105 protein-coding genes and 1 pseudogene (2 of these 106 cut by a window edge) are annotated in these 114887 nt (G+C 72.7%); 46 read left to right on the forward strand and 60 right to left on the reverse strand.

The window, feature by feature from the left end:
- Window positions 1–769 carry the 3' end of a right-handed parallel beta-helix repeat-containing protein gene (locus PVK37_RS27365; protein WP_275030706.1) on the forward strand. Its footprint begins 869 nt before the window's first position, so the window shows 769 of its 1638 coding nt (coding positions 870–1638); its start codon lies beyond the left edge, outside the window; the stop codon is at window positions 767–769.
- Window positions 770–862: 93 nt separating this feature from the next.
- Here PVK37_RS27365 and pulA read toward each other — a convergent pair whose 3' ends face one another.
- From pulA to PVK37_RS27385, 4 genes are all read right to left on the reverse strand, one after another.
- A complete protein-coding gene (gene pulA, locus PVK37_RS27370; RefSeq protein WP_275030707.1) occupies window positions 863–6355 on the reverse strand; it encodes a pullulanase-type alpha-1,6-glucosidase in 5493 nt (1830 codons plus the stop codon).
- Window positions 6356–6584: 229 nt separating this feature from the next.
- A complete protein-coding gene (locus tag PVK37_RS27375; protein WP_275030708.1) occupies window positions 6585–6818 on the reverse strand; it encodes a hypothetical protein in 234 nt (77 codons plus the stop codon).
- An 11-nt stretch (window positions 6819–6829) separates the two neighbouring features.
- Window positions 6830–7672 carry an ABC transporter permease gene (locus PVK37_RS27380; RefSeq protein WP_275030709.1) on the reverse strand — a complete coding sequence of 281 codons (843 nt, stop codon included), beginning with the start codon at window positions 7670–7672 and terminating at the stop codon, window positions 6830–6832.
- On the reverse strand, window positions 7669–8622 hold the full coding sequence (locus tag PVK37_RS27385; protein WP_275030710.1) for an ABC transporter ATP-binding protein: 954 nt from the start codon (window positions 8620–8622) through the stop codon (window positions 7669–7671). Before PVK37_RS27385 ends, PVK37_RS27380 begins: the two co-directional genes overlap by 4 nt.
- 459 nt (window positions 8623–9081) lie before the next feature.
- Between PVK37_RS27385 and PVK37_RS27390 the strand changes: the two genes are divergently transcribed.
- The 9 genes from PVK37_RS27390 (at window position 9082) to PVK37_RS27430 (ending at window position 21177) form a co-directional block, all read left to right on the forward strand.
- A complete protein-coding gene (locus tag PVK37_RS27390) occupies window positions 9082–11280 on the forward strand; it encodes a TOMM precursor leader peptide-binding protein (RefSeq protein WP_275030711.1) in 2199 nt (732 codons plus the stop codon).
- A 54-nt stretch (window positions 11281–11334) separates the two neighbouring features.
- Complete coding sequence (locus PVK37_RS27395) at window positions 11335–11520, forward strand: thiopeptide-type bacteriocin (protein WP_275030712.1); 186 nt, start codon at window positions 11335–11337, stop codon at window positions 11518–11520.
- A gap of 183 nt (window positions 11521–11703) precedes the next feature.
- Window positions 11704–11922, forward strand: a complete 219-nt coding sequence (locus PVK37_RS27400) for a hypothetical protein (RefSeq protein WP_275030713.1) — start codon at window positions 11704–11706, stop codon at window positions 11920–11922.
- 67 nt (window positions 11923–11989) lie between these two features.
- The gene (locus PVK37_RS27405; protein ID WP_091191769.1) at window positions 11990–12175 is read left to right on the forward strand and encodes a thiazolylpeptide-type bacteriocin; all 186 of its coding nucleotides are present in this window, start codon (window positions 11990–11992) and stop codon (window positions 12173–12175) included.
- A gap of 105 nt (window positions 12176–12280) precedes the next feature.
- A complete protein-coding gene (locus PVK37_RS27410; protein ID WP_275030714.1) occupies window positions 12281–14269 on the forward strand; it encodes a TOMM precursor leader peptide-binding protein in 1989 nt (662 codons plus the stop codon).
- A 9-nt stretch (window positions 14270–14278) separates the two neighbouring features.
- Complete coding sequence (locus PVK37_RS27415) at window positions 14279–16033, forward strand: nitroreductase family protein (protein WP_275030715.1); 1755 nt, start codon at window positions 14279–14281, stop codon at window positions 16031–16033.
- 37 nt (window positions 16034–16070) lie between these two features.
- Window positions 16071–18833 carry a lantibiotic dehydratase gene (locus tag PVK37_RS27420; protein ID WP_275030716.1) on the forward strand — a complete coding sequence of 921 codons (2763 nt, stop codon included), beginning with the start codon at window positions 16071–16073 and terminating at the stop codon, window positions 18831–18833.
- Complete coding sequence (locus PVK37_RS27425; RefSeq protein WP_275030717.1) at window positions 18830–19906, forward strand: thiopeptide-type bacteriocin biosynthesis protein; 1077 nt, start codon at window positions 18830–18832, stop codon at window positions 19904–19906. The genes PVK37_RS27420 and PVK37_RS27425 overlap by 4 nt, the downstream gene beginning before the upstream one ends.
- Window positions 19903–21177: a hypothetical protein gene (locus PVK37_RS27430; protein WP_275030718.1), complete on the forward strand. Its 1275-nt coding sequence runs from the start codon at window positions 19903–19905 to the stop codon at window positions 21175–21177. Before PVK37_RS27425 ends, PVK37_RS27430 begins: the two co-directional genes overlap by 4 nt.
- Window positions 21178–21265: 88 nt before the next feature.
- On the opposite strand, the gene PVK37_RS27435 is transcribed toward PVK37_RS27430, so the two are convergent.
- The 3 genes from PVK37_RS27435 to PVK37_RS27445 all read right to left on the reverse strand — a co-directional run bounded on the left by PVK37_RS27435 (window position 21266) and on the right by PVK37_RS27445 (window position 23337).
- Window positions 21266–21970, reverse strand: a complete 705-nt coding sequence (locus tag PVK37_RS27435; protein WP_275030719.1) for a cellulose binding domain-containing protein — start codon at window positions 21968–21970, stop codon at window positions 21266–21268.
- Window positions 21971–22100: 130 nt separating this feature from the next.
- Entirely contained in the window at window positions 22101–22490 is a 390-nt protein-coding gene (locus PVK37_RS27440) for a hypothetical protein (protein ID WP_275030720.1), read from the reverse strand.
- Between the two features lie 37 nt (window positions 22491–22527).
- Window positions 22528–23337 carry a hypothetical protein gene (locus PVK37_RS27445; RefSeq protein WP_275030721.1) on the reverse strand — a complete coding sequence of 270 codons (810 nt, stop codon included), beginning with the start codon at window positions 23335–23337 and terminating at the stop codon, window positions 22528–22530.
- A 17-nt stretch (window positions 23338–23354) separates the two neighbouring features.
- On the opposite strand from PVK37_RS27445, the gene PVK37_RS27450 reads away from it, so the two are divergent.
- The 4 genes from PVK37_RS27450 (at window position 23355) to PVK37_RS27465 (ending at window position 28313) form a co-directional block, all read left to right on the forward strand.
- Entirely contained in the window at window positions 23355–23543 is a 189-nt protein-coding gene (locus PVK37_RS27450; RefSeq protein WP_275035346.1) for a hypothetical protein, read from the forward strand.
- Between the two features lie 143 nt (window positions 23544–23686).
- The gene (locus PVK37_RS27455) at window positions 23687–24238 is read left to right on the forward strand and encodes a GNAT family N-acetyltransferase (protein ID WP_275030722.1); all 552 of its coding nucleotides are present in this window, start codon (window positions 23687–23689) and stop codon (window positions 24236–24238) included.
- A 394-nt stretch (window positions 24239–24632) separates the two neighbouring features.
- Window positions 24633–25256, forward strand: a complete 624-nt coding sequence (locus PVK37_RS27460; RefSeq protein WP_275030723.1) for a C39 family peptidase — start codon at window positions 24633–24635, stop codon at window positions 25254–25256.
- 225 nt (window positions 25257–25481) lie between these two features.
- Window positions 25482–28313, forward strand: coding sequence for an aconitate hydratase (locus PVK37_RS27465; RefSeq protein WP_275030724.1), 2832 nt, complete (start codon window positions 25482–25484; stop codon window positions 28311–28313).
- Window positions 28314–28368: 55 nt separating this feature from the next.
- Here the strand turns inward: PVK37_RS27465 and PVK37_RS27470 are convergent, their stop codons facing one another.
- The 10 genes from PVK37_RS27470 to PVK37_RS27515 all read right to left on the reverse strand — a co-directional run bounded on the left by PVK37_RS27470 (window position 28369) and on the right by PVK37_RS27515 (window position 41063).
- Window positions 28369–28983, reverse strand: a complete 615-nt coding sequence (locus tag PVK37_RS27470) for a hypothetical protein (RefSeq protein ID WP_275030725.1) — start codon at window positions 28981–28983, stop codon at window positions 28369–28371.
- 265 nt (window positions 28984–29248) lie between these two features.
- Window positions 29249–31465 carry a pectate lyase family protein gene (locus tag PVK37_RS27475; protein WP_275030726.1) on the reverse strand — a complete coding sequence of 739 codons (2217 nt, stop codon included), beginning with the start codon at window positions 31463–31465 and terminating at the stop codon, window positions 29249–29251.
- Window positions 31466–31873: 408 nt separating this feature from the next.
- The gene (locus PVK37_RS27480; RefSeq protein WP_275030727.1) at window positions 31874–32470 is read right to left on the reverse strand and encodes a GTP-binding protein; all 597 of its coding nucleotides are present in this window, start codon (window positions 32468–32470) and stop codon (window positions 31874–31876) included.
- Window positions 32451–32837 carry a DUF742 domain-containing protein gene (locus PVK37_RS27485; protein ID WP_275030728.1) on the reverse strand — a complete coding sequence of 129 codons (387 nt, stop codon included), beginning with the start codon at window positions 32835–32837 and terminating at the stop codon, window positions 32451–32453. The genes PVK37_RS27480 and PVK37_RS27485 overlap by 20 nt, the downstream gene beginning before the upstream one ends.
- A gap of 6 nt (window positions 32838–32843) precedes the next feature.
- A complete protein-coding gene (locus PVK37_RS27490) occupies window positions 32844–33269 on the reverse strand; it encodes a roadblock/LC7 domain-containing protein (RefSeq protein WP_275030729.1) in 426 nt (141 codons plus the stop codon).
- Between the two features lie 94 nt (window positions 33270–33363).
- Window positions 33364–35946, reverse strand: a complete 2583-nt coding sequence (locus PVK37_RS27495; RefSeq protein WP_275030730.1) for a nitrate- and nitrite sensing domain-containing protein — start codon at window positions 35944–35946, stop codon at window positions 33364–33366.
- Between the two features lie 98 nt (window positions 35947–36044).
- Window positions 36045–37697 (reverse strand): prenyltransferase/squalene oxidase repeat-containing protein, encoded by a 1653-nt coding sequence (locus PVK37_RS27500; protein WP_275030731.1) that lies wholly within the window; start codon window positions 37695–37697, stop codon window positions 36045–36047.
- Entirely contained in the window at window positions 37694–38584 is an 891-nt protein-coding gene (locus PVK37_RS27505; protein WP_275030732.1) for a terpene synthase family protein, read from the reverse strand. The genes PVK37_RS27500 and PVK37_RS27505 overlap by 4 nt, the downstream gene beginning before the upstream one ends.
- 16 nt (window positions 38585–38600) lie before the next feature.
- The gene (locus tag PVK37_RS27510; RefSeq protein ID WP_275030733.1) at window positions 38601–39917 is read right to left on the reverse strand and encodes a cytochrome P450; all 1317 of its coding nucleotides are present in this window, start codon (window positions 39915–39917) and stop codon (window positions 38601–38603) included.
- Window positions 39918–40142: 225 nt separating this feature from the next.
- Entirely contained in the window at window positions 40143–41063 is a 921-nt protein-coding gene (locus tag PVK37_RS27515) for a GNAT family N-acetyltransferase (protein ID WP_275030734.1), read from the reverse strand.
- A gap of 189 nt (window positions 41064–41252) precedes the next feature.
- Here PVK37_RS27515 and PVK37_RS27520 point away from each other — a divergent pair, with 189 nt between their 5' ends.
- On the forward strand, window positions 41253–41501 hold the full coding sequence (locus tag PVK37_RS27520; protein ID WP_275030735.1) for a DUF2630 family protein: 249 nt from the start codon (window positions 41253–41255) through the stop codon (window positions 41499–41501).
- 78 nt (window positions 41502–41579) lie between these two features.
- On the opposite strand, the gene PVK37_RS27525 is transcribed toward PVK37_RS27520, so the two are convergent.
- From PVK37_RS27525 to PVK37_RS27535, 3 genes are all read right to left on the reverse strand, one after another.
- Window positions 41580–42524 carry a serine protein kinase RIO gene (locus PVK37_RS27525; protein WP_275030736.1) on the reverse strand — a complete coding sequence of 315 codons (945 nt, stop codon included), beginning with the start codon at window positions 42522–42524 and terminating at the stop codon, window positions 41580–41582.
- Between the two features lie 245 nt (window positions 42525–42769).
- On the reverse strand, window positions 42770–43414 hold the full coding sequence (locus PVK37_RS27530; protein WP_275030737.1) for an HAD family hydrolase: 645 nt from the start codon (window positions 43412–43414) through the stop codon (window positions 42770–42772).
- 125 nt (window positions 43415–43539) lie between these two features.
- Window positions 43540–44391 carry a carbon-nitrogen hydrolase family protein gene (locus tag PVK37_RS27535; RefSeq protein ID WP_275030738.1) on the reverse strand — a complete coding sequence of 284 codons (852 nt, stop codon included), beginning with the start codon at window positions 44389–44391 and terminating at the stop codon, window positions 43540–43542.
- 96 nt (window positions 44392–44487) lie between these two features.
- Between PVK37_RS27535 and PVK37_RS27540 the strand changes: the two genes are divergently transcribed.
- The 6 genes from PVK37_RS27540 (at window position 44488) to mug (ending at window position 49234) form a co-directional block, all read left to right on the forward strand.
- Window positions 44488–45060 (forward strand): TetR/AcrR family transcriptional regulator, encoded by a 573-nt coding sequence (locus PVK37_RS27540; protein WP_275030739.1) that lies wholly within the window; start codon window positions 44488–44490, stop codon window positions 45058–45060.
- An 84-nt stretch (window positions 45061–45144) separates the two neighbouring features.
- Entirely contained in the window at window positions 45145–46077 is a 933-nt protein-coding gene (locus tag PVK37_RS27545; RefSeq protein ID WP_275030740.1) for a TIGR04222 domain-containing membrane protein, read from the forward strand.
- A complete protein-coding gene (locus PVK37_RS27550; protein ID WP_275030741.1) occupies window positions 46074–47069 on the forward strand; it encodes an MbnB/TglH/ChrH family RiPP precursor modification enzyme in 996 nt (331 codons plus the stop codon). Before PVK37_RS27545 ends, PVK37_RS27550 begins: the two co-directional genes overlap by 4 nt.
- Window positions 47066–47596: an SCO6045 C-terminal-like domain-containing protein gene (locus tag PVK37_RS27555; RefSeq protein WP_480212891.1), complete on the forward strand. Its 531-nt coding sequence runs from the start codon at window positions 47066–47068 to the stop codon at window positions 47594–47596. Before PVK37_RS27550 ends, PVK37_RS27555 begins: the two co-directional genes overlap by 4 nt.
- 31 nt (window positions 47597–47627) lie before the next feature.
- A complete protein-coding gene (locus PVK37_RS27560; RefSeq protein ID WP_275030742.1) occupies window positions 47628–48389 on the forward strand; it encodes an SDR family oxidoreductase in 762 nt (253 codons plus the stop codon).
- A gap of 344 nt (window positions 48390–48733) precedes the next feature.
- Window positions 48734–49234, forward strand: coding sequence for a G/U mismatch-specific DNA glycosylase (gene mug / locus PVK37_RS27565; protein WP_275035244.1), 501 nt, complete (start codon window positions 48734–48736; stop codon window positions 49232–49234).
- Window positions 49235–49241: 7 nt separating this feature from the next.
- Here mug and PVK37_RS27570 read toward each other — a convergent pair whose 3' ends face one another.
- From PVK37_RS27570 to PVK37_RS27580, 3 genes are all read right to left on the reverse strand, one after another.
- A complete protein-coding gene (locus tag PVK37_RS27570) occupies window positions 49242–51206 on the reverse strand; it encodes an ABC transporter ATP-binding protein (protein ID WP_275035245.1) in 1965 nt (654 codons plus the stop codon).
- 117 nt (window positions 51207–51323) lie between these two features.
- The gene (locus PVK37_RS27575; RefSeq protein ID WP_275030743.1) at window positions 51324–52088 is read right to left on the reverse strand and encodes an enoyl-CoA hydratase/isomerase family protein; all 765 of its coding nucleotides are present in this window, start codon (window positions 52086–52088) and stop codon (window positions 51324–51326) included.
- 46 nt (window positions 52089–52134) lie between these two features.
- On the reverse strand, window positions 52135–52362 hold the full coding sequence (locus PVK37_RS27580; protein ID WP_007072022.1) for a helix-turn-helix domain-containing protein: 228 nt from the start codon (window positions 52360–52362) through the stop codon (window positions 52135–52137).
- A 236-nt stretch (window positions 52363–52598) separates the two neighbouring features.
- Between PVK37_RS27580 and PVK37_RS27585 the strand changes: the two genes are divergently transcribed.
- Window positions 52599–53198 carry a cadmium resistance transporter gene (locus PVK37_RS27585; protein WP_275030744.1) on the forward strand — a complete coding sequence of 200 codons (600 nt, stop codon included), beginning with the start codon at window positions 52599–52601 and terminating at the stop codon, window positions 53196–53198.
- Between the two features lie 13 nt (window positions 53199–53211).
- Window positions 53212–53763, forward strand: a complete 552-nt coding sequence (locus PVK37_RS27590) for a GNAT family N-acetyltransferase (protein ID WP_275030745.1) — start codon at window positions 53212–53214, stop codon at window positions 53761–53763.
- A 133-nt stretch (window positions 53764–53896) separates the two neighbouring features.
- Here the strand turns inward: PVK37_RS27590 and PVK37_RS27595 are convergent, their stop codons facing one another.
- Complete coding sequence (locus tag PVK37_RS27595; RefSeq protein ID WP_275030746.1) at window positions 53897–55501, reverse strand: ABC-F family ATP-binding cassette domain-containing protein; 1605 nt, start codon at window positions 55499–55501, stop codon at window positions 53897–53899.
- Between the two features lie 217 nt (window positions 55502–55718).
- On the opposite strand from PVK37_RS27595, the gene ypfJ reads away from it, so the two are divergent.
- The gene (gene ypfJ / locus PVK37_RS27600; RefSeq protein ID WP_275030747.1) at window positions 55719–56636 is read left to right on the forward strand and encodes a KPN_02809 family neutral zinc metallopeptidase; all 918 of its coding nucleotides are present in this window, start codon (window positions 55719–55721) and stop codon (window positions 56634–56636) included.
- A gap of 85 nt (window positions 56637–56721) precedes the next feature.
- Here the strand turns inward: ypfJ and PVK37_RS27605 are convergent, their stop codons facing one another.
- Together PVK37_RS27605 and PVK37_RS27610 are read right to left on the reverse strand one after the other, a co-directional pair.
- On the reverse strand, window positions 56722–57195 hold the full coding sequence (locus PVK37_RS27605) for a hypothetical protein (protein ID WP_275030748.1): 474 nt from the start codon (window positions 57193–57195) through the stop codon (window positions 56722–56724).
- 94 nt (window positions 57196–57289) lie between these two features.
- Window positions 57290–57529 (reverse strand): winged helix-turn-helix domain-containing protein, encoded by a 240-nt coding sequence (locus PVK37_RS27610; RefSeq protein WP_275030749.1) that lies wholly within the window; start codon window positions 57527–57529, stop codon window positions 57290–57292.
- Window positions 57530–57830: 301 nt separating this feature from the next.
- Between PVK37_RS27610 and PVK37_RS27615 the strand changes: the two genes are divergently transcribed.
- A complete protein-coding gene (locus PVK37_RS27615; protein ID WP_275030750.1) occupies window positions 57831–58106 on the forward strand; it encodes a DivIVA domain-containing protein in 276 nt (91 codons plus the stop codon).
- 3 nt (window positions 58107–58109) lie between these two features.
- Window positions 58110–58373, forward strand: a complete 264-nt coding sequence (locus PVK37_RS27620; protein ID WP_275030751.1) for a hypothetical protein — start codon at window positions 58110–58112, stop codon at window positions 58371–58373.
- 138 nt (window positions 58374–58511) lie between these two features.
- Here the strand turns inward: PVK37_RS27620 and PVK37_RS27625 are convergent, their stop codons facing one another.
- From PVK37_RS27625 to PVK37_RS27635, 3 genes are all read right to left on the reverse strand, one after another.
- Window positions 58512–59450: a DUF559 domain-containing protein gene (locus PVK37_RS27625; protein ID WP_275030752.1), complete on the reverse strand. Its 939-nt coding sequence runs from the start codon at window positions 59448–59450 to the stop codon at window positions 58512–58514.
- Window positions 59451–59620: 170 nt separating this feature from the next.
- Window positions 59621–60277: an acVLRF1 family peptidyl-tRNA hydrolase gene (locus PVK37_RS27630; RefSeq protein WP_275030753.1), complete on the reverse strand. Its 657-nt coding sequence runs from the start codon at window positions 60275–60277 to the stop codon at window positions 59621–59623.
- 125 nt (window positions 60278–60402) lie between these two features.
- Window positions 60403–61020 carry a LysE family transporter gene (locus PVK37_RS27635; RefSeq protein WP_275030754.1) on the reverse strand — a complete coding sequence of 206 codons (618 nt, stop codon included), beginning with the start codon at window positions 61018–61020 and terminating at the stop codon, window positions 60403–60405.
- Window positions 61021–61232: 212 nt separating this feature from the next.
- On the opposite strand from PVK37_RS27635, the gene PVK37_RS27640 reads away from it, so the two are divergent.
- Together PVK37_RS27640 and PVK37_RS27645 are read left to right on the forward strand one after the other, a co-directional pair.
- On the forward strand, window positions 61233–61856 hold the full coding sequence (locus tag PVK37_RS27640; RefSeq protein ID WP_275030755.1) for a superoxide dismutase: 624 nt from the start codon (window positions 61233–61235) through the stop codon (window positions 61854–61856).
- A 13-nt stretch (window positions 61857–61869) separates the two neighbouring features.
- The gene (locus PVK37_RS27645; protein WP_275030756.1) at window positions 61870–62142 is read left to right on the forward strand and encodes a superoxide dismutase; all 273 of its coding nucleotides are present in this window, start codon (window positions 61870–61872) and stop codon (window positions 62140–62142) included.
- 82 nt (window positions 62143–62224) lie between these two features.
- Here the strand turns inward: PVK37_RS27645 and PVK37_RS27650 are convergent, their stop codons facing one another.
- The 8 genes from PVK37_RS27650 to PVK37_RS27685 are packed head-to-tail and all read right to left on the reverse strand — an operon-like array spanning window position 62225 to window position 69075.
- A complete protein-coding gene (locus PVK37_RS27650) occupies window positions 62225–62743 on the reverse strand; it encodes a metal-sulfur cluster assembly factor (RefSeq protein WP_275030757.1) in 519 nt (172 codons plus the stop codon).
- Window positions 62740–63213, reverse strand: coding sequence for a Fe-S cluster assembly sulfur transfer protein SufU (sufU, locus tag PVK37_RS27655; RefSeq protein ID WP_275030758.1), 474 nt, complete (start codon window positions 63211–63213; stop codon window positions 62740–62742). The genes PVK37_RS27650 and sufU overlap by 4 nt, the downstream gene beginning before the upstream one ends.
- A 42-nt stretch (window positions 63214–63255) precedes the next feature.
- Window positions 63256–64560 (reverse strand): cysteine desulfurase, encoded by a 1305-nt coding sequence (locus PVK37_RS27660; protein WP_275030759.1) that lies wholly within the window; start codon window positions 64558–64560, stop codon window positions 63256–63258.
- A 5-nt stretch (window positions 64561–64565) separates the two neighbouring features.
- Window positions 64566–65339, reverse strand: coding sequence for a Fe-S cluster assembly ATPase SufC (sufC, locus tag PVK37_RS27665; RefSeq protein WP_275030760.1), 774 nt, complete (start codon window positions 65337–65339; stop codon window positions 64566–64568).
- The gene (locus tag PVK37_RS27670; RefSeq protein WP_275035246.1) at window positions 65339–65683 is read right to left on the reverse strand and encodes a non-heme iron oxygenase ferredoxin subunit; all 345 of its coding nucleotides are present in this window, start codon (window positions 65681–65683) and stop codon (window positions 65339–65341) included. The genes sufC and PVK37_RS27670 overlap by 1 nt, the downstream gene beginning before the upstream one ends.
- Entirely contained in the window at window positions 65683–66831 is a 1149-nt protein-coding gene (gene sufD / locus PVK37_RS27675; RefSeq protein ID WP_275030761.1) for a Fe-S cluster assembly protein SufD, read from the reverse strand. The genes PVK37_RS27670 and sufD overlap by 1 nt, the downstream gene beginning before the upstream one ends.
- A gap of 55 nt (window positions 66832–66886) precedes the next feature.
- The gene (gene sufB, locus PVK37_RS27680; protein ID WP_275030762.1) at window positions 66887–68317 is read right to left on the reverse strand and encodes a Fe-S cluster assembly protein SufB; all 1431 of its coding nucleotides are present in this window, start codon (window positions 68315–68317) and stop codon (window positions 66887–66889) included.
- Window positions 68314–69075: a helix-turn-helix transcriptional regulator gene (locus PVK37_RS27685; protein ID WP_275030763.1), complete on the reverse strand. Its 762-nt coding sequence runs from the start codon at window positions 69073–69075 to the stop codon at window positions 68314–68316. The genes sufB and PVK37_RS27685 overlap by 4 nt, the downstream gene beginning before the upstream one ends.
- 99 nt (window positions 69076–69174) lie before the next feature.
- Between PVK37_RS27685 and PVK37_RS27690 the strand changes: the two genes are divergently transcribed.
- Window positions 69175–70161, forward strand: coding sequence for a COX15/CtaA family protein (locus PVK37_RS27690; RefSeq protein WP_275030764.1), 987 nt, complete (start codon window positions 69175–69177; stop codon window positions 70159–70161).
- Between the two features lie 49 nt (window positions 70162–70210).
- Here the strand turns inward: PVK37_RS27690 and PVK37_RS27695 are convergent, their stop codons facing one another.
- Window positions 70211–70390 (reverse strand): hypothetical protein, encoded by a 180-nt coding sequence (locus tag PVK37_RS27695; protein ID WP_275030765.1) that lies wholly within the window; start codon window positions 70388–70390, stop codon window positions 70211–70213.
- A 25-nt stretch (window positions 70391–70415) separates the two neighbouring features.
- Between PVK37_RS27695 and PVK37_RS27700 the strand changes: the two genes are divergently transcribed.
- Entirely contained in the window at window positions 70416–71069 is a 654-nt protein-coding gene (locus tag PVK37_RS27700; protein ID WP_275030766.1) for a CGNR zinc finger domain-containing protein, read from the forward strand.
- Window positions 71070–71133: 64 nt separating this feature from the next.
- On the opposite strand, the gene PVK37_RS27705 is transcribed toward PVK37_RS27700, so the two are convergent.
- Together PVK37_RS27705 and PVK37_RS27710 are read right to left on the reverse strand one after the other, a co-directional pair.
- Complete coding sequence (locus PVK37_RS27705; RefSeq protein WP_275030767.1) at window positions 71134–71469, reverse strand: hypothetical protein; 336 nt, start codon at window positions 71467–71469, stop codon at window positions 71134–71136.
- A gap of 195 nt (window positions 71470–71664) precedes the next feature.
- Window positions 71665–72621 carry a heme o synthase gene (locus tag PVK37_RS27710; RefSeq protein ID WP_275030768.1) on the reverse strand — a complete coding sequence of 319 codons (957 nt, stop codon included), beginning with the start codon at window positions 72619–72621 and terminating at the stop codon, window positions 71665–71667.
- Window positions 72622–72908: 287 nt separating this feature from the next.
- Between PVK37_RS27710 and tkt the strand changes: the two genes are divergently transcribed.
- The 6 genes from tkt to pgl all read left to right on the forward strand — a co-directional run bounded on the left by tkt (window position 72909) and on the right by pgl (window position 81399).
- Window positions 72909–75047 carry a transketolase gene (gene tkt / locus PVK37_RS27715; RefSeq protein ID WP_275030769.1) on the forward strand — a complete coding sequence of 713 codons (2139 nt, stop codon included), beginning with the start codon at window positions 72909–72911 and terminating at the stop codon, window positions 75045–75047.
- Window positions 75048–75063: 16 nt separating this feature from the next.
- Entirely contained in the window at window positions 75064–76242 is a 1179-nt protein-coding gene (gene tal / locus PVK37_RS27720) for a transaldolase (protein ID WP_275030770.1), read from the forward strand.
- Window positions 76243–76276: 34 nt separating this feature from the next.
- Complete coding sequence (locus PVK37_RS27725) at window positions 76277–77926, forward strand: glucose-6-phosphate isomerase (protein ID WP_275030771.1); 1650 nt, start codon at window positions 76277–76279, stop codon at window positions 77924–77926.
- A gap of 2 nt (window positions 77927–77928) precedes the next feature.
- A complete protein-coding gene (gene zwf / locus PVK37_RS27730; RefSeq protein WP_275030772.1) occupies window positions 77929–79479 on the forward strand; it encodes a glucose-6-phosphate dehydrogenase in 1551 nt (516 codons plus the stop codon).
- Entirely contained in the window at window positions 79476–80492 is a 1017-nt protein-coding gene (locus PVK37_RS27735) for a glucose-6-phosphate dehydrogenase assembly protein OpcA (RefSeq protein WP_275030773.1), read from the forward strand. Before zwf ends, PVK37_RS27735 begins: the two co-directional genes overlap by 4 nt.
- A 148-nt stretch (window positions 80493–80640) precedes the next feature.
- On the forward strand, window positions 80641–81399 hold the full coding sequence (gene pgl, locus PVK37_RS27740; RefSeq protein ID WP_275030774.1) for a 6-phosphogluconolactonase: 759 nt from the start codon (window positions 80641–80643) through the stop codon (window positions 81397–81399).
- 118 nt (window positions 81400–81517) lie between these two features.
- Here pgl and secG read toward each other — a convergent pair whose 3' ends face one another.
- The 7 genes from secG to rapZ all read right to left on the reverse strand — a co-directional run bounded on the left by secG (window position 81518) and on the right by rapZ (window position 88120).
- Window positions 81518–81772 carry a preprotein translocase subunit SecG gene (gene secG, locus PVK37_RS27745; protein ID WP_275030775.1) on the reverse strand — a complete coding sequence of 85 codons (255 nt, stop codon included), beginning with the start codon at window positions 81770–81772 and terminating at the stop codon, window positions 81518–81520.
- A 95-nt stretch (window positions 81773–81867) separates the two neighbouring features.
- A complete protein-coding gene (gene tpiA / locus PVK37_RS27750) occupies window positions 81868–82659 on the reverse strand; it encodes a triose-phosphate isomerase (protein WP_275030776.1) in 792 nt (263 codons plus the stop codon).
- Window positions 82659–83858, reverse strand: coding sequence for a phosphoglycerate kinase (locus PVK37_RS27755; protein WP_275030777.1), 1200 nt, complete (start codon window positions 83856–83858; stop codon window positions 82659–82661). The genes tpiA and PVK37_RS27755 overlap by 1 nt, the downstream gene beginning before the upstream one ends.
- A gap of 52 nt (window positions 83859–83910) precedes the next feature.
- Window positions 83911–84915, reverse strand: coding sequence for a type I glyceraldehyde-3-phosphate dehydrogenase (gene gap / locus PVK37_RS27760; protein ID WP_275030778.1), 1005 nt, complete (start codon window positions 84913–84915; stop codon window positions 83911–83913).
- A 263-nt stretch (window positions 84916–85178) separates the two neighbouring features.
- On the reverse strand, window positions 85179–86159 hold the full coding sequence (gene whiA / locus PVK37_RS27765) for a DNA-binding protein WhiA (protein WP_275030779.1): 981 nt from the start codon (window positions 86157–86159) through the stop codon (window positions 85179–85181).
- A 54-nt stretch (window positions 86160–86213) separates the two neighbouring features.
- Complete coding sequence (locus tag PVK37_RS27770) at window positions 86214–87224, reverse strand: gluconeogenesis factor YvcK family protein (protein ID WP_275030780.1); 1011 nt, start codon at window positions 87222–87224, stop codon at window positions 86214–86216.
- Window positions 87221–88120, reverse strand: coding sequence for an RNase adapter RapZ (rapZ, locus tag PVK37_RS27775; RefSeq protein ID WP_275035247.1), 900 nt, complete (start codon window positions 88118–88120; stop codon window positions 87221–87223). The genes PVK37_RS27770 and rapZ overlap by 4 nt, the downstream gene beginning before the upstream one ends.
- A gap of 309 nt (window positions 88121–88429) precedes the next feature.
- Here rapZ and PVK37_RS27780 point away from each other — a divergent pair, with 309 nt between their 5' ends.
- From PVK37_RS27780 to recQ, 3 genes are all read left to right on the forward strand, one after another.
- Entirely contained in the window at window positions 88430–88891 is a 462-nt protein-coding gene (locus PVK37_RS27780) for a carboxypeptidase-like regulatory domain-containing protein (RefSeq protein WP_275030781.1), read from the forward strand.
- A gap of 67 nt (window positions 88892–88958) precedes the next feature.
- Window positions 88959–89891 carry a pyridoxamine 5'-phosphate oxidase family protein gene (locus tag PVK37_RS27785; protein WP_275030782.1) on the forward strand — a complete coding sequence of 311 codons (933 nt, stop codon included), beginning with the start codon at window positions 88959–88961 and terminating at the stop codon, window positions 89889–89891.
- A 90-nt stretch (window positions 89892–89981) separates the two neighbouring features.
- Window positions 89982–91829 (forward strand): DNA helicase RecQ, encoded by a 1848-nt coding sequence (recQ, locus tag PVK37_RS27790; RefSeq protein WP_275030783.1) that lies wholly within the window; start codon window positions 89982–89984, stop codon window positions 91827–91829.
- Window positions 91830–91833: 4 nt separating this feature from the next.
- Here recQ and PVK37_RS27795 read toward each other — a convergent pair whose 3' ends face one another.
- The 6 genes from PVK37_RS27795 to PVK37_RS27820 form a co-directional block, all read right to left on the reverse strand.
- Entirely contained in the window at window positions 91834–92268 is a 435-nt protein-coding gene (locus tag PVK37_RS27795; RefSeq protein WP_275030784.1) for a type II toxin-antitoxin system VapC family toxin, read from the reverse strand.
- Window positions 92253–92567, reverse strand: a complete 315-nt coding sequence (locus PVK37_RS27800) for a hypothetical protein (RefSeq protein ID WP_275030785.1) — start codon at window positions 92565–92567, stop codon at window positions 92253–92255. Before PVK37_RS27800 ends, PVK37_RS27795 begins: the two co-directional genes overlap by 16 nt.
- Before the next feature lie 84 nt (window positions 92568–92651).
- Window positions 92652–93251, reverse strand: coding sequence for a histidine phosphatase family protein (locus PVK37_RS27805; RefSeq protein ID WP_275030786.1), 600 nt, complete (start codon window positions 93249–93251; stop codon window positions 92652–92654).
- Window positions 93251–94399: an ATP-binding protein gene (locus tag PVK37_RS27810; protein WP_275030787.1), complete on the reverse strand. Its 1149-nt coding sequence runs from the start codon at window positions 94397–94399 to the stop codon at window positions 93251–93253. Before PVK37_RS27810 ends, PVK37_RS27805 begins: the two co-directional genes overlap by 1 nt.
- A complete protein-coding gene (gene uvrC, locus PVK37_RS27815; RefSeq protein WP_275030788.1) occupies window positions 94396–96330 on the reverse strand; it encodes an excinuclease ABC subunit UvrC in 1935 nt (644 codons plus the stop codon). The genes PVK37_RS27810 and uvrC overlap by 4 nt, the downstream gene beginning before the upstream one ends.
- A gap of 10 nt (window positions 96331–96340) precedes the next feature.
- Window positions 96341–97666: a jacalin-like lectin gene (locus tag PVK37_RS27820; RefSeq protein ID WP_275030789.1), complete on the reverse strand. Its 1326-nt coding sequence runs from the start codon at window positions 97664–97666 to the stop codon at window positions 96341–96343.
- A 264-nt stretch (window positions 97667–97930) separates the two neighbouring features.
- On the opposite strand from PVK37_RS27820, the gene PVK37_RS27825 reads away from it, so the two are divergent.
- Window positions 97931–101233, forward strand: coding sequence for a penicillin acylase family protein (locus PVK37_RS27825; RefSeq protein WP_275030790.1), 3303 nt, complete (start codon window positions 97931–97933; stop codon window positions 101231–101233).
- A gap of 61 nt (window positions 101234–101294) precedes the next feature.
- On the opposite strand, the gene PVK37_RS27830 is transcribed toward PVK37_RS27825, so the two are convergent.
- The 3 genes from PVK37_RS27830 to rsgA form a co-directional block, all read right to left on the reverse strand.
- Window positions 101295–101774 carry a Rieske (2Fe-2S) protein gene (locus PVK37_RS27830; RefSeq protein WP_275030791.1) on the reverse strand — a complete coding sequence of 160 codons (480 nt, stop codon included), beginning with the start codon at window positions 101772–101774 and terminating at the stop codon, window positions 101295–101297.
- A gap of 114 nt (window positions 101775–101888) precedes the next feature.
- Window positions 101889–104846 (reverse strand): excinuclease ABC subunit UvrA, encoded by a 2958-nt coding sequence (gene uvrA / locus PVK37_RS27835; protein WP_275030792.1) that lies wholly within the window; start codon window positions 104844–104846, stop codon window positions 101889–101891.
- A gap of 360 nt (window positions 104847–105206) precedes the next feature.
- Window positions 105207–106256 (reverse strand): ribosome small subunit-dependent GTPase A, encoded by a 1050-nt coding sequence (gene rsgA / locus PVK37_RS27840; protein ID WP_275030793.1) that lies wholly within the window; start codon window positions 106254–106256, stop codon window positions 105207–105209.
- Window positions 106257–106446: 190 nt separating this feature from the next.
- Between rsgA and PVK37_RS27845 the strand changes: the two genes are divergently transcribed.
- The 4 genes from PVK37_RS27845 to PVK37_RS27860 all read left to right on the forward strand — a co-directional run bounded on the left by PVK37_RS27845 (window position 106447) and on the right by PVK37_RS27860 (window position 109363).
- The gene (locus tag PVK37_RS27845) at window positions 106447–107139 is read left to right on the forward strand and encodes a maleylpyruvate isomerase family mycothiol-dependent enzyme (protein ID WP_275035248.1); all 693 of its coding nucleotides are present in this window, start codon (window positions 106447–106449) and stop codon (window positions 107137–107139) included.
- A 7-nt stretch (window positions 107140–107146) separates the two neighbouring features.
- Window positions 107147–107800, forward strand: a complete 654-nt coding sequence (locus PVK37_RS27850) for an MBL fold metallo-hydrolase (protein ID WP_275030794.1) — start codon at window positions 107147–107149, stop codon at window positions 107798–107800.
- A gap of 140 nt (window positions 107801–107940) precedes the next feature.
- Window positions 107941–108687 carry a phosphotransferase family protein gene (locus PVK37_RS27855; RefSeq protein WP_275030795.1) on the forward strand — a complete coding sequence of 249 codons (747 nt, stop codon included), beginning with the start codon at window positions 107941–107943 and terminating at the stop codon, window positions 108685–108687.
- 214 nt (window positions 108688–108901) lie between these two features.
- Window positions 108902–109363, forward strand: coding sequence for a hypothetical protein (locus tag PVK37_RS27860; RefSeq protein ID WP_275030796.1), 462 nt, complete (start codon window positions 108902–108904; stop codon window positions 109361–109363).
- 9 nt (window positions 109364–109372) lie between these two features.
- On the opposite strand, the gene PVK37_RS27865 is transcribed toward PVK37_RS27860, so the two are convergent.
- Entirely contained in the window at window positions 109373–109993 is a 621-nt protein-coding gene (locus PVK37_RS27865) for a DedA family protein (RefSeq protein WP_275030797.1), read from the reverse strand.
- 79 nt (window positions 109994–110072) lie between these two features.
- A complete protein-coding gene (locus PVK37_RS27870; protein ID WP_275030798.1) occupies window positions 110073–110768 on the reverse strand; it encodes a class I SAM-dependent methyltransferase in 696 nt (231 codons plus the stop codon).
- Between the two features lie 162 nt (window positions 110769–110930).
- Between PVK37_RS27870 and PVK37_RS27875 the strand changes: the two genes are divergently transcribed.
- A complete protein-coding gene (locus tag PVK37_RS27875; protein ID WP_088983014.1) occupies window positions 110931–111134 on the forward strand; it encodes a cold-shock protein in 204 nt (67 codons plus the stop codon).
- Window positions 111135–111313: 179 nt separating this feature from the next.
- Here the strand turns inward: PVK37_RS27875 and PVK37_RS27880 are convergent, their stop codons facing one another.
- Together PVK37_RS27880 and PVK37_RS27885 are read right to left on the reverse strand one after the other, a co-directional pair.
- Window positions 111314–112936: a CocE/NonD family hydrolase gene (locus PVK37_RS27880; RefSeq protein ID WP_275030799.1), complete on the reverse strand. Its 1623-nt coding sequence runs from the start codon at window positions 112934–112936 to the stop codon at window positions 111314–111316.
- An 87-nt stretch (window positions 112937–113023) separates the two neighbouring features.
- Window positions 113024–113524, reverse strand: a pseudogene (locus tag PVK37_RS27885) (MarR family winged helix-turn-helix transcriptional regulator); the annotation flags it as partial.
- 147 nt (window positions 113525–113671) lie between these two features.
- On the opposite strand from PVK37_RS27885, the gene PVK37_RS27890 reads away from it, so the two are divergent.
- A protein-coding gene (locus PVK37_RS27890) for an MMPL family transporter (RefSeq protein WP_275030800.1) crosses the window boundary here: on the forward strand, window positions 113672–114887 show its 5' portion. The gene runs 911 nt beyond the window's last position; 1216 of the gene's 2127 nt are visible here — the first part of the coding sequence; its start codon is at window positions 113672–113674; its stop codon lies off the right edge, out of view.

A 114887-nucleotide genomic window follows, 5' to 3' on the forward strand; every position in this document is an offset into this window, starting at 1 on the left:
TGGGCTGGCCAACTTCGGCAGCACCCGGCTCACCCGGAGCACCGTCGCGCACAACACCGCCTTCTTCTTCGGCGGCGGCATCCTCAACGCCGGTCTGCTGAAGCTCGACGAGACCAAGGTCGAGGACAACACGGGAATCATCGGCGGCGGTGGTATCGCCAACGGCACGCCGGGAATCTTCCGGCGCGACATCGAGGCCGGCACCGTACTGGTCGAGAAGAGCAAGATCACCGACAACGAGACGCTGGGCTTCGGCGGCGGTCTGGCGGCCGTCGGCGGCACCACCAACGTCTACTCGTCGACGATCGACAGCAACACCGCGGTCCTCGCCGGCGGCGGTGTCGCCGCGATCGACGCCCAGGTGGCGCTCAACGGCGTCACGGTGGACCGGAACAGCACCGCCGGGGTCGGTGGCGGCCTGGCCGTCGCCTTCGACAGCGCGGTCACCATCAACAAGACCGTGGTGAAGGACAACACCGCCGGCTTCTTCGGTGCCGGGCTGTTCAACACCCTGAGCGTCACCACGGTCCGCGACAGCGAGATCGCCGGCAACCGGGCCATCGGCCCGTTCGGGGTCGGCGGCGGCATCTTCAACCTGTTCGGCCGGGTCACCCTGGCCACCTCGCAGGTCGTCCACAACTCCGCCACCATCACCGGCGGCGGCGTCTTCACCTTCCCGCGTGGGGTGACCGTGGACAACAACACCACCATCGCGGCCAACCGTCCGAACAACTGCGCCGGTGCGCCGGTGCCGAACTGCTTCGGCTGACGGGTCCACCCGACGGCCGAACCCGGCAGCCGGCAGGACCAACGCCGCCGGCCCCCTCCCCGCGAGTCTCGGGAGGGGGCCGGCGGTGTCCGGTCACCTCTGGACGAAGACCGCCACGCTGCGGGCCGGGACGGTGAAGGTGCCGCTCGCCGCGTCGAAGGACGCCGTCCGCAGCGCCTGGTCGGCCGACCCGCGCAGCACCGGGTGCAGCGCCACGTCCGCCCCGCGCAGGCCGGTGACCTGCTGGGTCGCCGCTTCCGGGGTGGCGTTGAAGACCACCGTCACGGACCTCCACTGCCGGTCCAGGCCGCGACCGTCCAGCGTCATGGTGAGCACACCGGGGGTCTCCTTCGGCCCGGACAGCGGGAACGCCACCCGCTTCTGCACCTCGGCGGCGCTGGTCAGCCCGAACACCGGGGAGGAGGCCCGGATGCGCAGCAGCTCGGCGTACCGGGCGTCGGCCAGGTTCACCGCCGCGCAGTCCGGCACCAGCTTCGCGTCGGCCAGCAACGGCTTGGCGTACGGCCACTTGTCCTGGTTGTCCTGCGCCGGGGGCAGCCCGATGCCGAATCCGTTGCCCTGCGCGCAGTCCCAGCGGATCTGGTTGAACCAGTCCCCCGAGTTGTACGAGTTGCGGTCCAGCGACTTCGAGCGCAGCCGCTCGGTGCCGGTGGTGACGAACCCGGTGCCCTGCCCCATGACCACGGTGGACAGCGCGAGCACCTGCATCCGGGCCCGGTCCGTCAGCGGGGTGTCCTGCGGCAGCTTGTACGCCAGCGCGTCGTACAGGATCTCGTTGTCGTGCGCGTCGACGTAGGTGACCGCCTCCCCCGGCGCGGCGGTGTAGCCGGCCGGCGAGCCGTTGTAGTCGACCTGCGCGCCGGTGACCTCCCTACCCGAGGTGTCGGTGAACCGGTAGCCGGCCAGGTTGCCGACCAGCCCGACCTTGATCTGGTCGTGGGCGTGCAGCAGCCGGGCACGCTGCTGGTCGGCGCTGCCGTTGACGGCGTCGCCGTTCGGGTCGGTGAACAGCCCGGAGGCGAAGCCCTGCACGCGCGGGTTGGCGTCGAACGGCCCGCCACCGCGCACCGCGTCGCGGAGCCGGTCGTTGAAGGTGCCGATGCCGGTGCCGGCCATGTTGGCCTGGGTGGCCTGGACGAACCGGGCGTCGTTCGCCACCTCGCCGAAGTTCCAGCCCTCGCCGTAGAGCAGGATCGACTTACCGTCCACCCCGTCACGGGCCACGGTCAGCTTGTCCAGGGCCCGGCGCACGTCGAGGATGTTCGCCTTCGGGTGGTGGCCCATCAGGTCGAACCGGAACCCGTCCACCTTGTACGCCTTCGCCCAGGTGACCAGCGAGTCGACCACGAGCTTGCCCATCATGGCGTGCTCGGGGGCGGTGTTGGCGCAGCAGGTGGAGTTGGCGACCGTACCGTCGTCGAGCAGCCGGTGGTAGTAGCCGGGCACCACCTGGTCGAGCACCGACTTCGGGTCGGTGCCGGCGGCCGAGGTGTGGTTGTAGACCACGTCCATCACCACCCGCAGGCCGGCGGCGTTGACCCCGGCGACCATCTGCCGGAACTCGGTGGTCCGCTTCGCCCCGGCCGGGTCGACCGCGTAGCCGCCCTCCGGGACGGTGTAGTGCAGCGGGTCGTACCCCCAGTTGTAGCCGTCGGTGTCGGCCACGGCGGCGATGCACTTCTGCTGCTGGTCGGAGTCGGCCGGCAGCTTCGCCAGGTCGCAGTCGGGCTGCTGCTGCTCGGCCCGCCGCTCGGGGATGGTGGCGAAGTCGAACGCGGGCAGCAGGTGCAGGTGGGTGACCCCGGCGTCGCCGAGCTTGCGCAGGTGGGTCATGCCGGCGGTGGCCGGGTCGGTGAAGGCGAGGAAGGTGCCCCGCCGCTGCGCCGGCACGCTGCTGTCGGCGATGGAGAAGTCCCGCACCGACAGCTCGGTGATCTGCACCTTCGACGACGGCACCGCCGCCGGCTTGCGCAGCTTCGCCCAGCCGGCCGGCGCGAGGGCCGGGTCGGTCAGGTCGACGAGCTGGCTGTGCGTGGAGTTCGGGGCCAGGGCCACCGAGTACGGGTCGGTCACCGACGCGGCGACCATCTTCTGGGCGGCCGGCTGCCAGGCGGTCACCTGGTACCGGTAGTACTTCCCGGTCCAGGTCCGGTCACCGCGTACCGACCAGACGCCGGTGCGGTCGTCGCGGCGCATCGCCACCGTGGTCGGCGGTGCGGTGGGCGTGTCGAAGAGCTGGAGCGCGACGGTGCGGGCGGTGGGCGCCCAGAGCGCCAGCGACGGCCGGTTCCCGGTGAAGGTCGGGCCGAGCGTCGCCGTGGTGGCGCGGGCGTAGACGTCGTCGAGGACGCCGGGCAGCTGCACGCCGGTCGCGCCGAGCAGGTTCCCCGCCTGGTCGCGTTCGGTGACCAGGAGCTGTCCGCGCAGCGCCGCCGGCACCTTCGCCAGGTCCCGGTCGGCGAGGGTGAACGTCCGGTACGTCCACAGGTGCGGGAAGCGGGCCCGCTGGGCCTCGGTGAGTCCGTTGCGGGTCGCGGTCAGCGGCAGCGAGGTGTACGTGCCGGACAGCTCGCCGTCGACCACGCTGACCCCACCGGCCGGCGCGGTGACCAGCGCGTACGTCTTCCCGTCGGTGGGTCCGACGGCCCAGGCGACGGTGGACCGGTCGATCCAGTGCGCCTTCTGCTTGGTGACGTCCACGTCCTTCGTCGTTCCGGTGGCGGTCGACGGCAGCAGTCGGCCCGGGGTGGCGGCGAGCAGCCACACCTCCCGCCCGGCGCTGGCGAAGTCGAGCCGCTGGTCGGTCGGCAGGTCCTTCTCGTCGCCCTTGTGGATGATGTAGCTCAGCCCGGTGGCCCCGGCGGCCAGCGGCACCCGGTAGACCGCACCGAAAGCGTCGATCTTCGTGGGCGGCATCGGGGACGCCCAGTCGGTGGGGTTCGCCGCGCCGTCCCACAGGTGCAGGCCCCAGCCGTCGTAGTTGCCGTCCGGGCGTCGGTGGTGGATGACCGCGTAGCCGTCCTCGACCGGCGGGGGCGGCGAGCCGACCGCGTCCGCGTAGCTGGTGTGCACCGTCGGGTCGCCCTGCTTCACCCAGATCTCGCCGGTGCGGGTGACGTCGATGGTGCGGTCCTGACCGACGTCCTTGTTGCCGTCGGAGTCCACCACCAGGAAGCCGACCGACTGCGCGCCCGGCTTGAGCTTCACCCAGGCGAACCGGCCGTACGCGTCCACACCGGCGAACGGCTGCCCGTTGGGCCACTCGGTGGCGTACGCCGGGTCGATGTCCCCCCAGGTGTAGAGCCCCCAGTCGGCGTAGTCGCCGTCGGGGCGCTGGTAGTGCACGATCGCCCAGTCCCGGGACGCCCCCTGGGCGGGGGTGCCGACCCGGGCGGTGGACCGGGTGCTGGCGGTACGCCCCTTGCCGTCCCGGACCACCGCCTTGTACTCGATCTTCGCGTCGCCGGGCAGCCCGGTCAGGTCGTGGTGCACCGTGTACGGGGCCCGCTCGGCGGTGCCGAGCAGCGTCCACTTCCCGCCGTCGACCCGGGCGGCGACCGCCACGGTGGCCAGCGGGTCGCCGGTGACTCCGGCGGTGACCGTGGCGCGGGTCGCCACGGCGGCGTCGGCTTCCGGGCTGCTGATGGTGATGGTCGGGGCGGCGGTCGGCTGCGGGATCGGGCTGGCGGCCCGGTACGCCACCGCCGACAGCGCCGGCACGGTGACGGTGAGCTTGCCGTCGGCGGTGGCGGTGGTGCTGCCGGTGCCGCCGTACACGCCGGTGAAAGTGGTGCGGGGTGACCAGGTGTCCACAGTGACAGTCTGCGCGGTGGCGGCGTTGTTCACCGCGACCACGTACTCCCGGCGCTGCTTGGCGTCGATCCGGGAGGCGGCGAACACGCCGGGACCGTCGGCGGCGTACCGGGTGACCTGGATGCCGTCCCGCAGCGCCGGGTGGGCGGCACGCAACGCGCCCAGCTCGGCGATGGTGCGGTACAGCGGATGGTTGCGGTCGTACTGGTCGACGGCGTGGGTGCGGTCGGTGCCGAGCAGGTCGTCGTCGAGGTAGTCGGCGGTCTTCGAGGCGAACATGTCCTGCCGGGCGTCCTTGTCGCCACCCGGCCCGGTGAAGCCCTGCTCGTCGCCGGAGTACACCACCGGCTGCCCCCGGGTGAGGAACATCAGCTGGTGGGCGAGTTGGTCGCGGCGCAGGTGGGTGGCCGGGTCACCGGTGCCACCGGCGATGAACGAGCCGATCCGGCCCATGTCGTGGTTGCCGAGGAACGTGGTCAGCCGGTCCGCGCCGGTGTCCCGGGACGAGTACAGGTCGTCGCGGGCGTACACGTCGGCGAGCGCCTTGGCGGAGCCGTCGGCGGCGGTGTAGCCGCGCGCGGCCTCCTGGAAGGCGAAGTCGAGGGTGGCCGGCAGGCCGCCCTGCCGCACGTACGTGGAGGTGATCTCCGGGTCGGCGCTGTAGACCTCACCGAACATGAAGAAGTCCTTCTTGCCGGCCTTCTCGGCGGCCCGCTCGATGCCCTGGGCGAACTGCGGCCAGAAGTCGAGGTTGACGTGCTTGACGGTGTCCAGCCGGAACCCGTCGACGCCGGTGCTGGCGATCCAGTCGCCGTACACCTTGGTGATGCCCCGGACCACCTCGGGTCGCTCGGTCCACAGGTCGTCGAGACCGAAGAAGTCGCCGTACTCGCTGTTCTCCCCGGCGAACGTGGAGTCGCCCCGGTTGTGGTACATGGTCACGTCGTTCAGCCAGGCCGGGACCTTCACGGTCTTGTCGGCCTCGCTGCCGAAGGTCGGGGTGTACGGGCCGGCGTCCGCGCCGACCTTCGGGAAGTCCCGGGTACCGTCGGCGTAGTTGCGGTCCTCGAAGGCCCGCCCCTGCGCGTCGGTGTACGGCGACGTCTTCTTGTCGACGTACGCGTACCGGTCCTCGGCGTACTTGATGACGTCTGCGGTGTGGTTGACGATGACGTCGAGGTAGACCTTGATGCCGCGCTGGTGGGAGAGCTTGACCAGCCGCTTCAGCTCCTCGTTGGTGCCGAAGTGCGGGTCGACCTGGGTGAAGTCGGTGATCCAGTAGCCGTGGTAGCCGGCCGACACGTCGTCCCCGGTGCCCTGCACCGGCCGGTTCTTGAAGATCGGGGCGAGCCAGATCGCGGTGGTGCCGAGCCCCTCGATGTAGTCGAGTTTGTCGATCAGTCCCTTGAGGTCGCCGCCGTGGTAGAAGCCCTTGTCGGCCGGGTCGAGGCCGGTCTTGAGGCGGTCCCCGGTGAGGCCGCCCCGGTCGTTGCGGGGGTCGCCGTTGGCGAACCGGTCGGGCAGGACGAAGTAGAACTGCTCGGCGCGGGCGTCGTTCGCGCCGGCCCGCAGCATGGCCTCGACGGAGGGCTCGGTACGCCACTGCGGGGCACCGGCGGCGGCGAGCGGGTCGGGTCGCCCGGTGGCGTCGGCGCCGAGCTGGTTGACGGCGACGGGCACGCCGACGAGAGCCAGGGTGAGCAGGGAAATCAGGCCGAACAGGGCCTTACGGGATCGTGGCGGGGGTTTCATCGACGGCCTTTCCGTGGTCGTTGATTCGCCCGCACGCTAGCCCTTGCGGAAAGGTTCTGCAATACCTTGCAAACGAAGTCGAAATGTTGCGGCTACCTTGCAACGCGTCGGGTGCGCTCGCCCACCGTGGCCGTCCGGCCCGGACAGGTTCCCCGCCACCGCCACCGCCACCGCCACCGCCGCGGCGGTGGCGGTGGCGGTGGCGGTGGTTGCGGTGGGTGGGTGGAGGTCAGCGCTCCGGGTGGCGGCGCTTGAAGTCCTCGTACGTCTCGTTGGCCAGCTCCAGTTCGCGGACGTGCGCCGCCAGCTCGGCCTGGCGTACCTGTGCCTCGGATCGGGCCCGGGTCAGCGCCAGCTCGTGCCGGCGGTCCCGGTACCGGGACCAGCCGCGCACCCCGTACCAGGCGATCCAGCCACCGCTGGCCGCCAGACCGGTCACCACGAAGGCGAGGAGGAACTCCATCCCGACACCCCTCAGTTCACGTCGCGTCGGACCGCGAGCCACGTGCCGAGCCCGAACATGAGCAGCACGTACCCCAGCAGAACGGTAGCCGGTAGCCAGGCGCTGGACGACTCCATCACGCCCGGGGTGCCGCCCTCGAACTGGCTCCGCGCGCCCAGCGCCCCGGCCAGCGACCCCGAACTGGGGGCCAGCAGCACCTTCTGGAGCAGTTCGAGGGGCTTGAGCACCAGGGCGAGGCCGTTGACCGCGTTCTCCAGCACCAGCGTCCAGACCAGGCCGACCGCGATGGCGGTGGCGGTGTTGCGGAACGCGATGGCCAGGAAGTATCCGACGCTGGCGTGCGCGGTGCAGATCAGCCAGGCCGCGCCGACCGCGCCGGCCAGCTTGCCCACGGACGGCCAGTCGAGGCCCCGCCCCTCCACGGTGGCGAGGATCGCGGTGACCACGGCCAGCGCGGTGAAGGTGAGCAGCACCAGCAGCAGGGTGATCCCGCACAGGGCGATCGCGTGCCCGAGCATCACCTGGGCCCGGCGCGGGCGCTGGGTGAAGATCAGGTTGAGCGTGCCCCAGCGGAACTCGTTGCCGACCACCAGCGCCCCGAGGATCACCACGATGGCCCCGCCGAAGAGCGGGAACAGCGCGATCCCGGTGGACACTAGCTGGGCCGGTAGCACGTTGGCCAGCAGCGACTCGGCGGCCTCGGCCTGCTCCGGGTCGCCGGAGAGGGCCAGGTGCACGATGTACGGGATGCCGATGCCGAAGGCGACGGCGAGGATCGTCCAGGTCGTGGTGACGGTCCACACCCCGGGCCGCTTCCGGTCGGCGAACCAGGCGGCGCGTACCGATGCGATCACTTGTCGCCCTCCCCCGGGCTCGTCGGGTCCGTCCCACCGGCACGCTCGGCCCCGGTCAGTTCGAGGAACGCGTCCTCCAGGGTGTGCCGTACCGGGCGCAGTTCCCGCACGTCGACGCCCGCCTCGACGAGCCGGCGGTTGAGTTCGGCGGCCAGCGCCGGGTCGACGGTGACCCGGATGGTGCCCTCGTCGGTGTCGACGTGGCTGACCGCGTCGTGGTCGCGTAGGCAGGCCACCGCCTTGTCGACCGGGTCGGCGACGATGACCAGCAGCCCGCTGCCGAGACGGGCGCGCAGCTCGTCGGGGGTGCCGTCGGCGACGAGCCGGCCGCCGTTGATGACCGCGATCCGGTCGCAGACCTGCTCGACCTCGCCGAGCACGTGACTGGAGAGCAGGACGGTGTGCCCACGCCGGCCGAGTGACCGCAGCAGTTCCCGCATCTCCGACACCCCGGCCGGGTCCAGCCCGTTGGTGGGCTCGTCGAGGATCAGCAGGTGCGGCTCCTTGAGCAGCGCCGTCGCGACTCCCAGCCGCTGCTTCATGCCCAGCGAGTACTCCCGGAACCGGGAGCGGGCCCGTCCGGCGAGGTCCACCTCGGCGAGGACGCGTTCCGCCGCGCTCTCCGGCACGCCGGCGTACCGGGCGGCCAGCCGCAGATTGTCCAGACCGGACAGGTGGGGGTAGAAGGTGGGCGACTCGATCAGCGCGCCGACCTGGGCCAACTGTTCCGGGGTGCCCGGTGGTTGGCCGAGGACGCGTATCCGGCCGCTGGTGGGTCGGACCAGGCCGACGAGCATCCGCATGGTGGTGGTCTTGCCCGCGCCGTTCGGGCCGAGAAAGCCGAGAACCTCCCCCTCGGGCACCCGAAGGTCCAGGTCAGCGACCGCTGTGATGCCCCGGGGGTACCGCTTGGTCACCCCGTCCATCTCGATGGCGAAACGGTCACCCATCAGCGCGACGCCACAATGACCGAACGTGCTCGACCACACCCGTCGGCAACATTTCTTCCCACGTTCATCCCGACCCACCTCGGATATCGTGTTAATATATTCGAGATCGTTGTCACAACAATATTAATCGCCGCAGACATCGATCCCAGCCGGCGGTCCGGCGAATCCGGACAGATCGTCCACATTCCGATCGGACGAGGACCCATCCCCCCGTAACCCTGGGCAAGTGGCCTCTGACCTGCGGAGAGCCTGGTGCCGCCCACAGGCTAGCCGAGCTCGATCATCTTCGGAAGGCCACCCGGAAAGATGCCGACCGGAATCTACTCCACCGCAGGTCAGCACGCATAAGCTCGCTACACGTCGATAGGTTTATGAAACAGTTTGTTGACCGCAGTGATCGTCTTGTGCACCATGGTGGGCACTTTCGAACCGGCAATGGTCGATGGCATAGGAGCCCAGATGAGCCTGCTACCGGACGGTGCCCAGACCCTCGAAATTCGTCCGAAGCTCCGGCACGACGTGGTGTTCCTGGACGCTCCGGCCGGCGCCTACCTGCGCGGACCGGACACCGCATTCCTCCTCAAGGGACGGACCGCCTTCCGCTGGCTGACCTCGCTGAGCCCGTACCTCACCGGCGAACACAGCCTGGCGCAGCTCTGCGCCGGCCTGGACGAGGGCCAGCGCCGGACCGTGGTCAGCCTGGTGCAGGCCCTGGTGGGCCGGGGCTTCGCCAAGGACGCCCGGGGCGGCACCGAACTGCCCGAGCCGCTGGCCCGGCGCTTCGCCCCGCAGATCGAGTTCGTCGACCACTTCGCCGACGACGCCACCGGCCGCTTCCAGCGCTTCCACACCACCCGGGTGGTCCTCGGTGGAGCCGGTGAGACCCTGCTCGCCGCCGCGACCGGCCTGCTGCGTAACGGCTGCGGGACGCTGGACGTGCACCCCGACGACGACCCGGAGACCTACCGTCGGGCGCTGGCCGCCGAGGCGGACGACCTGCGCGCCGAGGGCGTGCCGGTCGAGGTGCGGGTGCACGACGGCCCGCTCGACCCGTCCGGCGCGGACGCGGTGGTGTACTGCACCGACGGCAACGGCCTGGCCCGCCTGCACCAACTGGCCCGCGACTGCCACGCCGACGGTCCGCTGCTGGTCCCGGTGTACACCGACGGCGACCGGGCGGTGCTCGGCCCCACCGTCGCCGCCGGTCAGACCCCCTGCTGGCTGTGCGCCCAGCTCCGGCTCACCGCGTCCGCCGAACCCGGCGTCGCCGCCGAGTTCTGGCGACGGCTCGCCGTCGGCCCGGAGCCCGGCCCGGCCATGCCGCTGCCCGAGGTCACCGCCCGGATGCTCGGCAACGCCGCCGCCTTCGAACTGTTCCGGATCCGCACCGGGGCCCTCGCCCCGGATACCGGCACGTCGGTGCTGCTGCTCGACCAGTCCACCCTGGAATCGTCCCGGGAGAAGGTGCTGCCGCACCCGGCGTGCCCGGTCTGCCGGGACGTCGAGGTGCCCGCGTCCGCCGCCGACGCCACCGACGACGAGGAGACCTACCAGCGGGCCGAGGTGCTGGTCGCCGAGCACGCCGGGGTCTTCACCCGGTTCGTTGACGACCCGCTGGAGCAGTCCCCGCTGAAGACCGCCCGGCTGCGGGTGCCCGGCCGGCACGGCCCCCGCGAGCTGACCACGTTCGACGTGCACACGGTGATGAACGCCCGGCTGGCCGCGTACCAGGTCGCGGTCCGCGACCACGTCGGCCGGTACGCCACACCGGCCGGCGCGGTCACCGGCACCGCCGCCGAGCTGCTCGCCGCCGGGCACCGGCCGGTGCCGTGGACCGAGCTGCACGGCTACGCCGGCACCGTCCCGTACGCCACCGACCGGCCCACCAGCTGGGTCCCGGCGACGGTCCTCGGCGGTACGGCGGCACCGGACGCGGAACCGGCGGCGGACGCGGAACCGGCGGCGGACGCGGCAACCGTCCTGGTGCCGACGGCGCTGGTCCTGCCGGTGTCCGGGGCGAACGCCGACGGTGTCGCCGAACGCACCCCCGCCGGAGCCGCCGTCGGCGCCACCCTGGACGCGGTGGTCGACCGGGGCCTGGCCGACGCGCTGGCGTACCGGGCCCTGACCGGGGCGCTGCGCGGCCGGGCCGGGCTGACCGTCGTCGCCGAGGAGGACCTGGTCGCCGACGAGGACACCGCGCTGGTGGTGAAGGCGGCCCACCGGTTCGGCCGGCAGCTCACCCTGTACACGCTGGACGGGGCCGCCCCGGCGCACGCCGTCCTCGCGGTCGCCGACGCCCCCGACGGCGGGGAGCGGCCGTGGACCGTCGCCGCCGGCTTCGACCCGGTCGCCACCCGGCTCGCCGCCGCCCGGGACCTGGTCGGCCTGGTCCAGGTCCGGCACTTCGAGGGTGTGGCCGCCGACCCGGGCGACCCGCTGCTGACCGACCTGGACCCGGCGACCCTGACCGCCGCCGCGACGACCGCCACCCCCGGGGACGTACCGACCGCCACCGACCGGACGGCGGTGCTCGCCGCCCTCGCCGAGCGCGGCGTGGACGCGCTGCTGGTCGAGACCACCACCCGGGACGTCCGGGCCAGCGGGGCGTTCCGCAGCGGCGTGGTGCTGCTGCGGGAACGCCACGCGGCCGAGTAGAGCCACCACATCAGTGGTCCCCACGAGGCACGCATTCCGGAAGGAGGTGAACACATGCCGATCACGCTGAACAACGAGCTCCGCGAGCTGGAGACCGAGACCTTCGAAATCGAGGAGATCGACGGCGGCGCGGAGGACGTGCTGGCCGCGACCAGCTCGTCCTGCTCCTGCTCCAGCTGCTGCTCCTGCTCCACCTCGAGCTGCTGCAGCACCAGCACCAGCACGTCGAGCTGCGGCTGACGGTGACGGGGTCGACCCCACGCTGACGTACCCAGTCCACCCCGGGTCTCCGTAACCGCACCATCCGCCGCCGGTCGGTTTCCGACCGGCGAGCAGCCCCGCGTGCCTCCGCCGGAACCACGGTGGTGGTGCGGACCCGACCCGGCCCACGACTGGCACCTGCCGCGGCTCAAGGAGAGGCCCATGGCACCACAGCACCCCGCGTCCGTCGCGCTTCCGGAGGCCGTCCGCAGCGAGCTGCGGAACCTCCAGACCGAGACGTTCGAGGTCGAGGACATCGCGGACCTGTCCGCCGATGTCATGGACATCTGCAGCAGCAGCACGAGCACATCGAGCTGTTCGAGCTGCAGCACGTCCAGTTGTTGCAGCTGCACCTCGTCGAGTTGCAGCAGCACGAGCTGAACCACGGCACCGCCGGACGCGCACCCGGCGGTGCCGTGCATCGAGACCCCGAGAGGAGGTGTGAACAATGCCGGAACTGACCGAGGAACTCCGTGCCCTCGAGACGGAGACGTTCGAGATCGAGGACGTCGACGCCGTCGACGAGATGGTCATGGCCTGGTCCAGCTCGAGCTGCTCCTGCTCCAGCTGCTGCTCCTGCTCCACGTCGAGCTGCTGCAGCACCAGCACCAGCACCGGTTGTGGCGGGGGCTGATCCCCGCGCCGCACTGTCCCCGCCGGCGTCCGCGCCGGCGGGGATCCCACCCCCCGACCCACCGATCCGCGCACCACGGCACCGACCGCCAGACAGGTGAGGCCCATGATCGTCGACGTCCGGACCACCTCCACCGGGTGGGACACCAGCCTCAAGCAGCTCGGGGAGGCGTTCCACGAGCGGGCGCAGCGCCGCAGCGGCGCGGTGTCGCCGCTGGACGGGGTCACCGTCCGCCTCGCCGCGCTCGGCCTCACCGACGCCAACCGGGACACCGGCACGCCGCCGGCCGGCGGTGTCGTCCCGGTCTGGCTGTACGGCGCGACCGCGCTGGTCGGCCCCCGCTGGCCCGGCCCGGCCACCGACGCCGACGCCGCTGACGACACCGACGGCGGTGCCCCGGTCGGCCGTACCGGGCCGTGCCCGCTCTGCGTGCAGCGACGCTGGCAGGCCATCCGGCTGCGCGAGGAACGGCACGCCCTGGAACACGGCGCGAAGGTGAGCGTCCCCGGCCCGCTGCCGCACCTCACCCCGTTCGCCGTCGAGGCGATCTGGCAGCTCCTCACGCACGCCGCCGCGCCGCCCGCCACCCGCCCCGGCCTCGGCCGGCTGCACCAGCTCCGGATGGACACCCTGGAGACCACCACGGTGGAGGTGCTGGCCGACTCGGAGTGCCCGGCCTGCGCCACCGTCCGCCCGGACACCGCCGAGGGCGCGGTGATCGCGCTGGCCCCCCGCCCCAAGCCGGGCCCGACCACCTACCGGCTGCGCCCCGCCGACGAGCTGGACCTGCCGGTCGTCGCGCTGGCGAACCCGGTCGCCGGGGCGCTCGGCGGCAACGCGCTGCGCGCGTACAACGCGAACTCGACCGCGCCGGTGTCCGGCTACTTCCGGGTCCGCAGCCGCTACGACCTGCACGAGATGTGGTGGAGCGGGCACGCCAACAGCTACGGCACCAGCGAGACGTACGCCCTGCTGGAAGGGCTGGAACGGTACGCCGGGCAGTTCCCCCGGGCCAAGCGGACCGAGGTGTACGACAGCTACGCCAACCTCGCCCCGGACGCGATGGACCCGGCCGGTCTCGGCTACGACCCGGCCTTCTACCCCGGTCACGGGCTCTACTACGCCCCGTACTCGCCGACCGAGCCGATGCACTGGGTGTGGGGGTACTCGCTGCGCGACCGGCAGCCCCGGCTGGTCCCCGAGCAGCTGGTGTACTACCTGGACCGGCGGGAGAAGCAGCGCAAGTTCGTCCAGGAGTGCTCCAACGGCTGCGCCAGCGGCAGCTCCCCGGAGGAGGCGCTGCTGCACGGCATGCTCGAACTCGTCGAACGGGACGCCTTCCTGCTGGCCTGGTACGGCTCGTCCCGGCTGGCCGAGATCGACCCGGCCACCTGCCGGGACGAGAAGGTGCACTTCATGCTCGACCGGGTCGAACTGCTCGGGTACGACATCCGGCTCTTCGACACCCGCGCCGACCTGCCGGTACCGGTGGTGACGGCGGTGGCGGTCAAGCGCGGCGACGGCCTCGGCCAGCTCTGCTTCGCCGCCGGGGCCAGCCTCGACCCGGACGACGCGGTCCGGGCGGCGGTCTGCGAGACCGCCTCCTACGTGCCCGGCTTCGACGAGCGGGTGGAGGCGAGCCTGCCGGCGCTGAAGGAGATGACCCGCGACTACACGAAGGTCACCGAGCTGAGCCACCACGCGCTGCTGTACGGCCTGCCGGAGATGACGCGGCACGCGCAGTTCCTCTTCGACGACCCGCCGAAGCGGTCGATGGACGAGCTGTACGGCGACTGGTTGGCCGCCCGCCCCGACAACGACGACCTGACCGCCGACACCGGGTACCTGGCCGGGCTGATCGCCGGACTCGGCGGTGACGTGCTCGCCGTCGACCAGACCTGCCCCGAGCAGGAGATCGCCGGGGTGCACACGATGGCCCTGGTGGCCCCGGCGCTGCTGCCGATCGACTTCGGCTGGCAACGCCAGCGGGTGCTGCACAGCGACCGGCTGGCCCGGCACCTGGCCCGGGGCCGGCAGGGTCCCGACCAGCTCGGCGCGACCGCCCGCAACCCCCACCCGCACCCCTTCCCCTAGGAGCACGTCATGCACTCCGAGGCCGTCACGGTCATCCGGGACTACACCGAGGCGGTGTTCCGGCGGGCGCGGGTACCGATGGAACCGCTGAACTTCGTGGTGGACTGGGCCGACCAGCCGTCCCGGCACACGTCCTACCCGGGCGCGCCCCGGCTGCCGCTGCCCGCCGACCCGCCGGAGCTGCCCACCCTGCGGCAGCTGTTCACCGGCACGGACCTGCCGGCCGCCGAGGGTTGGACGCTGCCGTCGCTGGGCGCCCTGCTGCGGCTGTCGTACGGGGTGCTCGACCGGCGGATGACGATCAACTGGAACCAGGACATCGGCAAGCGGGCGCACTTCGAGCACGCGGTCTGGGGTCGCGGCACCGCCTCCGGGGGTGGCATGTACCCGGTGGAGCTGTACCTGGTGGCCGGGGCGTCCGGCCCGCTGCTGCCCGGCGTGTACCACTACCACACCGGCCAGCACGTGCTGGAACGGTTGCTGGTCGGCGACGTCGCCGACACCGTACGGGCGGCCCTGGCCGGCCCCGGCCGCACCGGCGACGGCACCACGGCCGAGGACGCCGGTGACGGGGCGGACACCTTCCTGCTGGCCAGCATCAGGTTCTGGAAGAACGCGTTCAAGTACAACAGCTTCTGCTACCACGTGGTCACCCAGGACCTCGGGGCGATGCTCGGCTCCTGGGACCTGCTCGCGCCGGCCCTGGGCGCGCCGCTGCGCCGGCACCTGGCCTTCGACCCGGCCCCGGTGGACCGGCTGCTGGGCTTCGACAGCGACGCGGAGAGCGTCTTCGCGGTGGTCCCGGTCCGGTGGCGCGACGCCGGCCCGGCCGCGACCCGACCCGACGCCGCCGGAGGCACCGCCGCCCGGCCTGACGCCGCCGGCACCGCCGCCCGGCCCGCCGCCGGAAGCGCCGCCGGGCCGGACGACGCCCGTACCGCCGCCGGGTCGCAGCCGGCCGGACCGGGCGATGTACGCGTCCGGCACACCCCGTTCGAACGGTCCCGGACCGTCGTGGAGTTTCCGCAGGTCACCGCCGTGCACCGGGCGGCGGCGACGAACACCGCCGCCGGCCCGGCGGCGGTCGCCGCCGCGTCACCGGTCGACCTGCCCGGCGAGCCGATCGGGCTGCCCGCCCCGCAGCTCGACCGGCTCGACCGTCCGCTGTCGACGGTGCTGGCCGCCCGGCACTCCAGCTTCGGCCGGTTCCGCCGCCCACCGGACCTGACCGCCGCCGAACTCGGCACCACGCTGGCCTTCGCCGCCGTCGGCGGACACCACCCGTCCGACGTGAAGGGCCCGGACGGCGGCCCGGGGCTGACCCGGCTGTGGGTCTTCGCCAACCACGTCGACGGGCTCGCCACCGGCGGGTACGCGTACCACGCCGACCGGCACGCGCTGCTGCCCGCCGGGGCGGAACCCGAGGGCGGCATGTCCGCCTTCCTGCAACAGCAGTACTTCCTGACCAACTACACGATGGGGCAGGTCGGCGCGGTGCTGGCGATCTCGGCCCGCCCGGACGCCGTCCTCGACGCGTTCGGTCCGCGCGGCTACCGGATCCTCAACGCCGAGATCGGCACCGTCGCCCAGCGGGCGTACCTGTCGGCCACCGCGCAGCGGCTCGGCTGCGGGGCGGTGCTCGGCTTCGACAACGTCGCCATGAACACCGTGCTGGGGCTGGACGACACCGACGAACGCACCGTGCTGTTCCTGCTCCTCGGGCGGCACCCCGAGGCGACCGCCGACCTGGCGTACCGGCTGTGACGCTCCCAGCCGGCGCCGACGTACGAAGGAGAAACCCGTGACGGTGACCCTGCCCGCCCCCTCGGTACGCCCGGTGTCCTGGCGGATGCCCGAGGTGTTCATGCTGCGCACCGCCGGACTGCCGATCGAGGTCGCCGACCGGCTCGCCTTCGACCGCACCGCCGCCTGGGCCCGCCGGATCCTCGACCTGGAGGAGCTGCTGCGCGAGCGCGGCCGGGAACTCGCCGACGCCCTCGGCGAGGCGGTGGCCCGCAACCTGACCGACGACGACGGGCTGCGGCAGAAACTGATCCGGCTGCGGCGGGACGTGTTCAACCTACGTCAGCCCCGCCCGGCCGACCCGGCGGCCTGGCCGGCCGACCGGCTCGGCGCGGACACCCACCGGATGCTCACCGCCTGGCTGGCGACCTGGACGACGTACCGGGAGGAGCTGGCCGCCGGGCCGGCGGTGCTGGACGCCGAACTCGTCGACCGCCGCGCCACGCTACGGGACCTCGCCGCCGACCCGGACCTGCGCGGCGGCATCCTGCTCGCCTCCCCCTCGCTGGACCAGTACCTGCCCGGCTACCTCACCGCCGGGGCGAAACTGGGCAAGCGGGCCCGCCGGGTCGAACGGTCGTTGCTCGAGTACGCCTTCCGCACCGCCTGCAAGACCAGCCCGTTCAGCCGGCTGACCACGGTGAACGTCGGTACCCTCGCCAACGGCACCGGTACCCTGCTCGGCGTCGACCCGGTCCCCGGAGCGCCCAAGCGCGGCAGCGCCCGGCTCAACCTGGCCGCCCTGGGCCGGCTGTCGGCGATCGTGCTGGCCGACGAGACGCTCCGCGCCGACCTGCCGGTCGCCGTCACCACCGGGTGGCGCATCGAGCACGGCCGGCTGCGTTACCTGCGCCGCCGCCGCACCGCCTCCGAGGACGGCGACGCCGCGATCACCCTGGAGTCCATCCACGAGTCGCTGTTCGTGCTGCCCACCGGGCGGATGCTGCACGACATCCTGGCCGCCCTCGACCACGGCCGGGTGGTCCGGCTGGCCGACCTGGTCACCGAGCTGGCCGTGGACGGCCGGCCGGCCGCCGAGGTCGAGCAGTACCTGCACCACCTGCTCCGGGTGGGCCTGCTGGTGGTGCCGAACCTGCACCTGGACATCCACGCCGACGACCCGGTCGACGGGTACCGGGCCGCGCTGCGCGCCGTCGGTCGGGGCTGGGCGGACCGGCTCGCCGACCGGGTCGACACCGCCAACCGGCTCGCCACCGGCTACCCGGCGCACGACGTGGACGGTCGCCGCCGCACCCTGGCCGCGATCCGCGACGAACTCGCCGCCGCCCACGCCGACCTGGGACGCGCCGACATCCCGGCCCCCCGCACCCTGCTCTACGAGGACGCCGCCCTGGTCACCCGGGAACCGGTCACCGCCGACCGGGACCGCTGGGCCCGGGAGGTCATCCCCGGCCTGACCGCGTTGGCGAAGATCATGCCGGTGTTCGACGTCAACCTGCCCCGCCGGCTCGCCACCAAGGGTTTCTTCCGGGCCCGGTACGGCGACGGCGGGCGCTGCGACGACCTGCTCACCTTCGCCCACGAGTTCCAGCAGGACTTCTTCGAGCACTACACCGGCCGGATGATGCGCCGCCGCGCGTTCGACGCCGACAACACCTACGTCCGGCAGGAGAACTGGTTCAAGCAGTCGGAGATCACCGCGCTGGACGACGCCCGGCTGGAGGTGGCCCGCCGGATGAACGAGGCGTACGCGGCGCTGCCGCCGGACGCCGAGGAACTCGTCCTCGACGGGTCGTTCATGGCCGACGTGGCCGCCATGGTGCCGGAGACCCTCGGCGTGCTGGACCCGCGCTCGTTCTTCCTCCAGTTCGCCGACCAGGGGGACCGGCACCGGGTGGTGGTCAACCGGATCTACTCCGGGATGACCCTGCTGTTCTCCCGGTTCGCGCACCTGTTCGCCGGGGAGGAGCTGGCCGACCGGCTCCGCGCCGAGCTGACCCGGCTCGCCCCGCCCGGCGCGGTGCTGGCCGAACTCAAGGGCGGGTACGACGCCACCAACCTGAACCTGCACCCCTCGGTCACCCCGTACGAGCTGGTCTGCCCGGGTGAGATCAGCTTCCGGCCGGCCGCCGAGCAGATCCGGATGGACGACCTGAGCGTCGAACACGACCCGGAGACGGACCGGCTGCTGCTGCGCTCCCGCCGGCTCGACGCCGAGGTGATCCCGGTGTACCTGGGCTTCCTGCTGCCGATGGCGTTGCCCGAGGTGCAGCAGGTGCTGCTCACCTTCGCGTACCTGGGGATGGCCCAGCCGGACCTGTGGGCCGGCACCACCGTCCCGCTGCCCGGCACCGGCATGGTCGGCTATCCGCGCATCGTGCACGGCGACCTGGTGCTGCAACGACGGATGTGGAAGCTGCACCCGGACTTCCTGCCCGCCGCCCGTACCCCGGACCAGAGCGAGGCCGACTGGTTCCTGCGCTGGCAGCGCTGGCGGCGGGAGAACCGGCTGCCCCGGCGGGTGTTCGCCACCCCGGAGGGCGGCCGGCTCACCCCGGCCACCGACGACGGCGCGCCGGCCGGGGCCCGCCCCGACCACAAGCCGCTGTACGTCGACTTCGACAGCCTCTTCTCGGTGCAGTTGCTGGACGCCACCGCCCGCGGCGCGGGCAGCCGGCTGGTGCTCACCGAGATGCTGCCCGACCGGGACGAGCAGGTGCTGCGCGGTCCCGCCGGCACCCACGTCACCGAACTGACCGTCGAACTCAACGGCGTACGAGCCGGAGAGGTGGAGCAGTGACCGAGTTCCCGTCGCCGACCGACCACGGCTGGCTCAGCGTGCACGTCTTCTACGCCAGCAACGCCAACCCGATGCTGGTCGAGGGGGTCCGGCCGCTGGTCGACGCGCTGCGCGCCGAGGGCCTGATCAGCCGGTACTTCTTCATCAAGTACTGGATGGAGGGGCCGCACGTGCGGCTGCGGGTGCTGCCCGCGCCCGGCGTCGACCCGGCGCTGGTGCGGGCCCGGGTGGACGAGGCCATCGCCGCGTTCCTGCGCCGCCGCCCCGCCCTGTACGAGGTGGACAGCGAGGGGCTCGGCGGCCTGTACAAGCAGATGTACCTGGCCGAGTACGGCCAGGACCGCTGGGACGCCGAGTACGGCGCGGACGGCGTGATGCCGATGCGGGCCAACAACAGCGCCCACCACATCCCGTACGAGCGGGAGTACGGCCGGTACGGCGGCCCGGCCGGCATCGAGCTGGCCGAGTGGCACTTCGAGCACTCCAGCGACGTGGTGCTGGACCTGCTCGCCACCACCAACGTGCACGTACGGCCGGTGCTGCTCGGGCTCTCCACCCAGCTGACGACGATGATGTGCGCGGCGTTCCTGGCCGACGACGCCCGGATCGCGCACTTCCTCGACGAGTACCGCAAGTTCTGGGAGGTCTCGTACCAGGAGCCGAGCGACGACTACCACCACAGCTTCGACAGCAGCTACGCCAAGATGGACGCCACGCTGCGGGAGCGGCTCGCCGGCATCCGGGCCGCCGCCCGGGACCCGCAGCTGCGGGTCACCGGCATCGAGGGGCGCTGGCTGGCGCACTGCCGCGAGCTGCGGGCCCGGGTGGTGGCCGCCACCGAACGGGGCGACCTGGTGTTCCAGCGCGGCGGTGCCGAGCCGACCCCGGTGACGGACCTGGACGCGGCGATGGCGATCCTGCTCAGCTCGTACGTGCACATGACCAACAACCGGCTGGGCGTGAGCATCCTCGACGAGATCTACCTGTCGTACCTGATCCGCACCGCCCTGCTGGACGACCTGGCGGCGGCCGAACCCCCGGCCGGCGAGCCCGCACCGGTCGGTGCGCGGTGACCACGGTCGAACAGACCTGGACCCGGCCCCGGCTGCGGTCCGGTGTGGTGCTCGGCCCGGGGCAGTGGCGCGGCGAGAAACTCGTCCACCACGTGAAGGACCCGGAGACCGGCTGGTACTACCGGGTCGGGCCCCGGGAGCACTTCCTGCTGGCCCGGATGGACGGCACCCGCACCCTCGACGAGCTGGCCGCCGCGTACGCGGCCGAGTTCGGCCGGCAGCTCGGCCCGGCCAACTGGCAGCAGCTGTTCGCCATGCTGCACCGACGGCAACTGCTCGACGGCGCGACCGACCCGGCGGAGATCGCCCGGCTGACCGCCACCGCCGCCGAGAGCAAGGCGCAGGCCAAGCGGGGGCCGCTGTCCGCCCGGTTCCCGCTGTTCGACCCGGAGCGACTCTTCGACCGGGTACTGCCCGCGCTGCGCCCGGTGTTCAGCTGGTGGTTCGTGGTGCCCGCGCTGGCCGCGGTGCTGGCCCTGACCGGGTACGTGGCGCTGCACCTGACGGAGCTGTCCGAGGCGGTCACCGGTGGCCGCCGGCCGGTCGCCGCGATCGTCGCCGCCGTGCTGATCACCTGGTCGATCGTCTTCCTGCACGAGTGCGCGCACGGCCTGGCCTGCCGGCACTTCGGCGGGCGGGTCACCGAGATCGGGGTGATGTGGCGGTTCCCGATCGTCGCCCCGTACTGCAAGGTGGACGACGTGGTGCTGTTCACCCCGCGCCGCCGGGTGGCGACCGCGTTCGCCGGGATCTTCGTGAGTCTGCTGGCGCTGCTGCCGTTCGCGGCGGTCTGGCTGTGGGCCGCCCCCGGGGTGCTGCGCGACCTGGCCGCCACGATCCTGCTGTTCGGCACCGCCGCCGCGCTCATCGGGCTGGTGCCGTTCCTGCGGCTGGACGGCTACTACATGCTCAGCCACGCGCTGAACCTGGTCGACCTGCGCACCGACGCGTACCGGTTCTGGGGTCGGCTGCTGCGCGGCGGCCCGCGGGCGGTCGCCGGCTACCGGTCCCGGGACCGGGTCGCCTACGCCGGATACGGGTTGGCTTCGCTGGTGTTCGGGGTGACCCTGCTGGTGCTGCTGGTGCGCTACTGGTACGAGTCGCTGGCGACCTGGGTGGGGCCGTTCTGGTCGGTCACCATCCTGGCCGTGGAGGCGGTGCTGGCGGTGGGCGCGCTCGGCTGGCTGCACCGGCGGCGCAGCCGGAACGCCACCACCACCGACACCGGTACCGTCACCGCCCCGGGCCCGGAGGCGACCGCCGGCGCGTGAACGCGGACGGCCGTGAGCATGGACCGTCGTGAACCCCGGGCGGGGGTGAACACGGCCGTGGCGGGCGTGCGGGTGGGTGGATGGGGCGTCAGAGGCCGGCGCAGGTGGCCCCGTCGACGGTGCACTCCTCCGGACGGGTGGCCCGCCCGGTGCCGTCGACGTGGAACCGCAGCGCCGCCGAGGCGCCGGGCGCAAGGTCGGCTCCGCTGGTGAACGTGTACCGCCCACGGGAACCGGAGACGCCGGGCCGGGCCCCACCCTCCACCCAGACCGCCACCAGGCGGCTGCCGGGCACCGCCACCCGCACCGTCCAGTCCTGCGGCCGGTCGGACACGTTGGTCACCCGTACCTCGCCGATGAACGCGTCATGGTAGTCGTCCACCAGCCGGTACGCTCCCGCCACCACGACCGCCGTGGTGGTCGCCGTGGTGGCCGGACCGGCCGGCGCGCCCGGGGTCCCGACGGTGGTACGTGGACGGTCGCTGGCCGAGGGGCTCGGGGTCACACTCCGGGTCACCGTCGGGGTGACCGACGGCGATTCGGACGGGCTCGGCGACCGGGCCGGCGTCGTGGCCGGCGGCGTCCCGCCCTTGCGGACGCCCAGCGACGGTGACGGCAGCACCGGCAACGGTACGGTCGGCAACGGCGGGCCGGGGTCGGCGACCGGTCGGCTGCCGGAGACCGCGCCGAGGGCGACCGCCATCAGCACCACCATCACCAGGACACCGACCGAGACCACGATCCACGGCGAGCTGACGCCACCGGCCCCCCGCGCACGACGACTGCCGGCCATGTTCCTCCCCCTGTCGGTCCCGACGGCCGAGCCTAGTCACCAGGACCAACACCGGAAAGTGTCCGGTACGTCACCGGATCCACCGGCCGGGACGACGAACGCCGCCGGTCGGCTGTCGACCATCCGCCGCTCAGCCGGACCGGATGACGGTGCAGATGACCAGACCGTCGTCGCTGCCGCGCAGCAGGTACCGGTAGCGTTCGCCGGGCACCGCCCGGCCCTCGCTGTCCAGGAACTCCCACTCCACCGCCACCATGGTCAGCAGCTCGGAGAGCGGCGCGACGTCCTGGATGAGCGCGTTCGCCGCCACCAGCTCGCGTTCCTGGTAGTCGGGCGCGGCACCGACGAAGGAGAGCGCCACCGCGGCCGGGGAACTGAACGAGAAGCTGTAGGTGTCGGCGACCACCAGCCCGGGCAGGGCGTAGCAGCCGGCGATGGCGGGCAGGTCGCCGGCGGTCAGCGCCACGCCGTACCGGTCGAAGAATTCGGTGAGCGTGTCGAGATCGGTGGAGGCGGTCACGGCGACAGCAGTTGCCGGTCGGCGACCGGGGCAAACCTCAGCGCGCCGGGATCCGTACCTCGATCTCCGCGCCGAGGGTGGCGCCCCCGGTGAGTCCCAGGTCGTCGCCGCTCCAGAACCGTCCCGGGTCGTACCAGTTGGGCCGGCGGCCGGCCGGGAGCAGCCCCATCGCCTCGTAGGTCACCGCGACCACCTCCGCGCAGTACGCCGTCTCCAGCGTCCGGTCGCCAGCGGTGCCGGTGGCGGCGTCCGTGCCGGTGGCGGCGTCGGTGCCGGTGGCGGCGTCGGTGCCGGTGGCGGCGTCGGTGCCGGTGGCGGCGTCGGTGCCGGTGGCGGTGGTCCCCCGGCCCGGGGTGGACGCGGGCGCGGCGGCCCGGCGTCGGCTGGCTCCTCGGAGCGGCCCCGGCAGCGGCGGGCGGGGGATCGCCGGGACCCGGCCCCGCAGCCAGCGCCAGGCGAGCTGGGCGGTGGACGGAAACGGCGTGCCGTCGAGCCGGGCGATGGTGCGCAGCACCGCGTCCTCCAGCTCCGGGCCGACGGACGGTTCGAGCTGACGCAGCCAGGCACGCTGGCCGTACCGGTTCGCCCAGACGCAGACCGCGTCCCGCAGGTCGTGCAGCTGCACCCCCCGCTGGTGCGTGCCGGACCACATGTCGGGCAGAGACCGGCCCAGCTCCGCGTGCCACATCAACGGCGGCAGGTCCTCCAGCACCACGGCCATGCCGACGTGGTTGACCGGGCTGTTGGTGGTGAGCTGGATCGCCCGGTCGGGGACGCTGCGTCCCCGGAACACCCACAGGTCCCCGGTGCGGGTCAACTCGACCGCCTGGTCCAGGCTGATGCTCATGCGCTTACCCTAGGCGGATGCGGCAACGGATGCAGTGGTGGAAGCTCCTCGGGCTGGCCGGTGTGGTGGGCGTCGCGGCGACGGGCGCGGTGATCGCCCGGGCCGAGCGGCGGCGGCGGGCGTACACCCCGGAGGAGATCCGGGCCCGGCTGCGCGACCGGCACACGCGGGCGGCCGAGGACGCCGGGAGCGCCGACCCGGCCTGAGCGTCCGGTTGGCCGGCCGGGACGCCCGGGTGGGGCGACGACGGGGTTCCACAGTGTCGCCACCGGTGGACGTCACCCCGCCCCGAGATCATCCCGGCTAGAGTCCGTGGTGGACGTTCGGTACGTATCCCGGAGGCGCGGTCGTGTTCTCTCTTCCCCTCACCGACCGGGCGTCCCTGCATCCGCTGGAACCGTGGCAGGCCGAGGAGTTCGCCGCCTTCGTCGAGCGGGCCCGGCCGCATCTGGCCCCCTGGCTGCCCTGGGCGCGCAGCATCACCGACGTCGCCGGGGCGCGTGGGTTCCTCACCCGGTACGCGGACGGGCAGGCTGGGGACATCCGGCGCATCTACGCCATCCGGTCGGACGGCGAGATGGTGGGGGGCACGCTGTTCCGGGTCTTCGACGTCGACCAGGGGGTCTGCGAGATCGGGGTCTGGTTGGCCCCTGAGGCGTCCGGTCAGGGCCTGGTCACCCGGGCCGTCCGGATCATGATCGACTGGGCGTTCCGGGACCGTGGCATGCACCGGGTGGAGTGGCGGGTCGTGCCGCACAACGAGCCGAGCCGGGCGGTGGCCCGCCGGCTGGGCATGACCCGGGAGGGCGTGCTGCGGCAGTCGTTCCTGTTCGGCGGCGAACGCCTCGACGTCGAGGTGTGGTCGCTGCTCGCCCCCGAATGGCCGGTCACCACCGGCTGACCCCGAACAGCCGGTCACCACCCGTTGACCTGAAGGGCCGGTCACCGCCGGTTGACCCGAATGACCGGATCGGCGGCGTCCAGCCCTGTCCGGTTGGGGGGCTGATGTCCGGATATCCGGCCCCGGTCGCGGGCCGCCAGCCGGAATGACCCGCCCCCCGGACCGGTTGTACATGGTCCAGACGCGAGCACCAGGCCCCCACCCCCGCAGCGCGACCACCCCCCGAGGGTGGAATGCGCGCCGGCCCGGACTCGTTACACCCTCCCGACGCCCCGAGCACCCCGGCGTCACCCCGACCTTCCCCCCGCGCCACCCAGCGGTCCCCCACCCCGGGGTCGACCCCAACCGCGCGGGCATCCCCCCGGCACCACCCCCGACGGAAGAGGGAGTCACCATGACCACCATCATCCGTAAGACCGCACTCACCATCGCCGGCACCGCCATCATCGGCGGCGCCATCGCCGCCCCCGCCGCCGCCTTCGCCGGCAGCCCCACCACCGACCGCCCCAACGGCGGCCGGGAACTGAGCATCCGCTACGAAGCCCAGCCGAACTTCTACTACTGCGGACCCGCCGCCGCCCGTAACGCCCTCACCGCCATCGACAAGAACCCCAGCGTCGACGAAGCCGCCCGACACATGGGCACCACCGAAGCCGGCACCAACTCCGCCACCGACATCACCCGGTACCTGAACACCGAAACCGGCAACAAGTACCGCACCATCGAGATCCCCACCCCCAAGGCCGACGACAAGCAGACCGACACCCTCCGCACCGACATCACCAAGACCGTCGACGACGGACGCGCCGTCGTCGCCAACATCGCCGGCACCACCACCGACACCAACGGCACCCCCCACTCCTTCGAAGGCGGCCACTACATCAGCGTCGTCGGCTACCGCGACAACGGCCACACCGTCAAGATCGCCGACTCCGCCAACCCCAACCAAGCCAGCTACTGGATCACCACCGACAACCTCGCCGACTGGATCGCCACCCGCGGCTACTCCACCAGCTGACCCCGAACACCAACCCACCACGGGCCGGCCCCCACCACCAGGGGCCGGCCCGTCGCCGTCCGTGGTCGTCCGGGGTCGGCGTCCCGAGAGCTGACACCAGGTTGCGCCAATAGCAAGACGGACGTACGGTTTGTACGAACGCGGAATCGCTGGTAAGTGTCGCCTAACTCGGGCGGCCCTCCGGCGGGTGCGACAGACTGCTCAGGACTACTCACGGTCGCTGGTGTGAAGGAGTACGACGTGGCGAGCCTCGACACCTTCGGTGCGAAGACCCAGCTACGCGTCGGAGACGCGAGCTACGAGATTTTCAAGATCAGTAAGGTGGACGGCCACGATCGGCTGCCCTACAGCCTGAAGATCCTGCTGGAGAACCTGCTACGGACCGAGGACGGCGCGAACATCACCGCCGACCACATCCGGCAACTCGGCGCGTGGGACCCCACCGCCGACCCCAGCGTGGAGATCCAGTTCACCCCGGCGCGGGTGCTGATGCAGGACTTCACCGGCGTACCGTGCGTGGTCGACCTGGCCACCATGCGGGAGGCCGTGCGCGACCTCGGCGGCGACCCGACCAAGGTGAACCCCCTCGCCCCGGCCGAGCTGGTCATCGACCACTCGGTCATCGCCGACCTGTTCGGCCGCGAGGACGCCTTCGCCCGCAACGTCGAGCTGGAGTACGAGCGCAACAAGGAGCGCTACCAGTTCCTGCGCTGGGGGCAGACCGCGTTCAACGAGTTCAAGGTGGTCCCGCCGGGCACCGGCATCGTGCACCAGGTCAACATCGAGTACCTGGCCCGGACCGTGATGGAGCGGGGCGGCCAGGCGTACCCGGACACCGTGGTCGGCACCGACTCGCACACCACCATGGTCAACGGCCTGGGTGTGCTGGGCTGGGGCGTCGGCGGCATCGAGGCCGAGGCCGCGATGCTCGGCCAGCCGGTCAGCATGCTCATCCCCCGGGTGGTCGGCTTCAAGCTGCACGGCGAGATGCCGGCCGGCACCACCGCCACCGACCTGGTGCTCACCATCACCGAGATGCTGCGCAAGCACGGCGTGGTCGGCAAGTTCGTCGAGTTCTACGGCCCCGGCGTGAGCGCGGTGCCGCTGGCCAACCGGGCCACCATCGGCAACATGTCCCCCGAGTACGGCTCCACCGTCGCGATCTTCCCGATCGACGCGGAGACCGTCCGCTACCTGGAGCTGACCGGGCGGGACCCGCAGCAGGTCGCGCTGGTCGAGGCGTACGCCAAGGAGCAGGGCCTCTGGCACGACCCGGCGGCCGAGCCGGACTACTCCGAGCGCCTGGAGCTGGACCTGGGCACCATCGAGCCGTCGCTGGCCGGCCCGAAGCGCCCGCAGGACCGGGTGCCGCTGGGCAACGCCAAGACGCTGTTCCGCTCGGCGCTGACCGACTACGTCACCGACAACGGCACCGGCGCGACCGGCCCCGCGCAGCCCGCGCCGAAGGGCCGCGCCGACGAGGCCAGCGCCGAGTCCTTCCCGGCCAGCGACTCCCCCGCCGTGGACGGCGCGAGCGACCCCGCCGACGCCCCGCGCGAGCTGGTCAACAGCGCGGTCGGCTCGGGCGGCCGGGCCAGCAACCCGATCCGGGTGACCGGGGCCGACGGCACCGAGTTCGAGCTGGACCACGGCGCGGTGGTGATCGCCGCGATCACCTCCTGCACCAACACCTCCAACCCGCAGGTCATGATCGGGGCGGCGCTGCTGGCCCGCAACGCGGTGGAGAAGGGCCTGGCCCGCAAGCCGTGGGTGAAGACCACCCTCGCTCCCGGCTCGAAGGTGGTCATGGACTACTACGAGCGGGCCGGCCTCACCCCGTACCTGGAGAAGCTCGGCTTCCACCTGGTCGGGTACGGCTGCACCACCTGCATCGGCAACTCCGGCCCGCTGCCGGAGGAGGTCTCCGCCGCCGTCAACGAGGCCGACCTGGCGGTCGTCTCGGTGCTCTCCGGCAACCGGAACTTCGAGGGCCGGATCAACCCGGACGTCAAGATGAACTACCTGGCGTCCCCGCCGCTGGTGGTGGCGTACGCGCTCGCCGGCACCATGGACATCGACCTGGCCAACGAGCCGATCGGTGAGGACAGCCAGGGCAACCCGGTGTTCCTGCGGGACATCTGGCCGAACAGCGCGGAGATCCAGGACGTCATCGCCTCGGCGATCGGCGCGACCGGGTTCAGCGCGGCGTACGCGGACGTCTTCGCCGGTGACGAGCGGTGGCAGTCGCTGCCCACCCCGACCGGGGACACCTTCGCCTGGGCGGGCGAGTCGACCTACGTCCGCAAGCCCCCGTACTTCGAGGGCATGGCGAAGGACCCGCAGCCGGTCGGCGACATCGCCGACGCGCGGGTGCTGGCGAAGCTGGGTGACTCGGTGACCACCGACCACATCTCCCCGGCCGGCTCGATCAAGGCGGACTCCCCCGCCGGCAAGTACCTCGCCGAGCACGGTGTGCCGCGCCACGAGTTCAACTCGTACGGCTCGCGCCGGGGCAACCACGAGGTGATGATCCGGGGCACCTTCGCCAACATCCGGCTGCGCAACCAGCTCGTTCCCGGGGTGGAGGGTGGCGTCACCGTCAACCACCTGACCGGCGAGCAGACCTCCATCTACGACGCCTCGGTGGCGTACCAGGAGGCGGGTGTCCCGCTGGTCGTGCTGGCCGGCAAGGAGTACGGTTCCGGGTCGTCGCGGGACTGGGCGGCCAAGGGCACCATGCTGCTCGGCGTCCGGGCGGTCATCGCCGAGTCGTACGAGCGGATCCACCGCTCCAACCTGATCGGCATGGGCGTGCTGCCGTTGCAGTTCCCGGCCGGCGAGACCGCCGACAGCCTGGGCCTGACCGGCACCGAGACCTTCTCGATCGCCGGGGTCACCGCGATCAACGACGGCGAGACCCCGCGCACCGTGCGGGTCACCACCGACAGCGGCGTGGAGTTCGACGCCGTGGTCCGGATCGACACCCCGGGCGAGGCGGACTACTACCGCCACGGCGGCATCCTGCAGTACGTCCTGCGCCGGATGATCGCCAGCTAGGTTCCCGGCTGACCGGAGGGGCCCTGCGCGGTCGCGCAGGGCCCCTCCGCGCTGCTCAGGTCCAGCGGATGGAGCTGGCCTCGTCGTCGAGGACGCCGAGGTAGTCGTCCAGCCAGGTGAACGGGGTCGACGCGCCGCCCCAGCCGCGGTGCTCGAAGAGGCTCAGCCAGCAGTTCCCGCCGGCGAGGAACGAGCCGATCTCGTCGTTCCAGTGTTCCGGGGTGATCAGTTCCACCTGCCAGTCGAGGTCGGAGGTCGGTCCGGTGCAGCCGGACGGGGCGCTGTAGGTGAGGGTGCCGCCGTCGTAGTCCCGGTCCTCGTACATGGTGCCGATCGTGGTGGCCGCCGCCGTGACCCCGTCCCGCTTCACCGGGGTCGCCGCCGCCAGCCGTCGCCGCAGGGTGGGATCCGCCGCAGCGGCCCGGGCGTCCTGCGGCGCGTCGGTGATCCGGCCGGCGGTGGCCACCGCGATGGCCGTCCGGAAGCTGGTGTAGCAGGTCATCTTCGCGGTGGACACGTCCACCACACAGTGTCGGTCGGTCCCGGCTGCTGCCGGACGCTGGCCCGGCCCGGCTGCTGCGGAACGCTGGTCGGCTGCGGCCGGCGACACCGCCGACCCGATCCCCAGCACGACCAGCACGGCACCGGCCGCGATCCGTCGACCTCGCATCTGCCCTCCCCTGGTGTACGGCGACCCGTGGTGGGGCCGCCGAACATCAGGGTCGGCCCGACGACCCCCGTCCGACGAGATCCCGGAGGGCGGACGAACGGGGGCAGGGGACGGCCAGCCGCAGGCGGGGACGGGGACGGGACGGGGCGGGGACGGGGCGGGGACGGGGACGGGGACGGGGACGGGGACGGGGACGGGGACGGGGACGGGGACGGGGCGGGTGGGCCGGTGTCGGCCCACCCGCCCGGGTGGTTCTGCCTGCCGATCAGATCCGGCCGACGCCCGCGCCGGCGGTCACCAGCGCCGGCACCGTCGACGCCGGGTCGAGGGTGTACGGGTAGTAGGTGCGCGGCTCGACCACGGTGCCGCTGGTCTCCGGCGTACCGGAGTTGACGTAGACGTTCTGCCGTTCCACCGCCCGTCCCGGGTCGCTGTCGGCATACCCGCTGGCGGAGTACATCGGGTAGGGCACGTCCTTGAAGTAGTTCCCCTCGACCAGCACACCGGCGTTCATGGTGGAGGCGACCGCGTAGAGCGCATTGCCGAGGAAGTAGTTGTTGTACACGTGCACCGGCTCACCGAACCGGACCCGGGGGTGCCGCTGCCGGCTGTTGTCGAAGAAGTTGTGGTGGATGCTGACCTTCAGGTGACCGATGTCGGTGGATCCGGAGCCGTCGGAGTGCCCGATCAGCATGCTCTTGTCGGAGCGGTCGAAGTGGTTCCAGGAGACGGTCACGTAGTCCGCGCCCCGGACGATGTCGACCGAGCCGTCCACCGCGCCGGCGAACCGGTTGTGGTCGATCCAGATGTGGTGCGAGTTCTGTCCGACGTTGATCGCGTCGTCCTCGGCGTCGGTGAAGTTGATGTTGCGGACGATAACGTTGTACGACCGGTAGAAGTCCAGCCCACCCCCGGTGATCTCGGCGTTGCCGACCCCGATGATGGTCTTGTTCGGGCGGACGCCCTGCTTGCTGGTGATGGCGATCCGGCCGGTGACCTGGATGATCAGCGGGCCGACGGTGTCGATGTACTCCAGGAAGTCGGCGGCGTTGGTCGCGGTGACCACCGGCCCGCCCACCCCGCCGGTGGTGCCGTTCTGGCCGAGGGTGTTCAGGGCGGCGAAGCCGTCCGGCTGGGCGGTGATGCCGGGGCCGGCGGTGGTGGCCAGGGTCGCCGTGCCGGTCGAGCCGGGGCTGATCTTCCCGACCCCGGCGCCGGCCGGGACGATCGTCGGCACCTGCGCCGCCGGGTCCAGCGTGTACGGGTACCACCCACGCGGGTCGGGTACGGTCCCCCGGGTCTCGATGGCGTGGTTGCAGTCGACCAGGATGTTGCCCCGTTCGACGATCCGGCCCAGCGGCCCGCTGAACTCGACCCGGCCCGGGTTGTTGACGCTGTAGAAGTAGTTGTTCTCCATCAGCACGGCGGAGTCGTTGGTGGACGCCACCCCGTAGCTGTTGTCGTAGTAGTAGTTGTTGTAGACGTGCGCCAGCGCGGAGAACCGTACCCGGGGGTTGCGCTGGTCGGAGGCGTTGAACCAGTTGTGGTGGTAGGTCACCCGGAGCCGTCCGGCGTCCTGGGCGGCGTTGTCGTCGTCGTGGCCGAGCAGCAGGGTCTTGTCGTGGTCGCGGAACTGGTTCCAGGAGACCGTGACGTAGTCCGAGCCGCGCTTGATGTCCACCGCGCCGTCGTCGCCGTTGGAGAACTCGTTGTGGTCGATCCAGATGTGGTGCGAGAACATCTGGACGTTGATCAGGTCGTCGGTGGCCCCGGTGAGGTGCAGGTTCCGGATGATGATGTTGTGCACCGCGTTCGCCGGTGGTGCGGTGACGTCGTCGTCCACCGGTACGCCGATGTTGAGCCCGCCGCCGGAGAGGGTGGCGTTCGCGCCGAGACCGACGATGGTCTTGTCCGAGGCGACGTTGTGCATTCCGTCGTTGGTGCCGGTGGGCAGGGCGATGGTGCCGGAGACCTGGACGACGTACGGCCCGGGGCGGGAGATGTAGTCCAGGAACTGCGCGGCGCTGCTGACGGTGACGACCGGCCCGCCAGCCCCGCCGGTGGTGCCGTGCTGGCCGAGAGCGTTGACGCTGGCGAAGCCGTCGGGGGTGACGGCGGCGGACGTGGGTGGCTGCGCGGTGGCGGCGGACGTGCCGGGCTGCGCAACGACGGACGCGGGCGGCTGCGCGGCGGAACTGGCGGGCTGCGCGGCGGAGGTGGCGGGCTGCGCGGCGGAGGTGGCGGGCTGCGCGGCGGAGGTGGCGGGCTGCGCGGCGGAGGTGGCGGGCTGCGCGGCGGAGGTGGCGGGCTGCGCGGCGGAGGTGGCGGGCTGCGCGGCGGAGGTGGACGTGGGCGGCTGCGCGGCGGGTGCCGCGACGGCGGGCTGGGGCAGGGCGGCGGGCAGGGCCAGGGCGGTGATCAGGCCGGCGGCGGCGTGCTGCCGCCAGCGGTGCCGACGCGACGGTGGGCGGGTGGTGGTCACGGGGGTTTCCGCCTTTCGTAGGGCGGACGGCCAGGCGGTGCGGACGCGACGGGTACGGCGGGACGGTGCCGTCGACCGGTCCGGGACGGGACGGTCCGGTTGCGGGTCTGGCGGTCCGGCAGGGTGGTGACCTACGATCTGGAAAGCGCTTTCCCCGCCCATGCTAGGAACCCACATCGACACATGTCAACAAATAGGCGGACTGGCGTCGTCCTCCGACGGAACCGGCGTCGCCGCACGGACACACCCAGCGTCACCGCCCAGAGGCACCAGCATCACCGCGCGGACGGACCCGGCATCACCGCACGAAGGCGCCCAGCGCCAGGATCCGGCGTCACCGCACGGACGACAGGAACCCCGGTGCCCGGGTGGGGCACCGGGGTCGGCACACCGGCGGAAGGCGCGGGGTCAGCCGGCCGTGCGCCTCGCGTCCCGGGTCTTCATCGCGTGCTCCAGCATGGTGATGAGCACCTCCTTGCTGGACTGCCGCTGCCGGGCGTCGCAGAGCAGTACCGGCACGTCCGGGTCGAGGTTGAGCGCCGCCTGCACCTCGTCGAGGCGGTACTGGCGGGCCCCCTCGAAGCAGTTCACCGCGACCACGAACGGGGTGCCCCGCCCCTCGAAGTAGTCGATCGAGGGGAAACAGTCCGCCAGCCGACGGGTGTCCGCCAGCACCACCGCGCCGATCGCCCCGAGCGCCAACTCGTCCCAGACGAACCAGAACCGGTCCTGGCCGGGCGTGCCGAACAGGTAGAGCACCAGGTCGTCACTGATGGTGATCCGACCGAAGTCCATCGCCACCGTCGTGGTGGACTTGTCCTCCACCCCGGACAGGTCGTCGATCCCGACACCGGACTCGGTGAGCACCTCCTCCGTCCGCAGTGGACGGGTCTCGCTGACCGCACCCACCATGGTCGTCTTGCCCACGCCGAAACCGCCCGCGATCAGGATCTTGATCGCGGTGGGCACCGTTCCCGCCGGCCGCTCAGAGGGCTCGTAGTCCATTGATAACCGCCTCGAAAATACTGTCGTCGGGAAGGTCGGCGGTGGGCCGCGGTTCGCGTACCTGCACCAGGTTGCGGGCCACCAGGTCGCCGAGGAGCACGCGGATCGTACCCACCGGCAGATCGAGATGCGCCGCGATCTCCGCGACCGACTGCATCCGTTGACAGAGCCCGATGATCGCCAGGTGCTCCGGCCCGAGACCCACCTCCGGTGTGACGTCCGACTGGACCGCCGTCACCAGGGAGATCAGGTCGAACGTGCCGGTCACCGGTCGGGCCCGGCCGCGGGTCACCGCGTACGGGCGCACCACCGGTCCCGCGTGGTCATCCACCCACTGCTCTTCCACAGGCCCCCCGGTAACGGTCATGACGCGCTACTTCTCGACAGTGGCCGACTGATCGGGAAGCCGGGACGGCGACGCCACGTACTTGCCGACCCGGGTCACCAGCATGGCCATCTCGTACGCGATCAGCCCCACGTCGGCGTCCTCCGACGCGAGCACCGCCAGACAGGCGTTACGGCCGGCCGCCGTCACGAACAGGAACGACGACTGCATCTCGATGATGGTCTGCTGCACCTGCCCGCCACCGAACCGCTTCCCCGCGCCCCGGGCCAGGCTCTGGATGCCGGCCGCCATCGCCGCCAGGTGCTCGCCGTCGTCCCGGCTCAGCCCCCGAGACGAGGCCATCAGCAGGCCGTCTGTGGAGAGAGCGATAGCGTGTTCGGCCTGCTTGACCCGGCCGACCAGATCATCCAACAACCACGTCAGGTCGGCACTCGAAGCCGTCTTCTGCGCCACTCGTCGTCCTCTTCTCCCCCGGCTCGTCGCCGTGCTTGTCTGGGGCTGACCTCGGTCACCGGCCCGGCGGGGGTCCACCCGCCGCCGGCCCCACTCACGTCGCTTGCGAATCCTCGTCGCCCGGACCATCCGCCTGCTCCGGGCCACGGGCCGGGCCACCCAGCAGCCGGGCCGCGTCGGTGCGACCCCGCCGGGTGCCGGTCTGGTACGAACTCATCATCCGCCGCACCTGCTCGGGTGGGCGTACCGCCTCGTCGTCGTCCCCGGCGTCCACGGTGGCCGCTTCCTCGCGCAGCTCCGGGGCGAGGTTCGCCTGCCGGACCCGGAACGGCAGGCCGGACCCCGTCCGGGGCAGCTCGTCCCGGGGGGTCGGCCCCCCGGCTGCCGTCGGCGCGGCGTCGGGAAGGGCACCGGCCGCCCCCGGCCCGGCCGGCTCGGTGCGCGGACCGGCCGTCCCCGGTTCGGTGCGCGGCACGGCCACCGGCAGCCCGGTGGGGAACGTCGGACCGTCCAGGGCCGCCTGATCCGACCAGCGGCGGGGTCGGGTCGGCAACCCGGACCCGCCCTCCTCCGCCGGGGTGTCCTGCGGGCTCCGGGGCCGCTCCAGCGTGGTGCGTACCCGGGTGGGCAACTGGTGCGGCACGCCGTCGCCGTCCGCGTCCGGCCGGGTGGCCGGCGCCGGCTCGGCCGCCGCCACCGGCCCGACCGGGCGCGGCGCGGGCCGCTCGCCGCCGGGGCCGGTCGGTGCCGGGTCCGCCGGCCCGGCCGGACCGGACCGGGCCCCGGTCGGCTCCTCCTCGCCGGTGGTGACCAGCGCCATCGGGATCAGCACCACCGCCGTGGTGCCGCCGTACGGGGACTCCTTCAGGTGCACCCGGATGCCGTGCCGCTCGGTCAGCCGGCTCACCACGTACAGGCCGAGTCGGGTGGCGTTGGCGAGGTTCAGCTCCGAGCGGTCCACGATCCGGTCGTTGGCGGCGGCGAGGTCCTCCTCGCTCATGCCCAGACCGCGGTCCTCGATCTCGATCACGAAACCGTTCGCGACCAGCTGCCCCCGGACCTCGACCGTGGTGTGCGGCGGCGAGAAGGAGAGTCCGTTCTCGATCAGCTCGGCGAGCAGGTGGATGATGTCACCCACCGCGCGGCCGGCCAGCGCGACCGGCCCCAGCGGCAGCACGTTGACCCGGGTGTAGTCCTCCACCTCGGCCACCGCGCCCCGGACCACGTCGACCATCGGGACGTTGCGCCGCCAGGCCCGGCCCGGCGTGGAGCCGGAGAGCACGATGAGGTTCTCCGCGTTGCGTCGCATCCGGGTCGCCAGGTGGTCGACCCGGAACAGGTCCTCCAGCTCCTCGGCGTCGTTCTCCCGCCGTTCCATCGCGTCGAGCAGGGTGAGCTGCCGGTGCACCAGGGCCTGGGTACGCCGGGCCAGGCTGAGGAAGACGTCCCGGACGTTACGCCGCAGCTCGGCCTGCTCGACGGCGGTCCGGACGGCGGTCTCCTGCACGACGTTGAACGCCTGCCCCACCTGGCCGATCTCGTCGTCGCCGAACTCCAACGGTGGTGCCTCGGTGGCCACGTCCACCTCGTCGCCGCGACCGAGCCGGTCGACCACGTTCGGCAGTCGTTCGTTGGCGAGCTGGAACGCGGCCTCCCGCAACCGTTCGAGCTGACGCAGCAGGGACCGGGCCGTGGTGATGGAGACGATGATCGAGGCGACCACGGCGAGCAGACCCAGACCGGTGGCGAGCACCAGCCGGACGACCACGCCGATGGCGACCGGGGTGGCCCGGTCGACCACGTCCTCACCGCCGGCCCCGACCACGTCGTTGAGCTGCTGCAACGCCGGGTCGACGGCGGCCCGCCAGGCGTCCGTCTCGACCGGGGCGCGGGCCTCGGTGTTCCGGGCGGTGATCACCTGGTCCTCCAGGGCGCGCAGCCGCTGGAAGGCGTCGCCCTCGGACATCTGCCGGTACCGGTTGCGGTCCGCTCCCGGCAGCGCGGCGATGCTGTTCGCGGCGGTGTACCGCTGCGCCCCGACGAGCTGCGCGAACTGGGCCTGCTCGGCGGCGATCACCCGGCCGGCGGCGAGCGCGCCGGTGAGCAGCGCGTCCCCCTGGGACAGCAGCTCCCGGGAACGGTTCAGCTCGATCAGAGCGGCCGTGTCGTGGGCCACCTGCCGGTCGTCGAGGCCGCCCAGCTCGTCGTAGAGCCGGAAGATCGAGTCGACCACGTCCACGTAGGCGTCGAGGGTCGCGGTGCGGTCGATGCTCTTGTCGTCGATCGCCGACCGGGTCCGGGAGAGCGCGTCGAGCCCGGTGACGACGTCGTTGATGGCCCGCTCGACCTGGGTGCTCGCCGAGATGTCGGTCCGCCAGTGCACCGCCGACTCCTGGAACGCCCGGGCCAGTTCGTCGGTACGCTGCCGCTCGGTACGCAGTTCGTCGAGCTGTCCGGTCTCCGGCCGCCCCAGGTAGGCCAGCGACAGCCGGCGTTCCTTCTGGAGCTGGAGCAGCAGGGGTTCACTGGGCGCGAAGACCCGGCTGTTGAGGGTCTGCACCCCGAGCAGGTTGAAGCCGTCCCGGACGGTCACCCACGCCGCGAAGGCCCAGAGCGCAACGAGCGACGCGAGCAGTGCGATGACTTTGGTACGGAGATTCGTACTGCGGGAACCCATTACACCGTCCTGGCCGGGTATTCGATAGACGTGCCCGAGCGCGGGCGGTCGACGCACCGATCGACCCCGGCGCACGCTAGCAGCGTCGGGAGGTTCACTCAAGCGATCCTGATCATGGCGCTCCGGAGGGGCGGCTCCGGGTCTCCGGGATCCGCGCTGCCCACGGGGCGGCCGAGCCAGGTCGCGGCGAGCACCGCCGCGCGGACGATCAGTGACGGACGGTACAGATCCTTGTCGTGCCAGAGCGCCGGTCCGTCCTCCACGGACTCCACCGTGGACAGCCATCGCCGCCCCCGGTCGACGGCCTGCGCGGTGGCCGGGGTCGAGGTGGCCCCGGCGACGCAGAGCACCTGGAGCGCGTAGGCGGTCTCCTCGGCGGTGCCGCCCCAGCGGCCCCACGAGCCGTCCGCGTGCTGGCCGGCCAGCACCCAGCGCACCGCTCGCTGCACCGCCGGGCCCACCGCCGGGCCGACCCCGTAGTCGTGCAGGGCGAGCACCGCGCACCAGGTGGCGTAGTACGGCGAGGCGTGCCAGCGGTCGGAACACCAGGAGCCCTCGGCCTCCTGGCGGTCGGCCAGCCAGGCGCTCAGCCGGTGCACCGCCGCGGCGAGCCGGGCCCGGTCCGCGCTCGGCACCGTACCGCCGTCGCCGGTGGCCGGCCCGGGGTGCCGCAGGTGCCAGCCCAGGGCGTCCAGCACGTGCGCGTTGGTGGTGATGGACGCGCCGTCCTCCCCCGGCCAGGTGCAGAAGTGTTCACCGGTGTCGAACGACCACAGGCTCGACGGGTCCACCGGCTGCCCGCTCGTCGCCAGGGCGTACAGCGTCACCGACGTGGTGTCGGCGTCCGCCGGCAGACCCGGCGCGGTGGCCGTGCCGGTCGGACCGAGGGTGTCCCGCAGACCGGCGAGGACGGTGGCCGGCACCGGCACCGGCAGGCCGGCACGGATCAGCGTACTGACCACCCAGGACCGTTCGAAGACGCTGATCGGGCTGGTGCAGGGCACCGGGCCGCCGTACTGCCGGACCACCGCCTCCAGGTACCGCCGGGCGACGTCGGTGCCCGGGTCGGGCGTACCGAGCCAGGCGGCGGTGGCCGCGGGCGAGGCCCCGACCGTGCCCGGCCCGACCGGTGCCACGCCGGCCGCCCGGTGCGCCGCCGGGCCGGTGACCTCCAGGGCGTGCAGCAGCTTCTCCGGCAGCGGATGCCCCGACGCCAGCGCCGCGCGGACCCGCTCCAGCCGGGTCCGGCGCAGGCCGGGCGGCAACGGCGGAGCGGGCACGTCCCGCCACGCCTCCAGACCGGCCACCGGGGTTTCCCGCAGCGCCGCCAGGTGGGCGGCGAGCGCCTCCACCAGCGCCGGCACGATCAGGTCGACGGCCGGCATGTCCGGCAGCCGGGACGCGTCGAGCGTGGCGAGCCGGTCCCGTAGGAAGACCAGCCCCCGGTCGACGGCCGCGACGGCGCCCTTGGCCAGCGGCTCCGCCACCGCGTCGAGGTCGCCCCGGCGCAGCGCGGCGAGCAGCCCCTCGGTGGCGCTCAGCGTGGGCACCAGCGCGTACCCGTCGTCCGGGCCACCCCAACCGCCGTCCGGGCGCTCCGCGTCGAGCAGGTGACGGATCCGCTCGACGTGCAGCGTCAGCCACGGCGAGAGGCTCACCAGGCGGCCCGTCTCGTACACCGACACCGAGGACCGCCCGGTCGGGGTCCTGGTCATCTCGTCGACCAGGCTCCGGGCGGCGGCCACGGTCACCGGGCCCCCCAGAAGTCCGTGGAACGGTAGAAGCCGCTGCTGAAACCGATCTGCCGGGCCAGGTAGGTGGCCTGGCGGGGGCAGCTGCCGGTCAGCGGGGCCAGCAGGTCCCGGCAGCGCTGCACCAGCGCGTCGATGCGCTGCTCGACCTCGGCCCGGTCGGCGACCAGCATGATCGCGTTGAGGTCACCCCACTCCAGGTCCCGCCGGTACGTGCCGAGGTCGTTGACCAGCCGCAGCACCCGCTGCACCTCGTCGCTGGCGGTGATCAGCTCGGGCAGCAGCCGGTGCGTCTGCTCGTCCCCGGTGTGGATCCAGTGCGCCACGTTGACCACCGTGCAGGCCAGGTTGTCGGCGTTGGCGAGGTACTCGTCGAAGGTGGGCAGGGTGCCGTTGAGGTCCTGCCGGGCGGATTTCCAGTCCCACTCCACCGCCATCGCGGTGACGGTCCGGTGCACCGCCGCCCGCCAGGTGGCGTGCAGCCGCGGGTAGGCCGGCGCGGCCGCCAGCTCGGCGCAGAGTTCGGCGAGGAACCGGCCGAGCGCGTCGTCCGGCGCGGGGGTGGCCCCGTCGACCACGGCGAGGCTGCTCTCCACCAGCCGGTCGATCTCCAGGCGGGACTTCGCCAGGTAGTCCACCTGCCAGTCCAGCGCGAACCCCCACAGCACCGCCCGGTTGGTCACCCGCAGTTCCTCCACCGTGCACCAGGGCGCGCCGAAGGCGATGGCGAGGGCGATGTTGCTGAACAGGGCCCCGTCGAACGGTGCCCCGGAGAACAGCTCCGGGTACGCGGCGGCGCGTTTCGCCAGGTCACGCTGTCCCTGGGCGGCCAGGGCACAGATCCGTCCCTGCTCGACGGCGTTCGATACGTGGGCGTCGGTGTCCACTTGGCTACCGGTCCTCTCAGGCCACCGCGGACGTGCCGGTGAGGGTCAGTTCCACCCGACGTCGCGGGCGGAGGGCAGCGGCCAACCGCAGGCCGGGCACCCCGGGCTGCCGCAGCCGGAACCGGTACCGGCTCAACATGGTGGCGACGATGAGCTGGGCCTCCAGGTAGAACAGGTACATGCCCAGGCACTGGTGCGGGCCACCGCCGAACGGGTAGTGGGCGTAGCGGTGCCGGGTCCGGACCCGTTCCGGGCGGAACCGCTCCGGGTCGAACTCGTCGGGGCGGTCCCAGAAGGCGGTCATCCGCTGGGTGACCAGCGGGCTGGCGACCACCGTCGCGCCGGCCTCGATCGGTACGCCGTCGATGACGTCGTCGGCGACCGCGCGACGCGGGATCAGCCAGCCGATCGGGTACAGCCGCAGCAGCTCGTCGAGGACCATCCGGGTGTAGCGCAGCTCGCCGAGGTGCTCGCGGCGCACCGGCTCGTCCCCGACCACCCGGGTGACCTCCTCGTACAGCCGGTCGGCGACCTCGGGGTGCTCGTCGAGGTGCGGCCAGAGCCAGGTCAGCACGTTGATGGTGGTCTCCGTGGTGGCGGCGAACATCGCCACCGTGTCGTTGCGTACCTGCCGCTCGTCGAGCTGCCGGCCGTCGTCGGTGCGGGCCCGCCAGAGGGTGGAGATGATGTCGTCGCCCTGCTCCGCGGTGGCGCGGGATTCCCGCACGATGGGGACGAGCACCTCGTCGACGATCCGGACGGCCCGCCGGAACGGCCGGTCCCCGGGCATGGGAAGCGACAGCGGCGCGAACGGCACCACGATCCGGGGGATCACCGCGCTGGCGATGACGTCCTGGGCGTTGACCACCCGGATCGCGTCGGCCACCGAGATCTTGTCGGCGAAGAGCACCTTCATGATCGCCCGGCAGACGATCCGGGCCTGCTCCGCGCCGATGTCGACGAACCGCCCGGCCCGGGACGGGGCGTCGAGTTCGTCGACGGCGGCGGTGACCGCCTCGGCCATCCCGTCGATCATCGACTCGACCCGCTTGGCGGTGAACATCGGCTGGAGCATCCGGCGGCTGGCCGACCAGATCTGCCCCTCACCGAGGATGCCCTCGCCGAACAGGCGCTTGACCGGCCGCCAGAACAGCCCGTCCCCGGCCCGCTCGTAGTTCTCCGCCCGTTCCCGCAGCACGTGCTGCACGTGTTCGGGGTGGGTGACCAGGTAGGGCCGGAACGAGCCGAGGTTGATCCGGGCGACCGCGCCGCCGGTCCGGTTTCCGGCGTCGATGAGCGCCCGGGCCGGATCACGGACCAGGGCGGGCAGCATCCGGCGCAGAGGGACCCTCGCGGGACGACCGGTACGCGCCGGGAAGGGGTGCGGTGTTCCCACCTTTTGGGCTCCTCCCGGTATCACCGCTGAGTCGCGGGACCGTCATTCCGAGTCACAAGACCCGCTGAGCATGCCATCAGGATCTGCGATCCACCAGACGGGGGGTGAGGAATTTTCGCTCGCAACATTTGCGTAATCCATACAGGAGAGTTGCGCCGCTGTTCAGCGGACCAGCGTCCGCCGGTATCTCCACTCGGCACCGACGGGCAGGTAGCCGAGCTGGGCGTTGATCGCCAGCATCCCGCTGTTCTCGGCGTCGTTGCAGGTCAGAGCCGTTCGGTAGCCGGCCGCAGCGGCCTGCCACAGCGCGGCGAGCTTGACCGCGCGGGCCAGCCCCCGCCCCCGGTACGCCCGCCGGGTCCCGGTCATCCCGGACTGGTAGCGCGCTGAGTGGTCGGTCAGCGCGAGGCTGAACGCGACGACCAGGCCATCGTGGAACGCCACGGTCGTCAACGTCCGGTCGAGGTCGGGCCGGTCCCAGTAGCTGAGTCGCCAGTCGGCGAAGCTGGTGTCGTCCATGCCGACGTCGCCGGGCTCGTCCCGGGACACCGCCAGGTCCGCCTCGTACAGCGGACGCGGATCACCGGCCAGCTCGGCGGCGCTGACGATCCGGACCCCGGGTGCCGGCGGCAGCGCGGGCGGCAGCCCGGCGGTCAGGTCCCGCGCCAGGCACAGGCTCCGCCGGCCGCGCCGGTAACCCCACCGCTCGGCGAAGGCGACCGCCGCCGGTTCGTCGGCCACCTTGCCGTACGCCGTCCGGGCCCCGATCTCCCGCAGCCGCCGCTCGGCCGCGGTGAGCAGGGCCGCGCCGACGCCCTGCCGCCGGTACGTCGGCAGCACGTTCAGGCTGGCGTAGCCGAGCCCCGGTTCGGCGCTCTCGTGCAGCAGCCCGGTCCGGGCCACCCCGACCACGGTGCCGTCGACCTCGGCGAGCAGCAGCCGCCACCGCTCGGCCGGCGGCGCGTGCTCCGCCTGCCAGGCCAGGGCGGCCGGGCTGAACACCCAGTACGGCGCGGCGTCCCGGAGCACCGCCGCGACGACGACCGCGTCGGACGGCTGGAACGGGCGGACGGTGACCGACATCAGCGGCAACCTACCCGAGCGCCGGCCCGGTACGCCGTCCCCGTCCGGTGGCGGCCGGCACCGGGACCGGCGTGTCCGGGCCCTGGCCCGGCACCAGGTCGGCCGCAGCCGGGTACCAGGTCGGGCGCGGCCGGGTACCGGGCCGGGCGTGTCCGGGCGCGGCCGGGCGGCCTGTGCCAGGCTCATGGCATGGACGACAAGACCATCCTGCACCGCATCACCGAGCTGGTCGACGAGGAGCACCGGCTCCGGGCGGACGCGCAGTCCGCACACGCCGGCACCGACGACGAGGCCCGCGCTCGGCTCCGGCAACTGGAGGAGTCCCTGGACCAGTGCTGGGACCTGCTCCGCCGACGCCGGGCCGCCCGCCAGGCCCACGGCGACCCGGACAGCCAGGGCACCCGCCCCGTCCCGGAGGTCGAGCGCTACCTCCAGTGAGGCGGCCCGGCACCGGTCGGTCCGGGCCGCCTGTCTCCAGCGGCCCGGACCGGCCCGCAGCCGGCGTGCCCCGGCCGGTCAGCGGATGCCGGCCTCCCGGAGCAGGCGGCCGGTCAGCACGTCCGGGTCGGCCAGCTCGGCCGGCAGCCCCCGGGCGGCGAACCAGGTGCCGACCACCCGCACGTCCCGGGCCAGGAACTCCGGACCCTGCGGGTTCGCCACCACGTCCACCGCCTGCGGCAGGTCGATCATGACCAGTCGACCGGCGTGCACCAGGAGGTTGTACGGCGACAGGTCACCGTGCGCGTACCCGGCACGGGCCAGCACGGTCAGCACGTCGACCAGTTGCGCCCAGAGGGCGCGCAGCTCGGCCGGCTCCGGTCGGAGCTGGGCCAGTCGGGGCGCGGCCGCCCCCTCGTCGGCGTCCCCGATGAACTCCAGCATCAGTTCGGTGTCGAGCAGCTGCACCGGGTACGGCACCGCGACCGCGCCGAGCGCCACCCCGATCTCCCAGAGCCGGGAGAGCACGGCGAACTCGGCCGCCGCCCACTGTCCGGCGATCATCTGCCGGCCGAAGGCGGTCCGCCCGGCCATCGCCCGATTCTCCCGGGACCGCCGGACCCGGCGTCCCTCCAGGTAGCCGGCGTCCCGGTGGAACAGCCGGTGTTCCGGGGCCCGGTACCGTTTCACCGCCAGCAGGCAGGACCGGTCGGTGTCCGGCACGGCACGCCGGACGAGGTGGACGTCGGCCTCCTTGCCGGTCTTGAGCACCCCCAGCTCGGTGTCCTGGGCGGCCAGCTCGGTGACCAGCCAGTCCGGGTACGGCTCGGGGCCGTGCACGGCCTGGTCCCAGGTCGACCAGCGGTCGCCGGCCAGCGGCCGGTCGGGGTCGCCGTCGTCGTCGGCGGGGGCCGACGGCGCCGGCCGCCCGCGCTTCAGGAAATCGAGTTCGTCGTCGTCGAAGCGGTTCTTGCCGCGCGGCCGGCGCTCACGCGCCGCCGGGATGAAGTCGTGTTCACGCACGGGTTCGGTGATCCCTTGATCGAGGCTGACGGAGGCTGGTGGAAGGCCCCTACGAAGACGGCCATGACCGACCCCCTCTCCTCGACCGGGCGACGCCCGGATGCGCTGTTCGTGGCGCCCATGCTCGCCGCACGCCGTCCCGCCGGCAACCGGTTTTCGCGGACAGGGCGGGCACACCGGGCAGAGCCGGCCGACGGGCGGCACGGCGGGCGGAGCCGGCCGACGGGCGGCGCGGCGGGCGGGGCTCAGCGGGCCAGCACGATGGCGATCGCGTCGAGCATCCCGTCGACCGCGTGGGTCGGCGCGAACCGGTGCTCCAACCAGCTCCGTCCCCGCCGCAACCAGACACTGGGCAGGCCGACCGCCGCCGCCCCGCCGATGTCCGACTCCGGGCTGTCCCCCACCACCCAGGCGTCCCGCAGCGGCAGCCGCGCCCGACGGGCGGCCAACGCGAAGATCCGGGGGTTGGGCTTGCTCACCCCGGCCTCCTCGGAGATCACCCAGTCGGCCACGTACCGGTCCAGTCCGGTACGTCGGATCTTGGTCTCCTGCTGGCGTACCACACCGTTGCTGACCACCACCGGCACCCAGCCGGCGGCGTCGGCGATGCGCAGCGCACACGCCACCAGCGGGCTCAGCCGGGTGTGCTCGACCACCCCGTCGTGCATCCCGTCGACCAGGTCGATCGAGGGGACCCGCAGGTCGTACCGGCTCCGGATGGCGTCGGCGACGTCCCACCGGTCGGTCAGCCCGTCGGCGTCGACGGAGAGCAGCCAGTCGATGTCGGCGGCCGGCGCGCCGATGCCCGCCAGGAAGCGTTCACCCCAGATCCGGAACGGCCCGGTGCGGTCGAGCAGGGTGTTGTCCAGATCCACCAACAGGAGCGGCACTCGGGCAGGCTACGGGACCGGGGCGGTACGCCGACAGACCTCGATTCCGTGGGCTGCGCGCAACCCCGGGTGGCCGGACCACCCCGGTCGGGCCGTGGGCGCGGTGGCTCCGGTGGTGGCGGGGCTCAGCCGCGTACCCGGGCACGGGCCGGCCCCTGGTCGGGCAGGCGGTCCAGCAGCATCGGGTGGTCGGCGCGGGTGCGCGCCAACAGCACCGGGTCGAGGGTCGCCACCAGTACCCGTTCGCCGCTGTCCGGACCGCGGGTCAGGCACCGGCCCTCCGGGTCGTACACCGCCGCCCCGCCGTTGAACCGCCACGGGTCCGTGCCGTCGACGGAGTTGGCGAAGACCACGTACATGGTGTTGTCCAGGGCGCGGGCCGCGTAGTAGACGTCCCGCCGGTGCGCGGAGCCGACCCGGTAGCCGCTCGGGCAGAGGTAGCCGTGTGCCCCGTCGGCCGCCGCGGCCCGCCCGTGCTCGGGGAAGCAGCCGTCATAGCAGATGCCCAGCCCGAGCCGCCAGTCGTCGACCAGCAGGGTCGCGCCGCGCCGTCCCGGGGTGAACAGCTCCCGTTCGGCGCTCCACAGCTGCTGCTTGTCGTAGCCGACCCGGACCGTCCCGGACCGGTCGACGACCAGGGCGGCGATGGTCCGCCGCCGGTCGGGGTGGCGCACCGGCGCGCCGACCACCACCACCGCGCCGGCGTCGCGGGCCGCCGTCCGCAGCGGGTCGAGCCGGGGGTCCGCCACCGCCGCGTCGGCGTCGGCCGGGACGTCGGTGCCGGCCGGGTCGGCGGCCAGGGTCGGTGGGTGGTAGGCCGACAGGAACAGCTCGGGCAGGACGACCACCCGGGCGCCGGAGTCGGCCGCGTGGCGGACCAGCCGGGCGGCGGTCGAGGTGTTGCCGACCAGGTCACCGGGGACGGGGTCGGCCTGGACGGCGGCCACGGTCAGCGGAGCGGAGGGGAACGACGTCATGCCCGGGATGCTAGGCGGGAAACCCGCGGGGAACACGCCGTTCATAAGCCGTACGTACGGTTTGCGTCGGGCCGAGGCACCTGACACGATCGGAGCGTGCCCAGAGTAAGTCAGGACCAGCTCGACGCGCGGCGACAGGAGATCCTCGCCGCCGCCCGGGCGTGCTTCGCGCGGCACGGGTACGAGGGTGCCACCGTCCGCCGGCTCGAGGAGGCCACCCGGCTGTCCCGGGGCGCCATCTTCCACCACTTCCGGGACAAGGACTCCCTCTTCCTCGCCGTCGCCGAGGACGACGCGGCGGCGATGGTCGAGACGGTGGCCCGCAACGGGCTGGTCCAGGTGATGCGGGACCTGCTCGCCCGGTCCATGTCGCCGGACACCACCGGCTGGCTCGGCAGCCAGCTCGAGGTGTCCCGCCGGCTGCGCACCGACCCGGCGTTCGCCCGGCGCTGGGCCGAACGCTCCGCCGCGATCGCCGAGGCCACCCGGGACCGGCTGACCCGGCAACGCGACGCCGGGGTGCTGCGCGAGGACGTGCCGATCGACGTGCTCGCCCAGTTCCTCGAACTGGCCTACGACGGGTTGGTACTGCACCTGGCGATGGGCCGCCCGGCCGGCGATCTCGGCCCGGTGCTCGATCTGGTCGAGGAGGCCGTCCGCCGCCGCTGACCAGCACCTGTACGCCGGATTCCGGCCCTGGCGGCGCTGCCCCACAATGGGGCACCGAATCCCTCCGCGCACAGGAGCACACCGATGACCCAACTGGCGGCAGCGGGCGACACCTGGGGCATCTCCGGCCCCGCCTTCCTCGCCATCTACCTCTCCTTCGCCATCCTGGTGGTCCTCGGCTCGGTCGTCCACCGGGCCTGGCTGTTCGGTGGCAGCAACCGGTCCCGGTACGACCAGCTCGGGCCGCAACAGGTCGCGTACCTCAACGGGGGTGCCCGGCTGGCCCTCTACAGCGCGATCGGGGCGCTGCGCTCGGTCGGCGCGATCGGGGCGGACCAGCACCGTCTGCTGCGGGCCACCGGCCCGCTGCCCGCCGGGGCCACCCCGCTCGACCAGGCGGTCCACCACGCCGCCGGCCGGGGCGCACGCACCCGGGACCTGCCCCGGGACCACTGGGTGTCCACCGCCCTGGACCAGCTCCGCCAGGACCTGGAGAACCGGGGGCTGGCTCTGAGCGCGGAGCAGCGACGCAGCGCCCGGCTCGGCCCGTTCCTGCTGCTCGTCCTGCTCGCCGTCGGGGTGCTCCGGCTCATCGCCGGGCTGGGTAACGGCCGGCCGGTGGGTCTGCTCCTGGTCAGCCTGCTCGTACTCGGGGTGGTCTTCGTGGTCCAGATGGCCCGGGTGCCCCATCGGACCCGCGCCGGCCGGCAGGCCCTGAGCAGCCTGCGTACCCACTACCGGTACCTCGCCCCGGCGTCGGCGCCCGCGTACGGCACCTACGGTGCCGCCGGGGCGGCGATGAGCGTGGCGGTCTTCGGTGCCGCCGCCCTGTGGACGCTCGACCCCGCCTTCGCCGCCGAGGCGGAGATCCAGCGCAACGCCGCCGCGAGCAGCGGATCCTCCTACGGCGACGGTGGCGGCGGCGACAGCGGCGGCAGCGGTGACAGCGGTGGTGGTGACAGCGGCGGAGGCGGGGGCTGCGGCGGCGGAGGCTGCGGCGGCGGGTGCGGCGGATGACCGGCGGACCCGCCACCCGGGCCGCCGCCCACGCACACCCCACCGGCGGACCCGCCACCCGGGCCACCGCTGCCGGCGGCCCCCCGGCCGGCGGGCCCGCCACCCGGGCCACCGCCGGTGCCGCCGCGCCACCGGGCGGCGGGCCCGCGCCCACGCCGGCCACCGCGCGGCGGGCGGCGGCACCGGCCGGCGTGGGCATCGGCTGGCGGCCGGAGATCGCCGGCTTCGTCGCCGACCTGCCCGGCCTGCGCTTCGTCGAGGTGGTCGCGGAGAGCGTCACCCCGACCGGGCCGCTCCCGGCCGGGCTCGCCGAGTTGCGGCGGTGGGGGGTCACCGTGGTCCCGCACGGGGTACGGCTCTCCCTCGGCGGGGTCGAACCGGTCGACCCGGCCCGGCTGGCCCACCTGGCCGCGGTCACCGAACTGCTGGACGCGCCGCTGGTCAGCGAGCACATCGCCTTCGTCCGGGCCGGTGGCGTCGAGGCCGGGCACCTGTTGCCGCTGCCCCGTACCCGGGAGGCGGTCGACGTGGTGGTCGGCAACGTACGCCGGGCCCAGGCCGAGCTGCCGGTGCCGATCGCGCTGGAACCGATCGCCGCCCTCTTCGACTGGCCCGACGACGAGCTGGACGAGGCCGCGTTCGTCACCGAGATCCTCGAACGGACCGACGCGTGGCTGCTGCTCGACATCGCCAACGTGCACGCCAACGCCCGCAACCGGGACGCCGACCCGCTCGCGCTGCTCGACCGGCTCCCGCTGGAACGGGTCGCCTACACGCACATCGCCGGGGGCACCGAACACGCCGGCCTCTACCACGACACACACACCCATCCAGTACCACCGGCGGTGTTCGACCTGGTCCGCGAGGTGTGCGCCCGGCACCGGCCGCCCGCCCTGCTGCTGGAACGCGACGGGCACTACCCACCGGCAGAGACCCTGCGCGCCGAGCTGGACGCGCTCGCGGCAGCGGCCGACTGCCCGTCGGTGACGTGAGCGGCGACCACGAGCCGGCCGGCGACCGGCCACGGCCTGAGGGTGCCGGACCCGGCGGCGTCCGGCCGACCGGTGCCGAGCGCCGCGGTGACCTCGCCGCCCGGCAGGCCGCGCTGGTCGCGGCGCTGGTGGCCGGAGCGTCACCGCCGGCCGGTTTCGACGTCGCGCGGGTCGGCGCGGCCCGGGACGCCCTGCTGCGCAAGCGGGCCGGGCACGTGGCCCGGCACTGGCCGCTGCTCGCCGCCGGGCTCGGCGACGCCTGGCCGGCCACCTTCGCCCGCTGGGCGGCCGGCCGCCCGGGTCAGGGCGGGCTGCGGGACGGCTGGGACGTCGCCCGCGCGCTGCACGCCGAGGGCACCCTGCCGCCGCTGGCCGCCGGGGAACTCGCCGTCCGCGAGGCGACCACCCGCTACGACGGCGTACACCCGCCCCGGCCACGCCGGCTGCCGGCGCTGGTCCGGGTCGGCGACGCCGTCGCGGTGCAGCTCCTCGGCCGGGTACGCCTGCACCACCGCCCCCGTCGGTAGCGGCCCGACCGGCTGCGGCAGGATCGACGGCATGGATCTCGGACTCAGCGACCGGGTGTACGTCCTGACCGGCGCGTCCCGCGGCCTCGGGTACGCCACCGCCGAGTGTCTCGTGGCGGACGGGGCCCGGGTGGTGCTCTCCGCCCGGGACGCCGACGCGGTGGCCGCCGCCGCCGACCGGCTCGGTGGACCCGCGCACGCCGTCGGCGTCGCCGGTGACCTGACCGACCCGGCCCTGCCGCAGCGGCTGGTCGACACCGCTCGGGACCGCTTCGGCCGGCTGGACGGCGCGCTGGTCTCGGTGGGTGGACCGCCCGGGGGCACCGCCGCCACGGTCAGCGACGAGCAGTGGCGGGAGTCGTTCGAGACGGTCTTCCTCGGCACCGTACGGGCGGTGCGGACGGTGGCCGCCGCGCTGGACCCGGGTGGGGCGATCGGTCTGGTGCTGTCCACCTCGGCCCGGCACCCGATCACCGGGCTGGGCATCTCCAACGGGCTGCGCCCCGGACTGGCCGGGATCGCCAAGGACGTCGCCGACGAGTACGGTCCCCGGGGCGTCCGGGTGGTCGGGCTGCTGCCGGGGCGGATCATGACCGACCGGAACGCCCAGCTGCTCGCGGCGAGCGGGGACCCGGCACGGGCCCGCGCCGAGGCGGAGGCGGGCATTCCGCTACGCCGGTTCGGCGAGCCGGCGGAGTTCGGTCGGGTCGCCGCGTTCGTCCTCTCCCCCGCCGCCGGCTACCTGACCGGGCTCACCGTCCCGGTCGACGGCGGCGCGACCCGCAGCCTGTGAGAGCCAGCGGAGACGGCCGGCCGGGGGCCCGCCCGGAGGCACCGGTCGGGCGGCGGCGGCCGGCGTCCCGGGCCGACCGGTCCCGCCCCGACCGGCCCGTCCACGGCGACAGCCGACCCGTCGGCACCGAGGGCCGGTCCGGCGAGGCCGAGGGCTGGTCCGTCGACAGCGAGGGCTGGCCCGTCGAGACCGGCCCGCCCGCCGAAACCGAGGGCTGGTCCGTCGAAACCGACAGCGGGTGGGTCGGGGCCGACGGCCGGCCCGTCGGTGCGGACGGTCACCGGTCGGCCGCGCGGCGGGTCCGGCCCACCCGGGAGGAACTCGCCGCGGCAGCCGACCGCACCATCGCCGACCTGCTCGCCCCCGGGCTGGACGTGCTCTTCGTCGGAATCAACCCGGGACTGTGGTCGGCAGCGACCGGTTGGCACTTCGCCCGGCCCGGTAACCGGTTCTGGCCGGCGCTGCACCGGGGCGGCTTCACCCCGCGCCAGTTGCACCCGAGTGAGCAGGACGAGCTGCCCCGCCACGGGCTGGGCATCACCAACATGGTGGCCCGGGCCAGTGCCCGCGCCGACGAGTTGACCGCCGAGGAACTGGTGACCGGGGCGCAGATCCTCACCGGCAAGGTCGAACGGTACCGGCCCCGGTGGGTGGCGGTGGTGGGGGTGACCGCGTACCGGATCGGTTTCGCCCGGCCGAAGGCGCGGTTCGGGCCGCAGCCGGAGCTGCTGGCCGGCGCACGGCTGTGGGTGCTGCCCAACCCGAGCGGCCTGAACGCCCACTTCACCGCCGAGACCCTGGGGGCCGCCTTCGGTGAGCTGCGCGTGGCGGCCCGCCAGGGGTGACGCCCGGTCAGTTGGCAGCCGACGGCGGCAGTGCCTCCTCGGCGACGTACGCGCCCATCGGCACCGTGGTGACCACCGGCTCCGGGCCGGTCGCGTCGGTGTACGGGCGGGGCGAGTCGGCGACGGCGAACTGGGTGCGGTACAGCTCGGCGTAGAGGCCACCCACCGCGACCAGCTCGTCGTGCCGGCCCCGTTCGACGATCCGCCCCTCGTCGAGGACGAGGATCTGGTCGGCGTCCCGGACGGTGGAGAGCCGGTGCGCGATCACCAGCGCGGTACGCCCGGTCAGCGCCACCGCCAGGGCCCGCTGCACCGCCGCCTCGCTCTCCGAGTCGAGGTGCGCGGTGGCCTCGTCGAGGATCACGATCGACGGGGCCTTGAGCAGCAGCCGGGCGATGGCGATGCGCTGCTTCTCACCGCCGGAGAAGCGGTACCCGCGCTCCCCCACCGTGGTCTCCAGCCCGTCGGGCAGGGCCCGGACCAGGTCGGCGACCTGCGCGCCGGCCAGCGCGGCCCAGATCTCGTCGTCGGTGGCGTCGGGCTTGGCGTAGCGGAGGTTCTCGGCGATGGTCTCGTGGAACAGGTGGGAGTCCTGGGTGACCACGCCGATCTCGTCGCGCAGCGAGGCGGCCGTGGCGTCGCGGACGTCGACCCCGCCGACCAGCACCTGCCCCTCGGTGACGTCGTAGATCCGGGAGACCAGCATCGACAGGGTGGACTTACCGGCACCGGACGGGCCGACCAGGGCCACCATCTGGCCCGGCTCGACGGCGAACGACACCCCGCGCAGCACCGGCTCGTTGACCGTACGGTCCAGGGTGGCGACCTCCTCCAGGGAGGCCAACGACACCTCGGCGGCACTCGGGTAGCGGAACCGGACGTCGCGGAACTCGACCCGGCCGTTGCCGCGCGGCACCGGCACCGCGTCCGGCTTCTCCTCGATCGAGGGTTTCAGGTCCAGCACCTCGAAGACCCGGTCGAACGACACCAGGGCGCTCATCACGTCGACCCGGACGTTGGACAGCGCGGTCAGCGGCCCGTAGAGGCGGGTCAGCAGCAGGGCGAGGGTGACCACGGTGCCGGCGCTGACCGCGCCGTTGACCGCGAACCAGCCGCCGAGGCCGTAGGTGAGCGCCTGGGCCAGCGAGGCGACCAGCAGCATCGCCACGAAGAACGTCCGGGAGTACATCGCGGACTGGATGCCGATGTCGCGGACCCGCTCGGCCCGCTGGGCGAAGCGTCGGGCCTCGACCTCCGGCGCGCCGAAGAGCTTGACCAGCAGCGCGCCCGACACCCCGAACCGTTCGGTCATGGTGGCGTTCATCTTGGCGTCGAGGTTGTACGACTCCCGGGTGATCTCCGCCAGCTTCTTGCCGACCCGGCGGGCCGGGATGATGAAGATCGGCAGCAGCACCAGCGACAGGGCGGTGATCTGCCAGGAGAGGGTGAACATCACCGCCGCGGTCAGCACCAGCTGGATGACGTTGCTGACCACCCCGGAGAGGGTGGAGGTGAACGCCCGCTGGGCGCCCATCACGTCGTTGTTGAGCCGGCTGACCAGCGCACCGGTCTGGGTACGGGTGAAGAACTGCACCGGCATCCGCTGCACGTGGTCGTAGACCCGGGTGCGCAGGTCGAGGATGATGCCCTCGCCGATGCGGGCGGAGTACCAGCGCTGGGCGAGGGAGAGCAGCGCGTCGGCCACGGCCAGGCCGGCGATGAACAGCGCGATGCGGACCACCGTCGAGCCGGCCTCGGCACCGCCCCGGGTGATCGCGTTGATCACGTCGCCGGCGAGCACCGGCGTGGCGACCCCGATGACCGCGGCCAGCACCACGGTGATCAGGAAGACCACGATGTCCCGCCGGTACGGCTGGGCGAACGCCACGATCCGCCGTCCGGTGCCCCGGTTGACCCGGTGCGCGGACACCTCGTCCGAGTTACGCATCGAGCGGAGCGTGCTCCAGCCCATGCCACCGTGCGGGTTCGACACGCGTCACCTCCGGGTCGTACGGATGCTGTCGGGTCTGATTCTCCCGACGACTACGACAACCTCGGCGGTAATCCGGATCTTCCCGATCGGTCCTTACTATTCTCCGGTACCGGCGAGATCCCGCAACCGTCGGACCTGCGCCTCGCGCTCGGCCCGTTGCTGCTGTTCCGGGGTACGGCGGGCCGCCCCGGCCAGCAGCGCCTTGATCTCCACCACCGCGTCGCGGGAGTTGGCGAGCAGCGCGGCGGTCAGGTCCCGGACCGCCCCGTCCAGCTCGGCGGTCGGCACGACCAGCGTGGCGAGCCCCAGCCGGTCGGCCTCGGCGGCGTCCATCCGTCGGCCGGTGGCGCAGATCTCCAGCGCGCGGGCGTAGCCGACCAGGTCGACCAGCCGGCCGGTGCCGGCCAGGTCGGGCACCAGCCCGAGGGTGACCTCGGCCATCGACAGCCGGGCGTCCTCGGCGAGTACCCGCAGGTCACAGGCGAGGGCGAGCTGGAAGCCCGCGCCGATGGCGTGCCCCTGCACGGCCGCGACCGAGATGATGTCCGGCCGGTGCAGCCAGGTGAACGCCGCCTGGAACGCGGCGATCCGGTCGGCGCACTCCTGCTCGGGCAGGGTGGCCAACTCGGCGAAGGAGCCCGGTCCGGACGCGTTGGCCACCGAGAGGTCCAGCCCGGCGGAGAACGCCCGGCCCTCGCCGCGCACGACGACGACCCGGACCTCGCCGGGGAGATTCCGGGAGAAGTCGCTCAGGGCACGCCACATGTCCGGTGTCTGGGCGTTGAGCACGTCGGGACGGCTCAACGTCACCGTGGCCACCGGACCGGAGTGGTCCAGCCGTACCCCGGGCCCGGTCGTCACCGGGCGGTCCGGGGCGCGGCGGGGATGAACGACGTCGGCGGGCGGATCACGCCTTCTTGCGGCGCCGGGCACCGCCGCGCTGCCGCAGCTGAACCCCGGACTCGGTGAGCACCCGGTGGATGAACCCGTAGGATCGGCCGGTCGAGGCCGCGAGGGCGCGGATACTCTCGCCCCCGGTGTACCGCTTTACCAGGTCCTTGGCGAGTGTCTGACGCTCGGCTCCGACGATCCGGCGACCCTTCTCAGTGCTGGTGGCTGTGCCAGTGGCTGCCATGCTGATTCCTCACGTCGCAGACTGTGCGGTTCGGATAACGGTCCAACCTATTAGACCGCCTCGAACGATCATGCGCCAGATATCAACTCTTCGCCAATCGACACGCTATGCAGTGTCAGCTTCCCGATAGAGTGATGACAGCGGGGTGACAGGCCACGCCAACCAGCGCAAACGCCACGATCTTTCACCCACCGGCGGTACACCGCAGGTGACTCAAAGCGGAATAGCCTGCCCGGGTGACAGAACTGTTCGGTACAGCGGTGGGTGCGGCCGTGGTGTTCGCCGCGACCGACGTCGACGACATCGTGGTACTCACCGTGCTCTTCGTGACCGCCCGCACCACCGCCCGGCCACGCTCGTGGCAGATCGTCGCCGGCCAGTACGCCGGCATCGGGGTGCTGGTGGCGGCCAGCGCGGTCGCCGCCGCCGGTCTGCTGGTGGTCCCGGAACCGTGGCCCGGCCTGCTCGGCCTGCTGCCCATCGCGCTCGGCGTACGGGCGCTGCTACGCCGCGACGACGACGAGGCCCCGGCGGTGGTCAGCGGCGCATGGGGCGTGGCCGGCGTGACCATCGCCAACGGGGCCGACAACGTCGCCGTCTACGTGCCGGTGTTCCGGACCCTCGACGCCGCCGACGCGGCGGTGTTCCTGCTGGTCTTCGTGGTCGCCATCGGGCTGTGGTGCGCGGCCGGGGCGTGGCTCGGCGGGCACCCCCGGGTGATCCGGGTGGTGGAGCGGGTCGGCCACTGGCTGGTACCGGTGATCTTCGTGGCCATCGGGGTGGTGATCCTGGCCGGCTCGGGGGTGGTGGGGCACCTGTTCGACGTGGTCGGCTGAGAGAGTGTCTCCCGTGTTCGCCGTATCGCTCACCGAGGACGCCCAGCTCCGCCCGCTCGAACCGTGGCAGGCGGAGGAGTTCCTGGCCCACATCGACCGGGCCCGGGAGTACGTCGACCCGTGGATCCCCTGGGCCACCCGCAGCACCGACCCCGACTCCGCCCGTGCGGTGCTGCAACGCTACGCCGACGGGCAGGCCGCCGACAGCATGCGGATCTACGGCATCTGGCTCGACGGTGTCCTGGTCGGCGGGACGATGTTCGTCTCCTTCCACACCGACACCGGCAACTGCGAAATCGGCTGCTGGCTGGAACCGGCCGCCGAGGGACGCGGGCTGATCACCCGGGCCGCCCGCCTGATGATCGACTGGGCGTTCCGGGAACGGGGCATGCACCGGGTGCAGTGGGTCAACGCCGCGCACAACGTGCGGAGCGCCAACGTGGCCCGCCGGCTCGGTATGAGCCTCGACGGGGTCATGCGGTCGGCGTTCCCGTACCGGGGGCAGCGGCACGACAACCAGGTCTGGTCGGTCCTGGCCGACGAATGGCCCCCGAAGCCGGCCTGACCGGCGGGCGGCTCTCCGGGGCCGCACGGTAGGCGGCCGGACGAGGCCCCGGCGTCCTGCCCGCCGGGCCGGCGGCGGCCTGCTCGACCGGCCCCCGACGGCCGGCCCGACCAGGGCCCGGCCGCGGTGGAGGTCAGGCCAGTTCGACCAGTTCGAGCAGGTCGTCGCTCCAGGCGTCCTCGTCACCGTCGGGCAGCAGGATCGCCCGGTCCGGCTTGAGCGCGCTCACCGCGCCCGGGTCGTGGGTGACCAGCACGATCGCGCCCGGGTAGCGGGCGATCGCGTCGAGCACCTGCTCCCGGCTGACCGGGTCGAGGTTGTTCGTCGGCTCGTCCAGCAGCAGCACGTTCGCGCCGGAGCAGACCAGGGTGGCCAGGGCCAGCCGGGTCTTCTCCCCACCGGAGAGCACCCCGGCCGGCTTGTCGACGTCCTCGCCGGAGAACAGGAACGCGCCGAGGATCTTCCGCAGGTCGGTGTCGGTCTGCTCGATCGCGGCGGCCCGCATGTTCTCCAGGACCGTCCGCCCCACGTCCAGCGTCTCGTGCTCCTGCGCGTAGTAGCCGAGCCGCAGCCCGTGCCCCGGGTTGACGGTGCCGGTGTCCGGCTTCAGCAGACCGCCGAGCATCCGCAGCAGGGTGGTCTTGCCGGCACCGTTGAGCCCCAGGATCGCCACCCGGGAGCCCCGGTCCACCGCCACGTTCACGTCGGTGAAGATCTCCAACGAGCCGTACGACTTGGACAGGCCGGTGGCGGTCAGCGGGGTCCGGCCGCACGAAGCCGGGGTGGGGAAACGGACCTTCGCCACCTTGTCGGCGACCCGGACCTCCTCCAGCCCGGACATCAGCTTCTCGGCCCGGCGGGCCATGTTCTGCGCGGCGACGGTCTTGGTGGCCTTGGCCCGCATCTTGTCGGCCTGGGCCATCAGCGCGCCGGCCTTCTTCTCGGCGTTGGCACGCTCCCGGCGGCGTCGCCGCTCGTCGGTCTCCCGGGCCTCCAGGTACGCCTTCCAGCCCAGGTTGTAGACGTCGACCACGCTGCGGGTGGCATCCAGGAACCACACCTTGTTCACCACCGCGTCGAGCAGCGAGGCGTCGTGACTGATCACGATCAGGCCGCCCTTGTGGTTGGCGAGGAAGCTGCGCAGCCAGGTGATCGAGTCGGCGTCCAGGTGGTTGGTGGGCTCGTCGAGCAGCAGGATGCCGCCGCCGTTCTCGCCGGCGTCGCGGAACAGGATCCGGGCCAGCTCGATACGGCGGCGCTGACCGCCGGAGAGGGTGCCGATGGTCTGGGCGAGGGCCCGGTCCGGCAGCCCCAGGTTGGCGCAGATCCGGGCGGCCTCCGCCTCGGCCGCGTACCCGCCGAGCGAGGCGAACTGGTCCTCCAGCGCGCCGTACCGGCGGACCAGGCGCTCGTCGGTGTCGTCGGCGAGCCGGGCCTCCAGCTCCTTCATCTGGGCCATCAGCACGTCCAGGCCCCGGGCGGAGAGCACCCGGTCCCGGCCGGTGACCTCCAGGTCCCCGGTGCGGGGGTCCTGCGGGAGGTAGCCGATCGCGCTGCGCCGGTCGATCTGGCCGGCGTACGGCTGCCCCTCCCCGGCGAGCACCTTCAGCGTGGTGGTCTTGCCCGCGCCGTTGCGGCCGACCAGGCCGATCCGGTCGCCGGGCTGCACCCGCAGGGTGGTGTCGGACAGCAGGATCCGGGCTCCGGCGCGCAGTTCCAGGCCGGTGGCAGTGATCATCTTGGCGGACTCGCTCTCAGGGGCGGAAGGGCTGACTCAGGGCACGCGAGAGCGCCGGCGGGATCGAGACAACCCGTCGGCGCGGGGCGGTTCAGCCTTCGCAGCGCAGCACGGGTCGATTGTACCGGGCGGCAGGATGGGGACCGGTCCGGATTACCACACAAGATCATCGGGTACCGGGGCCGGTGGAGCTGACCGACAGGCGATCGGGGTCATCATGGAGCTGAACGAGAACGCGCGGATCGACACCAGCCAGGTGGACGACCGGCGGGGATCCGGTGGCGGCGGCGGGACGGGCATCCCGATCCCGATCGGGGGCGGTGGCCGGGGCGGGCTGATCAGCCTGGTCATCGCGGTACTGGTCGCCCTGGTCGGGGGCGGTTTCGGGCTCAACGCGGCGATCGACGGCGGCGGTTCGGAACAGGGCGACAACACCTCGCTGGAGCAGAAGTGCTCCGCCGACGACGCCCTCCAGCAGCTCGACTGCCGCAACACGCTCTACGTCAACTCGATCCAGGCGTACTGGCAGACCGCGCTGCCCGAGCGGTTCGGTGAGCGGTACGCCCCGGCCGACACGGTCTTCTTCAGCCGGGCGGTCTCCACCGGCTGCGGCAACGCCGACTCCGGGGTCGGCCCGTTCTACTGCCCCGCCGACCGGCAGGTGTACATCGACCTCACCTTCTACCAGGTGCTCGCCGACCAGCTCGGCGCGTCCGGCGAGTTCGCCCAGCCGTACGTACTGGCCCACGAGTACGGCCACCACGTGCAGACCCTGCTCGGCACCGAGGCGCAGATGCGCCGCCAGCAGCAGCGTGACCCGGGCAACGCCAACGCTCTCTCGGTCAAGCTGGAGTTGCAGGCCGACTGCTACGCCGGCGCGTGGGCCAAGAACGCCACCGGCACCGCCGACGCCGGCGGGCAGAAGATCTTCACCAGCATCACCGAGCAGGACATCAGCCAGGCCATCGACGCCGCCGAGAAGATCGGCGACGACGCGATCTCCGAGCGGGCCAACCGGCCGGTCAACCCGGACGAGTTCACCCACGGGTCGTCCGCGCAGCGCCGCGAGTGGTTCAGCCGGGGGTACGAGACCGGCGACCCCAAGCAGTGCGACACCTTCACCGGCGGCGCGTGACGCCTGGTCGCCGCGGCTCGGTCCTGGCTGGATGCGGTGGAATCGCCCCGGCGTGTCGTGTAGCGGAAGCAGCCAGATCAGCCGATCACGGCGGGGGCGGCGGGACGTCGCTGACCGTACTGATGCACAGGCCGGCCGGGACCTTGCTCGTCCCGGTGCCGGTCGAGGTACCGAGCATGCCGGAGTACTTCAGGTACCAGGTCGTGTTCGAGTACCGGACCCTGAGGTTGAGCGTGGTGTGCGCCGGGATCGTCATGCTGATCTGCTCGGCGATCGACACCGACTGCTCGTTGGCGTAGCCGATCTCCGCCTCGATCGCGCCGACCCCGCCGCTGATCGAGGCGCTGATCGCCACCTTGGAGGTCGTGGTCGTCGTCCGGCTGTAGCTCACCGGGCCGCTGGTGTTGTTCACGTACGAGGACACGATCACCGTGCCGCACGTGCCGGTCGACGGGGAGTGGGTGAGGGTCCAACTCCCGTCGGCGGCGTACGCGGGCGTCGCGCCGACCAGGAGTGCACCGCAGGTGGTTGCCAAGGTGAGGATCGATCTGCGCAGCATCGCGGACGCCTTCCTGGAGAACGCCAGCACGGGTCGACAGCCAACTGATCGATGGCCGTGATGGTATCAACGGCAGGCGGCCACCACTACCGCCTCACGGCTCACGCATCCAGAGCGCCGGATCGTTGACGAACACCCCTTTGCCCTGATGACGCCAGATCACCCGGAGGGCTTCCAGTCGGACGTAGACCTGCTTGACGGTCGACGCGCTGACCTTGTGCTTGGCGGCGAGCTGGGTGATCGATGGCAGCTTCTCGCCCGGCTTGAGCGTCTTGGCTCGAATCTCGGCGACGATCTCGTCGGCGATACGGATGTAGTCGGCGGTGATCGGCATGACTCCCCCTGCGTGGCACGCCAATTCGATCACGCATCGGCACACACCGACAACTCTGCGTTTAACTAAGGTGACTGGGACAGCTAAGTTCAGTCGTGCCTCTCCCCTTGCGTGGCAACGAGGTAGGAGAGGTTTCCCCTGGTCGGGTTGGGTTACGCGTGCCTGCCTCGACCTCTGGGCCGCTCTGTTCCCGTACCGCTGAACGAGCTGCGGGGGCAGGGCCGGGCGGGTCGCCGCGTGCCGGCGTGCGGCGACCCGCCCCTCCCCCGTGAGCACTCCGACCTGCCCGGAAAGGACCGACGTGGCCCAGGTGTACCGCTCCGGCCAGCCCTACGGCACCGGCCTGCCGCACCGGACGACCCCGCACGAGGTACGCACCCGCGAGTTCAGCCCGCGTCGGCGCGGCGTCGACCGCGACGAGGTACGCGGATTCCTGGCCGACCTGGCCGACGACCTGGCCGACCTGTACCGGCAGCTCAGCCTGCTCGACCAGGAGAACGGGCGGCTGAAACGGGCACTGCGCGACTGGCAGACCATGCACGCCCGGGAATGCCGGCCGAACCGGGGGCACTGGTGAGCGGTGCGACTCCGGGCCGGTGACCTGCTGCGGGTCGACGGCTGCGCGTCGGTGCAGTTCGGCGGCGGCCGGGCGTTGACGGTACGGGTGGCGACGGTCCACCTCGACCGGCCCACCTTCGACGGCTGGATCTGGCTGACCGGGTACGTGCTCGACGACGGTGGCCTGGCCACCGCCAAGCGGGAGCTGTTCGTCCAGCTCACCGGCCTGCACCGGCTGGCCGGCATGGCTGCTCCGGTCCGCTCCTGCGCGAGCGGCGGTCCATAGTGGAGGACGGCGTCGCCGCGCCGGCCGCCCTGCTGCACCTCTCGCCCGCGCAGGAGGCCCTGCTGTCTCTCTTCACCCCTTCGAGCGGGTGAGGGGCGGCCCGCTGATGGGTCCGCGTACGGTTGCACACGGCACCGGTCAGGTTGCCCGGCTGGCGAGGATGGCCAAGGTCTCCCGGCGTACCCGGTCCGCCTCGTGGACGAGGCGGCGGTGGGCGAAACGGACCACCAGGATGCCCTGGGTGGCCAGCAGTGCGTCCCGGCGCAGGTCGATCTCCCGCTGTCGCGGGTCGCCGTGGGTGGTGGCACCATCGAGTTCGATGTTGACGCGTTCCCGCTCGGCGAGCATGTCCAGGTACAGGGTGCGCCGGCCGACCTGGACGCGGACCTGCCGCCGGAAGGGTGGCATTCCCGGGCCGGTGAAGACGTGTTCGTGCCCCCAGATCTCCAGCGGGCTGCGGCAGCCCTCGGTGAGCCGGGTCAGCAGGGTACGCAGCGCCCGCCGCTCGGCCAGTCTCGGGGTACGGCCCAGGGTGTGACGCAGCCGCTCGGGGGTGGTGTACCGGTCGTTGACGGCACGGATCACCGGTGCGTGTCGCTCGGCGGGCGGCAGCAGGGGCCACGAGTCGATCACGGTCTGGTCGAGACTGGTCACCGGCAGCCCGTTGCGTCGTACCACCTGCGGCGGTCCGAGGACGAAGCCGGTCCGCCGGTGCACGCGTACGCCGGGGCGGGTGCGGACGGTGGAGCCCGGCGCTGCGCTCAGGTGCAGGTCGTCGCCGGTCGGCTGCGGGCGTAGGCCCCACCGGTGCAGGGCGCTGAGGTGGCTGAGCACGGCCTGTCCGTCGGCCCAGGCGCAGACCGCCAGGTGTCCGACGGCCGGTGGTAGTCGACCGATGGGCGGGTGCCGGTGCGACGTCGACAGGTGGGCTGCGGCGAACACCCCGGGCAGTACACGCACCAGATCCCCGGTGGCGCACGCGTGCTGGAGGGTCCACGGCGGTACCACCTGTAACGCCACCGACCGGCTGACCACGCCGCCACTGTGCTCCACCAGGTTCCGCAGTGCCTCGTTCACGTCGTCGACGGTGCCGACCGGGCCCCGCGCCGGGCAACCGGCGACCACCCGGATATGTGGACAACCACCGGACTGTGGACAACCACCGCCCCAGCCTCGGCTTGTGCTAAGGCAGAGCGACTTCTGACGGATGCGGTGGAAGAACGTCGGCGTGTCGTGTAGCTGGGCTGTCAGGAAAGGGGGCCGCCGTCCGTGATCCGGATGTGGACGGCGCGGGCGGCGGTGGCGGCGGTGAGCAGCACGGCGTAGCGGGGTTCGGGGACGTCGAGGAGGCGCTCGGCGCGCAGGGCGGCGAGCGGGGCGAGCCGACGGTCGGCCAGGACGGTGTCCACGGCGCGCCGGTCGCCGCCGCAGACCACGGCGCTGAGGGTGGCCGCCTCAGGCAGCAGCAGGCGTACCGCCAGGTCGACGGCGTCGGCGAGGGCGGCCTTGGCCTGGTTGTCGCGGCGGCGGGCGAAACGTTGCTGGGACCAGCCGCCGGCGGCGGTACGGCCCTGCACGTACCGGGTGTCGACCTTGTGGACGGGGAGATCGGTGCCCTCGGCGACGCCGACGGCCACCGCGCCCTTGCGGGCCAGCAGCAGGCCGATCCGGCGGGGCGTCCCGGCAGCCGTGGCGAAGGCGGGAAGATCAGCGCTGGGCGGCACGCCGGGCGGGGTGTGGAGTTCGGCGGCGGCGCCGTCGGGGGCGGTGAGCAGGAGACCGTACGGCTCGGTGCTGGCCGTCGGGGGGCCGTGCCGGTCGGCGAAGTTCGTCACCCAGCGGGTGACGCGGGCCGGGTCGACCTCGACCCAGCGGCCTCCTCCGGCGGCGGGTCGGCTGGTCATGCCCTGACGGTACGGCGTCGTCACCGGACGGGTGACGGCGGGCGGACACCGGGGCGGTCCCCGCCCGGCCGGCGTCCTCCCGGCCGGGCGGCATCCTCCCGGCCGGTCAGCGTCCTCCCGGGCGGTCAGTGCCCGAGCAGGGTGACCACGGCGAGTCCGGCGATCAGCACGCTGGACACCAGGGCGGTGACCAGGCGGCCCCGGGGGCCGGTCAGCAGCCGGCCGACCAGGCTTCCGCTCGCGGCCACCAGGAGTTGCCAGCTCGCCGAGGCGAGGAACGCGCCCAGCACGAACAGCACGGCCGCCGCCGGGTCGGTGGCGTCGGGCCGGCCGAGGACCAGGGCCGTGAAGTAGACCACCGTGGCCGGGTTGAGCACGGTCAACGCCAGCAGCCCGAGGAAGGCGCGCGGCGGCGTGTCCAGACCGCGCCGGACCGGCACCGCCGTGGGGGTACGCGGCCGTAGCGCCCGCCAGGTGGTGTGCCCGGCGAGGGCGAGCAGCACCGCTGCCGCGACCAGTCGCAGCGGGCCGGCCACCGGCGCGACCAGGCCGGCCACGGCGGCTCCGCCCAGCGCGGCGACGGCGGCGTACAGCCCGTCGGCGGCGGCCACCCCGAGCGCGGCGGCGGCCCCCACCCGGAACGAGGTACGCGCGGTCAGTCCGAGGATCAGTACCGCGATCGCGCCCACCGGTACGGCGACCCCGTAGCCGGCGACCACGCCGGCCAGGAACGCGCTCAGCACGGCGGGTGCAGAGCCGGGCCGGACCACGGCGACGTGCGCTGTCGGCCGGTGGCGGTGGCCACGGCGACAGGAACGCTGCTCGGGTACGACTCGTGCATGCGGTCATCCTCGGTGGCCGGGGCGGCTACCGCGACCCGTTTTCGATCCGCCACCGCCGTCTTGCAGGCCGTAGGCAGTTGCAAAAGAGTGGCAACAAGGGCAGGCTTTCGGGCATGGCGATCTACACGCTTCCCGACCTGCCCTACGACTACGGTGCCCTGGAGCCGGCCATGTCCGGGGAGATCCTGGAGCTGCACCACGGCAAGCACCACGCGGCGTACGTCAAGGGCGGCAACGACACCCTCGACCAGCTCGCCGAGGCCCGCGACCGGGGCGACCACTCGGCGCTGGTGGGGCTGGAGAAGACCCTCGCGTTCAACCTGTCCGGGCACGTCCTGCACTCGATCTTCTGGCGCAACCTCTCCCCCGACGGCGGCGACCGGCCCGACGGCGACCTGGCCGACGCCATCACCGAGCACTTCGGCTCCTTCGAGGCGTTCGCCGGGCAGCTCTCCGCCGCCACCAAGGGCGTGCAGGGTTCCGGCTGGGGCGTGCTGGCCTGGGAACCGCTGTCCGGGCGGCTGATCGTCGAGCAGGTCTACGACCACCACGGCAACGTGGGGCAGGGCTGCACCCCGCTGCTGGTCTTCGACGCCTGGGAGCACGCGTACTACCTGCAGTACCGCAATGTCCGCCCGGACTACGTCGACCGGCTGTGGGACCTGGTGAACTGGGCCGACGTCACCCGACGGTTCGACGCGGCCCGGACCGCCGGCGACCCGCTCGCCCTGCGGTGACGGCGGTACGGTCATGACCGGTCCGGAGCCCCTGTTCGCCGCCGCGCAGCAGGCCGCCGGGGTCGTCGCGGCCCGGCACCGCGGCGACTACGCCGGAGCCGAGGAACTGCTCGCCGGGTTCCCCGACGAGGCGGCCCGGACCCGGGGGTTCTGCCTGCTCGCCGAGCTGTCGTTGAGTCTGGTCCGCGCGCAGACCGGGCAGAGCATGGACGAACTGGTCCAGGAGTTGACCCTGCTGATGGCCTCGGCGGCGGCAACCGGCCCGCCACCCGGGCCAGGTCGGTGACAACCGCCCGTCCACCGCGCGCCGCGAACGCGTCGAGGGTGCCGCCCCGGACAGGGGACGGCACCCTCGACGGTGCATCAGGTCAGACGTTGAAGCCGAGCGAGCGGAGCTGGTCGCGTCCCTCGTCGGTGATCTTGTCGGGGCCCCACGGCGGCAGCCACACCCAGTTGATCCGGATGTCGCCGACCAGGCCGCCACCCGGGCCGGTGGTCAGCGCCTGCCGGGCCTGGTCCTCGATGACGTCGGTCAGCGGGCAGGCCGCCGAGGTCAACGTCATGTCCAGGGTGGCGACGTTGTCGTCACCGACGTGCACGCCGTACAGCAGACCGAGATCGACCACGTTGATGCCCAGCTCCGGGTCGACGACGTCCTTCATCGCCTCCTCGATGTCGGCGACGGCGGCCTTACCGCCGGCCGGCGTCGCGGACGTGCCGTCCGCCGGCGTCGCGGACGGCGTGGTGGCCGTGGCGTCGACCGGCGCGGACGGCACCGTGGCCGTGCCGTTGGACGACGTGGCCGGCACCGTGGCCGTGCCGTCGACCGGCGTCGCCGTGTCCTCGACCGACGGCGTCGCGGCCGTCGCGGTGTCCTCAGAACTCATGCCTTCACCTCCGGGCTCGCGCCCACCCCGGCGCGTGCCGCGGCGTCCTTGAACGCCATCCACGGCAGCAGCGCGCACTTGACCCGGGCGGGGAAGCGGGCGACACCCGCGAACGCGACCCCGTCACCGAGCACGTCCTCGTCCGGCGTGACCTCGCCACGGCCGGACATCAGCTCGACGAACGCCTCGTGCACGGCGAACGCATCCCCCGCGTCCCGCCCGCGCAGCAGTTCGTGCAGCACACTCGCCGACGCCTGGCTGATCGAACAGCCCACCCCGTCGTACGAGATGTCGTGCAGCACCGTGCCGTCGGTGGCGACCCGCACGGTCACCTCGTCCCCGCAGGTCGGGTTGACGTGGTGCGCCTCGGCGACCCGGTCGGCCGCCTCCTGCGGGTCACGCAGCCCCCGACCGTGCGGGTGCTTGTAGTGGTCCAGGATGATCTCCTGGTAGAGAGATTCAAGCTGCATCAGGCTGAACTCCCGTCGATCCGCGGGCTCCTGCGTCGCCGCTCACTCGAACACCTTCCGCACCTGCTCCAGGCCCGCCACCAGGGCGTCGATCTCCTCGGTGGTGGTGTAGAGGTAGAACGAGGCCCGGGTCATCGCCGGCACGCCGAACCGGGTGCACACCGGCTTGGCGCAGTGGTGGCCCACCCGCACCTGCACCCCGAGCGAATCGAGCACCTGCCCGACGTCGTGCGGGTGCACATCACCCAGGGCGAACGAAATGGTGCCGCCCCGGCCCACCGGCGTCGCCGGGCCGAAGATTCGCAGGCCGGGCACGGTGGCGAGGGCGTCCAGCGCGTACGCGGTGAGTTCCTTCTCGTGCCACTGGATCGCCCGCATGCCGATGCCGGTCAGATAGTCCACGGCCGCGCCGAGCGCCACCGCCTCGGCGATCGGCGGGGTGCCCGCCTCGAACCGGGCCGGCGGCGCGGCGAACGTGGACCGGGCCATGCTCACCGTCTCGATCATCGAGCCGCCGCCGAGCACCGGCGGCATCGCAGCCAGCAGCTCCGACCGGCCCCACAGCACCCCGACACCGGTCGGGCCGCACATCTTGTGGCCGGTGAAGACGATGAAGTCGACGTCGTAGTCGACCACGTCCATCGGCAGGTGCGGCACCGACTGCGAGCAGTCCAGCAGCAGCAGCGCCCCCACCTCGCGGACCCGCTGGGTGATCCGGGAGGTGGCGTTGACCGTGCCGAGGATGTTCGACATGTGCACCAGCGAGACCAGCTTCGTCCGCTCGGTGACCAGGTCGTCCAGCCCCGACTCGTCGAGCCGGCCGTGCTCGGTGACCGGGAACCAGCGCAGGGTCGCGCCGGTCCGCTCGCAGAGCAACTGCCACGGGACGATGTTCGAGTGGTGCTCCATCTCGGAGATGACGATCTCGTCGCCGGGGCCGAGCCGGAACCGGGGGTCGGCGTCGGCGCGCAGCGAGGCGTTGGAGAACGCGTACGCCACCAGGTTGATCGCCTCGGTGGAGTTCTTGGTGAAGACGACCTCGTCCACGCTGGGCGCGTTGACGAACGCGGCGATCTTCGCCCGCGCGCCCTCGTACGCCTCGGTGGCCTCGGTGCCCAGCGTGTGCACCGACCGGGACACGTTGGCGTTGTGCCGCTCGTAGTGCCCGCGCAGCACGTCCAGCACCTGACGCGGCTTGTGCGAGGTGTTGGCGCTGTCCAGGTAGACGAGCGGGTGCCCGTTGACCTCCCGGTCGAGGATCGGGAAGTCCGCGCGTACCGCCGCCACGTCGAACCGGGGCACGTCGTCGTACTGCGGCATGCCCGCCGGGATCGTCAGGGAGGTCATCGCGGTCAGGCCCGGGCCGCGCCGGCCCCGGCGACGTACCGCTCGTAGCCCTCGTCCTCGAGCTTGTCGGCCAGCTCGGGGCCGCCCTGCTCGACGATGCGCCCGGCCACGAAGACGTGCACGAAGTCCGGCTTGATGTAGCGCAGGATGCGCGTGTAGTGGGTGATCAGCAGCAGGCCGGTGTCGCCGGTGTCGCGGACCCGGTTCACGCCCTCGCTGACCACGCGCAGCGCGTCCACGTCGAGACCGGAGTCGGTCTCGTCGAGGATCGCGATCTTCGGCTTGAGCAGCTCCAGCTGCACGATCTCGTGCCGCTTCTTCTCGCCGCCGGAGAAGCCCTCGTTGACGTTGCGCTGCGCGAACGCCGGGTCCATCTGGAGCTTCTGCATGGCGCCGCGCAGCTCGCCGGCCCAGGTGCGCAGCTTCGGCGCCTCGCCGTCGATGGCGGTCTTGGCGGTACGCAGGAAGTTCGCCACCGACACGCCGGGCACCTCGACCGGGTACTGCATGGCCAGGAAGAGGCCGGCGCGGGCCCGCTCGTCCACGGACATGGCCAGCACGTCCTCGCCGTCCAGGGTCACCGTGCCGCCGGTGATCTCGTACCGGGGGTGGCCGGCGACCGAGTACGCCAGGGTGGACTTACCGGAGCCGTTCGGGCCCATGATGGCGTGCGTCTCGCCGGAGCGCACCGTCAGGTCGACTCCGTGCAGGATCGGCTTGAGCTCACCCTCGGGCAGCTTGACCGACACCTGCAGGTCGCGGATCTCCAGGGTGCTCATTATCGGGTCACTCCATTGCTCGGCATCGGGCGGCCGTCGTCGCCCACGGGAAGGTAGATGTCGCCGTCGCGGACTTCGACGGGGTAGACGGGTACGGGTTCGGTGGCGGGCAGCCCGGTCGGCTCACCGGTACGCAGGTCGAACCGGGAACCGTGCAGCCAGCACTCCAGCGTGCAGCCGTCCAGCTCACCCTCGGAGAGGGCGATCGAGGCGTGCGAGCACTCGTCGTGGACGGCGTGGAAGGTGCCGTCCTCGGTGTGCACCAGCGCGATCTGGGTGCCGTTGACGTCCGCGCTGACCACGGAGCCCTTGGGCAGGTCCTCGGTGGAGCAGATCCGGATCATCACGCGCCCGCCTTGCTCAGCCGGGCCTCGATGGCGTCACCGAGCCGGTCCCGCAGCGACTCGACCGGGATCTTCTGCAGGATCTCGGCGAAGAAGCCCCGGACCACCAGCCGGCGGGCCTCGGGCTCCGGGATGCCCCGGGCCATCAGGTAGAACAGCTGCTCGTCGTCGAACCGGCCGGTCGCGCTGGCGTGGCCGGCACCGGCGATCTCGCCGGTCTCGATCTCCAGGTTCGGCACCGAGTCGGCCCGCGCGCCGTCGGTCAGCAGCAGGTTCCGGTTGATCTCGTACGTGTCGGTGCCGGTCGCCTCGGCCCGGATCAGCACGTCACCCACCCACACGGTACGGGCGCTGGCGCCCTGCAACGCGCCCCGGTAGCCGACGTGGCTGCGGCAGTCCGGGATGGTGTGGTCGACCAGCTGGCGGTGCTCCAGGTGCTGCCCGGAGTCGGCGAAGTAGACGCCGTACAGCTCGGCCTCGCCGCCCCGGCCGGCGTACTCGACGCTGGTGAACTGGCGGACCAGGTCGCCGCCGAGGGTGACCTGGACGTGCACGATCCGGGCGTCCCGCCCGAGCCTGATCTTGAGGTGCTGGGCCTGGACCGCGTCGTCGGCCCAGTCGGCCACGGTGACCAGGGTCAGCTTCGCGCCGTCACCGACGGACACCTCGACGTTCTCGGCCAGGGTGCCGCTGCCCACCTGGTCGACCACCAGCACCGACTCCGACAGCGCGCCGACCTCGACGAAGGTGTGCGCGAAGGAGAGCACGTCGCGGGGGCCGCCCTGCACGGTGAGGGTCACCGGCTCGGTGACCACCGCCTGCGGGGCGACCCGGACCAGCCGGCCCACCGTCGCCTCGCCGTAGGCGCGGGCGCTGACCCGGTCGAACGGGGTCAGCACGCTGCCCCGGCGGGGGTCGTCCCGGTCGAGCGCGTCCACGGTCACCCCGTCCGGCAGCGGCCCGACCTGGTGGGCGGGCCACTGCGCGGACTCGTCGGTGACGGTGCCGTCCAGCAGACCCCGCAGCCGCTTGAGCGGGGTGAAGCGCCACTCCTCCTCCAGGCCGGTCAGGGCCGGGAAGTCGGCGACATCGTACGAACGGAGCGCCTGCGACTTGGTGCTCGGCGGCGCGGAAGCCTGGGTAGTCATCTCTTCCTTGGTCGGTTTCTCGAAGACGGCGGTGGCTCGAGGCGGGCGGGCGGCGTCAGCCGACCGCGCCCTCCATCTGGAGTTCGATCAGACGGTTGAGCTCCAGGGCGTACTCCATCGGCAGTTCCTTGGCGATCGGCTCGATGAAGCCGCGCACGATCATCGCCATCGCCTCGTCCTCGCTCAGACCCCGACTCATCAGGTAGAAGAGCTGGTCGTCGCTGACCTTGGAGACGGTCGCCTCGTGCCCCATCGACACGTCGTCCTCACGGATGTCGACGTACGGGTAGGTGTCCGACCGGGAGATGGTGTCGACCAGCAGCGCGTCGCACTTGACCGTGCTGGCGCTGTGCTGCGCGCCCTCGAGCACCTGCACCAGGCCCCGGTACGAGGTCCGGCCGCCGCCCCGGGCGATGGACTTCGACACGATGGTGCTGGAGGTGTGCGGGGCGGCGTGCACCATCTTGGCGCCGGCGTCCTGGTGCTGGCCCTCGCCGGCCATCGCCACCGAGAGCACCTCGCCCTTGGCGTGCTCGCCGGTCATGTAGACCGCCGGGTACTTCATGGTGACCTTGGAACCGATGTTGCCGTCGATCCACTCCATGGTCGCGCCCTCGTGGCACACGGCCCGCTTGGTGACCAGGTTGTAGACGTTGTTCGACCAGTTCTGGATGGTGGTGTACCGGCAGCGGGCGTTCTTCTTGACGATGATCTCCACGACCGCGCTGTGCAGCGAGTCGGACGAGTAGATCGGCGCGGTGCAGCCCTCGACGTAGTGCACGTACGCGCCCTCGTCGACGATGATCAGCGTCCGCTCGAACTGGCCCATGTTCTCGGTGTTGATCCGGAAGTACGCCTGGAGCGGGATCTCCACGTGCACGCCCTTCGGCACGTAGATGAACGAGCCGCCGGACCACACGGACGTGTTCAGCGCGGCGAACTTGTTGTCGCCGACCGGGATGACCGTGCCGAAGTACTCCTTGAAGATGTCCTCGTGCTCGCGCAGCGCGGTGTCGGTGTCGAGGAAGAGCACACCCTGCTCCTCCAGGTCCTCACGGATCTTGTGGTAGACGACCTCGGACTCGTACTGGGCGGCGACCCCGGCGATCAGCCGCTGCTTCTCGGCCTCCGGGATGCCCAGCCTGTCGTAGGTGTTCTTGATGTCCTCGGGCAGGTCCTCCCAGCTGGTGGCCTGCTTCTCGGTGGACCGCACGAAGTACTTGATGTTGTCGAAGTCGATCCCGGTGAGGTCCGCGCCCCAGGCCGGCATCGGCTTGCGCCCGAACAGGCGCAGGCCCTTCAGGCGCAGGTCGAGCATCCAGGCCGGCTCGTTCTTCTTCGCCGAGATGTCCCGCACCACCGCCTCGTTGAGGCCACGCTGGGCGACCGCCCCGGCGACGTCCGGGTCGGCCCAGCCGTACTCGTAGCGACCGAGGGCGGCGAGCTGCTCTTCCTGGGTCAGGGGCTGGACGATCTGCTCGGTCATCTATCTGTCCTCACAGTGGTGACGGTCTTTCCGGATGGGGCACGCCCCGACTGGGCCGGGATGTGCGTGGTGCACACCCCGTCGCCGTGCGCGATGGTGGCCAGGCGCTGCACGTGGGTGCCGATCAGGCGGGAGATCACCGCGGTCTCGGCCTCGCACAGCTGGGGGAACTCGGCGGCCACGTGCGCCACCGGGCAGTGGTGCTGACACAGCTGGCCGCCGGAGGCGATCGTGGACGCGTTCGCAGCGTAGCCCTCGGCGGTGAGCGCCCCGGCGAGTGCCTCCGCCCGGGCGAGCGGGTCGTCCCCGGCGTCCTCCAGGGCGGCCCGGCAGCGGGCCTCCAGCGCGGCGACCTGATCGGCGGCGAACGCCTCGACCGCTTCCGAGCCGCCGTTGCGGGCGATCCAGCGCAGCGCGGCGGTGGCCATGTTGTCGTAGTGGTGGGTGCCACAGCGGACCCGGGCGGCGTCGGTGAGCACGAAGACCTTGGCCGGCCGGCCGCGGCCCCGGTGCCCCCGGACGGTCTGCTCGCGGGCCAGCACGTCACCGTCGGCGAGCATCGCGTCGAGGTGCCGGCGGATCGCCGCCGGGCTGAGCCCGAGGGCCGCCCCGAGCTGCGCGGCGGTGGTCGCGCCCTGTTCCAGCAGGAGCTGGGTGACCCGCTCCCGGGTGGAGACGTCGGTCGCGGCGGGCAGGGGCGACCCGGCGACCGGACCGGTCGCCGGCTGCTGCCCGGAGAGCGCCGCCGCGTTTTTCACAACGCCAACGTTACGTAATTGGCGGGGGCCCTGCAAACCCGGGGTACCGGTGATCCGAACCACCGCACGGCCCGAGGCGGCCGAAGCTCGATCACTACAGTGCGTAGGATTCGCGGTGTGATGCGATCCGCCCGGTTCCCGGTCTCCGCCACCCTGCTGCGCCGCCTCGCGCTCGCCTCGATCATCGCCAACGTCGGAATCGTGGTCACCGGCGGGGCCGTCCGGTTGACCGCCTCCGGCCTCGGCTGCCCCACCTGGCCCCGGTGCACCGACGAGTCGTACACCACCACCGCCGAGATGGGCGTGCACGGGGTGATCGAGTTCGGCAACCGGCTGTTGACCTTCGCGGTCGGCCTGATCGCGTTGGCGGTGCTGCTGGCGGTGCTGCTGCACCGGCCACGTCGGCACGGGCTGCTGCCGCTGGCGATCGCGGTGTTCCTCGGCATCCCGGCCCAGGCGGTGGTGGGCGGGATCACCGTGTTGACCAACCTCAACCCGTGGGTGGTCGGGCTGCACTTCCTCGCCTCGATGGCGGTGATCGCCGCCGCGTACGCCCTCTGGCGGCGCGCGAAGGAACCGGACGGGCCGGCGGTGGCCGTGGTGCCGGCCCCGCTGCGTACCCTTGCCCGGCTGACCACCCTGGTCAGCGTGGTGGTGCTGGTCATCGGCACCTGGGTGACCGGCAGCGGCCCGCACGCCGGTGACCACGGTGCGGCCCGCAACGGCCTGGACCCGGAGACGATCTCCCAGGTGCACGCGGACAGCGTCTTCCTGCTGCTGGGCCTGTCGGTGGCGCTGGTCTTCGCGTTCCGGGCGGTCGGTGCGGCCACCGCCGCCCGTGCGGCCCTGGTGCTGGTGGCGGTGGAACTGGGCCAGGGGCTGATCGGCTTCGTGCAGTACTTCACGAACCTGCCCGCGCTGCTGGTCGGCGCGCACATGCTCGGCTCGTGCCTGGTGCTGCTGGCCACCCTGTCGGTGCAGTGGTCGACCGGGGAACGCCGCCCGGCCGTCGCCACCACGGGTGAACCGGACCCGGCGGCCGGGCCGGCGCGGCCGGCCGTACCGGTCGGGGCCGCCCAGGACTAGCGCCCGTGTCGAAGTCCTCGGCTCGACCGAGGACTTCGCGACACAGGCCCTAGGTCCGGCCCACCTCGGAGGGCCGGCCCACCTCGGCCGCCGTACTCGGCCCGTCGAGCACCACCCGCCACCGGCCGCACCGGCAGCGCTGGTAGCGCACCTGGCCCTCGCTGGTGAGGTGGCGTGAGACGGTCCGCCAGGCGTGCGGCTGGTCACGGAACTGATCGGAACGTGGCATGCGGGCAGCATGCTGTAATGAGCTTATGCACATCAACCCTTACGGGCGGGATCCGGTGACATTCGCCGCCGACCTCGCCGCCGCCCCGCCCAGCACCCCTGCCGAGCTGCACGAACGCTGCGTCGAGGCCGGAATCTCGGTGGAGGTGCCGGTGTCGGCGCAGGACCTGACCGGGACCCTGACCTTCCTCGACGACTGGCTCGCCGTGGTGGACGCGGCGACCGAGGAGGAACGGGCCCACCTGCTGAACCGGCTGCTACGGGACGCCTCGGCGCATCCCCGCCTGACCAACCACGCGGGCACCGGCTGGCACCTGCACTACCGGGACCCGGACGTCCCGCTCGCCGCGTCGCTGCGGGCGCTCCTCAGCGTCGGCACCGCGCTGCACCTGGTCGGGCGGGGGATGAACCGGCTCGGCCGCTGCGCGCTGCCGGAATGCCGCCGGGCGTACGCGGACGTCAGCCGCACCGGCCGGCAACGGTACTGCCGGCCCTCCTGCGCCAACCGCGACGCCGTCCGGCGGCACCGGGCCCGGACGGGCGTACCGCCGCAGACCCCGGCCAGACCGGACCTGCCCACGGCCTCGACCAGACCGGACCTGCCCACGGCCCCGGGCCGTGCGGACATGGCCACGGCCCCGGGCCGTGCGGAGCCGCCCGCGACGGCCGGCAGGAAGTAGGACGGCCGCAGCGCCGGGGTCTCCCCTCGGGTCGCTGCGGCCGATCGGATACGGGTTCGGTCGACTACCGGGCCATCGTGCGTCGGGCCATCGACCGCCACAGGTCGTTGCTCGGCCGCATCTGGTCCATCAGCTCACGCTCCCAGGCGTTCTCGATGGCGACGCCCGCCAGGGCGCACGCCTGCCGTGCCACGTCGGTGTCGTCGGCGAACTGGTCGCCCCATGCCCCGTCGGACCCCACGAGCACGATCCGCGCGCCCCGCTTGCCGACGTACTCGATGACCGCCTTCGCGCCGCCGTGCCCGTCGGCGAACGACTTGATGCCGGACACCAGACCGTTCGGGGTCTGGCCCGAGGCGGCCTGATCAGCCGTCAGCGTCGTATCGGAACCATCTGCCATGACGCGAAGCGTAAGCATTCTTCGGCCCGGATGGGCGAGAACCATGAACTATTTGTGATGCCAATTACCTGCGTGTTTAAGGAAGACCACAGGTAATTCGCCCCACTATGTCCGACTTGCCGGTGCGAAGCGGACAGCGATTGTGACACTGTGGTGACAGCCGGGTCACCGAAGAAAATTCGGACAAACGCACGATCAGAGAAGCGCGTCGAGGGCGACCGCCGCCGCCAGAATGGTCAGGTAGGTGATCGACCAGTGGAACAGGCGCATCGGCTTGACCGCCTCGCCCCGGGCCGCCCGCCGGGTCAGCTTGTGCGCCTCGACGAGGAAGACCGCGCCGACCACCACGGCGGTGACGCCGTACACCGGGCTCATCCCCAGCGGCCAGACCACCAGCGACGCCGCCACGGTCAGCCAGGTGAAGACGATGATCTCGGCGTTGACCCGCCGGGTGGAGGCGACCACCGGCAGCATCGGGATGCCGGCCCGGGCGTAGTCGGCCTTGTACTTGATGGCCAGCGCGTAGAAGTGCGGCATCTGCCAGAAGAACACCACCGCGAACAGCGCCCACGCCGCCGGGGCCAGCGAACCGGTCACCGCCGCCCAGCCGATCAGCACCGGGGCCGCGCCGCAGGCCCCACCCCAGAAGGTGTTCTGCGGGGTGGTCCGCTTCAGCCACAACGTGTAGATCAGGTCGTAGTAGACGATCGCGGCCAGGGTCAGCCCGGCGGCCAGCCAGTTGGTGAACGCCGCCATCAGCGCCACCGAGACCGCCGCCAGCACCAGGCCGAAGACCAGCGCGTTGCGCGGGGTCACCGTGTGGGTGGGCAGCGGGCGACGCTTGGTCCGCCGCATCACCTGGTCGATGTCCCGGTCGATGTAGCAGTTGATCACGCTGGCCGCGCCGGCGGCGAGCGAGCCGCCGACCACCACCACCACGACCAGCCACAGCGACGGCAGCCCGCCCGCCGCGAGCATCATCGCCGGCACCGTGGTGACCAGGAGCAACTCGACGATGCGCGGCTTGGTGAGGGCGACGTACGCCGAGACCACCGCCCGCACGTCCCGCCGCGCGCCGGTCTCCTCCGGCGTCGCCTCCGCCGGGACGGGCCCGACGGGGCTGTTGACGGGGCGTTCGGTGATCATGCTCACGGACGGCCACCTTCCGGCATCGGCAGGAGATCGGCTCGGCGGCGGCCGGTTCGCGGATCCACACACCGACCGACAGCCTACGCGGCGTGATCCGCGCAGCCCGCTCGCCCCATCCCCCGTGCCGGCCATCACACCCGACCGGGTCGTCCCGGTAGCCGCCCGGAGCAGCCAGGTCAGCCGGACGACCGGTGCCAAACCGCATGCAGAGATCCGTCAGCGGGGGTTTACGCCCGCTCGATAGGGTCATCTCTGAGGGTTCCGCCCATCTGCCGAGGAGCACAACCATCGTGGCTGCCAACCAACCCGAGCACACCCCACTCAACTGGTCCGACCTCGACCGCCGGGCCGTCGACACCGTCCGCGTGCTGGCCATGGACGCCGTGGAGAAATCCGGCAACGGCCACCCCGGTACGGCGATGAGCCTCGCGCCCGCGGCGTACCTCCTCTTCAACCGGGTGATGCGGCACAACCCGGCCGACCCGAACTGGCCCGGCCGGGACCGCTTCGTGCTCTCCGCCGGCCACTCCAGCCTCACCCTCTACATCCAGCTCTTCCTGTCCGGGTACCCACTCGGCCTGGACGACCTCAAGTCGCTGCGGCAGTGGGGTTCGCTCACCCCGGGTCACCCGGAGCACGGGCACACCCCGGGGGTGGAGACCACCACCGGCCCGCTCGGCCAGGGCCTGGGCAACGCGGTCGGCATGGCGATGGCGGCCCGCCGCGAGCGCGGCCTGTTCGACCCGGACGCCGCGCCGGGCGCGTCCGTCTTCGACCACCAGATCTGGTGCATCGCCTCCGACGGCGACATCGAGGAGGGCATCAGCCACGAGGCCAGCGCCCTCGCCGGCCACCAGCAGCTCGGCAACCTCACCCTGATCTACGACGACAACGAGATCTCCATCGAGGACGACACCCGCATCGCCAAGAGCGAGGACGTGGCGGCCCGCTACGAGGCGTACGGCTGGCACGTGCAGACCGTCGACTGGCGGCGCGGCGACGCCGACCAGGGCGAGTACCACGAGGACGTGGCGGCGCTGTACGCGGCGCTGGAGGCCGCGAAGGCGGAGACCGGGCGGCCCTCGTTCGTCGCGCTGCGCACCATCATCGGCTGGCCCGCCCCGAACAAGCAGAACACCGGCAAGATCCACGGTTCGGCGCTGGGCGCCGACGAGGTGGCCGCCACCAAGAAGCTCCTCGGCTTCGACCCGGCCCGCACCTTCGACGTCGACGAGGAGGTGCTCGCCCACGCCCGGGGCGCGCTGACCCGGGGCGAGGCCGCCCAGCAGGAGTGGCAGCAGGCGTTCGACGGCTGGGCGAAGGCCAACCCGGAGCGCAAGGCGCTGTACGACCGGCTCGCCACCCGTACCCTGCCGGACGGCTGGACCGACGCGCTGCCCACCTTCCCGGCGGACGCCAAGGGCGTCGCCACCCGGGCCGCCTCCGGCAAGGTCCTGGAGGCCCTGGCCCCGGTGCTGCCGGAGCTGTGGGGCGGCTCGGCCGACCTGGCGGAGAGCAACAACACCACCATGAAGGGCGAGCCGTCCTTCGTTCCCAGCAGCCACGCCACCAAGGAGTTCCCCGGCCACGAGTACGGCCGCACCCTGCACTTCGGCATCCGTGAGCACGCCATGGGCGCGATCCTCAACGGCATCGCCCTGCACGGCGGCACCCGCCCGTACGGCGGCACGTTCCTGGTGTTCAGCGACTACATGCGCCCGTCGGTGCGGCTCGCCGCGCTGATGAAGCTGCCGGTGACGTACGTCTGGACGCACGACTCGATCGGTCTCGGCGAGGACGGCCCGACCCACCAGCCGGTGGAGCACCTGACCGCGCTGCGCGCCATCCCCGGCCTGGACGTGGTCCGCCCGGCGGACGCCAACGAGACCGCCTGGGCCTGGCGGATGGCGCTGGAGCACACCGACCGGCCCACCGCGCTGGCGCTGAGCCGGCAGCCGCTGCCGACCCTGGACCGGTCGGTGCTGGCCGGCGCGGAGGGCACCGCGAAGGGCGGCTACGTGCTGGCCGAGGCGAGCAACGGCAAGCCGCAGGTGATCATCGTCGGCACCGGCTCGGAGGTGCAGCTCTGCCTGACCGCCCGGGAGCGGCTGGAGGCCGACGGCACCCCCACCCGGGTGGTGTCGATGCCCTGCCAGGAGTGGTTCTACGAGCAGGACGAGGCGTACCGGGAGTCGGTGCTGCCGCGCGCGGTCAAGGCCCGGGTGAGCGTGGAGGCCGGCATCGGCATGTCCTGGCGCGGCGTCGTCGGCGACAGCGGCGAGACCGTCAGCCTGGAGCACTACGGGGCGAGCGCGCCGCACTCGGTGCTCTTCGAGCAGTTCGGCTTCACCCCGGACCGGATCGTGGCCGCCGCGCACGCGGCGCTCACCCGGATCGGCGACATCACCGGTTTCACCACCGGCAACTGAGGGGAGCGTGAACGGTATGACGGACAGACTGCGTGAGTTGACCGCCGCCGGAGTGGCGGTCTGGTTGGACGACCTCTCCCGGGTACGACTGAGTTCGGGCGGGCTGGACCAGCTCCGCCGGGAACAGCACGTGGTCGGGGTGACCACCAACCCGAGCATCTTCGCCAAGGCGCTCAGCGACGCCACGGAGTACAACTGGCAGCTCCGTGACCTCGCCACCCGCGGCCTGGAGGTCGAGGAGGCGGTCCGCATGCTCACCACGTACGACGTGCGGTGGGCCTGCGACGTGATGCGCCCGGCGTACGACGCCAGCGCCGGGGTGGACGGCCGGGTCTCCATCGAGGTGGACCCGCGGCTGGCCCACGACACCGACAAGACGGTGGCCGAGGCGAAGGCGCTGTGGTGGCTGGTCGACCGGCCGAACCTGTTCATCAAGATCCCGGCCACCGAGGCGGGTCTGCCGGCGATCACCGCCACCCTGGCCGAGGGGATCAGCGTCAACGTGACCCTGATCTTCGGGCTGGACCGCTACTCGCAGGTGATGGAGGCGTTCCTCGCCGGCCTGGAGCAGGCCAAGGCCAACGGCCACGACCTGTCCACCATCGGCTCGGTGGCGTCGTTCTTCGTCTCCCGGGTCGACAGCGAGGTCGACAAGCGGCTGGAGAAGCTCGGCTCCACCGAGGCGAAGGCGCTGCGCGGCAAGGCCGCCGTCGCCAACGCCCGGCTGGCGTACGCGCGGTACGAAGAGGTCTTCTCCTCCGACCGGTGGCAGGCGCTGGCCGCCGCCGGGGCGCACCCGCAGCGCCCGCTGTGGGCGTCCACCTCGACCAAGAACCCGGACTACCGGGACGTGATCTACGTCGAGGAGCTGATCGCCCCCGGCACGGTCAACACCATGCCCGAGTCGGTGGTGCACGCGTACGCCGACCACGGCGAGACCCGCAGCGACACGGTCACCGGGGCGTACGACGACGCCCGGCAGGTCTTCACCGGCCTGGAGTCGGTGGGCGTCGACATGGCCGACGTGATCGCCACCCTGGAGCGGGAGGGCGTGGAGAAGTTCGAGGCGAGCTGGCAGGAACTCCTCGACGGGGTCCGGTCGTCGCTGACGGCCGCCGCCGAGGGTGCCGGCGCGCCGAACCGGGCCGCCAGCGGTCACGCCGAGGCGGCACAGCAGGCAGGAGGCAACGCGTGAGCGGGCGGATCGAGAACAACGAGGGGACGACGGCGTGAGCGACCTGCTTGACGGGCCGGTGGAGTCGGCGGCCGGGCTGTCCGTGTACGGCGCGGACGCGGTGGACTCCGCTGGTGCCGCCTCCACCCGGGACGCCCTGGTCCGCTCGGGCGTCCCGGCCCGGCTCGCGCAGAAGGACCCGACACTGTGGGGTCCGGAGGCCGAGCAGGAGGCGACGATCCGGCTGGGCTGGGTGGACACCTACCGGCGCAGTCGCGAACTGCTCCCCCAGTTGGCCGAGCTGAAGGCCGAGCTGGCCGACCTGGACCACGTGGTGCTGGCCGGCATGGGCGGCTCCTCGCTCGCCCCCGAGGTGATCACCCGTACCCTCGGCAAACCGCTGACCGTGCTGGACACCACCGACCCGGGCCAGGTCCGGGCGGCGCTGGCCGACCGGCTGGAGCGCACCGTGGTCGTGGTGGCCAGCAAGTCCGGTTCGACCGTCGAGACCGACAGCCACCGGCGGGCGTACTGGCAGGCGTTCCTGGACGCCGGGATGACCGAGGCGGAGGCCGGCCGGCACTTCGTCGTCGTCACCGACCCGGGCTCGCCGCTGGAGAAGACCGCAACCGAGATGGGCGCGTTCGTGGTGCTGGCCGACCCGGAGGTGGGTGGCCGGTTCGCCGCGCTGACCGCGTTCGGGCTGGTCCCGTCGGCGCTGGCCGGCGTCGAGGTGGCCGAGCTGATCGACCAGGCCGACGCGCTCGCGGCCAGCCTCGCCGGGGACACCGGCAACCCGGGCCTGGCGCTGGGCGCCGCCCTCGGGGCCGCCGCCACCGCCGGCCGGGACAAGGTCGCCCTGGTCTCCGACGGCACCGGCATCGAGGGGTTCGGTGACTGGGCCGAGCAGCTCGTCGCCGAGTCGACCGGCAAGGCCGGCGTCGGCATCCTGCCGGTGGTGGTGGAGTCGCCGACCAGCCCCGGCGCGACCGGCCCGGACGTGCTCACCGTCAGCTACGGCGGGTCGCTCGCCGCGGGCGCGGTGCCCGGCGGCGGCGCGCAGCCCGACATGGCGGTCAACGGGCCGCTCGGCGCGCAGTTCCTGGCCTGGGAGTACGCCACGGCGGTGGCCGGCGCGGTGCTCGGCATCGACCCGTTCAACCAGCCGAACGTCACCGAGAGCAAGGACAACACCAACCGCATCCTGGCCGCCGGGCCGCTGGCCGAGTCGCCGACCTTCACCGAGGGCGCGGTCGAGGTGTACGCCCCGGCGGGCGCCCCGGGTGAGCTGGTCGGCGTGCTGCGCTGGCTGCTCGACGGGCTCGGCGACGACGGGTACCTGGCGGTGATGGCGTTCCTAGACCGGTTCGCCGACGCCGACACGGCCGAACTGCGGTCGCTGCTGGCGGAGGCGTCCGGCCGTCCGGTCACCTTCGGCTGGGGGCCGCGTTTCCTGCACTCCACCGGCCAGTACCACAAGGGTGGTCCGCAGGTCGGAAGCTTCCTCCAGATCACCGGCGCGGTCGCCGAGGACCTTCCGGTGGCCGGCAAGCCGTACAGTTTCGGTCAGCTCCAGGCCGCCCAGGCCGCCGGTGACCGGCAGGCGCTGGCCGGTCGGGAGCGTCCGCTGCTGCGGCTGCACCTGACCGACCGGGCGGCGGGCGTGGCCCAGCTGCTGGATGCCGCGCGGCGGCTGCGGACGTGACGATGACCCAACCGGACCCGGCGGAGCGAGGAGGCGGCGTGAACCCGCTACGCGACCCGCAGGACCGGCGGCTGCCGAGGATCCCGGAGCCGTGCGCTCTGGTGATCTTCGGCGTCACCGGTGACCTGGCCCGCAAGAAACTGTTACCCGCCGTCTACGACCTGGCCAACCGGGGGCTGCTGCCCCCGGGCTTCGTGGTTCTCGGTTTCGCCCGCCGGGACTGGGGCGACGGCGACTTCGAGTCCCTCGCCCACGAGTCGGCCAAGGCCCACGCCCGTACCCCCTGGCGGGAGGAGGTGTGGGCGCGGCTGGCCGGCAACATCAAGTTCGTCGGTGGGTCGTTCGACGACGACGCCGCGTTCGACCACCTCGCCGCCACCCTCGACGAGCTGCGCCAGACCCACGGCATCGCCGGCAACGCCGCCTTCTACTTCTCCATCCCCCCGGCGGCGTTCCCGACCGTACTCAAGCAGCTCGCCCGCACCGGCATGGCCGACAACGCCCGCTCCGGCGGCTGGCGGCGGGTCGTGGTGGAGAAGCCGTTCGGGCACGACCTGCCCTCGGCGAAGGCGCTCAACGACCTGGTCGACGACGTCTTCACCAGCCAGGACGTGTTCCGGATCGACCACTACCTGGGCAAGGAGACGGTCCAGAACATCCTCGCCCTGCGGTTCGCCAACAACCTGTTCGAGCCGCTGTGGAACTCGCACTACGTCGACTCGGTGCAGATCACCATGGCCGAGGACGTCGGCATCGGCTCCCGGGCCGGCTTCTACGACTCGGCCGGGGCGGCCCGTGACGTGCTCCAGAACCACCTGCTGCAACTGCTGGCCCTGGTGGCGATGGAGGAACCGACCAGCTTCGACGCCGACGAGATCCGGGCCGAGAAGCTGAAGGTGCTGCGGGCCATCACCATCCCCAAGGACATCGCCCGGGACACCGTCCGCGGCCAGTACCTGCCCGGCTGGGTCGGTGGGCAGCGCGCGGTCGGCTACCTGGACGAGGAGGGCGTGCCGGCCGACTCCACCACGGAGACGTACGTGGCGGTCCGGCTGGGCATCCAGAACCGCCGCTGGGCGGAGGTGCCGTTCTACATCCGGGCCGGCAAGCGGCTGCCCCGCCGGGTCACCGAGGTGGCCATCATGTTCAAGAAGGCGCCGCACCTGCCGTTCAACGAGGCCGACATGGAGATGCTCGGCAACAACCAGCTCGTGGTACGGGTGCAGCCCGACGAGGGCGTGGTGCTCAAGTTCGGTTCCAAGGTGCCCGGCACCACCATGGAGGTCCGGGACATCGCCATGGACTTCCAGTACGGCGAGGCGTTCACCGAGGCCAGCCCCGAGGCGTACGAGCGGCTGGTGCTGGACGTGCTGATCGGGGACCGGACCCTCTTCCCGGACGCCGCCGAGGTGGAGCAGAGCTGGCAGGTGGTGGACCCGCTGGAGCACGCCTGGGCCGGTACGAAACCGGAGCCGTACCGCTCCGGCGAGTGGGGCCCCCGGGCGGCCGACGAGATGCTGGCCCGCGAGGGCCGGGCCTGGAGGCGAGCGTGATCGGGCTGTGGGACACCACCGGCAACGAGGTGGTCAAGGCGCTGGCCGCCGAACGGCGTAGCGCGGGCGGGGTGGCCAGCGGCATGGCGCTCACCCTGATCGTGGTGGTGGACGAGCGGCGGGTCCGGGAGGCGGAGGCGGCGGCCACCATCGCCGCCGCCGCCCACCCGTGCCGGCTGCTGGTCGTGGTCCGCTCCGACATCGAACGGGACCGCACCCGGCTCGACGCGGAGATCGTCGTCGGCGGCCGGCTCGGCCCGTGCGAGGCGGTGGTCACCCGGATGTACGGGCGGCTGGCGCTGCACGCCGAGTCGGTGGTGATGCCGCTGCTGGTGCCGGACGTGCCGGTGGTGACCTGGTGGCACGACGAGCCGCCGGCGGAGATCGCCACGGACTTCCTCGGCGTGGTCGCCGACCGGCGGATCACCGACGCCGCGCAGGCCGCCGACCCGATCGAGGCGCTGCGGCAGCGGGCCCGGGACTACGCTCCCGGCGACACCGACCTGGCCTGGACCCGGATCACCCCGTGGCGCACCCTGGTCGCGGGGGCGTTCGACACCACCGCCGCCAAGGTCACCGAGGCGACCGTGGTGGCCCCGCGTACCGACCCGACGGCCGCGCTGATGTGCGGCTGGCTGGGCAGCCGGCTGGGCATCACCCCGCACTGGGAGCACGTCGACGGCCAGCCCCGGATGCGGGAGGTGCGGTTGCGCTGCGCCAACGGCGACGAGCTGTCCCTCACCCGGGAGGACAGCATGGCCACCTTCCGGCGTACCGGTCAGGCCGACCGGGCCCTGCCGCTGGTGCGTCGCCCGCTCGGTGACGAGCTGGCCGAGGAGCTGCGCCGGCTCGACGCCGACCAGGTGTACGCCGAGGCGCTCGGCGCGGCGGCCGGGGTGGCCGGTCTCGACGAGCGGCCCGCCCAGCGGGTGCACGTCTGGAAGGACCCGGCCACCGCCAAGCGGGCCGAGGCGGGGGTCACCGCGCACGCCGCCACCAACACGCCGGGCTGAACGGCAGCGGGCGGCCCCGTCCGTGCCCCGCTGGTCGGGGACGGACGGGGCCGCCCGCCCTCATGACCAGGTACCGCCGGAGGGGCCGGGCGGTCCGGAGCACGTACCGCCGGGTGGACGCCTGCGGTCGACGAGAAGAAGGCACGAGATGACAGAGGCGAGTGTCGCCGTACACGCCGACGCCGACCTGCTGGCGCAGGCGGTCGCGGCCCGGCTGCTGGTGAGGCTGCTCGACGCGCAGGCCGACCGGGGACAGGCGTCGGTGGTGCTGACCGGTGGGCGGATCGCCGCGGCTGTGTACCGCGCGCTGGCGGCGCTGCCGGCCCGGGACGCGGTCGACTGGTCCCGGGTCGACGTGTGGTGGGGCGACGAGCGGTTCCTGCCCGCCGGTGACCCGGACCGCAACGAGACGCAGGCCCGGTCGGCCCTGCTGGACCTGCTCCCCCTGGACCCGGCCCGGGTGCACCCGATGCCCGCCTCGGACGGCCCGGACGGCGACGACCCGGAGGCCGCCGCCGCCCGGTACGCCGGGGAACTCGCCGCCGCGGGGCCGGGGGACGCCGCGCTGCCCCGGTTCGACGTGCTGCTGCTCGGCGTCGGGGAGGACGGGCACGTGGCCTCGGTCTTCCCCGGGCAGCCGGTGCAGCACGACACCCGGCCGGTCGCCGCGGTACGGGAGGCCCCGAAGCCGCCGCCGGTACGGATCACGCTGACCCTGCCGACGATCAGCACCGCCGAGGAGGTCTGGTTGGTGGCCAGCGGCGCGGACAAGGCGACGGCGGTCCGGACGGCCCTGGCGGGGGCCGGGCCGGTGCCGCTGCCGGCGGCCGGGGCGCACGGGGTCGGGCGGACCCGCTGGCTGCTGGACCGGGCCGCCGCCGCGGAGCTCGCCGCCCGCGTGCGTTGACGGTGTGAGCGGGGCCCGACCGGTCGGTCGGGCCCTTCCGTGTCGGGGTGGAAACGCGCCTGCGCGCGGCCCGTGGGAACGGACCGCGCGCAGGTACGGTATCGACCGGGGAATCCGGTCAGGCGGGTACCGCCAGCTTGAGCCAGAGCCCGAGGCCGATGATGCAGGCGAACCAGACGATGCCCACCAGCACGGTGTAGCGGTCGAGGTTCTTCTCGGCCACCGACGAGCCGGCGAGGCTGGAGCTGACCCCGCCGCCGAACATGCTGGACAGGCCGCCGCCCTTGCCTCGGTGCAGCAGGATCAGCATGGTGAGCAGGATGCTCGTGATCGTCAGCAACACGATCAACGTGTATGCGAACCAGGTCGGCATGGCTGGGGTCAGTCCTCTCGTTGCGATCCTCGCCCCGCGTCAGTCGGGCGTGCGGCACCGACCGGCGGACGGGCGGAGTCAAGGATAGCGAGCGTTCAGCGGCTGATGTGCTCCGGGAAGCGGCAGATCTGCACGAATTCCTCGGCGTCGAGGCTGGCCCCGCCGACGAGCGCGCCGTCCACGTCCGGCTTGGCCATGATCGCGGCCACGTTGGCGGCCTTGACCGAGCCGCCGTAGAGGACCCGGACCTGGTCGGCGGTGGCCTGGTCGTACAGCTCGGCCAGCCGGGTACGCAGCGCCCCGCACACCTCCTGGGCGTCCTCCGGGGTGGCGGTCTTGCCGGTGCCGATCGCCCAGACCGGCTCGTACGCGACCACGACCCTGGTGACCTCCTCGGCGGTGAGCCCCTTCAGGGCACCGTCGAGCTGCGTGTTGCAGTGCGGCACCTGGTCGCCCTGCTCCCGGACGTCCAGCCCCTCGCCCACGCAGAGGATCGGGGTGAGCCCGTTCGCCAGCGCCGCCTTGACCTTGGCGCCGACCAGGGCGTCGTCCTCGCGGTGGTACTGCCGCCGCTCGGAGTGCCCGACCACCACGTACGTGCAGCCGAGCTTCGCCAGCATCGAGCCGGCGATCTCCCCGGTGTACGCGCCCGAGGCGTGCGCCGACAGGTCCTGCGCGCCGTAGCCGATGAGCAGCTTGTCACCGTCGACGGCGGTCTGCACCGTCCGCAGGTCGGTGAAGGGCGGCAGCACCACGCACTCGACGTCGGTGAGCTGCTTCTCGGTGAGGCTGGCCGCCAGCTTCTGGAGCAGGAGGTTCGCCTCGAAGTGGTTCAGGTTCATCTTCCAGTTGCCGGCCATCAGGGGCCGGCGGGTGACCGCAGACATCAGTCCTCCAGCGCCGCGATGCCGGGGAGGGTCTTGCCCTCGAGGTATTCCAGCGAGGCGCCCCCGCCGGTGGAGATGTGACCGAACGACGACTCGTCGAGCCCGAGCGCCCGCACGGCGGCGGCCGAGTCACCGCCGCCGACGACGGTGAACGCGTCGGCCTTGGTGATCGCCTCGGCCACGCCCCGGGTGCCGGCCGCGAACGCCGGCATCTCGAACACGCCCATCGGGCCGTTCCAGAAGACCGTCTTCGCGCCGGACAGCGCGGCGGCGAAACCGGCCACCGTCTCCGGGCCGATGTCGAGACCGAGCCGGTCGGCCGGGATGGCGTCGGCGGCCACGGTGTCGTGCGCCGCGTCCGGGGCGAAGGCGGTCGCCGCCACCACGTCGACCGGGAGCATGATCTTGCCCTCGGCGCGCTCCAGCAGGTTACGGCAGGTCTCGACCATCTCCTCCTCGAGCAGCGAGGTGCCCACCTCGTGGCCCTGGGCCTTGAGGAAGGTGAAGCACATGCCGCCACCGATGAGCAGCCGGTCGACCTTCGGCAGCAGCGCCTCGATCACCGCCAGCTTGTCGGAGACCTTGGAACCGCCGAGCACCACCACGTACGGACGCTCCGGCTCGCCGGCCAGCTTCCCGAGCACCTCGACCTCGCGCAGCACCAGCCGGCCGGCCACGTGCGGCAGCCGGGCCGGTACGTCGTACACGCTGGCGTGCTTGCGGTGCACCGCGCCGAACGCGTCGTCCACGTACGCCTCGCCGAACCCGGCGAGCTGGTCGGCGAAGGCTCCCCGCTCGGCGTCGTCCTTGCTGGTCTCACCCTTGTTGAACCGCAGGTTCTCCAGCAGCGCGACCTGGCCGTCGGCCAGCGCCGCCACGGTGGACCGGGCCGACTCGCCGACGGTGTCGGAGGCGACGTGCACCGGCGCGCCGAGCAGCTCACCGAGCCGGCCGGCGACCGGGGCGAGACTGTACTGCGGGTCGGGCGCGCCCTTCGGGCGGCCCAGGTGCGAGCAGACGACCACCTTCGCGCCGGCCTGCACCAGCGCGCCCAGCGTCGGCAGCACCGCCCGGATCCGGCCGTCGTCGGTGATGTCGCCGGTCTGCTTGTCGAGCGGGACGTTCAGGTCGGCGCGCACCAGCACGCGCCGACCCGACACCCCCTCGGCGAGCAGGTCGTCGAGGGTACGGATGCTCACCGAGCTACCTCTCCGTTCACGACCGCGGGGCCCGCGAGCCCACTCCTCGCGCTCACAGCGACTGACCCACCAGCTTGACCAGGTCGACCAGGCGGTTCGAGTAGCCCCACTCGTTGTCGTACCAGCCGACGACCTTGACCTGGTTGCCGATGACCTTGGTCAGCGGCGCGTCGAAGATGCACGACGCCGGGTCGGTGACGATGTCGGCCGACACGATCGGGTCCTCGTTGTAGGTCAGGATGCCGGCCAGCGGCCCCTCGGCGGCGGCCTTGATGGCGGCGTTGACCTCGTCGACGGTGGTCTCCCGGCCGACCTCGACGGTCAGGTCGGTGGCCGAGCCGGTCGGGATCGGCACCCGCAGCGCGTAACCGTCCAGCTTGCCCTTCAGGTCCGGCAGGACCAGGCCGATGGCCTTGGCGGCACCGGTGGAGGTCGGCACGATGTTCAGCGCGGCGGCGCGGGCCCGACGCAGGTCGGAGTGCGGCGCGTCCTGGAGGTTCTGGTCCTGGGTGTACGCGTGGATCGTGGTCATCAGACCCTTCTGGATACCGAAGGTGTCGTGCAGGACCTTCGCCATCGGGGCCAGGCAGTTGGTGGTGCAGGAGGCGTTCGAGATGATGGTGTGCTTGGCCGGGTCGTAGTCGCCGTCGTTGACGCCCATGACGACGGTGACGTCCTCGTTCTTCGCCGGGGCGGAGATGATGACCTTCTTGGCCCCGCCGTCGACGTGCGCCTTGGCCTTGGTGGCGTCGGTGAAGAAGCCGGTGGACTCGATCACCACGTCGACGCCCAGGTCGCCCCAGGGCAGCTTGCCCGGGTCACGCTCGGCGTACGCCTTGATGGTCCGGCCACCCACGGTGATCTCGTCGGCGGTGGCCTTGACCTCGTGCGGGAGCCGGCCGAGGATGCTGTCGTACTTGAGCAGGTGGGCGAGCGTGGCGTTGTCGGTCAGGTCGTTGACGGCGACGACCTCGACGTCCGCGCCCGACGCCAGCACTGCCCGGAAGAAGTTGCGGCCGATACGGCCGAAGCCGTTGATGCCAACCCGGATGGTCACAGGTCCCATCTCCTCGCGTTCTGGTCCGCCGGCGCCGAACTGCGGCCGGCGAGTTGATGTGCGCCGACCGTTGGAGCCGGCCGTTGACAGTTCATCCCGGCCACCCCGCCGCGGTCCGACGGACCAGACCGCCCGAGGCGGTGGGTACGGCGGGGGGAGCCGGTTGCCGGCCCCGTCGCCGTACGCTGCGACCCTATCCGAGCGCACGGCACCGCGCTGCGCCGGGGCGTGGCCCCGGCCGCGACGCGTCCCCCACCGTCCTATCAGACCACGAGCATGTCCGGCGTGACTGCCGCTTCGGTATCGGGGATGCCCAGGTCACGGGCGCGTTTGTCGGCCAGCGCGAGCAGCCGGCGGATCCGGCCGGCGATGGCGTCCTTGGTCAGCGGCGGGTCGGCGAGCGCGCCCAGCTCCTCCAGGGACGCCTGGCGGTGCTCCAGCCGCAGCCGGCCGGCGGAGGTGAGGTGGTGCGGAGCGTCGTCGGCGAGGATCTCCAGCGCCCGGGTGACCCGGGCGGCGGCGGCCACCGCGGCCCGCGCCGAGCGGCGCAGGTTGGCGTCGTCGAAGTTGGCCAGCCGGTTCGCGGTGGCCCGCACCTCGCGGCGGACCCGGCGCTCCTCCCAGGCCAGCACGCTGGAGTGCGCGCCGACCCGGGTGAGCAGCGCGGCGATCGCGTCGCCGTCCTTGACCACCACCCGCTCCACCCCGCGCACCTCGCGGTTCTTGGCGGTGATGCCGATCCGGCGGGCCGCGCCGACCAGCGCCATCGCGGACTCCGGCCCCGGGCAGGTGATCTCCAGGGCGCTGGACCGGCCGGGCTCGGTGAGCGAACCGTGCGCCATGAACGCGCCCCGCCACGCGGACACCGCGCAGCAGACGTTCGCGGCGACCACGTGCGGCGGCAGCCCGCGCACCGGGCGGCCCCGCACGTCCAGCAGGCCGGTCTGCCGGGCCAGCGACTCGCCGTCCTTGACCACCCGGACGATGAAGTGGCTGCCCTTGCGCAGGCCACCGGAGGCGAGCACGTGGATCTCGCTCGGGTAGCCGTACACCTCGGCGATCTCGCGGCGCAGCCGACGGGCCACCGCCCCGGTGTCCAGTTCCGCCTCGACCACCACCCGGCCGGAGACGATGTGCAGCCCGCCGGCGAACCGCAGCAGGGCGGTCATCTCCGCCCGGCGGCAGCAGGGCTTGGGCACGTCGACCCGACTCAGCTCGTCCTTGACCGCAGCCGTCATCGCCATTGTGCGTCCCCTCACGGACCGGTTCCGGCGTGCCGCCGGTGATTACGTACGTGCTTAACGAGCGGCGCCCAGGACAGGCACCAGGGCAGCGCCGAGCGCCGCCGGATCATGGCGGGGACTGCCGTCGTCGACGGCGACCGGGGCGAACACCAGGCGGGCACCCAGCGATTCTGCCGCACCGGCCAGCGAGTCCGGGTCACCGACCACCCGACGGTCGGCCAGCACGCAGTCGACCTTCAGCTCCGGCAGGTACCGGCGCAGGGCGGCGAGGTGGCCGGCGGCGGAGAGCCCGTTGGTCTCCTTCTCGGCGGAGAGGTTCAGGGTGACCAGCCGGCGGGCCGCGCTGGACACGATCGCGTCGGCCAGGCCGGGCACCAGCAGGTGCGGCAGCACGCTGGTGTACCAGCTTCCCGGCCCGAAGATCAGCCAGTCCGCCTCCAGGGTCGCCGCCACCGCCTGCGGGCAGGCCACCGGGGCGGCCGGGGTGAGCCGCAGCGCCTCGACCCGGCCGGTGGTGACGGCCACCTGGTGCTGGCCCCGGACGGTGGACACCTCGTCCGGGCGGGTCGGGTCGGCCCCGCGTACCTGCGCCTCGATGCCGACCGGCTGGCAGGACATCGGCAGCACCCGGCCGACCGCGCCGAGCATCGTGCCGGCGTGCGCCAGCGCGGCCACCGGGTCGCCGAGCTGCTCCATCAGGCCGAACAGCACCAGGTTGCCGACGGCGTGCCCGTCCAGCCCGTCCCCGCAGCCCGCCTGTGGACGACCGGCGTGCTGGTCGGCCCCGGCCGACGGGCCGGTACGGGCGAAGCGGTGCTGGAAGAGTCCGGCGCTGCGCCGGGTGGCCGGATGGTCGCCGGCCAGCGCCACCAGCGCCTGGCGCAGGTCGCCGGGGGGCAGTCCGCCCCGGGCGGCGCGCAGCCGGCCGCTGGAGCCGCCGTCGTCGCCGACGGTGACCACGGCGGTGATGTCCAGGCCGAGTTCCGGGGCGCACCGGCGCAACGCGCGCAGGGACGCCGACAACCCGTGCCCGCCGCCGAAGGCCACCACCTTCGTTTCCGTCATTCGCGCCCCAGGTCCCGGTGCTGCGCGTTCGCGGCCAGCCCGGACTGGCGCAGCCGCCCGGCCAGCTCCTCGGTGATCGCCACGCTGCGGTGCTTGCCGCCGGTGCAGCCCACCGCGACGGTCAGGTAGCGCTTGCCCTCCCGTTCGAACCCGACGGTGGTGGCGTTGATCAGGTCGGCGTACGCGGACACGAACGCCTCCGCCCCCTCCTGACCGAGCACGTACTCGCTGACCGCCGCCTCCCGGCCGGTGTGGTCGCGCAGCTCCGGCACCCAGAACGGGTTCGGCAGGAACCGGGCGTCCAGCACGAAATCGGCGTCCGGCGGCAGGCCGTACTTGAAGCCGAAGGAGAGCACGGTGACCCGGAGCTGGCGGGCGTCCTCCGCGCCGAACAGCTCCTCGATGCGCCGCCGGAGCTGGTTCACGTTCAGGTGGCTGGTGTCGATGATCACGTCGGCCTGGTCCCGGGCCTCCTCCAGCAGGCCGCGCTCGACCGCGATGCCGTCGGCGAGCCGGCCGTCGCCCTGCAACGGGTGCGAGCGGCGGACGCTCTCGAAGCGCCGGATCAGCACCTCGTCGTCGGCGTCGACGAACACCACGCGCGGCGAGAAACCGCGTTCCTTCAGCTCCCGGATCGCCCCGGCCAGGTCGGTGGAGAAGGCGCGCGACCGCACGTCCAGCACCATCGCGGTACGCCGGGCGGCCCCGCCGGCCTTGGAGGCCAGTTCCGCCATGTCCAGCAGCAGGGCCTGCGGCAGGTTGTCGACCACGTAGTAGCCGACGTTCTCCAGGGCCCGGGCCACCGTGCTCCGGCCACCGCCGGAGAGCCCGGTGACCACGACCAGGCTGGTGTCCCCGTCCACCGGACCCGCCGGTGTCGGGCCGTCGACCGGCATCCCGGCTGTCCCCGTCTCGCTCACTGAAACCCCCCAGCCGTGCTGCCGTGACCCGTCCGGACCACGAACGGTCAGTCAGCGACTCTATCCGGCCGGACGGCGAGCATCCGGCCGCGGCGCACCTGCCGCCGTGACCGGAGCGAGGGCGTGCCCGCCACGGTCGCCGGGCCGGACGGCGTCGGTTTCCGCGTTCCGGCCCTCCGGACAACCGGCTGGTGATAGAAGTAAACGAAATGTGAAGACAAATCCACATGCACCCGGTGCCCACCCGGGCAGCGCCGACCAACGGACAGGAGCGGACGCCGCACCATGAGAACCCGCGCTATCGGCCCGTACGCCCTGGTGGTGGCCCTGCTCGGCGTGCTGCTGACCGGATGCCAGCAACTGTCGGACGCCGCCTCGCCCGCACCGGTGCCCACCCTGTCCCCCTCGACGGACGCGCGACAACCGGTCAGCGACGAGCCCGACGGCACGTCCGCCGACGACGACGCGCCGCCGGCCGACCGGGGCGTGGTCAGCGGCCGGGTCCGCACCCCCACCGGCGCGTCGGTGGTCAACGCCGGCGTCCAGGTCCGGTCACTGGACAGCCCACCCGTGCCGGTACCCGAACTGGTGGTGACCACCGACGACGGCGGGTGGTTCCGGTGGCTGCTCGCCCCCGGCCGGTACGAGGTCACCGTGGTGCCCGCCGACGGCACCCCGCCGGTCACCGCGCCCGCCGTCGAGGTCCGCGCCGGCCGCGAGCAGGAGATCGAGATCACCGTACGGTGACCGGCACCCGTCGGTGCCCTTTCGGCCCGAACTCCACAGCGGACCGTCGCCACCTAGGATGGCCGGCATGTCCGCGCTTCCCGACCCGCTGGTCGCCGGTTCCCCGCTCGCGGCGACCCTCGACGCGTACCGCACCTGTGAGCTGGTGACCGTCGGCCGGGACGGCAGCCCGGCCGCCTGGCCGACCTCCGGGATGGTCCGGGCGGACGGGACGATCCTGCTCACCACGTCGATCGGGTACCCGCAGAAGGCGTTCAACGTGCGCCGGGAACCCCGGGTGGCGCTGCTCTTCTCCGACCCCACCGGCAGCGGGCTCACCGACCCGGCCCAGATCCTGGTCCGGGGGGTCGCGGACTGTCCGGACCAGGTGCACACCGACCCGACCGGTGAGCTGGCCGACTTCTGGGCCCGGATGTTCGCCCGGCAGCCGAAGTGCCGGGGGTACCTGGACTGGCCGGCCACCACGGTCACCGACTTCTACTTCATGCGGCTGCTGATCACGGTCGCCCCGACCGAGGTGTCCACCCGGCCGTTGCCGCCGCCCGCGGCCCCGCCGGCCGACACCGGCCTGGTCGGCGGACGGGTGCTGGCGGCGTACCCGACGGTGGTGCTGGCCGCCCGCGACGACGCGGGCGCGCCGGTGCTGGTCCGGACCACGGCGAGCGCCGAGGAGACCGGTTTCCGGGTGGCGGTTCCGGACGACGTGCCGGTGGCCGCCGGGTCGGCCACGCTGCTGGTGCACCGGCACGACGAGAAGCTGTGGAACCTGCACAACGCCAACGTGCGCGGCGACCTGGTCCGGGACGACGACGGCTGGCTGCTGCGGCCGACACTGCTGGTGGAGCCGGGTGCCCGGCACCGGTCCGGCCCGTTCGAGCCGCTGCGGACGCTGCGCACCTGCCGGACCACCACCCGCCGCTACCTGGCGTACCGGCACCGGCCCCGCCCGGCGGTCCCGTGGTCCGCCTACCGCGCCATCCGCGCCACCGTCACCGGCTGACCACCCGGACCAGCTCGGCTTTCGGAGCCGGCGGCGTTCCCCGCGTGGCCGCGTCGGCGTCGTGTCACCCGGCGCTCGTACAATCCCCCGATGGACTCCCCCACCGCGCTGCGCACCGAGACTCCCCTGGACGTGCTGCGGCGGGTGTTCGGGTACGACTCGTTCCGGGGCTTCCAGCAGGAGATCGTGACACACGTCGTGGGCGGCGGCGACGCGCTGGTGCTGATGCCGACCGGTGGTGGCAAGTCGCTGTGCTACCAGATCCCGGCGCTGCTGCGTGACGGGGTGGCGGTGGTGGTCTCGCCGCTGATCGCGCTGATGCAGGACCAGGTGGACGCGCTGCGCGCGGTCGGGGTCCGCGCCGGCTTCCTGAACTCCACCCTCGACCCGGACACCCGCCGACTGGTCGAGGCGGAGTTCGTGGCCGGCGAGATCGACCTGCTCTACCTGGCACCCGAGGCGCTCGGCACCCGGGCCACCCTGAACCTGCTCGACCGGGGCCGGATCGCCCTGTTCGCCATCGACGAGGCGCACTGCGTCTCGCAGTGGGGGCACGACTTCCGCCCCGACTACCTGACCCTGTCGATGCTGCACGAACGCTGGCCCGGGGTGCCGCGCATCGCGCTCACCGCCACCGCCACCTCGGCGACCCGGCAGGAGATCGCCACCCGGCTCCAGCTCACCGAGGCCCGGCACTTCGTGGCCAGCTTCGACCGGCCCAACATCCAGTACCGGATCGTGCCGAAGCGCGAGCCGCGCAAGCAACTGCTGAGCCTGCTGCGCGACGAGCATCCCGGCGACGCCGGCATCGTCTACTGCCTGTCCCGGGCGTCGGTCGACAAGACCGCCGAGTTCCTCGTCCAGCACGGTGTCGCCGCGCTGCCGTACCACGCGGGCCTGGACGCGGCCACCCGCGCCGCCAACCAGCAGCGGTTCCTGCGGGAGGACGGCCTGGTGATGGTGGCGACCATCGCGTTCGGGATGGGCATCGACAAGCCCGACGTCCGGTTCGTCGCCCACCTGGACCTACCGAAGTCGGTGGAGGGCTACTACCAGGAGACCGGCCGGGCCGGACGGGACGGCCTGCCGTCGACCGCCTGGCTGGCGTACGGGCTCCAGGACGTGGTGCAGCAACGCAAGATGATCGACACCTCGGAGGGCGACGCCGCGCACCGGCGGAACCTGGCCGCCCACCTGGACGCGATGCTCGCCCTCTGTGAGACGGTGCGCTGCCGGCGGGCGCAACTGCTGGAGTACTTCGGCCAGCCGGCGGGCGGTGAGGGCTGCGGGAACTGCGACACCTGCCTGAGCCCGCCGGAGTCGTGGGACGGCACGGTCGCCGCGCAGAAGCTGCTCTCCACGGTGTACCGGCTGGACCGGGAACGTAACCAGCGGTTCGGCGCGGGGCACTGCATCGACATCCTGCTCGGCCGCAGCAACGACAAGATCGTCCAGCACCGGCACGACTCGTTGAGCACGTTCGGCATCGGCAGCGACCTGCGGGAAGCGGAGTGGCGGGGCGTGGTGCGCCAACTCCTCGCCGAAGGGCTGCTAGCGGTCGAGGGCGACTACGGCACCCTGGCGTTGACCGACGCCAGTGCCGAGGTGCTGGGCCGCCGCCGGACGGTGATGATGCGCCGCGAACCGGAACGCCCGGCGTCGACCGGCGGCCGGACGTCGAGGACGGGTAAGTCCGCCGCCCCCGCCGTCGAGCTGTCGCCGGAGGCCGCGCCGCTGTTCGAGCGGCTGCGGGCCTGGCGCGCGGCGACCGCCAAGGAGCAGGGCGTACCCGCGTACGTGATCTTCCACGACGCGACGCTGCGGCAGATCGCCGCCGACGCGCCGGCTTCGTTGGGCGCGCTGTCCGGGATCAGTGGCGTCGGGGAGAACAAGCTCGCCAAGTACGGCGACCAGATCCTCGCCGTCCTCACCGAGTAACCGGTCAGACGTGCACCACGCTGACCCGTTCGTCCTTGGGCCGTCCCGGTTCCTCCACCAGCCGGGACAGATCGTCTGGGTCGCTGGTGAGCAGAACCAGTGGACGGGGCAGGCTGAGAGCGGTAGCAGCGACGATAGCGTCAATGGCACAGGTATGCCCGGACAGCCCGGTCTCGCCGAGCAGTTCGCCAGCCCGCCGGCCGATCTCCGGGGTGACCGGTACCACGCCGACTCGCGCCAGTGCCCGGTGCACTGCGGCGTCCCTGGCACCACCCCGGAGCACCTCGGTCAGAGTGAGCGCGCTCACCCGCACCTGAGCACCACGCTCGATCGCGGTCGACAGGAAGGCACGAGCACGGACATCACCGGCGGCAAGCTTCGACAGCCCGTCACTGTCCAGCACCAGGGTGCCGCCGAACCGGCCTAGACGTCGGGCCACGCCGACCTTGCCTCGTCCAGCGCTTCCTCGGACACCGGTCCGTGCTCGGCATCGAGCATGTCCGACAACTCCTCCAGAAGGTCGAGTTCCAACTGTCGGGCCACGGCCTCGGTGACGTACTGACTGAACTGTCCCTGGCCCACCCGCTCCTGGATGGCGGCGGTGAGGTCCTCGGGCATCGACACGCTGACCTTGCGGGCACGCCCCACCAGCTGCAGACCACGCCGGCCCCGCTCGGGACCTGGCGAAAGCCCCAGTCGCTCACGTAGCATCGCCAGCTCTGCCAACGACTCGGTCAACCCTGAGTCGTGCGGAGGTGGCACAGGTTCCGCTGTCACGAGCGTGATCCTACCAGCGGTAGCAATCCGTCCGGGTCACTCCGCTCAGACGTGTCGGTCCGGTGGGAAGCCGGTCCAGCGCAGGGCCGCAGGCAGGTGGCCCAGCTCGTTGAACCGGACCAGCGTCGGCGGGCGGTCCCGGCGGTAGCAGATGGTGGTGAGCGCGGCGTTGGCCTGGTTCAGGCCGAGCCAGCGCCCGACCGGGGCCTCCAGTGCGTGCCGGACGAACCACCCGATCACGAAGTTGTGCGTGACGATCAGCTCGTGCACGTCGGTGTCGTCGACGGCGGGTACGGCGTACCGGTCGATCGCGGCGGCCGACAGGGACGCGCCCCGCGCGGCATCCTCGGCCGGCAGACCGTCCAGGAACCGCGCGTAGACCTCCGGCAGGGCCGACCGGTCCGGTACCGGTGGTACGTGGTCGGTGAGCAGGTCGCACGGGCGGACCGGTACGCCGGGCAGCGCCTCGGCGGCCAGGTGGGCGGTCTGCGTGGCGCGCGGCAGCGGGCTGTGGTGCACTGCCGTGATCGGCAGCTCGACCATCCGCCGGCCGAGCAGCCGGGCCTGCTCCCGGCCGGCCGGGCTGAGCGGCCCGTCGTCGACCGCCTCCCCGTGCCGGGCCAGGTGTAGGTAACGACCAGGCATTACCCGGCCGCCCACGCCATGCCGCCCTCACCGGGGGACAGCCACCCGGTCGTTGAGACAACCAGGTGCGCGACATCATCCGGGTCGCGTCCATCAGTGTCGATCCGGTGGCCGCAAGCGGCTTTCTCGAGTGCCTCGGCGTCGCCGACGGCCTTGTCGGCGACGCGGAGTAGATCCGTCGTGGACATCCCCCGCAGCGGGTCCCCCGGTTGGGCCCAGCTACCGCCGTCACTGCGGCTCAGAATCCGGTGGGTCAAGCTCGTCCGTCCAGCGTGCAGACGACAGAGTGTCACCGTTGTTCCGGGCAGCATGGTGGTGTATCCGGCGACCACCGTCTCATCCTCCGCCGGGCCGACGACGACCAGGCGTTCCGCGCCAGCCTGGCGAAAGGTACGCCAGACCGCCGTCAGATTCTGCGCCCGGAGGTGGTGGTCCACCACGTTGCCGGGGCCGAACCCGAGCTGTTCCAGGTCGACGTACCCGGTGGTCCGTCCGGCCCACAGCGTGTCGCGGTAGACCCGGAAGCCGACAGTGGACTTGCCCACGCCGGCCGCGCCACAAAGCCAGAGAATCGCACCGCTGGCCGCTGTCGGCTTCGGGGGTGGGCGCAGGCGGGCATCCGCATTCGCCCGAACCAGCCAATCTCCGACCTGTGCCCGTACCCGCTCCGCGACCTCGGTCACGGTCAGGCCGGTGGTCTCCACGCAGCCGTCGCCGGCGTTCCTGGTGTCCAGGACGGCGGCCCCACGCAACACCGACGACACTGCCGCCGGGTCACCGGTCCGGGCGACGAACCGCTCGGCCAACACGGTCGGATCGGCGTGTAGGCGGCACACCGTGACCGCAGCCGCCGTAAGCAGGTCGAGGTGCGGGCCGGTGGTGGGGTCGACGACGCCGGAGACGACGACACCCCGGGCCCCCGCCGACCGGTAGTTGGGCAGTAGGGCAGCAAGGGTTCGTGCCTTCAACCGGTGCCGGCCCGGGTCGTCGGTAGGCTCGGGGTAGCAGATGCCCACCTGGTCGATGTCGACGTAGCCGACCGGAGAACCGTCGCGGACGAGCTGGTGGTAGATCTCCCAGCCGACGGTGGTCTTGCCGACGCCCGGCGGGCCGTACAGCCACAGTACGGGGAACGGCGTGTCGGTCACCGTTCGGCTTCCGTGTCGGGGGCGAGGGCGGCCAGGATGGCCTCCGCCGTCCGTTTGCCGATGCCGGGCACCTCGGTGATCTCCTCGACGCTGGCCGCCGACAACCGCTTGAGGGAGCCGAAGTGCCGCAGCAGCGCCTTGCGGCGTACCTCGCCGAGACCGGGGACGGTGTCCAGGGCGGATTCGGTCATCCGCTTGGAGCGGCGTTGCCGGTGGAAGGTGATGGCGAACCGGTGGGCTTCGTCGCGGACCCGTTGCAGCAGGTAGAGCGCCTCTGAGGTACGCGGCAGGATGACCGGGAACTCGTCGTCGGGCAGCCACACCTCCTCCAGCCGCTTGGCCAGCCCGCACAGCGCCACGTCGTCCACGCCCAGGTCGGCCAGGGCGGTCGCGGCGGCGGCCACCTGCGGCTGGCCGCCGTCGACCACCACCAGCTGCGGCGGGTACGCGAACTTGCGGGGCCGGCCGGTGGTGGGGTCGATGCCGGGGCGGTCCGGGTCGGCGGCCGTCTCCTCGCCGATCTCGCCGGTCTCGGCGCGGGTCTCCAGGTAGCGGGCGAACCGGCGGCGCAGCACCTCGGACATGGCGGACAGGTCGTCGGTGGCGCCCCGGACGATGAACCGGCGGTACTCGCTCTTGCGGGGCAGCCCGTCCTCGAAGACGACCATGCTGGCCACCACGTCGGTGCCCTGCATCTGCGACACGTCGTAGCACTCGATGCGCAGCGGGACGGTGTCCATCCCCAGGGACTCGGCGATCTCGTCGAGCGCCTTGCTGCGGGTGGTGAGATCACCGGCGCGCTTGAGCTTGTGCCGGGCCAGCGCGTCCTTCGCGTTGCGTCCGACGGTCTCCAGCAGGGCCTTCTTGTCGCCGCGCTGCGGCACCCGCAGGCTGACCCGGCTGCCCCGACGGTCGGTCAGCCAGTCGGCGAGGGCGTCGGCGTCACCGGGCAGCTCGGGGACGAGCAGCTCCCGGGGCACGTCGGCTTCGCCCTGCTCCCCGCCGTACACCTGAGTGCAGAAGTGGTGGACCAGGTCGCCGGTGGTGAGATCCTCGGTCTTCTCCACCACCCAGCCGCGCTGGCCGCGTACCCGGCCGTCCCGGACGTGGAAGACCTGGACGGCGGCCTCCAGGGGGTCGTCGGCGAAGGCGACCACGTCGGCGTCGGTGCCGTCGCCGAGCACCACGGTCTGTTTCTCCATGGCCCGGCGCAGCGCGGCGACGTCGTCGCGGAGCCGGGCGGCCCGTTCGAACTCCAGCTGTTCGCTGGCCTCGGTCATCTCGCGTTCCAGCTTGCGGACCATGGTGTCGGTGCGGCCGGCCATGAAGTCGCAGAAGCCGTCCACGATCTGCCGGTGCTGCTCGGCGTCGACGCTGCCCACGCAGGGCGCGGAGCACTTGCCGATGTACCCCAGCAGGCAGGGCCGGCCGACCTGGCCGGCCCGCTTGAACACGCCGGCCGAGCAGGTCCGCGCCGGGAAGACCCGTAGCAGCAGGTCGAGGGTCTCGCGGATCGCCCAGGCGTGCGAGTACGGCCCGAAGTAGCGCACCCCCTTGCGTTTCGCGCCGCGCATCACCTGGAGCCGGGGGTACTCCTCGTCCAGGGTGACCGCGAGGTACGGGTACGACTTGTCGTCGCGGTAGCGGACGTTGAACCGGGGGTCGTACTGCTTGATCCAGGTGAACTCGAGCTGGAGCGCCTCGACCTCGGTGGCCACCGACGTCCACTCCACCGACTCGGCGGTGAGCACCATCTGTCGGGTGCGCTGGTGCAGCCCGACCGGGTCGGCGAAGTAGGAGTTGAGCCGGCTGCGCAGGTTCTTGGCCTTGCCGACGTAGATGACCCGGCCGGTGCCGTCGCGGAACCGGTAGACCCCGGGGGACTCGGGGATGGTGCCGGGGGCGGGACGGTAGGTCGACGGGTCAGCCACGCCATCGAGACTAGCTGTTGCCCCCGACAGCCCAGATCACGCCGAGCTGGTCGATCTCGGTGCCGCTGCGACCGTAGAGGCCGGCGAGCCGCCCGCCGGGCGGGGCGGTGTACGTCACCGCGTCGGCGGTGGGGGTGCCGCCGGCCAGGGTACGGCCCAGGTTGGTGCTGAACCGGACCGAGAAGATCCTGGTCCGGCCGTCCTTCCTGCCCTGGGTGAGGGTGACCTGCGCGACGTACTCGCCGTCGGCCAGCGCCAGGGTGGCGGCGGTGCCGCCGGTACCGCCGTGGCTGAGGGTGCGGCCGTCGGCGAGGGTGACGCCGACCTGGTCGAGCCGGGAGCCGGCGCGCAGCGACAGGCCGGTGACCCGGGCGCCGACCGCGTCCAGGTCGGTGAACGGGGTGCCGTGCGGGCCACCCCAGGTGTCGCTGGCCCGCAGCCCGTCGGTCAGGCTCCAGGTGAACCAGGCGGCGTGCGGGTAGTGGTCGGAGAGCGGCTCGCCGGCCGGGTCGAGGAACCGCTGGTGCTCGTTGTGGTAGCGGTCCAGGTTCAGCCGGACCAGCCGGTTGCTGCGGTACAGGATCTTGTCGACGACCTCGCAGGCGTTGGTGACGTTGGCCGGGTCGCAGGTGAGCGCGGGGCTGCCCAGCGCCGGCGGCACGCCGCCGCGTTCCTGCTGCACCCAGGCGTCGGTGAGGCCGTTGGCGGCGACCAGTTCCCGGATGGTGTCGCCGGTGCGGGTGTAGCGGACGTTGAAGTCGCCCATCACCACCACCGCGTTGCCGGCCGAGTTGGCGGTGATGTAGGCCGAGAGCTGGGCGAGGTTGTCCCGCCGGGCGGCCAGGTCCGCCTCGCTGCTGCCGGCGTTGGCGTGCACGTTGTAGAAGTCGACGTACACCCCCTCGGCCAGCCGGATCCGGGAGGCGGTGAAGCCCTTCGGGGTGAGGCAGTCGGTGCCGTTGCAGTCGTCCCAGGTGATCCGGTGGAAGTCCGAGTACGGCAGGTTCGACATGGTGTTCAGGCCGCTGCCGAACGGCACGCCGCCGCTGGTCGGGGTCCGGTACGGGTGCCGGTCGGTGGCGTACAGGTCGGTGTGGTAGTTGAAGTCCTCCTGGACGTGCACGATGTCGTACGCGTTGACCCGTTCCCCGATCGGTCGGGTGTTCACCGCCGGGTTGCTGCCGGACAGCGGTTCGGGCAGGCCGGCGACGTTGTAGGTGAGCACCGAGAAACCGCCGCTGGTGGTGACGGCGGCCGGGGCGGGGGCGGCCGACGCGGGCGCGGGTACCAGGGCGGCGAGCAGCGCCGCCGACGCGAGCAGGCGTACGGGGATCATGCGGTGTTCCCTTCGGCGACGGTGGACCGACGCGGTGCGACCGACACGGGGCGCGACCGACACGGGGGCGCGACCGGGCGCGGGGATCGAAGGTTATCGAGCAATTACGGCGAGTTCAACACTCCCGGGTAACCGGACGACGAACCAGCGATAGACGTCTTCCAATGACGGGCGGGTCGGCTTACCATCCGGTAACCGAATGTTCTTCATGTAACGGTCGTCACCCCCGTCCCGCGTCATGATCCCCATCCCGCGGAGGATCACATGTCCCGTTCCACCACCCGTCGGCTACTTGCCGGCGCGACCGCCGCCGTCGGCCTCGCCGCCCTGCTCGTCGCCACCCCACCCGCCGCCGGCGCGCCCACCACCGCCGACCCGAAGGCCGCCGCCGCTCCCGGCAGCGCGAACACGAAGGCCGCCGCCGACACGACGGCCACCGCCAACACGAAGGCCACCACCACGTTCGCCGCCAACGACTACTGCCTCGGCGAATGCGCCGACATCGTGCCGCCCGGCCAGAACGGCAACGCCACCCTGGTCGAGATCCTCGCCAACCAGACCCTCGGCACCCTCCCCCGGCACTCCGCCGACCAGCTCGGCAAGTACGCCGACCTGGTCTACGGGTACGCCGGGCTGCGCGAGGACCAGATCGGCACGTTCTTCAACGACGCGTCCTTCGGCGTCCCCGCCGGACAGGTCGAACGGGACTACTCGCCCCGCTCGGACGTCCGGATCGTCCGAGACCGGGCCACCGGCGTCCCGCACGTCACCGGCACCACCCGCGCCGGCACCATGTACGGGGCCGGCTACGCCGGTGCCGAGGACCGGCTGTTCACCATGGACCTGCTCCGGCGGGTCGGGCGGGGCGTCCTCACCCCGTTCGCCGGTGGCGCGCCCGGCAACCGGGCCCTGGAGCAGAGCGTCTGGCGCAACTCGCCGTACACCGAGGCGGACCTGCAGACCCAGGTGGAGGCGCTGCGCGGCAAGGGCCCGCGCGGCGAGCAGCTCTACAACGACGTACGGGAGTACATCGCCGGCATCAACGCGTACATCGGCGTGTGCATGGCCAACCGCAACTGCCCCGGCGAGTACGTCCTCACCGGCCACCTCGACGCGATCACCAACGAGGGCGGTCCGGAGCCGTTCACCATGACCGACCTGATCGCCATCGCCGGCGTGGTCGGTGGGCTGTTCGGTGGTGGCGGCGGCACCGAGATGCAGTCCGCGCTGGTCCGGATCGCCGCCCGCGCCACGTACGGCCCGACCGAGGGCGACCGGGTGTGGAACGCCTTCCGCGGCCAGAACGACCCGGAGACCGTGCTCACCCTGCACGACGGGCAGAGCTTCCCGTACGGTGCCGCCGACCCGAACGCGCCCAGCGTGGTGCTGCCCGACGCCGGCACCGCCAAGGTCGAACCGATCTTCACCGACCCGACCGGCTCGGCCGGCAGCACGTCCCGCTCCAACGCCGCCTCCGAGCTGGCGGCGGCGCTGTCCGGGCTGACCATCAGCCCCGCCCACCGGGGCATGTCCAACGCGGCCGTGGTCTCCGCCGCGCACTCCGCCACCGGTCACCCGGTCGCCGTGTTCGGCCCGCAGACCGGCTACTTCGCCCCGCAACTGCTGATGATCCAGGAGTTGCAGGGCCCCGGGATCAGCGCCCGGGGCGCCGCGTTCGCCGGCCTCAACCTGTACGTGCTGCTCGGCCGGGGCCAGGACTACGCGTGGAGCGCCACCTCGGCGAACCAGGACATCACCGACACGTACGCTCTGCCGCTGTGCACCACCGACGGCAGCGCGCCCACCCTCACCAGCAACCACTACCTGTACCGGGGACAGTGCCTGCCGATGGAGGAGCTGTCGCACGTCAACCGGTGGAAGCCCACCGCCGCCGACAGCACTCCGGCCGGGTCGTACAAACTGGTGGCCTGGCGCACCAAGCTGGGGCTGGTGGCCTGGCGGGGCACCGTCGCCGGCAAGCCGCACGCGTTCACCCAGCTCCGCTCCACGTACCGGCACGAGGCCGACTCGGCGATCGGCTTCCAGATGTTCAACGATCCCGCCCAGATGGGCTCCGCCGACGCGTTCATCGCCTCCGCCAACAACGTCGAGTTCGCGTTCAACTGGTTCTACGTCAACTCCACCGAGTCGGCGTACCTGAACTCGGGGGCCAACCCGGTGCGGGCCGCCGGGTCGAACCCGAACCTGCCGATGAGGGCCGACCCGGCGTACGAGTGGCAGGGCTACGACCCGGCGACCAACCGGGCCAGCTACGCCCCGCTGGCCGCGCACCCGCAGTCGAAGAACCAGGACTACTACATCTCCTGGAACAACAAGCAGGCCAAGGACTTCGGGGCCGCCGACGGCAACTTCAGCTTCGGTGCGGTGCACCGGGGTGACCTGCTCGACAAGCCACTGAAGGCGGCCGTCGCGGCCGGGCAGAAGTTCGACCGGGCCTCGCTGACCGCGCTGGTCGAACGGGCCGGCCTGACCGACCTGCGCGGCATCGAGGTGCTCGACGAGCTGATCCGGGTGCTGGAGAGCCAACCGGTCGGCGACGCCGCGCTGGCCGCCGAGATCAGCCGGTTGAAGGCGTGGCGGCAGGCCGGCGCGCTGCGGGTGGAGACCACCAAGGGCTCCAAGGTGTACCAGCACGCCGAGGCGATCCGCACCTTCGACGCCTGGTGGCCGCTGCTGGTGCGGGGCATGTTCGCCGCACCCCTCGGTCCCGACCTGTACCAGGCGCTGGTGGACACCCTGCGGATCAACGAGTCGCCGTCCGGGCACCAGTCGGGCGACACGTCCAGCCTGCCCGGCTCGGCCAGCGAGGGCCAGTACCACAAGGGTTCCGCGTTCCAGTACGGCTGGTGGGGCTGGGTCGACAAGGACCTGCGCGCGGTGCTCGGCGACCCGGTCGCCGGCGGCCTGGGCCGGACCTACTGCGGCAGCGGCAGCCTGAGCGGGTGCCGGCAGATCCTGCTCGACACGCTGCGCACGGCGTCCACCACCCCGGCCACCACCACGTACCCGGGCGACAGCACCTGCGCGGCCGGCGACCAGTGGTGCGCGGACGCGATCATCCAGTCACCGCTCGGTGGCGTGAAGCACGCCCCGATCGCCTGGCAGAACCGGCCCACCTACCACCAGGTCGCCTCGTTCCCGGCGAAGCGGGGCGACGACCTCACCAACCTGGCCCTCGGCCGGACCGCGACCGCGTCCAGCACCCAGTTGCTGTACCCGGCGTCCCGGGCGGTCGACGGGAACCTGGGCACCCGGTGGGCCAGCGCCCAGTCCGACGACCAGTGGCTGACCGTGGACCTCGGGTCGGCCCGACCGGTGGGCCGGGTGGTGCTGGCCTGGGAGGCCGCCTACGCCCGGTCGTACCGGATCGAGGTCTCCACGGACGGCACGACCTGGCGTACCGTCTGGTCGACCACGACCGCCGACGGCGGCACCGACGTGGTCGCCTTTCCCACCCAGACCGCCCGGTACGTCCGGATGCGCGGCCTGACCCGGGCCACCGGCTACGGCTTCTCGCTCTGGGAGATGGGGGTCTACCAGCACTGATCTCGGAGCGGGTCGCGGCCGGCACCCTCCCGTGCCGGCCGCGACCCTGTTCCGTGTGTCGTCAGGCCAGGGAGATCTGGTCCCCCTGGACGACGATCTCCTTGGCCGGCAGGGGCTTCGTCGCCGGCCCCGACTTCACCGAGCCGTCCTCGATGGAGAACTTGCTGTTGTGGCAGGTGCAGTTGATCGTGCCGCCATCGACGTTGGAGACCGGGCAGCGCTGGTGGGTGCAGATCGGGCTGAACCCCTTGAACACCCCGGCGGTCGGCTGGGTGACCACCACGCCCTTGCTGGCGAAGATCACCCCACCGCCGACCGGGACCTCGGCGGTGCCGACGATCGCCTCGGCCGCGCCGGTCTCGCCGGCGCTGGGCGCGGTGCTGCCCGGCGCGGCGCTGGTGGGGGTGTCGTCGGCCCCGGAGCCGGCCGGTTCGTCGTCGCTGCCGCAGGCGGCCAGCACGACCGCCGCGCCGACCGCGCCGGCCCCGGTGAGCAGGGCACGTCGCGTCCGGGTACCGGTCAGCCCGTTGTCGTCACTCATCCCCGACCCTCTCTCTCGGCTGCGTGCCGCCTCCCATGATCCGCGGTCACACCTGACAACACGCACCACTGTGCCGGACGGTTCATCCCGTCTCCGGCCGACACCCCGCTCACGTCAGCGTGCTCGCGCCGGCGTCTTCCGCGTGGTACGGGCCCGGCCGGCGGTGGCCTTCCCGGAGTTGGCCTGGGCCGCCCGGTCGGTGGCCGCCGCCGCGCCCCGGGCCTCGCCGGTCAGGCCGAGCACCGGACGCAGGAACTGGCCGGTGTGGCTCTCCGGAACGTCGGCGACCTCCTCCGGGGTGCCGGTGGCGAGCACCGTGCCGCCCCGGTGGCCGCCCTCCGGACCCATGTCGATCAGCCAGTCGGCGGTCTTGATCACGTCGAGGTTGTGCTCGATCGTGATCACCGTGTTGCCCTTGTCGACCAGCCCCTCCAGGACCATCAGCAGCTTGCGGATGTCCTCGAAGTGCAGACCGGTGGTGGGCTCGTCGAGCACGTAGACCGTCCGGCCGGTGGACCGCTTCTGCAGCTCGGAGGCGAGCTTGACCCGCTGCGCCTCACCACCGGAGAGCGTCGGCGCGGGCTGGCCCAGCCGGACGTAGCCCAGACCGACGTCGACCAGGGTCCTCAGGTGCCGGTGGATGGCCGGGATGGCGGAGAAGAACTCCGCCGCCTCCTCGATCGGCATCTCCAGCACATCGGAGACGGTCTTGCCCTTGTAGTGCACCTCCAGGGTCTCCCGGTTGTACCGGGCGCCCTTGCAGACCTCGCACGGGACGTACACGTCGGGCAGGAAGTTCATCTCGATCTTCAGGGTGCCGTCGCCGGAACACGCCTCGCACCGGCCGCCCTTGACGTTGAACGAGAACCGGCCGGGGCCGTACCCCCGGACCTTCGCCTCGGTGGTCTCGGCGAACAGCTTGCGGACGTGGTCCCAGACGCCGGTGTAGGTGGCCGGGTTCGACCGGGGGGTCCGGCCGATCGGCGACTGGTCCACCCCGACGACCTTGTCCACGTGCTCGATGCCGGTGACCCGGGTGTGCCGGCCCGGCACCAGCCGCGCGCCGTTGATCTGGTTGGCGAGCACCGCGTGCAGGATGTCGTTGACCAGCGTCGACTTGCCCGACCCGCTGACCCCGGTGACCGCGATGAGCTGCCCCAGCGGGAACGACACGGTCAGGTTCCGCAGGTTGTGCTCGCGGGCGCCGTGCACCACCAGCTCCCGGCCCGGGGTCTGCGGCCGGCGCAGCGCCGGCACCGGGATCGACCGGCGGCCCGACAGGTACGCGCCGGTCACCGACTCCGGGTTGCCCAGCAGCTCCGGCACCGACCCGGAGTGCACGATCCGGCCGCCGTGCTCACCCGCGCCCGGCCCGATGTCGACGATCCAGTCGGCGGTCCGGATGGTGTCCTCGTCGTGCTCGACCACGATCAGCGTGTTGCCCAGCCCGCGCAGCCGGACCAGCGTCTCGATCAGCCGGTGGTTGTCCCGCTGGTGCAGGCCGATGGACGGCTCGTCCAGCACGTACAGCACACCGACCAGGCCGGAGCCGATCTGGGTGGCGAGCCGGATGCGCTGCGCCTCGCCGCCGGAGAGGGTGCCGGCCGGCCGGTCCAGGGAGAGGTAGTCCAGCCCGACGTCGAGCAGGAACCGCAACCGGGCGTTGATCTCCTTGAGCACCCGCTCGGCGATCAGCTTCTGCCGGTCGGTCAACTCGATGCCGGCGAGCAGGTCGGCGCACTCCCCCACGGACAGGTTGCACACCTCGGCGATGCTCCGACCGGCCAGGGTGACCGCGAGCACCTCCGGCTTGAGCCGGGCCCCACCGCAGGCCGCGCAGGGCACGTCCCGCATGTAGCCCTCGTACTTCTCCCGGGACCACTCGCTCTCGGTGTCGGAGTGCCGGCGCTCGATCCACTGCACCACGCCCTCGAAGCCGGTGTAGTAGGAGCGCTCACGGCCGTACTTGTTGCGGTAGCGCACGTGCACCTGGTCACCGGAGCCGTGCAGGATGGTCTTCTGCGCCCGCGCCGGCAGCGCCCGCCACGGGGTGTCCAGGTCGAAGTGCTCGCTCTCGCCGAGCGCCTCCAACAGCCGGAGGAAGTACTCCAGGTTGTGCCCGGTGCCCCACGGCTGGATCGCGCCCTCGCGCAGGGTGCGCTCCGGGTCCGGGATGATCAGCTCCGGGTCGACCTCCTTCTTGGTGCCCAGGCCGGTGCACTCGGGGCACGCGCCGTACGGGGCGTTGAAGGAGAACACCCGGGGTTCCAGGTCCTCGATGGCCAGGGGGTGGTCGTTCGGGCAGGCCAGGTGCTCGGAGTAGCGGCGCTCCCGCTCCGGGTCGTCCTCCGGCAGGTCGACGAAGTCGAGCAGGACCAGGCCACTGGAGAGCCCCAGCGCGGCCTCCACCGAGTCGGTGAGCCGCTGCTTGGCGCTGGGCTTGACGGTGAGCCGATCGATCACCACCTCGATGGTGTGCTTCTCCTGCTTCTTGAGCTTCGGCGGCTCGGTCAGCGGGTGCACCACCCCGTCGACCCGGGCCCGCGCGTACCCCTTGGACTGGAGTTCGGCGAACAGGTCGACGTACTCGCCCTTGCGGCCCCGCACCACCGGGGCGAGCACCATGAACCGGGTGCCCTCGGCCATCGCGAGCACCCGGTCGACGATCTGCTGCGGGCTCTGCTTCGAGATCCGCTCCCCGCAGACCGGGCAGTGCGGCACACCGACCCGGGCGAAGAGCAGCCGCAGGTAGTCGTAGACCTCGGTGATGGTGCCGACGGTGGAGCGCGGGTTACGTGAGGTGGACTTCTGGTCGATGGAGACGGCGGGGCTGAGCCCCTCGATGAAGTCGACGTCCGGCTTGTCCATCTGGCCGAGGAACTGCCGGGCGTACGACGACAGCGACTCGACGTAGCGCCGCTGCCCCTCAGCGAAGATCGTGTCGAAGGCCAGGCTCGACTTGCCGGACCCGGAGAGCCCGGTGAAGACGATGAGAGCGTCCCGGGGCAGGTCGAGACTGACGTCACGCAGGTTGTGCTCGCGTGCGCCACGGATGATCAGGCGGTCGGCCACTGTCCGTGTACTCCCGGATTAGCGAGATGAGGTGATGTGTCCGCTCTGATGGCGATCTGAGCGGTCGGGTCGGCGCAGGAAGAGCGCCCCGGCAACTCTAGCCCCGAGGTACGACACTTTCCCGCGCCGACGCATTCCCCCAGCTCACCCCACCGACCCCAACCCGGACACCCGCTCACCCGTACCGCCAACCGCCATTACGGAAAGTCACGGCCGGTGGCAGGCCGTGCTGCCCCCCGCACCAGCGGACGGTCGTACTCCCCCGCCGCCGGATTCCGCCCGCCGGTCACGGCCACACGGCGCGCCGCCGCCGGATTCCGCCGGACGGTCACGGCCGGACGGGCCGGGCGCTGCCGACGGTCACGGACGGGCGGTGCGCCGCCGTCCCCGCCGCCAGCCGGGACCGCGCCCCTCGGCGGCCAGCCGGACCTCCCGGCGTCGGCTCTCGAAGGCCAGCTCCCGCTGGAGCTTGCGCCAGCTCTCCCAGCGCCGTGCGGTCAGCTCACCGCTCTCCAGCGCCTCCCGGACCGCGCAGCCCGGCTCCACCGCGTGCCGACAGTCGGCGAACCGGCACGCCGAGGCCAGCTCGGTCACGTCGGCGAAGGTACGGTCCAGCCCGTCCGCGCCGTCCAGCAGCCCGACCGCCCGGACCCCCGGGGTGTCCAGCACCGCCCCACCGCCGGGGATCGGCACCAGCGACCGCCAGGTGGTGGTGTGCCGACCCTTGCCGTCCACCCGACGGATCGCCTGCGTCGGCATCACCTCGACCCCGGCGAGGGCGTTGACCAGGCTCGACTTGCCCGCGCCGGAGATGCCGAGCAGCCCGAGGGTGCGGCCCGGCGCGACCTCGGCCCGCAGCGGGTCGAGACCGCCGCCCTGCTCGGCGCTCACCGGCAACACCGGCACCTCGGGGGCGACCCGGGCCAACTGGCGGGCCACCGCCGCCGGGTCGGCCGCGAGGTCGGCCTTGCTGAGCACCACCAGCGGCCGGGCCCCGGAGGCGTGTACCAGGGAGAGCAGCCGCTCCACCCGGGCGACGTTCGGCTCCGGGTGCACCGGCTCCACCACGGCGACCGCGTCCAGGTTCGCCGCGAGCACCTGCCCGCTGGCGTCCCGCCCGGCGGTCCGCCGCACCAGGACGGTCCGGCGGGGCAGCACCTTCTCCACCGTGACCGGCCCGTCCGGCCAGGTACCCAGCAGCACCCAGTCACCGGCACAGGGCAGCCGGGTCGCGTCGCGGGCCGCGTCGGCCAGCACCGACCCGCCGAGGCTCGCCCGGACCGGCCCCTCGGCGCAGAGCACCGTGCAGACCCCCCGGTCGGCCCGGGCCACCCGGCCGGGGCGCTGACCCCGTCGGGTCGCCGCCGCGCGGGCGGTGTCCCAGCCGAGGGCGGTGAGATCGATCGTCATGGCATCCTCATCGGTGGAGAACAGGTGGTCAGCGGGCAGGGGCGCGCCGCCAGCGGGCTCGACGCCCCCCGTGGCGAGTCACCGCCTGCGTCGATACCCGAACGGTAGGGGCCGGGCCGACACGCCGAAAGCGATTTCCGCCGCCCCTGGCACGGGCTAGGGTCGTCAGGTGACCGATCCGCTTCTGCTCATGGGCGAGGTGGACGCCGCCACGGACCGGCTGCTACGCACCGCCGCCCGGTTCGACGCCGCCGAACTGGCCGCCGACTCGCCGCTGCCCGGCTGGACCCGGGGTCATGTGCTGGCCCACCTGGCCCGCAACGCCGACGGCCTGGTCAACGTGCTCACCGCCGCCCGCACCGGGCAGCGGATCCCGATGTACGCCAGTGCCGCCGCCCGGGACGCGGACATCGCGGCCGGGGCGGCCCGCCCACCCGAGGAGCACCTGGCCGACCTGCGGCACAGCGCGGACCGGTTCGCCGAGGCGGTCGCCGCCATGCCGATGTCGGCGTGGGCCGCGACCGTCGAGATGCGGCTCGGCCCGTGGCCCGCCACCATGTTGGTGTGGTGTCGGCTACGGGAGGTCGAGGTGCACCACGTCGACCTGGCCGCCGGTTACCGACCGGCCGACTGGTCCGAGGCGTTCGCCCACCGGCTGCTGCACGACGTGACCAGCGGCCTGAGCAGCCGCGCCGACACCCCGGCGCTGGTGCTGCGCTTCGACGGCAGCCGCCACGAGCTGGTCGTCGGTGACCCGCGCGGGGCACCCGTCGTCGCCGGTCCCGCCACCGACCTCGCCGCCTGGCTCACCGGCCGGGGCGACGGTACGACCCTCACCGTCACCCCCGACGGCCCCCTGCCGACCCCACCCGAATGGATATAGAAGAAACATGACCTACACCGGAGACGTCACCCCCGGCGGCGCGCCGGCCGTCCGCGACCTCGACCGGCTCACCATCACCAAGGTGTCGGTGGGGCCGATGGACAACAACGCGTACCTGCTGCGCTGCCGGGCCACCGGGGAGCAGGTGCTCGTCGACGCCGCCAACGAGGCGCCCCGGCTGCTCGACCTGGTCGGCGACGCCGGACTGGCCGCCGTGGTGACCACCCACCGGCACATGGACCACTGGGTGGCCCTGGAGGAGGTGGTGGCGACCACCGGCGCCCGGTCCCTGGTACACACCGCCGACGCCGAGGGCCTGCCGATCCCGTCGGAGCCGCTCGCCGACGGCGACACCGTGCCGGTCGGCGACTGCGCGCTGGAGGTGATCCACATCGTCGGGCACACCCCCGGCTCGATCGCCCTGCTCTACCGGGACCCGGCCGGCACCCCGCACCTGTTCACCGGCGATTCGCTCTTCCCCGGCGGGGTGGGCAACACCGACAAGGACCCGGAGCGGTTCGGCTCGCTGATCGACGACGTCGAGCACAAGCTGTTCGACCGGCTGCCCGACGAGACCTGGTTCTACCCCGGCCACGGCAAGGACTCCACGCTCGGCGCGGAACGCCCGGCCCTGGCCGCGTGGCGGGCCCGCGGCTGGTAACCGGCGACCCGGGTCACCGAAGCCCGGGGCCGGGTTCCACCGGCTCCGGGCCGCAGCGCGGACATGACTACGCCGGGGTGACCTCCTCGGGTACCTCGGGGGACGGCGAGGCGGCGGCCACGTCGGGATACTGGTCGCCGATGGACGAGGTCGAAGTCGTCGTGGCCCATTCCGAGCGCGCGACCCTGCGCGTCGGTGACGTGTTCCTGAAGGTGGACGCCGACCAGGCGCGCGTCGACGTCGAGGTCCGGGCGATGGCCCTCGCCCCGGTCCCGACCCCGGAGATCCTGTGGCGCAGGCCGCCCGTGCTCGCGATCGCCGCGCTCCGCGGGACGACGCTCGGGCGCCTCGGCGGACCGGCGACCGGGTCGACGGCGGCGTGGGCCGCGGCCGGTGCCGCCCTCCGGAAGCTGCACGACGCGCCCCTGCCGCCCTGGCCGGGGCGGGCCGGCCGGAGCGTCGCCGCGCTGACGGCGGAACTCGACGACGAGTGCGGGTCGCTCGTGCGCGACGGCATCCTGCCCGCCGATCTGGTCACCCGCAACCGCCAGGTCGCCGAGGCCGCGCTCCGGCCGTGGACTCCGGCGTTCACCCACGGCGACCTGCAGATCGCGCACCTCTTCGTCGACGGTGACGAGGTCACCGGCATCATCGACTGGTCCGAGGCGGGCCAGGGTGACGCCTTTTACGACCTGGCCACCTTCACGCTCGGACACGAGGACCACCTCGACGACCTCCTCGCCGGTTACGGCGCCGACGTCGACCTCGACGTGATCCACGCGTGGTGGTCGCTACGGAGCCTGCTGGCGGTCCGCTGGCTGGTCGAGCACGGCTTCGACGCCTTCGCGCCCGGCTGTGAGGTCGACGTGCTCAGATCCCGGATGTGAGCCGGCACGGGACCGACCGCCCAGGCCGGATGTCAGCCGGCACCGGCCCGACCGCCAGGCCGGACGTCAGCCGGCGTCGGCCGGAGCGCCAGGTATGCGTCCCGACGCACCGGGTAGACCGCGGGGCGATGTCGGGGACCAGCCGGACGCAACCGAACCTTCGCGCGAAGCCGGCGGCCCGCCCCGCGCCCGGAGCATCCACGGAAGGAGTCTGATGACCGACGACATGCGGATCTCCGACAGCGGTCGGGGGCTGTCCTTCCGGCTCAGCGCGGACGAGGCCGCCGAGGTGGCCCGGGTGTTGCGGGAACACGAGGCCACCCGGCCCGACGTACCGGTCGACGTCCTGGCCGTGCTGCGGGACGTCACCGGCCGGGAACCCGACCGGTCGGACGTGCCGCCGCCGAAGGTCGACCCGGTGGCGGTCGCCCCCTCCTGGGAGGTCGGTCCGTTCAAGGTGGCGCTGATGCTGTCCGCGCAGCTCGCCGGGCTCGAGTTCACCGCCGACGACGGGCGGGTCATGGTGGCCGTGCTGACGTTGCCGGAGCTGACCGGGCTGAGTCCCGTGCTCGCCGTGCAGGCGCGGCGCGCGGCGGAAAGCGTCAGCACGGCTGACGAGGTGACCGCCGCCTGCCGGGACGCGATCGGGCGCGACCCGTTCGAGAACGCCGGGTAGCGGGTCGGCTCAGGCGGCGCTGCCGGCGACCGCCGCCGCGCGCAGCCGGCGGCGGCTGGCGAACAGCACCACCAGGCCGAAGATCATCCCGAAACCGAGGGTGCCCCAGGTGGCGGACCCGTCGGGCAGCAGTCCGCCCAGCGAGCGGGCCAGCGAGCCGAGCAGCACGTAGAGCCCGGCCCAGAGCGCCGCGCCGGAGGCGGCGCAGGCCAGGAACCGCCGGTACGACATCCGTAGTCCGCCGGCGGCCAGCGGCAGCAGCGCGTTGAACACCGGCAGGAACGGCGCGACGAGCACCATCCGGCCGCCACCGGCGTGCAGGATGCCCTCGGCCGCCGCCCAACGGTCCTGCCCGATCCAGTCCCCGACCCGGCTGGCCCGCAGCCGACCGCCGAAGTGCCGGCCGACCAGGAAACTCACCGACCAGCCGGCCAGGCAGCCCAGCACCACGGCGGTGAACGAGGCGAACGTCGCGGCCGGCTGGCCCACCCCCACCGCCGCCAGCACCGCCACGTCCCCGGGGACCAGCACGCCGAGCAGCGGGATGGCGTCGAAGAGCATGACCACCCCGAGCACCCCCATCAGCATGGTGGTGGGGAGTTCTCCGATCTGGGTCAGCCACTGCGTCATGTCCGTACGCTATGCCGACCGGTCCACCCGGCACATGGGGCTTTGGCCCCGGCTTTTCCCTGAGAACGATCTCGGGGGGTCATCTCCCGGGAGGACGCGGGCGCAGCACCCGGACCGTACGGACCGGGGACCCGACGGCGGGTTCGGTGGTCGGCACCCGGTAGGCGGTGAGCACCTCCAGCCGACCGGCCGGCAGGTGCCCGCGACCGGGGTCGCCGACCAGCACGTCCGCGCCCCGGGCGGCGACGCGTTCCAGGAAGGACAGCACCCGGTCGGCCATCGGCGGGCTGTAGAAGACGTCCCCGGCGAGCAGCAGGTCGGCGTCGCCGCCGTCGGTGTCGAGCAGGTCGAGGTCGGTGGTCTCGACGGTGACCCGGTTGGCGTGGGCGTTGAGCCTGGTGGCGGCGACGGCGTACGGGTCGATGTCGTTGGCCCGGACCCGGGCGGCACCGGTGAGGGCGGCGGCGATCGCCACCAGGCCCGAGCCGGTGGCCAGGTCGAGCACCCGGCGGCCGGCGGCGAGCTGGGGATGGTCCAGCAGGTACCGGGCGAGCGCCTGGCCGCCGGCCCAGGCGGACGCCCAGTAGGGGGCGGGCAGCCGGTGTCCGGCCGCCGCCTCCATCCGCGCCCACCAGACGATCGGGTCGTCGGCCAGGTGCAGCCGCACCTCGGGGACGAACGGTGTCGGCACCAGACGTAACCGGTCGAGCCCGTGTCCGGGCGTACGGATCTCCCGTCGCAGTGCGGCGACCACCTCGCCGTCGGCCCGGTCCATCCCGGCTAGCATGCCCCACCCGGGGCGGGTCGGGGTGGTTTTCGCGGGCGCGCCCCGGCACTTCGGCCCGCGTATCGGCGTCCGGCGGGCTACTGTCGGGGTGATACAGGGCGATCATCGGCCGGATGTCGATGGTCTCCCGCTGTGAACAGGGAGAGATGCATGGCAACCGGCACGGTCAAGTGGTTCAACTCTGAAAAGGGCTTCGGCTTCATCGAGCAGGATGGTGGCGGACCGGACGTCTTCGTCCACTATTCGGCGATCGCGACGAGCGGTTACCGGGAGCTGAACGAGGGTCAGAAGGTCGAGTTCGAGGTGACCCAGGGGCAGAAGGGTCCGCAGGCGGACAACGTCCGACCGCTGTAGAGCCGTGCCGGTGGCGGCGGCCGTACCCGGGCCGCCGCCACCGCGCTGTCACGGCACGGGCGGGCCCAGCCCTGTCACGGCACGGGCTGGTGCAGCCCCGTCACGGGCCGGGTCAGGTACAGCCCCGCCACGGCACGGGCGGGTAAAGCCCCGCCACGGGACGGGCGGGTAAAGCCCTGTCACGGGACGGGCAGGTGCAGCGCGGACGGGTGTACCGGGTCGTGCAGCACCTCGCGCCAGCCGGCCCGTAGGGCCGCCGCCGCGCCGAGCGGCTCCCCGGTGCCCGGGTTGCGGGCGTACCGGGGGTGCGCGCCGCCGGTGACCTGCACGCGGAGCCGGTGGCCGGGAGCGAACCGGTGGGCAGCCGGCCAGAGCGGCACCGGCACCCGCACCGCTCCGGTGTGGTCGGTCGGGAAACGGCCCGGCCAGAGGCGGACCAGCCCGTCGCAGACGTTCCAGGAGCGGCCGCGCGGGTCCACGTCGCAGAGCCGGACGAAGACGTCCAGGTACGGCAGTTCGCTGCGGACGTACACCTCGGCGTGCACCGGGCCGATGATCTCCAGTGGCGCGGTCAGTGGCGCGCTGGTCCAGGTGGGCACGTCGGGGCGGGCCTCGACGGGCCGGTTGTCGACCGGCCCGGCCCGCTGGGCGACCAGCAGCGGCCCACCCAGCGACGGGGTCGGGTCGGCCGGGTCGTACCGGAACCGGCGCGGCGCCGAGGCCGGTGCCGGCTCGGGGCGCAGGGCCGCGCCGGGGTGCAGGTACCAGCTGGTGCGGGGCGCCGACGGCGGCCAGTCGGGCAGGTCCCGCCAGCCTCCCTCGTCCCCGCCGACGTGCACCCGTACGCCGGGGTCCGGCACCGTGGGGCGGCGGCCGGCCAGGTGGGTCTCGAACCAGTCCAGCCCTTCCCGTACGGCGGTGTACAGCAGCCCGGGGCTGCCGTGGGTCCACGGGCCGACGGTGAGCCGGGTCGGGGTGCCGGCCGCCCGCAGAGCCGCGTGGTCGTCGAGCTGGGCGGGCAGGAAGATGTCGTGCCAGCCGCCGACCATGAGCACCGGCGCGCGGACCTCGCCGCGCCGGCCGTCGAAGACCCGCTCCCGCCAGTACGCGGCGTCGGGGGTGTGGTGGAGCAGCCACTGCTGGAAGAACGGGATGGTCACCCCGGTGGCGACCCGGTCCGCCTCGGCCAACGGCAGGTGGGCCAGGGCGGCGACCAGCTTCGGCTGGCCGCGTTTGAGTTCCCACTGCCGGGCCAGCCAGGGCACGGTCTGAGCCTGGATCAGCTCCGCCCAGGTCAGGACGGTGTCCAGGGCGAACGACCCGCCGGCGTACGTGGAGTCGCGGGTGGTCGACGCGGTGACCACGGCGACCATGGCGCGGAGTTCGTCGCCGGCCTCGGCGGCCAGCGCCCACTGGGCGAAGCCCTGGTAGCTGACCCCGAACATGCCCAACGCGCCGGTGTACCAGGGTTGCCGGCGCAGCCAGTCGAGGGTGTCGAGGCCGTCGGCGCGTTCGTGGGCGAACGGGTCGAAGGTGCCGCCGGAGCCGTGGGTGCCCCGGCAGGACTGGATCACCGCGTGGTATCCGCGCGCCGCGATCAGCCGTCCGAACAGCCGGATCGGCCCGCTGCGCCCGTACGGGGTGCGGATCAGCACGGTGGGCGCGTCGGGCGGGTCGGGGGCGTAGTGGTCGGTGCGCAGCGGCACGCCGTCGCGGACCCGGACCGGGACGTCCCGGGTGAGGGTGACCCGGGCGCGGACCGGGGGCAGCCGGAGCAGGTCGGTGGTGAGCCGGTCGAGCACCGCTCAGCCCGTCCCGCGACGGCGCTGCGGTTCCGGGCGGGGCGGTTCGGTGCTGCGGCCCGGCTCGGTGCCGCGGCCGGGTTCGGGGCGGGGCGGTTCGGGGCGGGCGGCGCGGACCGCGTCGCGGTGCTGGCGCAGGGACGCGCTCATGCCCAGCATGAACCGGTTGACGATCTCCAGTTCCTGGTCGGTGTAGTCGGCCATCACCGTGTCGGTCCGGGCGCCGAGGGGCTGGAAGAACTGCATGGCCAGGGTGGCGCCCCGGTCGGCGTACCGCAGCAGGATCTTGCGCCGGTCGGTGGTGTCCCGGTCACGGCGGATGTGTCCGCCGCGTTCGAGGCGGTCGACCAGGGCGGTGATCGAGCCGGAGGAGAGGTTGAGCTGCTCGCCGAGGCGACCGGGGGTGATCGGGTCGCCGAGCAGCTCGGCGTCCATGACCGCGATCAGGGCGTGCAGGTCGGTGGGGTTGAGCCCGTGCAGGCTGGCGAAGGCGTGGCCGACGTGCTGGGCGTCCACCGCGTACCGCCGGAGGTTGTTCGTGATCTCGGCGACGAGCTGTTCGCGCCGGGTCTCGCGCCGTCGGTACATGCCGTGCCCTGCCACGTCGTGTCGCTTCTCCCGTTGGTCGTCCGGGTGTCGGCCCCGGTTGCAGCATAACTGACCAGTCGATAATCTCGGCTATCAAGATACTCGAATCCCGGGAATTCCCCCGACCAGATACCGTGAGGCACGCCGATGTCCCTGTTCACCCGTGTCGCCCGCGGCCGGCTCGCCGCCTGGCTCACCGTGGTCGCCGCGATCGTGGTCGGCGGAGTCGTCTTCGGGCTCCCCAAGCCCGACAACCCGGCTCCCGTCTCGGCCACCGGCCTCTCCGTCGAGTGGCAGTCCACCCAGGTCGAGCGGCTCCAGGAGCAACTGCCCTCCCGGGACGTCCAGCCGGCGATCGTGGTGGTCAGCCGCGACGACGGGGCCGCGCTCACCGAGGCCGACCGGGCCACCGTCGGCACCGCCGCCGGCACGCTGGGCCGGTTCGCCGAGGGCGGCCAGGTCTCCCCGCCGCAGGTCTCCCCGGACGGCACCGTGGCCCTGCTCGCCGTCCCGTTCTCCACCGCCGGCGGCCAGGAGGTCGTCGCCGAACGGGTCGCCGACCTCCGTGAGGCCCTCACCGACCTGCCCGACCCGCTGCAGGTCGAGGTGACCGGCGCGCCCGCCTTCACCGCCGACCTGACCCGGGTCTTCGAGGGCGCGGACGTCACCCTGCTCGCGGTCACCGCCGGAGTGGTCGCGCTGCTGCTGCTGATCACCTACCGCAGCCCGTTCCTGTGGATCGTGCCGCTGGTCATCGTGGCCGCGACCGAGCAGCTCACCCTGCGCGCCATCGACACCATCGTCCCGGCCGTCGGGATCAACCTGCAGAGCGGCGCGGTCACCGGCATCGCCAGCGTGCTGGTCTTCGGCGCGGCCACCGACTACGCCCTGCTGCTCATCGCCCGCTACCGGGAGGAACTACGCCGCGAGTCCGACCGGTTCGCCGCGATGCGGGCCGCGCTGCGCCGGACCGCCGAACCCATCCTGGCCAGCGGCGGCACCGTCGTCCTCGGTGTGCTCACCCTGCTGCTGTCCGAGCAGGAGATCAACCGGGCGCTCGCGGTCGCCTGCGCCACCGGCGTGGTCTTCGCCATGTTCTCCGCGCTGTTCGTCCTGCCCGCCGCCCTGGTGCTGTTCGGGCGGGGACTGTTCTGGCCGTTCGTGCCCCGGGTCGGCTCACCGGCACGCGAGGGACGCGTCTGGGGCCGGCTCGGCGCGATCGTGGTCCGCCGTCCGGTGCCGGTCGCGGCCCTGTCCGTGCTGCTGCTGGCCGGGCTGGCCCTCGGCGGACTCGGCATCCGCACCGGGCTGTCCGAGACCGAGCAGTTCCGGGTCGAACCGGAGGCGGTCGCCGGCGCGCAGA

It is taken from the genome of Micromonospora cathayae (assembly GCF_028993575.1).
GTDB classification, from domain to species: domain Bacteria; phylum Actinomycetota; class Actinomycetes; order Mycobacteriales; family Micromonosporaceae; genus Micromonospora; species Micromonospora cathayae.

Excerpts from the sequence above, each read along its gene's own strand:
- pulA (WP_275030707.1), bottom strand. The coding sequence starts at position 6,355 with ATGAAACCCCCGCCACGATCCCGTAAGGCCCTGTTCGGCCTGATTTCC.
- PVK37_RS27375 (WP_275030708.1), bottom strand. The coding sequence starts at position 6,818 with ATGGAGTTCCTCCTCGCCTTCGTGGTGACCGGTCTGGCGGCCAGCGGT.
- PVK37_RS27385 (WP_275030710.1), bottom strand. The coding sequence starts at position 8,622 with ATGGGTGACCGTTTCGCCATCGAGATGGACGGGGTGACCAAGCGGTAC.
- PVK37_RS27390 (WP_275030711.1), top strand. The coding sequence starts at position 9,082 with ATGAGCCTGCTACCGGACGGTGCCCAGACCCTCGAAATTCGTCCGAAG.
- PVK37_RS27395 (WP_275030712.1), top strand. The coding sequence starts at position 11,335 with ATGCCGATCACGCTGAACAACGAGCTCCGCGAGCTGGAGACCGAGACC.
- PVK37_RS27400 (WP_275030713.1), top strand. The coding sequence starts at position 11,704 with ATGGCACCACAGCACCCCGCGTCCGTCGCGCTTCCGGAGGCCGTCCGC.
- PVK37_RS27405 (WP_091191769.1), top strand. The coding sequence starts at position 11,990 with ATGCCGGAACTGACCGAGGAACTCCGTGCCCTCGAGACGGAGACGTTC.
- PVK37_RS27410 (WP_275030714.1), top strand. The coding sequence starts at position 12,281 with ATGATCGTCGACGTCCGGACCACCTCCACCGGGTGGGACACCAGCCTC.
- PVK37_RS27415 (WP_275030715.1), top strand. The coding sequence starts at position 14,279 with ATGCACTCCGAGGCCGTCACGGTCATCCGGGACTACACCGAGGCGGTG.
- PVK37_RS27435 (WP_275030719.1), bottom strand. The coding sequence starts at position 21,970 with ATGGCCGGCAGTCGTCGTGCGCGGGGGGCCGGTGGCGTCAGCTCGCCG.
- PVK37_RS27445 (WP_275030721.1), bottom strand. The coding sequence starts at position 23,337 with ATGAGCATCAGCCTGGACCAGGCGGTCGAGTTGACCCGCACCGGGGAC.
- PVK37_RS27450 (WP_275035346.1), top strand. The coding sequence starts at position 23,355 with ATGCGGCAACGGATGCAGTGGTGGAAGCTCCTCGGGCTGGCCGGTGTG.
- PVK37_RS27460 (WP_275030723.1), top strand. The coding sequence starts at position 24,633 with ATGACCACCATCATCCGTAAGACCGCACTCACCATCGCCGGCACCGCC.
- PVK37_RS27470 (WP_275030725.1), bottom strand. The coding sequence starts at position 28,983 with ATGCGAGGTCGACGGATCGCGGCCGGTGCCGTGCTGGTCGTGCTGGGG.
- PVK37_RS27480 (WP_275030727.1), bottom strand. The coding sequence starts at position 32,470 with ATGGACTACGAGCCCTCTGAGCGGCCGGCGGGAACGGTGCCCACCGCG.
- PVK37_RS27485 (WP_275030728.1), bottom strand. The coding sequence starts at position 32,837 with ATGACCGTTACCGGGGGGCCTGTGGAAGAGCAGTGGGTGGATGACCAC.
- PVK37_RS27495 (WP_275030730.1), bottom strand. The coding sequence starts at position 35,946 with ATGGGTTCCCGCAGTACGAATCTCCGTACCAAAGTCATCGCACTGCTC.
- PVK37_RS27510 (WP_275030733.1), bottom strand. The coding sequence starts at position 39,917 with ATGCTGCCCGCCCTGGTCCGTGATCCGGCCCGGGCGCTCATCGACGCC.
- PVK37_RS27515 (WP_275030734.1), bottom strand. The coding sequence starts at position 41,063 with ATGTCGGTCACCGTCCGCCCGTTCCAGCCGTCCGACGCGGTCGTCGTC.
- PVK37_RS27520 (WP_275030735.1), top strand. The coding sequence starts at position 41,253 with ATGGACGACAAGACCATCCTGCACCGCATCACCGAGCTGGTCGACGAG.
- PVK37_RS27535 (WP_275030738.1), bottom strand. The coding sequence starts at position 44,391 with ATGACGTCGTTCCCCTCCGCTCCGCTGACCGTGGCCGCCGTCCAGGCC.
- PVK37_RS27545 (WP_275030740.1), top strand. The coding sequence starts at position 45,145 with ATGACCCAACTGGCGGCAGCGGGCGACACCTGGGGCATCTCCGGCCCC.
- PVK37_RS27550 (WP_275030741.1), top strand. The coding sequence starts at position 46,074 with ATGACCGGCGGACCCGCCACCCGGGCCGCCGCCCACGCACACCCCACC.
- PVK37_RS27560 (WP_275030742.1), top strand. The coding sequence starts at position 47,628 with ATGGATCTCGGACTCAGCGACCGGGTGTACGTCCTGACCGGCGCGTCC.
- PVK37_RS27570 (WP_275035245.1), bottom strand. The coding sequence starts at position 51,206 with ATGGGCTGGAGCACGCTCCGCTCGATGCGTAACTCGGACGAGGTGTCC.
- PVK37_RS27580 (WP_007072022.1), bottom strand. The coding sequence starts at position 52,362 with ATGGCAGCCACTGGCACAGCCACCAGCACTGAGAAGGGTCGCCGGATC.
- PVK37_RS27595 (WP_275030746.1), bottom strand. The coding sequence starts at position 55,501 with ATGATCACTGCCACCGGCCTGGAACTGCGCGCCGGAGCCCGGATCCTG.
- ypfJ (WP_275030747.1), top strand. The coding sequence starts at position 55,719 with ATGGAGCTGAACGAGAACGCGCGGATCGACACCAGCCAGGTGGACGAC.
- PVK37_RS27605 (WP_275030748.1), bottom strand. The coding sequence starts at position 57,195 with ATGCTGCGCAGATCGATCCTCACCTTGGCAACCACCTGCGGTGCACTC.
- PVK37_RS27610 (WP_275030749.1), bottom strand. The coding sequence starts at position 57,529 with ATGCCGATCACCGCCGACTACATCCGTATCGCCGACGAGATCGTCGCC.
- PVK37_RS27630 (WP_275030753.1), bottom strand. The coding sequence starts at position 60,277 with ATGACCAGCCGACCCGCCGCCGGAGGAGGCCGCTGGGTCGAGGTCGAC.
- PVK37_RS27640 (WP_275030755.1), top strand. The coding sequence starts at position 61,233 with ATGGCGATCTACACGCTTCCCGACCTGCCCTACGACTACGGTGCCCTG.
- PVK37_RS27645 (WP_275030756.1), top strand. The coding sequence starts at position 61,870 with ATGACCGGTCCGGAGCCCCTGTTCGCCGCCGCGCAGCAGGCCGCCGGG.
- PVK37_RS27650 (WP_275030757.1), bottom strand. The coding sequence starts at position 62,743 with ATGAGTTCTGAGGACACCGCGACGGCCGCGACGCCGTCGGTCGAGGAC.
- sufU (WP_275030758.1), bottom strand. The coding sequence starts at position 63,213 with ATGCAGCTTGAATCTCTCTACCAGGAGATCATCCTGGACCACTACAAG.
- PVK37_RS27660 (WP_275030759.1), bottom strand. The coding sequence starts at position 64,560 with ATGACCTCCCTGACGATCCCGGCGGGCATGCCGCAGTACGACGACGTG.
- sufC (WP_275030760.1), bottom strand. The coding sequence starts at position 65,339 with ATGAGCACCCTGGAGATCCGCGACCTGCAGGTGTCGGTCAAGCTGCCC.
- PVK37_RS27670 (WP_275035246.1), bottom strand. The coding sequence starts at position 65,683 with ATGATCCGGATCTGCTCCACCGAGGACCTGCCCAAGGGCTCCGTGGTC.
- sufD (WP_275030761.1), bottom strand. The coding sequence starts at position 66,831 with ATGACTACCCAGGCTTCCGCGCCGCCGAGCACCAAGTCGCAGGCGCTC.
- sufB (WP_275030762.1), bottom strand. The coding sequence starts at position 68,317 with ATGACCGAGCAGATCGTCCAGCCCCTGACCCAGGAAGAGCAGCTCGCC.
- PVK37_RS27695 (WP_275030765.1), bottom strand. The coding sequence starts at position 70,390 with ATGCCACGTTCCGATCAGTTCCGTGACCAGCCGCACGCCTGGCGGACC.
- PVK37_RS27700 (WP_275030766.1), top strand. The coding sequence starts at position 70,416 with ATGCACATCAACCCTTACGGGCGGGATCCGGTGACATTCGCCGCCGAC.
- PVK37_RS27705 (WP_275030767.1), bottom strand. The coding sequence starts at position 71,469 with ATGGCAGATGGTTCCGATACGACGCTGACGGCTGATCAGGCCGCCTCG.
- tal (WP_275030770.1), top strand. The coding sequence starts at position 75,064 with ATGACGGACAGACTGCGTGAGTTGACCGCCGCCGGAGTGGCGGTCTGG.
- zwf (WP_275030772.1), top strand. The coding sequence starts at position 77,929 with ATGACCCAACCGGACCCGGCGGAGCGAGGAGGCGGCGTGAACCCGCTA.
- pgl (WP_275030774.1), top strand. The coding sequence starts at position 80,641 with ATGACAGAGGCGAGTGTCGCCGTACACGCCGACGCCGACCTGCTGGCG.
- secG (WP_275030775.1), bottom strand. The coding sequence starts at position 81,772 with ATGCCGACCTGGTTCGCATACACGTTGATCGTGTTGCTGACGATCACG.
- tpiA (WP_275030776.1), bottom strand. The coding sequence starts at position 82,659 with ATGTCTGCGGTCACCCGCCGGCCCCTGATGGCCGGCAACTGGAAGATG.
- whiA (WP_275030779.1), bottom strand. The coding sequence starts at position 86,159 with ATGGCGATGACGGCTGCGGTCAAGGACGAGCTGAGTCGGGTCGACGTG.
- PVK37_RS27770 (WP_275030780.1), bottom strand. The coding sequence starts at position 87,224 with ATGACGGAAACGAAGGTGGTGGCCTTCGGCGGCGGGCACGGGTTGTCG.
- rapZ (WP_275035247.1), bottom strand. The coding sequence starts at position 88,120 with ATGCCGGTCGACGGCCCGACACCGGCGGGTCCGGTGGACGGGGACACC.
- PVK37_RS27780 (WP_275030781.1), top strand. The coding sequence starts at position 88,430 with ATGAGAACCCGCGCTATCGGCCCGTACGCCCTGGTGGTGGCCCTGCTC.
- PVK37_RS27785 (WP_275030782.1), top strand. The coding sequence starts at position 88,959 with ATGTCCGCGCTTCCCGACCCGCTGGTCGCCGGTTCCCCGCTCGCGGCG.
- recQ (WP_275030783.1), top strand. The coding sequence starts at position 89,982 with ATGGACTCCCCCACCGCGCTGCGCACCGAGACTCCCCTGGACGTGCTG.
- PVK37_RS27805 (WP_275030786.1), bottom strand. The coding sequence starts at position 93,251 with ATGCCTGGTCGTTACCTACACCTGGCCCGGCACGGGGAGGCGGTCGAC.
- PVK37_RS27820 (WP_275030789.1), bottom strand. The coding sequence starts at position 97,666 with ATGATCCCCGTACGCCTGCTCGCGTCGGCGGCGCTGCTCGCCGCCCTG.
- PVK37_RS27825 (WP_275030790.1), top strand. The coding sequence starts at position 97,931 with ATGTCCCGTTCCACCACCCGTCGGCTACTTGCCGGCGCGACCGCCGCC.
- PVK37_RS27830 (WP_275030791.1), bottom strand. The coding sequence starts at position 101,774 with ATGAGTGACGACAACGGGCTGACCGGTACCCGGACGCGACGTGCCCTG.
- rsgA (WP_275030793.1), bottom strand. The coding sequence starts at position 106,256 with ATGACGATCGATCTCACCGCCCTCGGCTGGGACACCGCCCGCGCGGCG.
- PVK37_RS27845 (WP_275035248.1), top strand. The coding sequence starts at position 106,447 with ATGGGCGAGGTGGACGCCGCCACGGACCGGCTGCTACGCACCGCCGCC.
- PVK37_RS27850 (WP_275030794.1), top strand. The coding sequence starts at position 107,147 with ATGACCTACACCGGAGACGTCACCCCCGGCGGCGCGCCGGCCGTCCGC.
- PVK37_RS27855 (WP_275030795.1), top strand. The coding sequence starts at position 107,941 with ATGGACGAGGTCGAAGTCGTCGTGGCCCATTCCGAGCGCGCGACCCTG.
- PVK37_RS27860 (WP_275030796.1), top strand. The coding sequence starts at position 108,902 with ATGACCGACGACATGCGGATCTCCGACAGCGGTCGGGGGCTGTCCTTC.
- PVK37_RS27865 (WP_275030797.1), bottom strand. The coding sequence starts at position 109,993 with ATGACGCAGTGGCTGACCCAGATCGGAGAACTCCCCACCACCATGCTG.
- PVK37_RS27870 (WP_275030798.1), bottom strand. The coding sequence starts at position 110,768 with ATGGACCGGGCCGACGGCGAGGTGGTCGCCGCACTGCGACGGGAGATC.
- PVK37_RS27875 (WP_088983014.1), top strand. The coding sequence starts at position 110,931 with ATGGCAACCGGCACGGTCAAGTGGTTCAACTCTGAAAAGGGCTTCGGC.